At 36.8% G+C, this 115,343-nt stretch carries 95 protein-coding genes, 1 tRNA gene and 1 rRNA gene (1 of these 97 running past the window's edge); 56 read left to right on the top strand and 41 right to left on the bottom strand.

The features are described from left to right. Positions 1-108: ribosomal RNA gene (gene rrf / locus GWK10_RS03620) — 5S ribosomal RNA — on the top strand. 503 nt (positions 109-611) lie between these two features. Next, the gene (locus tag GWK10_RS03625; RefSeq protein ID WP_164029558.1) at positions 612-875 is read left to right on the top strand and encodes a hypothetical protein; all 264 of its coding nucleotides are present in this window, start codon (positions 612-614) and stop codon (positions 873-875) included. A 5-nt stretch (positions 876-880) separates the two neighbouring features. Here GWK10_RS03625 and GWK10_RS03630 read toward each other — a convergent pair whose 3' ends face one another. The 6 genes from GWK10_RS03630 to GWK10_RS03655 form a co-directional block, all read right to left on the bottom strand. Further along, positions 881-2,251, bottom strand: coding sequence for a ThuA domain-containing protein (locus GWK10_RS03630; protein ID WP_164029559.1), 1,371 nt, complete (start codon positions 2,249-2,251; stop codon positions 881-883). Positions 2,252-2,310: 59 nt separating this feature from the next. Then, positions 2,311-4,716, bottom strand: coding sequence for a glycoside hydrolase family 31 protein (locus tag GWK10_RS03635; RefSeq protein WP_164029560.1), 2,406 nt, complete (start codon positions 4,714-4,716; stop codon positions 2,311-2,313). Positions 4,717-4,873: 157 nt separating this feature from the next. Beyond that, the gene (gene glgB / locus GWK10_RS03640) at positions 4,874-6,784 is read right to left on the bottom strand and encodes a 1,4-alpha-glucan branching protein GlgB (protein ID WP_164029561.1); all 1,911 of its coding nucleotides are present in this window, start codon (positions 6,782-6,784) and stop codon (positions 4,874-4,876) included. A gap of 21 nt (positions 6,785-6,805) precedes the next feature. Next, positions 6,806-8,077, bottom strand: coding sequence for a glucose-1-phosphate adenylyltransferase (locus GWK10_RS03645; RefSeq protein WP_164029562.1), 1,272 nt, complete (start codon positions 8,075-8,077; stop codon positions 6,806-6,808). Further along, on the bottom strand, positions 8,067-9,500 hold the full coding sequence (locus GWK10_RS03650; RefSeq protein WP_164029563.1) for a glycogen synthase: 1,434 nt from the start codon (positions 9,498-9,500) through the stop codon (positions 8,067-8,069). Before GWK10_RS03650 ends, GWK10_RS03645 begins: the two co-directional genes overlap by 11 nt. A gap of 105 nt (positions 9,501-9,605) precedes the next feature. Further along, positions 9,606-10,034 (bottom strand): DUF4268 domain-containing protein, encoded by a 429-nt coding sequence (locus GWK10_RS03655; protein ID WP_164029564.1) that lies wholly within the window; start codon positions 10,032-10,034, stop codon positions 9,606-9,608. A gap of 104 nt (positions 10,035-10,138) precedes the next feature. Here GWK10_RS03655 and GWK10_RS03660 point away from each other — a divergent pair, with 104 nt between their 5' ends. Then, positions 10,139-10,600 (top strand): (2Fe-2S)-binding protein, encoded by a 462-nt coding sequence (locus tag GWK10_RS03660; protein ID WP_164029565.1) that lies wholly within the window; start codon positions 10,139-10,141, stop codon positions 10,598-10,600. A gap of 13 nt (positions 10,601-10,613) precedes the next feature. Continuing rightward, positions 10,614-12,827 (top strand): xanthine dehydrogenase family protein molybdopterin-binding subunit, encoded by a 2,214-nt coding sequence (locus GWK10_RS03665; RefSeq protein WP_164029566.1) that lies wholly within the window; start codon positions 10,614-10,616, stop codon positions 12,825-12,827. 80 nt (positions 12,828-12,907) lie between these two features. Here the strand turns inward: GWK10_RS03665 and GWK10_RS03670 are convergent, their stop codons facing one another. From GWK10_RS03670 to nirB, 11 genes are all read right to left on the bottom strand, one after another. Then, complete coding sequence (locus tag GWK10_RS03670; RefSeq protein ID WP_164029567.1) at positions 12,908-13,642, bottom strand: heavy-metal-associated domain-containing protein; 735 nt, start codon at positions 13,640-13,642, stop codon at positions 12,908-12,910. Between the two features lie 2 nt (positions 13,643-13,644). After that, on the bottom strand, positions 13,645-14,481 hold the full coding sequence (locus GWK10_RS03675) for an NHL repeat-containing protein (RefSeq protein ID WP_164029568.1): 837 nt from the start codon (positions 14,479-14,481) through the stop codon (positions 13,645-13,647). An 83-nt stretch (positions 14,482-14,564) separates the two neighbouring features. Beyond that, complete coding sequence (locus GWK10_RS03680; RefSeq protein ID WP_164029569.1) at positions 14,565-15,191, bottom strand: heavy-metal-associated domain-containing protein; 627 nt, start codon at positions 15,189-15,191, stop codon at positions 14,565-14,567. 18 nt (positions 15,192-15,209) lie between these two features. Further along, a complete protein-coding gene (locus GWK10_RS03685) occupies positions 15,210-15,974 on the bottom strand; it encodes a hypothetical protein (RefSeq protein ID WP_164029570.1) in 765 nt (254 codons plus the stop codon). Between the two features lie 54 nt (positions 15,975-16,028). Continuing rightward, positions 16,029-16,448: an HYC_CC_PP family protein gene (locus GWK10_RS03690; RefSeq protein ID WP_164029571.1), complete on the bottom strand. Its 420-nt coding sequence runs from the start codon at positions 16,446-16,448 to the stop codon at positions 16,029-16,031. A gap of 106 nt (positions 16,449-16,554) precedes the next feature. Further along, complete coding sequence (locus GWK10_RS03695) at positions 16,555-16,923, bottom strand: DUF7009 family protein (RefSeq protein ID WP_164029572.1); 369 nt, start codon at positions 16,921-16,923, stop codon at positions 16,555-16,557. Beyond that, complete coding sequence (locus tag GWK10_RS03700; RefSeq protein ID WP_164029573.1) at positions 16,913-17,506, bottom strand: precorrin-2 dehydrogenase/sirohydrochlorin ferrochelatase family protein; 594 nt, start codon at positions 17,504-17,506, stop codon at positions 16,913-16,915. Before GWK10_RS03700 ends, GWK10_RS03695 begins: the two co-directional genes overlap by 11 nt. Next, positions 17,496-19,337, bottom strand: a complete 1,842-nt coding sequence (locus tag GWK10_RS03705; protein ID WP_164029574.1) for an ATP-binding protein — start codon at positions 19,335-19,337, stop codon at positions 17,496-17,498. Before GWK10_RS03705 ends, GWK10_RS03700 begins: the two co-directional genes overlap by 11 nt. Before the next feature lie 32 nt (positions 19,338-19,369). Then, positions 19,370-19,960: a DUF4202 domain-containing protein gene (locus tag GWK10_RS03710; RefSeq protein WP_164029575.1), complete on the bottom strand. Its 591-nt coding sequence runs from the start codon at positions 19,958-19,960 to the stop codon at positions 19,370-19,372. A 20-nt stretch (positions 19,961-19,980) separates the two neighbouring features. Next, on the bottom strand, positions 19,981-20,358 hold the full coding sequence (nirD, locus tag GWK10_RS03715; RefSeq protein WP_164029576.1) for a nitrite reductase small subunit NirD: 378 nt from the start codon (positions 20,356-20,358) through the stop codon (positions 19,981-19,983). A 64-nt stretch (positions 20,359-20,422) separates the two neighbouring features. After that, complete coding sequence (gene nirB / locus GWK10_RS03720; RefSeq protein ID WP_164029577.1) at positions 20,423-22,927, bottom strand: nitrite reductase large subunit NirB; 2,505 nt, start codon at positions 22,925-22,927, stop codon at positions 20,423-20,425. Between the two features lie 123 nt (positions 22,928-23,050). On the opposite strand from nirB, the gene cobA reads away from it, so the two are divergent. The 10 genes from cobA to GWK10_RS03770 all read left to right on the top strand — a co-directional run bounded on the left by cobA (position 23,051) and on the right by GWK10_RS03770 (position 35,916). After that, positions 23,051-23,824, top strand: coding sequence for a uroporphyrinogen-III C-methyltransferase (gene cobA, locus GWK10_RS03725; protein ID WP_164029578.1), 774 nt, complete (start codon positions 23,051-23,053; stop codon positions 23,822-23,824). Positions 23,825-24,084: 260 nt separating this feature from the next. Then, positions 24,085-25,482 (top strand): CmpA/NrtA family ABC transporter substrate-binding protein, encoded by a 1,398-nt coding sequence (locus GWK10_RS03730; protein ID WP_164029579.1) that lies wholly within the window; start codon positions 24,085-24,087, stop codon positions 25,480-25,482. A gap of 21 nt (positions 25,483-25,503) precedes the next feature. After that, positions 25,504-26,601, top strand: coding sequence for an ABC transporter permease (locus tag GWK10_RS03735; RefSeq protein ID WP_164029580.1), 1,098 nt, complete (start codon positions 25,504-25,506; stop codon positions 26,599-26,601). Positions 26,602-26,621: 20 nt separating this feature from the next. Next, positions 26,622-27,461: an ABC transporter ATP-binding protein gene (locus GWK10_RS03740; RefSeq protein ID WP_164029581.1), complete on the top strand. Its 840-nt coding sequence runs from the start codon at positions 26,622-26,624 to the stop codon at positions 27,459-27,461. A 14-nt stretch (positions 27,462-27,475) separates the two neighbouring features. Next, positions 27,476-28,300: an ABC transporter ATP-binding protein gene (locus tag GWK10_RS03745; protein ID WP_164029582.1), complete on the top strand. Its 825-nt coding sequence runs from the start codon at positions 27,476-27,478 to the stop codon at positions 28,298-28,300. Between the two features lie 31 nt (positions 28,301-28,331). Then, positions 28,332-29,627, top strand: a complete 1,296-nt coding sequence (locus tag GWK10_RS03750; protein ID WP_164029583.1) for an alginate export family protein — start codon at positions 28,332-28,334, stop codon at positions 29,625-29,627. Between the two features lie 138 nt (positions 29,628-29,765). Next, entirely contained in the window at positions 29,766-30,434 is a 669-nt protein-coding gene (locus GWK10_RS03755; protein ID WP_164029584.1) for a response regulator transcription factor, read from the top strand. A 181-nt stretch (positions 30,435-30,615) separates the two neighbouring features. Continuing rightward, positions 30,616-34,143 (top strand): nitrate reductase, encoded by a 3,528-nt coding sequence (locus GWK10_RS03760; RefSeq protein ID WP_164029585.1) that lies wholly within the window; start codon positions 30,616-30,618, stop codon positions 34,141-34,143. 11 nt (positions 34,144-34,154) lie between these two features. Next, positions 34,155-35,612: a rubredoxin gene (locus tag GWK10_RS03765; protein WP_164029586.1), complete on the top strand. Its 1,458-nt coding sequence runs from the start codon at positions 34,155-34,157 to the stop codon at positions 35,610-35,612. Between the two features lie 226 nt (positions 35,613-35,838). Beyond that, positions 35,839-35,916 (top strand) — tRNA-Pro (locus GWK10_RS03770). 376 nt (positions 35,917-36,292) lie between these two features. On the opposite strand, the gene GWK10_RS03775 is transcribed toward GWK10_RS03770, so the two are convergent. The 4 genes from GWK10_RS03775 to GWK10_RS03790 all read right to left on the bottom strand — a co-directional run bounded on the left by GWK10_RS03775 (position 36,293) and on the right by GWK10_RS03790 (position 39,927). After that, on the bottom strand, positions 36,293-37,174 hold the full coding sequence (locus GWK10_RS03775; protein ID WP_164029587.1) for a glycoside hydrolase family 16 protein: 882 nt from the start codon (positions 37,172-37,174) through the stop codon (positions 36,293-36,295). Positions 37,175-37,646: 472 nt separating this feature from the next. Then, a complete protein-coding gene (locus GWK10_RS03780) occupies positions 37,647-38,414 on the bottom strand; it encodes a CDP-alcohol phosphatidyltransferase family protein (protein WP_164029588.1) in 768 nt (255 codons plus the stop codon). Between the two features lie 107 nt (positions 38,415-38,521). After that, on the bottom strand, positions 38,522-39,193 hold the full coding sequence (locus GWK10_RS03785) for a ZIP family metal transporter (protein WP_164029589.1): 672 nt from the start codon (positions 39,191-39,193) through the stop codon (positions 38,522-38,524). A 2-nt stretch (positions 39,194-39,195) separates the two neighbouring features. Continuing rightward, positions 39,196-39,927 carry a class I SAM-dependent methyltransferase gene (locus tag GWK10_RS03790; protein ID WP_164029590.1) on the bottom strand — a complete coding sequence of 244 codons (732 nt, stop codon included), beginning with the start codon at positions 39,925-39,927 and terminating at the stop codon, positions 39,196-39,198. 57 nt (positions 39,928-39,984) lie between these two features. Between GWK10_RS03790 and GWK10_RS03795 the strand changes: the two genes are divergently transcribed. Next, positions 39,985-41,145: a THUMP domain-containing class I SAM-dependent RNA methyltransferase gene (locus GWK10_RS03795; RefSeq protein ID WP_164029591.1), complete on the top strand. Its 1,161-nt coding sequence runs from the start codon at positions 39,985-39,987 to the stop codon at positions 41,143-41,145. Between the two features lies 1 nt (position 41,146). Next, on the top strand, positions 41,147-41,380 hold the full coding sequence (locus tag GWK10_RS03800) for a DUF2207 domain-containing protein (protein ID WP_164029592.1): 234 nt from the start codon (positions 41,147-41,149) through the stop codon (positions 41,378-41,380). Here GWK10_RS03800 and GWK10_RS03805 read toward each other — a convergent pair whose 3' ends face one another. The 3 genes from GWK10_RS03805 to rlmD all read right to left on the bottom strand — a co-directional run bounded on the left by GWK10_RS03805 (position 41,381) and on the right by rlmD (position 44,114). Next, positions 41,381-42,127 (bottom strand): DUF6048 family protein, encoded by a 747-nt coding sequence (locus tag GWK10_RS03805; protein WP_164029593.1) that lies wholly within the window; start codon positions 42,125-42,127, stop codon positions 41,381-41,383. Beyond that, positions 42,108-42,635, bottom strand: coding sequence for a DUF6452 family protein (locus tag GWK10_RS03810; RefSeq protein ID WP_164029594.1), 528 nt, complete (start codon positions 42,633-42,635; stop codon positions 42,108-42,110). The genes GWK10_RS03805 and GWK10_RS03810 overlap by 20 nt, the downstream gene beginning before the upstream one ends. 69 nt (positions 42,636-42,704) lie before the next feature. Then, positions 42,705-44,114, bottom strand: coding sequence for a 23S rRNA (uracil(1939)-C(5))-methyltransferase RlmD (rlmD, locus tag GWK10_RS03815; protein WP_164029595.1), 1,410 nt, complete (start codon positions 44,112-44,114; stop codon positions 42,705-42,707). A gap of 115 nt (positions 44,115-44,229) precedes the next feature. On the opposite strand from rlmD, the gene GWK10_RS03820 reads away from it, so the two are divergent. The 3 genes from GWK10_RS03820 to rocD all read left to right on the top strand — a co-directional run bounded on the left by GWK10_RS03820 (position 44,230) and on the right by rocD (position 46,606). Beyond that, positions 44,230-44,787 carry an RNA polymerase sigma factor gene (locus GWK10_RS03820; protein ID WP_164029596.1) on the top strand — a complete coding sequence of 186 codons (558 nt, stop codon included), beginning with the start codon at positions 44,230-44,232 and terminating at the stop codon, positions 44,785-44,787. Further along, positions 44,777-45,163, top strand: coding sequence for a DUF6768 family protein (locus GWK10_RS03825; RefSeq protein ID WP_164029597.1), 387 nt, complete (start codon positions 44,777-44,779; stop codon positions 45,161-45,163). The genes GWK10_RS03820 and GWK10_RS03825 overlap by 11 nt, the downstream gene beginning before the upstream one ends. 162 nt (positions 45,164-45,325) lie before the next feature. Then, positions 45,326-46,606, top strand: a complete 1,281-nt coding sequence (gene rocD, locus GWK10_RS03830) for an ornithine--oxo-acid transaminase (protein ID WP_164029598.1) — start codon at positions 45,326-45,328, stop codon at positions 46,604-46,606. A gap of 72 nt (positions 46,607-46,678) precedes the next feature. On the opposite strand, the gene GWK10_RS03835 is transcribed toward rocD, so the two are convergent. Next, positions 46,679-47,005 (bottom strand): CCC motif membrane protein, encoded by a 327-nt coding sequence (locus tag GWK10_RS03835; protein WP_164029599.1) that lies wholly within the window; start codon positions 47,003-47,005, stop codon positions 46,679-46,681. A gap of 11 nt (positions 47,006-47,016) precedes the next feature. Next, a complete protein-coding gene (locus GWK10_RS03840) occupies positions 47,017-47,319 on the bottom strand; it encodes a DUF2752 domain-containing protein (protein ID WP_164029600.1) in 303 nt (100 codons plus the stop codon). Positions 47,320-47,386: 67 nt separating this feature from the next. On the opposite strand from GWK10_RS03840, the gene GWK10_RS03845 reads away from it, so the two are divergent. Next, the gene (locus tag GWK10_RS03845) at positions 47,387-47,623 is read left to right on the top strand and encodes a hypothetical protein (protein ID WP_164029601.1); all 237 of its coding nucleotides are present in this window, start codon (positions 47,387-47,389) and stop codon (positions 47,621-47,623) included. Then, positions 47,623-48,168, top strand: coding sequence for a Smr/MutS family protein (locus GWK10_RS03850; protein WP_164029602.1), 546 nt, complete (start codon positions 47,623-47,625; stop codon positions 48,166-48,168). The genes GWK10_RS03845 and GWK10_RS03850 overlap by 1 nt, the downstream gene beginning before the upstream one ends. On the opposite strand, the gene GWK10_RS03855 is transcribed toward GWK10_RS03850, so the two are convergent. Next, positions 48,165-48,692, bottom strand: a complete 528-nt coding sequence (locus GWK10_RS03855; RefSeq protein WP_164029603.1) for a hypothetical protein — start codon at positions 48,690-48,692, stop codon at positions 48,165-48,167. The genes GWK10_RS03850 and GWK10_RS03855 overlap by 4 nt on opposite strands. 103 nt (positions 48,693-48,795) lie before the next feature. Here GWK10_RS03855 and GWK10_RS03860 point away from each other — a divergent pair, with 103 nt between their 5' ends. Together GWK10_RS03860 and ccsA are read left to right on the top strand one after the other, a co-directional pair. Continuing rightward, positions 48,796-49,941 (top strand): cysteine desulfurase family protein, encoded by a 1,146-nt coding sequence (locus tag GWK10_RS03860; RefSeq protein ID WP_164029604.1) that lies wholly within the window; start codon positions 48,796-48,798, stop codon positions 49,939-49,941. Between the two features lie 118 nt (positions 49,942-50,059). Further along, the gene (gene ccsA, locus GWK10_RS03865) at positions 50,060-53,302 is read left to right on the top strand and encodes a cytochrome c biogenesis protein (protein WP_164029605.1); all 3,243 of its coding nucleotides are present in this window, start codon (positions 50,060-50,062) and stop codon (positions 53,300-53,302) included. 2 nt (positions 53,303-53,304) lie between these two features. Here ccsA and GWK10_RS03870 read toward each other — a convergent pair whose 3' ends face one another. Next, entirely contained in the window at positions 53,305-53,658 is a 354-nt protein-coding gene (locus GWK10_RS03870) for a D-Ala-D-Ala carboxypeptidase family metallohydrolase (protein WP_164029606.1), read from the bottom strand. Positions 53,659-53,795: 137 nt separating this feature from the next. Here GWK10_RS03870 and GWK10_RS03875 point away from each other — a divergent pair, with 137 nt between their 5' ends. After that, on the top strand, positions 53,796-55,202 hold the full coding sequence (locus GWK10_RS03875) for an MATE family efflux transporter (protein ID WP_164029607.1): 1,407 nt from the start codon (positions 53,796-53,798) through the stop codon (positions 55,200-55,202). Between the two features lie 15 nt (positions 55,203-55,217). Here GWK10_RS03875 and GWK10_RS03880 read toward each other — a convergent pair whose 3' ends face one another. Then, positions 55,218-55,460, bottom strand: a complete 243-nt coding sequence (locus GWK10_RS03880; protein WP_164029608.1) for a hypothetical protein — start codon at positions 55,458-55,460, stop codon at positions 55,218-55,220. Between the two features lie 146 nt (positions 55,461-55,606). On the opposite strand from GWK10_RS03880, the gene GWK10_RS03885 reads away from it, so the two are divergent. The 6 genes from GWK10_RS03885 (at position 55,607) to GWK10_RS03910 (ending at position 64,833) form a co-directional block, all read left to right on the top strand. Then, positions 55,607-56,482: a peptidyl-prolyl cis-trans isomerase gene (locus tag GWK10_RS03885; protein WP_239540697.1), complete on the top strand. Its 876-nt coding sequence runs from the start codon at positions 55,607-55,609 to the stop codon at positions 56,480-56,482. A 1-nt stretch (position 56,483) separates the two neighbouring features. Then, a complete protein-coding gene (locus tag GWK10_RS03890; protein WP_164029609.1) occupies positions 56,484-57,911 on the top strand; it encodes a peptidylprolyl isomerase in 1,428 nt (475 codons plus the stop codon). Positions 57,912-57,915: 4 nt separating this feature from the next. Continuing rightward, positions 57,916-58,869, top strand: coding sequence for an AAA family ATPase (locus GWK10_RS03895; RefSeq protein ID WP_164029610.1), 954 nt, complete (start codon positions 57,916-57,918; stop codon positions 58,867-58,869). A gap of 381 nt (positions 58,870-59,250) precedes the next feature. After that, positions 59,251-61,524 (top strand): aconitate hydratase, encoded by a 2,274-nt coding sequence (locus GWK10_RS03900; protein WP_164029611.1) that lies wholly within the window; start codon positions 59,251-59,253, stop codon positions 61,522-61,524. Between the two features lie 109 nt (positions 61,525-61,633). Continuing rightward, a complete protein-coding gene (locus GWK10_RS03905) occupies positions 61,634-63,595 on the top strand; it encodes an AIM24 family protein (protein WP_164029612.1) in 1,962 nt (653 codons plus the stop codon). A gap of 122 nt (positions 63,596-63,717) precedes the next feature. Continuing rightward, positions 63,718-64,833: a hypothetical protein gene (locus GWK10_RS03910; protein ID WP_164029613.1), complete on the top strand. Its 1,116-nt coding sequence runs from the start codon at positions 63,718-63,720 to the stop codon at positions 64,831-64,833. Here the strand turns inward: GWK10_RS03910 and recG are convergent. Further along, complete coding sequence (recG, locus tag GWK10_RS03915; protein ID WP_164029614.1) at positions 64,826-66,928, bottom strand: ATP-dependent DNA helicase RecG; 2,103 nt, start codon at positions 66,926-66,928, stop codon at positions 64,826-64,828. The genes GWK10_RS03910 and recG overlap by 8 nt on opposite strands. A gap of 88 nt (positions 66,929-67,016) precedes the next feature. Between recG and GWK10_RS03920 the strand changes: the two genes are divergently transcribed. From GWK10_RS03920 to GWK10_RS03930, 3 genes are read left to right on the top strand one after another with little or no spacing between them, the layout of a single operon-like run. Continuing rightward, positions 67,017-69,122 carry a M1 family metallopeptidase gene (locus GWK10_RS03920; protein ID WP_164029615.1) on the top strand — a complete coding sequence of 702 codons (2,106 nt, stop codon included), beginning with the start codon at positions 67,017-67,019 and terminating at the stop codon, positions 69,120-69,122. Then, positions 69,119-70,021 (top strand): patatin-like phospholipase family protein, encoded by a 903-nt coding sequence (locus GWK10_RS03925; protein WP_164029616.1) that lies wholly within the window; start codon positions 69,119-69,121, stop codon positions 70,019-70,021. The genes GWK10_RS03920 and GWK10_RS03925 overlap by 4 nt, the downstream gene beginning before the upstream one ends. Before the next feature lie 16 nt (positions 70,022-70,037). Further along, positions 70,038-70,934 (top strand): patatin-like phospholipase family protein, encoded by an 897-nt coding sequence (locus tag GWK10_RS03930; RefSeq protein ID WP_164029617.1) that lies wholly within the window; start codon positions 70,038-70,040, stop codon positions 70,932-70,934. A gap of 9 nt (positions 70,935-70,943) precedes the next feature. Here the strand turns inward: GWK10_RS03930 and GWK10_RS03935 are convergent, their stop codons facing one another. The 4 genes from GWK10_RS03935 to GWK10_RS03950 form a co-directional block, all read right to left on the bottom strand. Next, positions 70,944-71,477, bottom strand: coding sequence for a DUF7935 family protein (locus GWK10_RS03935; protein ID WP_164029618.1), 534 nt, complete (start codon positions 71,475-71,477; stop codon positions 70,944-70,946). Between the two features lie 78 nt (positions 71,478-71,555). Continuing rightward, positions 71,556-73,286 carry a Na+/H+ antiporter NhaC family protein gene (locus GWK10_RS03940; protein WP_164029619.1) on the bottom strand — a complete coding sequence of 577 codons (1,731 nt, stop codon included), beginning with the start codon at positions 73,284-73,286 and terminating at the stop codon, positions 71,556-71,558. A 133-nt stretch (positions 73,287-73,419) separates the two neighbouring features. Then, positions 73,420-73,890: a hypothetical protein gene (locus GWK10_RS03945; RefSeq protein ID WP_164029620.1), complete on the bottom strand. Its 471-nt coding sequence runs from the start codon at positions 73,888-73,890 to the stop codon at positions 73,420-73,422. Between the two features lie 133 nt (positions 73,891-74,023). Next, complete coding sequence (locus GWK10_RS03950; protein WP_164029621.1) at positions 74,024-75,256, bottom strand: aminotransferase class I/II-fold pyridoxal phosphate-dependent enzyme; 1,233 nt, start codon at positions 75,254-75,256, stop codon at positions 74,024-74,026. Between the two features lie 157 nt (positions 75,257-75,413). Here GWK10_RS03950 and GWK10_RS03955 point away from each other — a divergent pair, with 157 nt between their 5' ends. The 3 genes from GWK10_RS03955 (at position 75,414) to lpdA (ending at position 78,095) form a co-directional block, all read left to right on the top strand. Then, positions 75,414-75,872, top strand: coding sequence for an Lrp/AsnC family transcriptional regulator (locus GWK10_RS03955; protein WP_164029622.1), 459 nt, complete (start codon positions 75,414-75,416; stop codon positions 75,870-75,872). A 26-nt stretch (positions 75,873-75,898) separates the two neighbouring features. After that, positions 75,899-76,546, top strand: a complete 648-nt coding sequence (locus GWK10_RS03960) for a CPBP family intramembrane glutamic endopeptidase (protein ID WP_164029623.1) — start codon at positions 75,899-75,901, stop codon at positions 76,544-76,546. 142 nt (positions 76,547-76,688) lie between these two features. Next, positions 76,689-78,095 carry a dihydrolipoyl dehydrogenase gene (gene lpdA / locus GWK10_RS03965; RefSeq protein ID WP_164029624.1) on the top strand — a complete coding sequence of 469 codons (1,407 nt, stop codon included), beginning with the start codon at positions 76,689-76,691 and terminating at the stop codon, positions 78,093-78,095. Positions 78,096-78,285: 190 nt separating this feature from the next. On the opposite strand, the gene GWK10_RS03970 is transcribed toward lpdA, so the two are convergent. The 5 genes from GWK10_RS03970 to GWK10_RS03990 form a co-directional block, all read right to left on the bottom strand. Beyond that, positions 78,286-79,410 (bottom strand): glycoside hydrolase family 3 protein, encoded by a 1,125-nt coding sequence (locus GWK10_RS03970; protein WP_164029625.1) that lies wholly within the window; start codon positions 79,408-79,410, stop codon positions 78,286-78,288. A gap of 43 nt (positions 79,411-79,453) precedes the next feature. Further along, positions 79,454-80,842 (bottom strand): DUF3179 domain-containing protein, encoded by a 1,389-nt coding sequence (locus GWK10_RS03975; RefSeq protein ID WP_164029626.1) that lies wholly within the window; start codon positions 80,840-80,842, stop codon positions 79,454-79,456. Positions 80,843-80,887: 45 nt separating this feature from the next. Then, the gene (locus GWK10_RS03980) at positions 80,888-81,127 is read right to left on the bottom strand and encodes a CDGSH iron-sulfur domain-containing protein (protein ID WP_164029627.1); all 240 of its coding nucleotides are present in this window, start codon (positions 81,125-81,127) and stop codon (positions 80,888-80,890) included. Positions 81,128-81,329: 202 nt separating this feature from the next. Then, the gene (locus GWK10_RS03985; protein WP_164029628.1) at positions 81,330-83,075 is read right to left on the bottom strand and encodes an ABC transporter ATP-binding protein; all 1,746 of its coding nucleotides are present in this window, start codon (positions 83,073-83,075) and stop codon (positions 81,330-81,332) included. A 33-nt stretch (positions 83,076-83,108) separates the two neighbouring features. Further along, complete coding sequence (locus tag GWK10_RS03990) at positions 83,109-84,284, bottom strand: heparan-alpha-glucosaminide N-acetyltransferase domain-containing protein (protein ID WP_164029629.1); 1,176 nt, start codon at positions 84,282-84,284, stop codon at positions 83,109-83,111. Between the two features lie 153 nt (positions 84,285-84,437). Between GWK10_RS03990 and GWK10_RS03995 the strand changes: the two genes are divergently transcribed. The 5 genes from GWK10_RS03995 to GWK10_RS04015 all read left to right on the top strand — a co-directional run bounded on the left by GWK10_RS03995 (position 84,438) and on the right by GWK10_RS04015 (position 90,600). Further along, positions 84,438-84,980 (top strand): NADPH-dependent FMN reductase, encoded by a 543-nt coding sequence (locus GWK10_RS03995; protein WP_164029630.1) that lies wholly within the window; start codon positions 84,438-84,440, stop codon positions 84,978-84,980. Beyond that, positions 84,981-86,297 carry an anthranilate synthase component I family protein gene (locus GWK10_RS04000; protein ID WP_164029631.1) on the top strand — a complete coding sequence of 439 codons (1,317 nt, stop codon included), beginning with the start codon at positions 84,981-84,983 and terminating at the stop codon, positions 86,295-86,297. A 168-nt stretch (positions 86,298-86,465) separates the two neighbouring features. Further along, positions 86,466-87,290, top strand: a complete 825-nt coding sequence (locus GWK10_RS04005; protein WP_164029632.1) for an alpha/beta hydrolase — start codon at positions 86,466-86,468, stop codon at positions 87,288-87,290. Continuing rightward, entirely contained in the window at positions 87,287-88,597 is a 1,311-nt protein-coding gene (tilS, locus tag GWK10_RS04010; protein WP_164029633.1) for a tRNA lysidine(34) synthetase TilS, read from the top strand. The genes GWK10_RS04005 and tilS overlap by 4 nt, the downstream gene beginning before the upstream one ends. Then, positions 88,594-90,600 carry a protein-disulfide reductase DsbD family protein gene (locus tag GWK10_RS04015; protein ID WP_164029634.1) on the top strand — a complete coding sequence of 669 codons (2,007 nt, stop codon included), beginning with the start codon at positions 88,594-88,596 and terminating at the stop codon, positions 90,598-90,600. Before tilS ends, GWK10_RS04015 begins: the two co-directional genes overlap by 4 nt. Positions 90,601-90,631: 31 nt before the next feature. On the opposite strand, the gene GWK10_RS04020 is transcribed toward GWK10_RS04015, so the two are convergent. Continuing rightward, positions 90,632-90,832 carry a helix-turn-helix transcriptional regulator gene (locus GWK10_RS04020; RefSeq protein WP_164029635.1) on the bottom strand — a complete coding sequence of 67 codons (201 nt, stop codon included), beginning with the start codon at positions 90,830-90,832 and terminating at the stop codon, positions 90,632-90,634. Further along, on the bottom strand, positions 90,822-91,310 hold the full coding sequence (locus GWK10_RS04025) for a hypothetical protein (protein WP_164029636.1): 489 nt from the start codon (positions 91,308-91,310) through the stop codon (positions 90,822-90,824). Before GWK10_RS04025 ends, GWK10_RS04020 begins: the two co-directional genes overlap by 11 nt. 163 nt (positions 91,311-91,473) lie before the next feature. On the opposite strand from GWK10_RS04025, the gene GWK10_RS04030 reads away from it, so the two are divergent. From GWK10_RS04030 to GWK10_RS04100, 15 genes are all read left to right on the top strand, one after another. Next, a complete protein-coding gene (locus GWK10_RS04030; protein WP_164029637.1) occupies positions 91,474-93,348 on the top strand; it encodes a CocE/NonD family hydrolase in 1,875 nt (624 codons plus the stop codon). A gap of 171 nt (positions 93,349-93,519) precedes the next feature. Next, complete coding sequence (locus GWK10_RS04035) at positions 93,520-97,779, top strand: DUF7507 domain-containing protein (RefSeq protein WP_164029638.1); 4,260 nt, start codon at positions 93,520-93,522, stop codon at positions 97,777-97,779. Continuing rightward, the gene (locus GWK10_RS04040; protein WP_164029639.1) at positions 97,780-98,712 is read left to right on the top strand and encodes a PorP/SprF family type IX secretion system membrane protein; all 933 of its coding nucleotides are present in this window, start codon (positions 97,780-97,782) and stop codon (positions 98,710-98,712) included. It begins immediately after the preceding gene. A 3-nt stretch (positions 98,713-98,715) separates the two neighbouring features. Further along, on the top strand, positions 98,716-100,614 hold the full coding sequence (locus tag GWK10_RS04045) for an OmpA family protein (protein ID WP_164029640.1): 1,899 nt from the start codon (positions 98,716-98,718) through the stop codon (positions 100,612-100,614). Between the two features lie 119 nt (positions 100,615-100,733). Continuing rightward, positions 100,734-101,453 carry a hypothetical protein gene (locus GWK10_RS04050; protein WP_164029641.1) on the top strand — a complete coding sequence of 240 codons (720 nt, stop codon included), beginning with the start codon at positions 100,734-100,736 and terminating at the stop codon, positions 101,451-101,453. A gap of 3 nt (positions 101,454-101,456) precedes the next feature. Next, positions 101,457-104,228 (top strand): TonB-dependent receptor, encoded by a 2,772-nt coding sequence (locus tag GWK10_RS04055; RefSeq protein WP_164029642.1) that lies wholly within the window; start codon positions 101,457-101,459, stop codon positions 104,226-104,228. Between the two features lie 12 nt (positions 104,229-104,240). Further along, positions 104,241-105,452 (top strand): DUF4249 domain-containing protein, encoded by a 1,212-nt coding sequence (locus GWK10_RS04060; RefSeq protein WP_164029643.1) that lies wholly within the window; start codon positions 104,241-104,243, stop codon positions 105,450-105,452. Next, positions 105,445-106,647, top strand: coding sequence for a DUF4249 domain-containing protein (locus GWK10_RS04065; protein WP_164029644.1), 1,203 nt, complete (start codon positions 105,445-105,447; stop codon positions 106,645-106,647). The genes GWK10_RS04060 and GWK10_RS04065 overlap by 8 nt, the downstream gene beginning before the upstream one ends. Next, positions 106,640-107,839: a DUF4249 domain-containing protein gene (locus tag GWK10_RS04070; protein WP_164029645.1), complete on the top strand. Its 1,200-nt coding sequence runs from the start codon at positions 106,640-106,642 to the stop codon at positions 107,837-107,839. The genes GWK10_RS04065 and GWK10_RS04070 overlap by 8 nt, the downstream gene beginning before the upstream one ends. A 6-nt stretch (positions 107,840-107,845) precedes the next feature. Beyond that, a complete protein-coding gene (locus GWK10_RS04075; protein WP_164029646.1) occupies positions 107,846-109,567 on the top strand; it encodes a hypothetical protein in 1,722 nt (573 codons plus the stop codon). Between the two features lie 253 nt (positions 109,568-109,820). Further along, complete coding sequence (locus GWK10_RS04080; RefSeq protein ID WP_164029647.1) at positions 109,821-111,359, top strand: YifB family Mg chelatase-like AAA ATPase; 1,539 nt, start codon at positions 109,821-109,823, stop codon at positions 111,357-111,359. A gap of 148 nt (positions 111,360-111,507) precedes the next feature. Beyond that, positions 111,508-112,152, top strand: a complete 645-nt coding sequence (locus tag GWK10_RS04085; protein WP_164029648.1) for a hypothetical protein — start codon at positions 111,508-111,510, stop codon at positions 112,150-112,152. 633 nt (positions 112,153-112,785) lie between these two features. After that, complete coding sequence (locus GWK10_RS04090; protein WP_164029649.1) at positions 112,786-113,583, top strand: sensor histidine kinase; 798 nt, start codon at positions 112,786-112,788, stop codon at positions 113,581-113,583. Next, positions 113,570-114,211 (top strand): response regulator transcription factor, encoded by a 642-nt coding sequence (locus GWK10_RS04095; protein ID WP_164029650.1) that lies wholly within the window; start codon positions 113,570-113,572, stop codon positions 114,209-114,211. Before GWK10_RS04090 ends, GWK10_RS04095 begins: the two co-directional genes overlap by 14 nt. A gap of 193 nt (positions 114,212-114,404) precedes the next feature. Further along, a protein-coding gene (locus GWK10_RS04100) for an Nramp family divalent metal transporter (RefSeq protein ID WP_164029651.1) crosses the window boundary here: on the top strand, positions 114,405-115,343 show its 5' portion. Its footprint extends 285 nt past the window's final position; the window shows 939 of its 1,224 coding nt (coding positions 1-939); its start codon is at positions 114,405-114,407; its stop codon lies beyond the right edge, outside the window.

The following is a 115,343-nucleotide window of genomic DNA, read 5'->3' on the forward strand; positions in this document are numbered from 1 at the left end:
TAAGGTGGTTATAGCAATGGGGCTCACCTCTTACCATTCCGAACAGAGAAGTTAAGCCCATTAGCGCCGATGATACTACATTCGTGGGAAAGTAGGTCGCCGCCTTCTTCTAAAGACTCAATCAATTTATTTTGGTTGGGTCTTTTTTTTGATCTAAAGTCAAACGAATCAAGCCCGTGGTGAGAGTATTCTAAATTATTGTAGCTTTTTTGGTGTACAATAATTTAGAATACGAGCGTTTTACTTGTTCTTGTTTAGCCTTCTATAAATATTATAAGTATAACCCCATAAGTATCCTTAGCTAGTACTGATTGGTTAAGAATATTTTACCAGCCCTTCTTCCTGATACCCAAAATACCTCCTAAGTTTTTATACAATAAATTTCAGGTAGACTTCACGCACGAATGAAGCTTTTGTCGTATAACCTTTCTAAACCCTGACTCTAAATGTGACTATAAAGTCTTATTTATATTCAAATCTCAGAAAACTTAAATAGCACAATGTCAACTCAACCAACCCTAAATGAATCGTAGCGGTAGTACGGTATGATAAATGTTAAAAACTGTAACAAATAGCACAAATAAACTACATATATGTAAACTATAATTACAATGAGCTCTTCCTTGGCAAATGCTATTTTGAAAAACAACAGAAAACTGTTGAAAAAACCACATTTACCCTATATGGGTAAAAAACCTGTAGGTGGTGTTGCTAGAAAGAAAGAAGGATCTTATACTAAAGTTAGCGAAGCTCGTCTAAAAAGAATTCTTTTACATAAGAAACGTCAAAGAAGAATAGATGGTTTACAAACTCTATTAATCAGTATTCTAATAATTGTTGGATTGACCTTATTTTTCTGGTTCGTTTTAGGCTAAATATTTTAATCAAGTATGAATTTAAAAGCATTCGCGATTAACTGTATAAATTCCTCATCAGAATATTTGCTTTTGGCATGCCCCATACTGGTATAAAAACTTGTTCCACCATCTGGCCTGTTGTAGTAATGAGCAGTCATTCTAGGATCGTCATACGAATTTGAGCCTGTATCTTCAACGCGTAACAATTCAGTAAAAGAATTATTCAGATAACCACCTTCCCAGTAATACCATTCCTCACTATCATTCCACGGGAAGGTGATGCTTGCGGTTAGTACAGTATTCTGATTTTGAATTGTTACTGTCGCATCATAGCCCGCAGGTGTATGGTTAGGATTGTTTCTGACACTACAACCAGTAACATTCTCGGCATACCAATCCCATTGTCCTTTGCCATTTCCTGAGACTGTACTGGCAGTACTGTGTCCATAAGAATCACTAGCAGCGTGATTAGAGATAAAATTACCGCCTTGCGCGGCATAAGCTTCAACATTATTACGTTGAGATTCACTTAAAGTATTCCCAGATGTATTGGTGAAGAATATGATGTCGTATGTATTTAAATTCTCTAAGCTATCAAAAGTGCTACCGTCATCATTAGTATCAACATCAAAATCCTGCTGAGATGCTATATTCTCTATCATAGTGATACTTTCGCTCTTGGTATTATGGTTAAAACCTCTTGTTCTAGTAAATACAAGTACTTTTGCTCTAGATCCAGAATTGGCTTCTGTAGTTATGGTTAACGGATTGCTTTTATCAGACTCATTGTTGGAGGAATCGATAGCCGATATTTCAAATGTATATGAGGTTTCCGCATTTAGGTTTGTGACCTCATAGGTCGTATCAGTAACTTGTTGAATTTCGGTTCCATCCTGATATATCTTATAACCCACCACCGCTTCATTATCAGTTGATGTATCCCATGAAAGGGAAGTTCCAGTAACCGTTGTATTTGTGGCAGCAAGGTTTTCTGGAGTTGAAGGAACTTCTGTATCCGTTGATGATTCAGTGGTAATACTAACCGAATTACTTCTATCGGATTCATTATTAGAAGAATCGACAGCTGATACCTCAAAAGTATATGAGGTTGCCGGATTTAGGTCCGTAATCTCATAGGTTGTGTTGGTAGCTTGTTGAATTTCGGTTCCATCCTGATAAATTTTATAACCAGCTACTGCTACGTTATCGGTTGATGCATCCCACGAAAGCGAAGCTCCAGTTAAGGTTATATTCGTAGCAGTAAGATTTTCCGGAGTTGAAGGATTTAATATATCCTGAGTAATTTCTTCCGTATCACTGCTTTTACTACAGGAATTAAAAATTGATGTAATTACAAATAGGAGGTAAATTCTTTTTATTCTAACTAGTCTCATATTACAGATACGTTAGTTAGGTGTATTTTAGTTTTTAACCTAAAAAAGCAGTACCAATTTTACTCACCAATAATATGCAACTCACTAAAGTCTTTTGTGACTACTAGTGTATTATCACCATTTACCCGAACATCATCAAATAGGGCTTCTTCATTATCAATTTGTATTTTGAATATTTTGAAAGGCAATCCGTGAAGCTCTATTTTAAAAGTGTTATAGGCTGTAATGTATTTTCCAGATTTATATTGCTGAATAATCAATTCGTTGGTCTTACCAGTAAGTTTAAAGTTGCGCAGACTATAACGGCCTTTTATGTAATCGTAGCCATCGTGTGCATCTTCAAAAACTGTTGAATTTTCTTTTCCTTTTTTATAGAATACATCTAATGTAAGTTGTTCTATCTCTTTTTCACCTACATATTGCTGAATTGGATATTTAGGAATAATCGCACCTTCTTTAATAAAAATTGGCAGTTTGTCAATATCGGCATCTACCCATTGCTCTTTACCTCCAGTAACGATCTCATCATTCCAGAAATTATACCATTTACCACGCGGAATATACATACGCCTTCCTTTGGCATTCGGTTCTTGTATCGGGCAAACCAAAATATGATCTCCTACAACAAACTCATCAGTTCTAAAGTGCGTTTGAGAATCTTCTTGGTCATATAAAACCAACGATTTTAACATGGGTATGCCTTCGTCTGCATATTGCCAAAATGAGGTATATAGATAGGGAAGGAGTTGATATCGTATTTCTATAAATTTTCGTACAATATCAGTTACATCTTCATCAAAAGCCCAAGGTTCTTGATCGCCATGATCTCCGGAAGAATGTGTTCTACAGAAAGGATGGAAAACACCTAATTGAATCCATCGCGTATACAATTCACCATTAGGCTGTTCGGCAAAACCACCAATATCCGATCCTATAAATGAAAAACCAGACATACTCATGCGCTGCGCCTGTACATTTGCAATCCACAAATGTTCCCAAGTCGCTACATTATCTCCTGTCCATGATGATGTGTAACGTTGTGTACCTGAATAGGCAGCTCTTGTTATTGCAAATGGTCTTTTCGGGTAGGCAAATTTCTTAAGACCTTGATAGGTTGCTCTGGCCATTTGCATTCCATAAACGTTGTGCGCTTTTCTATGACTACACGGATTACCATCGTAATCATGACGCACGTCGTCAGGAAAGGTTTTTCCTGGAACTTCCATTACAGCAGGCTCATTCATATCATTCCATACACCACGAACACCAATTTCTTCGACTAACTCTTTATAAAGATTAGCCCACCATTCCCTCACTTCTGGGTTTGTGAAATCAGGAAAATAACACTCCCCAGGCCATACTTTTCCTTTCATATAAGGTCCATCAGCACGTTTACAGAAGTAGTCTTTTTCTAATGCTTCTCTAAAGACATCGTAATCCATGTCGATCTTAATTCCAGGGTCGATAATGACTACGGTTTTAAAACCATCTTCCTCCAACTCTTTTACCATTTTCTTTGGATTTGGAAAATGCTTACTATCCCAAGTAAAACAGCGAAACCCATCCATATAGTCAATATCTAAATAGATGGCATCACATGGTATTTTCAATTCCCTGAACTTTGTTGTGATCTCTCGTACTTTGGATTCTGGATAATAACTCCACTTACATTGATGATAACCCAAAGCCCACAATGGCGGTAGTTGATGTGGTTTACCAGTAAGGTCAGTATAATTAGCTACGACGTCAGACATTTCCGGACCGTAAATGAAATAGTAGTTCATTTCACCGCCTTGAGCCCAGAAACTTGTTATATGTCTTCGTTCGTGCGCAAAATCGAAAAACGATCTAAAGGTGTTATCAAAGAAAATACCGTAGGCTTTTTTATGATGTAAGCCGATATAAAATGGAATGGTTTTATAAATAGGATCGGTATCCTTTCCGTATGCATAAGAATCAGTAACCCAATTCTCAAAACGCTTACCCTTAAGGTTGAGATGTACTGGTTTATCACCAAGACCATAAAAACTTTCTCCGTCGGGTGAAACCTTGCTCATTTTAACTATGTCCCCACCGTATTGATAACTTTCTTCCCAATGAAAGCCCAATTCATCTTGGCTTATCAATGTTTCATCCGCCGCATCATAAATAGACTTTTTAAGATCAGTCTTATCTATTTTACAGATAAGTTTGGCTGTGGTTATGATATAATGGTCATTATCTTCAGATATTTCCAGCTTGTTATATCCGCGACTTGCATATTTTGTAATGGCATACGAAAAATCGTTTCCGAAAATACCAGTGGTGGCATAACGAAAACGTAAAACACTATCTCTTAAAATAGTGACCTGAAGTGCCACTCCGTTTTTAGTAACGAAGTTTAAAACGTCGACATTTTTTTCGTAATTGGTAATCTCCGAAGGAAATAGATCTCCCTTGCGTTCAAGTTCAGTATTAGTAATCATAGCTTATTTTTCTTGACGAACCGTCACAAATGAACGCATTTTAACCTACATTTAAAAGTAATGTTACTAACATTATGAGCCTTATAGTTAAAGCTGGTTTTTAATACAATAACAGTAATAAAATCGTTTTTTTCTGAAGATTTCGAAAAATGAATAATCAATTTTTTATTGAAAATACTATTGTTGATAAAGGAGGCAGTGAAACCATAGCAGAATAATCTTTGAAGTGCCATCCAAGATCATCAATTTTTATTGGTTTTGTATTACTCACTCCACTACCACAATACTTTTTAAGATCTGAATTAAAAACTTCTTTTAATTTGCCTTTTTGATGTACGCCTATCTTATAGTTTTCTCTTAGAACTGGTGTCATATTACAAATCACTATTAGATCATTCTTGGTATCATGGCCCTTTCTGATATAGGATAGGACACAGGCTTCACTATCATTATGTTCAATCCACTCAAATCCTTCTTGACTAAATTGTTTTTCGTACAATGCCGGATAGGTTGTGTATAGGGCGTTTAGATCTTTTACGCATTGTTGAACGCCTTTATGATAGTCATATTGGAGTAAGTGCCAGTCAAGACTTTGTTGAAAATTCCATTCGGCAGTCTGCCCAAATTCACCACCCATAAATAATAATTTGGTTCCTGGATGAGTAAACATATATCCGTATAATAGCTTCAAATTGGCTACTTGTTGCCATTCATCACCTTGCATGCGCCCTCGAATGGAGTGTTTGCCGTATACCACTTCATCATGCGATAAAGGAAGCATAAAATTCTCGGTAAAGGCGTAGGTCATGCTAAAAGTAATATCGTTATGATGGTACTTTCGGTATACACTTTCTTTTTTAAAATAATCGAGCGTATCATGCATCCAACCCATCATCCATTTCATACCAAATCCCAGTCCTCCGTGAGAAATAGGTTTTGAAACTCCCGTATATGCAGTCGATTCTTCTGCAATGGTCTGTACATCGGGAAAATCCTTGTAGATCGTTTCATTTAATTCCTGAAGGAAGGAAATAGCCTCAAGGTTTTCGCGTTCTCCATATTTATTAGGTTCCCATTCACCATCTTCTCTGGAGTAATCGAGATACAACATGGAGGCAACCGCATCGACACGAAGTCCATCAATGTGGTATTTATCCAACCAAAATAGTGCATTTGATATTAAAAAAGATCGCACTTCGTTTCGACCATAATTAAATATCAGGCTTTTCCAATCCGGGTGGTAGCCTCTGCGTCTGTCTGGATGTTCGTATAAATGCGATCCGTCAAAAAAGCCAAGACCATGTGCATCTTCTGGAAAATGAGATGGGACCCAATCTAAAATTACTCCGATATCATGTTGATGTAACTTATCGACTAACAACATAAAATCTTCAGGATAACCAAAACGACTTGTTGGTGCAAAATATCCTGTTAGTTGGTACCCCCAAGATGGGTCATACGGATATTCCATAATTGGCATAAGCTCGACATGGGTAAAGCCCATTTCTTTCACATAACTAACAAGATTGTCGGCTAGCTCGACATAGCTAAGAGGTCGATTGTCTTTCGTATCAAACTTCCACGAGCCAAGATGCACTTCATATACTGAGTATGGCTTGTCTAACGCATTTTTATCCTTTCGATAACCCATCCAATCCTTGTCTTTCCAGGAATAATTTAAATCCCAGACTTCAGAAGCTGTGTTTGGTGGGTGTTCGGACCTTTTGGCATAAGGATCGGCCTTTTCAGTTACGATTCCGTTATGATGACTATGTATTTTGTATTTGTATTTTTCTCCTTGACTTATGTTAGGAATGAAACCTTCCCAAATTCCTGAACCATCCCAGCGAACATGAAGTTGGTGTTCATTATCATTCCAATAATTGAAATCGCCAATAACGGAAACAGATTTGGCCGAAGGAGCCCAAACCGCGAAATAAACTCCTTTTGTATCGTCAACCTTAATAATATGAGAGCCTAACTTTTCATATAATTTGAAGTGCTTACCAGCTTTAAAAAGTTGAATATCGAAATCGGTAAAAAGGCTATGCGCTTGAACTTTCTGCATTAAAATGAGATTAGTGCTAGATTAAATTGTAAAACCATGCGGAATTGTAGCGCCAGCTTTTATAACGACAATACCATCTTTTACAACGTAATTTTCATGTTCCTGGTCATCTAGGTGCTTACCACCGTTGATACGCACATCATTGCCTATCTTACAGTTTTTATCGACAATGGCGTGGTTAATATAACATCGGTCACCGATACCATTATAGGGTTGATTGTTTTTAATACAATTGTTAATCTGGTCTAAGGTCTGGAATTTACTATTCCCCATGATATAGGAATTAGCCACTGTAGTTCCTTTTCCAATTCGTGCTCGAATGCCGATTACAGAGTTTTCTATTCTACTTGCATTGATAATACCACCTTCGGCAACCATTGTTTTTTCTAAAGTAGTACCGGATATTTTTGATGGCGGAAGAATACGCGCTCTGGTGAGAACACTTTTGTTACCATCGAATAAATTAAATTTAGGGACATCATCAGTCAAACCTAGATTAGCTTCATAAAATGAATCAATATTTCCGATGTCCGTCCAATACCCTTCATACTGATAGCTTAACACCTTATGATCATTGATGGCTCCTGGAATTATCTCTTTACCGAAGTCTATTGTTTCGGTATTTTCCAATAACTTAACTAGTAAGTCTCTGTTGAAGATGTAAATACCCATGGAGGCTAGATATTCTCTGCCCTGATTTTTCATTTCACTAGTAACATCCGATTTCCAATCCGGTAATAATTCCGTGGCTGGTTTTTCGATAAAACTATTGATCACGTTTTTTGAATCGGTTTTTAGGATTCCAAAACTAGTAGCATCTTTTGCATTTACCGGCAATGTGGCAATACTAATAGCCGCTTTACTTTTTATATGGGCTGATACCATATCATTAAAATCCATTTGGTACAGTTGGTCACCAGAAAGGATCAATGCATACTCAAAATCATGTGCTAAGAAGTGAGGTAAGCATTGTCTTACAGCATCCGCAGTACCTTGAAACCAAGTCTTGTTTTCGGGTGTTTGCTCTGCGGCTAGGATATCGACAAAGGCATCGCTAAATATACTGAAGTTATAGGTATTTTTTATGTGCTTGTTTAGTGAAGCAGAGTTAAACTGCGTTAGTACAAACATTCGTTTGATCTCGGAATGGATACAGTTAGAAATGGGAATATCTACAAGTCGATATTTACCTGCGATTGGTACTGCAGGTTTCGATCTACTTTCAGTTAGTGGATATAAACGCGAACCTTGACCACCGCCAAGGATAATTCCCAGTACTTTTTTATTGACCATTTTTTAACTGTATTAAGGATTTGTAAAGTGCTATATATTGTTTCACAGAATGATTCCATGAATGATCGATTTTCATAATCTTCTTTCTAGTTTTCTTGAACTTATCTTGCTCATTGAACAGTGCCTGTGCCTTAAAGATAGCATTTCCTACAGCTACAACCGATACTTCTTCATGTTTAATTCCGAAGCCGTCTTTTTCATCAATGTCAATGATGGTATCTTTAAGTCCACCAATATTATTTACAATAGGAATTGTACCATACCGCATAGAATACATCTGATTTAACCCGCAAGGTTCAACCCGAGACGGCATTAATAAAAAATCCGCACCAGCATACATTCTGTGAGAGAGTGCTTCATTATATCCTGTATGGTTGTTAAAGGTGCCTGCAAATTCTTTGGATAAGGCCTCTAGTTGTGATTCAATCTCTGTATTACCAGAACCAAGTACTAGAAAGTTGCCTTCATTCTTATCAGCTAGTAAAACCTGTCTAAAAATATCGGGTAATAAATCGGCCCCTTTTTCCCATACGAGACGCCCTATGAATACGAATAATGGTTTCTTTATATCAAGTTTAAACTCTCCGCACAACGCCTTTTTCGACGCTTTTTTTCCTGTCTGAACTTTTGCAGCATCATAGTTTTTCGGAATTAAAGAATCTGTTTCCGGATTCCATGTTTTCCAATCTATTCCATTTAAAATACCAATACATTTTGCTTTTTCGTGCGCTAGTAATCCTTCAAGGCCATTGGCATGTATTGTCATTTCCTCCATATAACTTGGCGATACAGTTGTTACGCGCCAAACGCATTTTACGGCGGCTGCCAGAGGATTTATACTACTATACCAATCTAATAAACCAACATTCTCCTGATTGAAATTAGGAATAAGATCGAACTGATCATAACCAAATTGCCCTTGATATTGCGCATTGTGAATGGTTAAAACTGTAGGTATATTTTTTAGTGATTTAAAATCATTACAGTAACCCATCATAAATGGGACCAAACCAGTATGATGATCATGAACATGGACTAGATCAGTCTTTATATCTTCTTTTATAATCCAATTAAGAGCAGCAATTTGATAACCTATAAACCTAAGATGATCGTCATCGTAACCATATACGTTTTCTCTATCCGTTAAACCATCAATTTTGACCAAATAAATGGGAAAACCGAACTTTTTTTTAGGTACAGATTGAATGGTAAATGAAACCAAATTCTTACCGATAGCAACCACTTCCTCAAAAATGGTTTTGGTCTTTAGGTCTTGTACCACCTTAGTATTATAGTATGGCATTATAACCGAAGCCGAAATACCTAAACTATTCTGATATGAGGGAAGTGCTCCTACAACATCTGCCAATCCACCAACTTTTGCTAAAGGATAACATTCGGCACTAAAATGGAGGATATTCATAAGGTTCAGTTGATTATGATGTTAAAATTACGAAAAATCCTACCTACCAAGGTATTTATTAATTCATAAGATTTCACTTTTTTCGACCCTCATAATTTGAGGTAGTTAAGATTTCAAGAAATCCTCATATTCCCAAAAAAAGGCCTCAAATAATGTCATATTCTTATTGAAGAATTCCATGGTTTCTTGCCATGTATTTTTATTATGGACACTTACGTTGTGCAGTACTATATATACTCGCGAAATTTCTTTTCCATTTTCCAAGATAAATGAATCATCAAATACCAGATCGTTTATAAAGTCCCGTGTAAGTATGGTTTTAAGTGAATTGATTTTTTCCCAAAGTTCAATTCGTTTTTCTAACCGGTCGTCTTCAATATCTAAAGAAACAAAAGCTTTTTTTCGATCAAAACTGAATTTAAAGCTCATATCCTTGATTTTGGTATTGTATAAAAGCCATTTTTTTGGGAATGACTTTCCGAAGGACGTCCAAAACTCTTGTCTTATTTTACGTGATTCTTCTTTACTGAACATGCATTAAGATTAACTTAACAAAAGGTTAAATACCCTGGGCTAAAAAGTAAGCTTCATTTTAATTTAGTAATTTAGGAATTCAATCGTTAACTAAACCAAAAACTATGGAATCATTTACCATAAAAGTGAATGGTGAAACTAAAACCGTTCAAGCTGATGCAGATACACCTTTATTATGGGTGCTGCGTGATCACTTAGATCTTGTTGGGACCAAATTCGGATGTGGAATAGCGCAATGCGGTGCCTGTACAGTGCATATTGACGGTGAAGCTGCAAGAAGTTGTTTACTTCCAATTTCTTCAGTAGGAGAAGGGGCCGTTACCACAATTGAGGGTCTGTCAGAAAAGGGCGATCATGCACTACAAGAAGCCTGGAAAGAAGTTGACGTGCCGCAATGCGGATACTGTCAAGCCGGTCAAATTATGACGGCCGCTGCTTTTTTAGAAAAGAACCCTAGTCCATCTACAGATGAGATTAAAGATGCCATGCATGGCAATATTTGCCGTTGTGCATCATACCAACGCATTCATAAGGCGGTAAAAATTGCTTCAGAAAAATTAAGTTAAAACCAGAAACATCATGTCAACCAATATACCAAATACATTTAGTAGAAGAGACTTTTTAAGAACCTCTGCACTTGCCGGTGGCGGAATGCTAATCGGTTTTAATTTGATAACTGCTTGTAAGGAAAAGGCTGAAATGCCTGTAGATATAGCCTCATTAAATTTTAATGATTTTAATGCATTTATTAAGATAGCAGATAATGGCTACGTAACTATCTATTCTCCTAATCCTGAAATAGGCCAAGGTGTCAAAACATCGATGCCTATGATTATTGCCGAAGAATTAGATGTGCCTTGGGATCATGTAAATGTGGAACAAGGAAAATTAGATACGGAAAACTTTCAAAGACAAGTGGCTGGGGGTAGTCAATCGATCCGATTTGGATGGGATGCCCTTCGTCAAACGGGAGCAACAACCCGGCAAATGCTTGTGAACGCCGCCGCTGCCAGGTGGGGAGTAGAAGCTTCCACTTGTAGCACAAAACAAGGTGTAATTACCAATGCAAAAGGAGAAACATTAGGCTATGGAGATGTAGTGAAGGAAGCAGCCGCTCTTGAAGTGCCGGAAGGGGTTACTTTAAAGGAGCCTAAAGATTATACAATTATAGGTCATGACGCTGTTAATGTTGATATTGAAAAAATTGTAACAGGTAAACCGTTGTTTGGTCTTGACTATAAAAAGGAAGGGATGCTATATGCAGCTATTCTTAGACCACCATCTTTTGGTAAAAAATTAGTGTCTTTTGATGATACTGAAGCCAAAAAAGTAGACGGTGTCACTGATGTAGTGCGATTTGGAGAAAAGGCCATAGCGCTTAGAAGTGCAAATGCTTGGGTGGCAGGAATGCTCGGTCAAAGTGATAAGATTGCTGTAGTAGCAACAAGTACTTGGCAGGCAATGAAAGGTAGAGACGCTTTAAAAGCGGTATGGGAAGATGGTAGTCCGATGGAAAGTACTGAAGGACATGATGATGAACTGATCAAAATTTTAGATGGTTCTAATTTGAATACCCTTCGTAAAGATGGAGATGTAAAAAAGGCTTTTGCTAAAGCGGATGCTACTTTAGAGCGAACCTATGAATCTCCCTTTTTACCGCATGCATGTATGGAGCCTATGAACTTTTTTGCGGATGTAACTGCTGATAAAGTTCATTTAGTGGGACCAATACAAACTCCTGCAGGGACAGCTCAATCAGTAGCTGGTATGTTGGGTAGAGACCCAAAGGATATACATTTAGAAATGACCCGAATGGGAGGAGGTTTCGGAAGACGATTGTATGGTGATTTTGCGATCGAAGCAGCTGAGCTTTCGGCAAAAATTAACAAACCTGTCAAAATGGTGTGTACTCGTGAAGATGATATTGGAATAGGAGTATATAGACCTGGAATAAAATACCGGATTAAAGCTGGTGTGAAAGACGGTAAAGTAACTTCATACCATTTAAAAGAGGCCTGTATTAATAGTAATATGTACGGCTTGATACCACATTTCTTCCCAGCGGGTGCAATAGAAAACTATCAAGTTGATGCAGGTAATTACAAGAGTAATATCACTACGGGAGCTTGGAGAGCGCCATATACACATTTCCTTGCCTTCGCTGAGCAAGCATTTTTTGATGAGTTGGCCGAAATGATGGAAATAGACCCTGTTCAGTTGCGACTCGATTTATTGCAAAACGTAAAAGGTCATAAGGATGAGAACATTCAGTATGAGCCAAAACGTATGGAAGATGTGATTAATCTTGCAGTTGAAAAATCTGGTTATAGAAATAAAAAAGACGGAGTTTTTCAAGGTTTTTGCGCATACTATTGCCACAATACTCATGTGGCTGAAGTTGCTGATGTAGTGATTGAAAATGATAAGCCTGTTGTGAAAAAGGTAACCGTAGCAGTTGATTGCGGAATCGTAGTGAATCCAACAGGAGCTAAAAATCAGATAGAAGGTGGGGTTATTGATGGAATTGGCCATGCCATGTATGGTGACCTGTCGTTTAGTAATGGAACACCGAATGCCCAGAATTACGATAAATATCGTTTAATACGTATGAAGGAGGCACCAGAAGTAGAGACGCATTTCGTAGAGAATGAGCTATCTCCAACTGGACTTGGTGAGCCAGCTTTGCCTCCAGCGGTAGCTGCGATTGCCATTGCAATAAATCAAGCTACAGGGAAGCGATTGTATAAGCAGCCATTTGCTAATAAATTAGAAGTAAAAGAGCTTATTGGATAATTTCGAATAGTTATTATTTTAAAAATAAAAGGGTTGACTTTTTAAGTCAACCCTTTTTTGTTTTCCGGAAACAGTCAGGCCTATGTCATTTTAACCAACATAAATATTGCCATAACGATCATTACACTATTTTCTATAAATGTTGCCTGGGTCATCGGTAGCTTTAATGCTGTCCCTAAACAAGCACATTGTATAGTTTTCCTATTTAATAATGTTTGAGTCACTCCGATAGTTGTAACTCCCAATATAGCTAAGGTTCCAACCAGAGCATAGAACACTTCAAACCGAAACAGAAACATTAAGCCAAGTGCAACTTCAATAAAAGGATATACCCAACCATATACTTTTATTCTTTTTGCAATAGGATCGTACATTGCGAAGCTATCGGGAAAACCTTTTAAATCTAATAATTTGAAAAAGCTAAAAACGATATAGAATAATCCCATAAAATCAAGCATCGCTTCAGCTGTGTTCCAGTTTTTTAAATGAAGTAAGACACTTGCGCTTATCAGATAAAAGAAAATAAGAAAGAGTGGCTTTAGCTGCTGCAATTTTGTTTTCTCATCAGTGGTAATGCCTTTGGCAGCATCAGATTGAAAAACATTTCTCGTTTCTTTCTCTGAAATTTGATATTTTTCAGGTAGTGCTTGCCGCAATGTATCTATAGAAATATGATGCTCCATTTTAATGATAGCTTCTTCTTTTTCAAGAATGACATTTGCTTTAATCACACCATCAATCTCGTTTAATATTTTAGAAACTCCGGCCTCACAACCTTTACAGGTCATTCCTTTTATTTCGTATATATGGTTCATAATCAAGATTTGGTTGACTCTGTAGGCTTTAACTCGTAAATGGTTAACTCGCTTGTACGATAATTGGTGATATACAACTTCTTCTTTTTTACCAAAACATCGGTTGGTTTTTTAATCGCTGTTTCCAGAACTTGCTTTAAAACTCCTTCTAATGTAAACACCAAAACACGACTATTTTCAAAATCGGTGATGAATACTTCTTTATCCGAAACGAAGATACCGGTAGCTGCGTTCATTTTCTGATCTTCGCCAATCATCATTTTGAATTTTCCTTCTTTATCAAAAACCTGAATGCGGTTATTGTAGGCATCAGCAACCCAGATATATTCTTTGGTAATATGAACATCAGTAGGGTAGTAGAGTTCACCTTCGCCTTTTCCTTCTGTACCAAAACTGATATAATTACCGCTATCTGCACTATATAAAATCCGATTATTATAAAAATCTGCAATGGCTTTTTCATTGCGATATACAGCGACACCAGCCGGAGCATCTAATGAGTCATTTAAGATAAGATTACTGTGATTATCCCCTTTAATTATGGTAATTTGGTCATTACCGTATTGTGGAATTAGAATTTCTTTTTCCGTACTAGCGATATGCATTGGCCTTTCAAGAGAATCTATAGTTCTAACAATTTCTCCCTCTTTATTAATTAGTACTAATCGATTGTGATCACCATCGCTTAACCAAGTACCTTCATTATTGATGGTGATACCTATAGGGTTTACACCATCTAGTTTTGTGGTATTGGCATGTTGCCAACTAACTTCTTTTGTTTTTGTATTGCAACTTGTAATAAGTAGCGCAATGGCAATATATATGATATGATTTTTCATTTCTTCTTATTTGTAAAGCGTATTCATCCCATTTTTTTTGAAATGCATACATACGCTTAATAAATTATAGGCTATTTATTTGACTACTCGATACGTTCGTATTTACAACAGCCCGGTAATTCACCATAAGTATCAGCTTTTGCCTTGTGATTTTTTGTATCATGCCCGGCTTTAGCGATGGCCTTTTCAATCTTTTTTAAGTTGGTTTGTTTACTATTGAAACTAACTTCTAACATTTTAGTTTCCCGATCCCAATTAGATTTCAAAACCCCAGCTACTGACAATGCAGCTTTATTAATTCGCGCTTCACACATTTCGCAATTACCCGCGACAAATGCCTGCTTGGTACTCTCATTACTATTAATTGTTGCAAGGTTAGAAGCACTAATTTCTTCAATAGTACCATCGGCTCTTGTCACTTTCCCCGACATTGGTGTGTATCCGGCTTTATTTACTTGTTGCGTAACTGCATCTAAACTGAGTGCTTTTTCAGTTGGATATGCAAAGCTAAAATCGCCAGTTTCAATGTCAATTTTCACTTTTTTAATTCCTTTGAACTCTTTGAACTTTTTTTCAAGTCCATAAGCACAAAACGGACAGCCTAGTCCATCTACTTGTACTTCAAATTGATCAAAACTTTTTTGTGCGCTCATGTTCATGGCAGGAACTACCATTAAAACTGCGAATATGATTATTACTATTTTTTTCATGATTTTATGTTTTAAATTTTAAAATGTATATCGTGTACCAATAAATACACTGTTTTTTAATTCACGCCCGGCATCTACCGTTTGTGTTAATGGTAATTGCACCGCTAGATCAAAAGTGATGTTTTTACCGGCATATTGAATTCCTTGTGCATACAATAACTGATACCAATCTCTTTCTGGTAAAAAGGCACTTGTATATTCAAAATAAAGATTCAATTGCTTATTAGGATACTGTGGCTTTAGCAGCGGTAATCCGAATCCTAATTTGGCTCTAAACTCATCTAATGTGCCATCTGGCATCCAATTGTATCCAACTTCGGTAGAAATACCATATTTCAATGTTTCATATCCAGAAACTATGCCATAGTAACCGGAATATTTTCCAGTGCTAATTTCCATAACATCAATTTCTTTTCCTGTGGGTAAACTTTGAAATGTCTTGGCTACTACACGAAAGGTTTTACCAGTAGCATCCTTACGGTAAAATTGATACTTACCAAGTATCTTAATATCAGCAAGTCCAGATCCTGAAATGTTATTAAGATCATAATCCACATAAGGGAGGTGAACTGCCACTAAAGAGTTAGAAGTAGGTAGGTAATGCAACATTAAGGGAGCATAAACGACTGAGCCTCTTTCTGTATTCCTAATTTCAATAAGTGTTTTTGTAGTGAAGCTATTACCACCAAGCATAATGGGCTTATCGGCAGTAATAGGTGGCCCTTGCGCATTTGTTTTCACAAATGACATCACGAAAAAAAGCGATATATATATGTATTTCATTGTTTTTGTATTTATAATTCAACCTGTGAGTAATACGAGGTAGTGAATTATAAATCAAATTAAGAAGGTCTCTTGCAAGACATGAATGTCTTCAGTGAGAATTGGTGGCGGATAACCATCAAAAGGAACAATATTTTCAGCTAAACCTTCAAAAAGATTAATATAGCTATAAGCAAATGAAGCAAGAAATAATTGCTGCTCAAGTTGTAAGTTGAAAGTAGCAGTATTCAATTCATCTTGTGCTTCTACAGCAATAAAAGTATCTGTGCAGCATGCCATTTTAGAAACCTCAAATGAGGTATTGGAATCATAGGAGTTTTCCATGATCATTCCGCAGCCATGGGCCTCATCAAAAAAAGCAATATCAACTAAGGTAGACCCGCAATGATGCATATCTATTGTGAATGATACTGATGCCACTAGCACAATAAATGATAAAAACAAAGCCGTTATTTTATGAATTACTTTTTTCATTTGCTAATGCAAAGATACATAATTCCCAAAAAAGTCTCGGTATGAACCTGGTTATTCGGTTATATAGTATAGCTTTTTAACTTTGTTCTAAGATTTGGGTGACTTGCTAATTAGCCAATTTAGGATTCGGATAATTATCTGATTGGTCTTCATCTCGTGAATCCATACAAACAAGGTCTTTTTCAACTAATAAGGCTAATTCATTACCATTAGAAGTGATTATAGTTTGAGAAAACCCTACTTGATCATTATCAAACCAATCTTCACTATTGGTTTTATTTAAATACAGCGTGATAGTGTTACTTTGAAAATCAGCATTAAGAATGAAATCCTCTTCCTTGGCTTCAAGAGAATATGTAAAAGTTTGGCTGTCAAAATGGGCTTGCTGCATTACTTTCCCCGTTTCGCAGAAAGTCTTGACCTCTGATTTGGTTAACCGATATCGAATAGAGTTTCCTTTAATTCTAATTTTCATCTTCTTCCTTTTCGTTGACTAGTCCCTTTGTAAACTCATTCAGGGTTTGCACTTTTTCCTCAAAATCGCCCTTAATGGTTTTACGAAATTCGTTGAGGTTTTTGACAAGATCATCAATATTGTCTGGAATAACATCTTCGAAAAATTGTCGTAAACGTTTTGCAGTTGTGGGAGATTTTCCGTTGGTCGAGATCGCCACTTTCACATTTCCTTTGGTAACAATGCCGCCCATATAAAAATCGCAAAAAGGTGGGTTGTCGGCTACATTAACTAAAATAGTTCGCTCTCTACAATCATGATAAACTTGTTCATTTACAGGAACATTATCTGTAGTTGCGACTACCATATGCCTGCCTTCTAAGTAAGATGAATTGTAATGATCAATATGCATCTCAATATTAAATTTTTCGGCTAAAGCTATAGTTTCAGGTCTAAACATTGGCGAAACCATGCTTACTTTGGCATTCGGGCTCGATTTTAGTAAAAAGGTTAATTTTTCTAAGGCAACATTTCCGCCACCCACAATTAAAATATCGAGCTGAGATACTTTTAAAAAAACAGGATATAATTCGTTACGATCCATGTATTGCCTCGTTTTTTTCAGTTTTATAATTGATAGTAACTCGCGTTCCTTTGCCGGGTTGGGAGTTGATAAACAAACGACCGTTAATATAACTTATTCGTTCTTTCATAAAGAATAAGCCCATACCACCTTCACTATTATTTTTTGGCACGTCATTTAAAATAGAAGGGTCAAAACCTTTACCATCATCATCGATGACAATGCTCAAAATATCATTGGCAAAGTTAATGGTTACCAAAATATAGTTTGCCTGAGCATATTTTATGGCATTATTAACGGCTTCTTGAGTCACTCTATAAATGTTGGTTTCCGCTAAAGAATCAAATCGGATATTCTCTTCTGATTTGTTTTCAAACAGCACTTTCTTACCAGTAAGTTTAGACAGCTCAATAGTCATTTTATGCAATGCGGGAAAAACGCCATGATCGCTTAATTCCGGAGGTGTTAAATTGAAAGTTGCCGTTCTTACTCCTTTTATTAAATCGGCAGTCAGGTCCTTTAGATACGCAATTTTTTCAACGGTTTTTTCTTTATCATTCGGTTCAATCGACTCGATGTTGAACTTTAGTGCTGTGAGCATTTGTCCAATTCCGTCATGAATGTCTTTTGCAATACGCTTGCGTTCTTCTTCTTGACCTTCAACAATTTGGCTGGCTTGTTGCTTTTTTTGCAACATCTGTTCTTCAAAGTTCTGCTCGGTAAGTTGTTCTACTTTTAACTGGTTTTGCTTTCGCTCTGTTATATCGGAACACAAGATTAAAATGCTTTGTTGTTTGCTGGCCTGATGCATAGGAATGATCGAAATATCTAACCAAATATGCTCTCCTTTAAAAGTGGTAATTTCAATTTCCTCATTTCTAATATTGGTCTTTCTGTTGCTTTTTAAAACTTGCTTTAAGTATTGCTGCTGACCTTCATCCTTTGTTAACAATTCAGATAAAGGACTATTAAGTTGATCTTTTCGCAAGCCCAATAAGTTTGTAAACTTCTTACTAATAAATACAATACTACCGTCATTACGGGCACTCGCAAAAAGCGCGGCATTGTCGATGACGAAATTAAGTTCTCGAAGTTCCTGAAGCGATTTTTCTTTTTCTACTAGTAAGTTCTCTATTTTTTTTGTGTTTCCATCAGATTCTAATTGACTTTGCATTAAATTAGAAATCGTCTTACGAATTTGAATGGATAGTGGTTTAAAAATGAAAATTATTTCTAGCAGTAGGATTAGTAATGAAAGGGCGACTAATAAATATTCTTTTTGTTTTAAATTTTGAAGTTTCTTATTACTGCGTTCATCATATTTGTTGACAATATTGTCCATCATTTTCAAAAAATCGCGCTCGTTGTCAAGTAGCACGTTTTTCTCTTTTTCAAAATCAAAATTGCTACTTTTTAATTGCGATACAATGGTTTCTGTAGCGTTGACCATTGCTTGATGATGAATATCAATTTCTTTAAATAGTAAAAGAATCTCAGTGTCTTTTTCTATCGGAAGATTTATTTCACTATTACCAGATTGTAGTCCGATGTGTGAAGTTTTCCATAGTAACAAGGTCTGATTAATCTGCGATACAATTTGATTTTGTACTGTCGTATCATTTGAAGGGCTTAACAGCAAGACTTCCTTCACCAGTTTTTGACTTAATGCCCGTTGACGACCAGCCACATTGATAACACGCGAATCGCTAAGTTGAGAGTTGAGGTGTGATTGAATTAATATTTGCGCAATGATAATGGTTAATGCAATGGTAGCAAATGCCAATAAATACCACTTGCGAATTCGTAAGAAAGTCGCTGTGTCTAATGGTTTTTGACGTTTTTCGCTAGACATTGTTATAATTGAATTATTATCAAAGTACTCGATTAAGCATTAATCGCTTCAGACACGAAACTTAATGCATATTCCGAAAGAGGAAGCTCTAAAGCGGCTTTTTGTCCTTTCTCCGACATTTTACACCATGTTTTTTGCAAAATATCGATTGTTTTTTCTTTTGGATATTTCATTGCAAAAGCTTCGAAATAGTATTCTAAAAAAACCAAACAAATGACATCTTCTAAAACTTGAGTTTCTTCATTTTTGCGCAATTGCTTTTTTAGAAGAAGAAACTGCACCTTCTCGATCATTTCCTCAGAGTATCCTACTTCTCGTAATATGGTAGCTGCCTTTTCTGCATGAAATTTTTTTAATTCCTGCCGCCATCTTAAATAGCCTTCGCGATTCATGGGGAAGGAGTTTCGTGCAATTTCCCATCGACAGATATGTTGACATCTAGCGGTTAATTGCAACGCTTCCGATGCATCCGGAAAAAACCGATTTAACTGCCTTGTCATTCTATGTGCATACAGCAACTCTTTTGGATATGATTTTCCTTCAAAAACTTCCGTATTAGGGTCTTGTTGGTTGGCCGCATCAAATAGTTGAAAAGCGTGCTGAAGTTTATCTTGATTAGGCATGTATTTGAATTTCGCTAAAGCTATTCAGAAAAGCCTACATACACAAAGTCATTTTCAATTTTAACGGGATAGGTCGCGATTGGATCCAAAGTACCATTCAAATTGTCTCCTGTTTTTAAAGAGAATGTGCTTTTATGCAGCGGACAAGCAACTTTAGGTTCTGAGTTCTCTTCGCCAATTATCCCGCGTGACAGCACCATTTCCATTTTATGGGGACATAAATTCTGGCAGGCATACCACGTATTTTCTCTTGCGAAATTGAATATTGCAATTTGCTTATCCTTGTATTTAATACATGCACCACCGTTTTTTGGAAATTTAGAGATATGGGCTGCTTTAAACCAGATGTTTACTGCTTCAGGAAGTACTGTTTGATACATATTTAAAGTCGTAATCATAACTATTGTTTTAAATGAAGGACTCCGTAAAAAGACCTAGATGGTTCTTGTTAATGTAATTTGATTAAGCCCATTGTTTAGGCATTTTTTGATCTCTGAGTGATACAAATTCAATGTTGTTGTCAGTCTCTTCTGAATTCACAAAATGCGTATAGCGCTCTCTGATTTCTGGTGTTTCCACAGCTTCCTTCCATTCGCATTTATAAGAATCGACCAAGGCTTGCATTTCCCTATCAAGTTCATCAGCAATTCCTAAAGAATCGTTGATAACTATGTTTTGCAAATAAGTAATGCCACCCTCTAGTTTATCTAACCAAGGAGCGGTTCGTTGAAGTGGTTGTGCTGTTTTAATATAGAACATAATAAAACGATCCACATATTTTATGGCGGTTTCTTTATCCACCTTTTCAGCTAGAAGTTCGGCATGTTTTGGGTTGGCACCGCCATTTCCACCTACATACACATTCCAACCACCTTCTACGGCTATAAATCCAAAATCTTTACCTCTTGCCTCAGCACATTCTCGGATACATCCTGATACACCGCCTTTAAATTTATGCGGTGAGCGTATTCCTTTGTAACGATGTTCAATTTCCACAGCAAAACTGACACTTTCATCCATACCATATCGACACCAGGTTGAGCCAACACAGCTTTTAACCGTTCTAAGTGATTTTCCGTATGCTTGCCCGGTTTCAAAGCCTTCTTTAATTAGTTCCTCCCAAATAAGTGGTAGTTCATGCAATTTTGCGCCAAACATGTCAATACGTTGCCCACCAGTTATCTTGGTATATAGATCATATTTTTGAGCGATACGACCTAGTGCCATTAGCTGTTTGGGTGTGATTTCTCCTCCGGCAACTCTTGGTACCACGGAATAGGTTCCATTACGTTGAATGTTGGCTAAATACCGGTCGTTCGTATCTTGAATGGTGTTTTGCCGGTTTGCCGTTTCATTGTAAATGCTAGCGAAAATTGCGGCAACAGCTGGTTTACAAACTTCACAGCCATGACCACTTCCTGCCAAATCAATCAATTCATCAAAGTTGTCAACTTCTCTTAGCTTAACAATGTCAAATAACTCCTGCCTAGAATAGTCAAAGTGTTCGCAAATACGCTCTTTTACTGTTTTTCCAATAGTTTTAAGGCTTTCAGTTATTAAATCTACCACCATTGGCTTGCAACCACCACAACCCGTTCCGGCTTTTGTGTCTTTTGCAACCGCTTTTACGGTTTCATTTCCATCTTCAAGCACTGAACAACAAATAGCGCCTTTTGTAACTGCTTCGCATGAGCAAACTACTGCAGTATCTGGTAAGTCCATTGCACTGCCAAATGAAGCTTCTCCTTCACCGCGACTTCCTATAATTAGTGCTTCTGGATTTTCAGGTAACGGCATTTCATTTTGGTATAGCTGTAGAAGCATATTGTAGTCCGATGCATCCCCAACAAGTATACCGCCTAGCAATTTTTTCCCATCATGACTAACATTGATTCTTTTATATAAGCTTTGGGTTTTGTTCTCGAAAATGATTGAATGCCCTTTTGCCGTTGGCATAAATGGTACACCAAAGCTAGCCACATCAACTCCAATCAATTTTAGTTTGGTTGACATATCAATCGACGATGCCATCACCGTTTCTTTTTCTTCCAAAATTTGATCAACCGCAACTTGTGCCATTTCGTAGCCTGGTGCGACTAGACCGTAAATCATTTCATTATATAAAGCCACTTCACCGATTGCAAAAATATTCGGATCAGACGTTTGCATTTTGTTGTTTACGATGATTCCTCCTCTAGTTCCCATAGCTAGCCCTGTGCTTTTTCCCAATTCATCTCTTGGGCGAATTCCAGCTGAAATTACGAGCATGTCAACATCGAGCATATCATCTTCACCAAATTCCATTCCTGTAATTTTCCCATTTCCTAATATCTGATTGGTGGCTTTGCTTAGGTGAATGTTAATTCCCATCGATTCTAGCTTTACCTGCAGCACCTTACTACTTCTTGTGTCCAGCTGTCTGGGCATTAATTTTGGGGCAAATTCGACTACATTGGCTTCCAAGCCCATATCCATAACCGCTTTCGCAGCTTCAAGTCCTAAAAGGCCTCCACCTAAAATAGCTGCCTTTCCACCTTTAATCGTTTCGGCATAAGCGAGCGTCTCCTCAAGATCTTCTATGGTGCGGTACACAAAAACCCCTTTCTTTTCAACACCACGAATAGGAGGTACAAAAGGAACAGAGCCAGTTGCTATGACCAATTGATCGTATGTTACTGTATTTCCTTTAGAAGTATCAATGGTTTTATTAGTACTGTCAATATTGATGACTCTCTCATTAGTACATAATGTAATGTCATTCTCATCGTACCAAGATCGTGGTGCTAAGCTTAAACGATCGGCATTGCCATCTTCAAAAAACTCACTTAAATGTACACGGTCATAAGCCTCTCTGGGTTCTTCACCAAAAACAATGAGTTTAAATTGGTCGCTATTGGCCTTTGCTACAAACTTCTCGCAAAATTTATAACCCACCATTCCATTTCCAACAACAATGATTGTTTTCATACGTATTCATTTTTAATCATAGGACAATATTACGTATTAATACGTATTATATGTGTAATTATTTGGAAATAAATACGTACTATTGTTGTCAATTTGATAATGTAGATTCAAAAATTTGATAAAATGAAGTTTGACATTCAGCCAAAAGTTAGTTTAGTAGGCGCCGGTCCTGGTAGCGAAGATCTTATAACAGTAAGAGGTTTAAGGGTGTTGCAGTCGGCTGATGTAATTTTGTACGATGCATTGGTGAGTAAAGAGCTACTTAATCAAGTTGATGTGTCGATCCCTAAAATATACGTAGGAAAACGTTGTAGTCAACATTCGTTTACTCAAGACGATATTAATATAATGATTGTAGAAAATGCATTTAAACATGGTCATGTTGTTCGCCTAAAAGGTGGTGATCCTTTTGTTTTTGGGAGAGCGTATGAGGAGATTGATTTTGTAGAGTCTTTTGGAATTTCAGTATCAATTGTTCCTGGAATTTCTAGTGCATTAGCAGTTCCGTCTAGCCAAGGTATTCCCATGACTACACGAGGTGTAAGTACTAGTTTTTGGGTAATGACTGCGACCAAGCGAGACGGCTCTTTTTCAGAAGATCTTCAACATGCCTCGCGATCCTCAGCTACTATGGTAATACTTATGGGAATTCGAAGATTAGCTAATATTACTAACGAAATCCTTAAATACAGGGGGTTATCTACACCTATAGCAATCATTCAAAATGGAACATTATCTAATGAGAAGTGTACCGTTTCTACACTAGGAGATATATCCAATTTAATTCATACTATTGACACCTCAAAGCCTGGTATTATTGTTGTTGGTGAGGTTGTAACCAAACATGCGGCATTTTTCGAAGAGGAAGTGCAACGGGTATTGTATCCACATCTGTAATTACTCGTTCAAGCCAATAGTATAGTCTGCTCGCTGCTAAATCTTCATCTTTCACTTAGATTTTATTCTTTTAAAAATTGGAATTTCTCAATTTCAATATTCTTTTTTTCTCAATCCCAAGATTTTTTGTGCATCATAATTGATTACTCGTAAAAATACGTATTAAATGATATTTTTTTCAAATATTATTACGTATTAATACGTAGTAGTACGTATTTTTGACACATCAACAGAATGTTTAACAATTAAATCTATTGAAAATGAAATTAACTTTAATCAAAGCGTCGGTCTTTTTGGTATCTATCTATATATTGATAGGCTGTGGCGGAAAAGAATCAAAAAAGGATACTGTTGCTGTTAATACAGACACAGCGACATCAAAAACAAAGACCTTAGATATAGAGAAGCCACAACTTACTTTTGGTTTCATCAAGTTAACAGATATGGCTCCTTTGGCCATCGCAAAGGAAAAAGGTTTTTTCGAAGATGAAGGTTTATACGTTTCTGTAGAGGCGCAGTCTAATTGGAAAAATGTATTAGACCGTGTTATAGATGGTCAATTAGATGGATCACATATGTTAGCCGGTCAGCCGATAGCTGCAGGTGCTGGTTTTGGTAGACAAGCGCAATTAGTCACTCCGTTTTCAATGGATTTAAACGGAAACGGGATTACCGTTTCTAATGATGTGTGGTCAAAAATGGAGCCTAATGTTCCTAAAGGGGCAGATGGTAAGCCAGTTCATCCTATAAAGGCAGACGCTTTAAAACCCGTAATTACAGATTATAAGAATAGTGGTAAGCCATTTAAAATGGGCATGGTCTTTCCGGTATCTACTCATAACTACGAAATACGTTATTGGTTAGCTGCAGCAGGAATTCACCCGGGAATGTATACTGCCGACAATGTACAAGGACAAATTGATGCTGAAGTATTATTGTCAGTTACACCTCCGCCACAAATGCCAGCTACGCTAGAGTCAGGAACAATCTACGGTTATTGTGTAGGAGAACCTTGGAATCAGCAAGCCGTATTTAAAGGTATTGGTGTTCCGGTAACTACAAACTACGATATATGGAAAAACAATCCTGAAAAGGTATTTGTAATGACAAAGAAGTTTGTTGATGAAAATCCAAATACTGCTATTGCCGTAACCAAGGCATTGATTAGAGCTGGGAAGTGGTTAGATGAGCCAGCGAATAGAGCAGAGGCAGTTAAAATATTATCGATGTCACAATATGTAGGAGCACCAGAAGAGGTGCTTGCTAACTCTATGACCGGAACCTTTGAATTTGAGAAAGGTGATAAGCGTGCAATGCCCGATTTTAACGTGTTTTACAAATACAATGCAACTTACCCATTTTATTCTGATGGGATCTGGTTCTTGACTCAAATGCGTCGATGGGGACAAATTCCAGAAACGAAAAGTGCGCAGTGGTATGGCGAAACTATTAAAGATATTTATCGACCTGATATCTGGAAAAAAGCTGCCGACTTACTAGTGGCTGAAGGGCAAATTCCTGCAAGCGACATTCCTCAAACGGATGGCTACAAGCCGCCAACCAGCGAATTCATCGATGGAAATTCATTTGATGCAAAAGATCCTATAGGATACATCAATAGTTTTTCTATTGGGAATAAGGATAAGGCAGTGCAGTAAATTGATTTAATACCAAAAATTATGGGACAAGAAATTATATTAAAGCAAGGACAAAATTCATCGTTTTTGAAGCCTTTGTTATTGAAATTGACTTCAAGATTTCAGAAGAAAAGCGTGTTGTCCAGTCTTAAAAAAACTGGAATAACGGTACTTTCAATACTATTATTCTTGGGATTATGGCATTTAGGTTCTAAAGCGCTTTATAATAAAGAGGCGTCCTTTAAAATAGAGAAGGCCTTGACTGAACGTGGTCAAGCGGCAGCAGATGCTGAGCGTGATTGCATTGCATCGGGTGAGAGTAGCTGTCAGCCAAATACCTTGCCCTCGCCAGCACAAGTGTGGTCTTCATTACAGTCGCTAATTGCCGATCATAAAGTAATTACTGCCGACAAAGCCGCTTTTTCGGCAAAAATGGCTGATGTAAACGCCAAGTTAATCGCAAAAGGTAAAGATGCAATTGTATATACCGGTAGAGCATCTTTTATAGATATTGTATTGACTAGTATTAAAACGGTATTCGCTGGTTTCCTGTTGGCACTCTTAATTGCAGTACCTATCGGAATCATAATAGGACTTAGTCCGTCATTACGCAGTGCGTTCAATTGGTTTATTCAAGTTTTTAAGCCAGTTTCTCCTGTGGTTTGGTACTTATTGGTTTTTATGATTGTAAAAACGCTATACATTGGTGATAGTACTGATAACGCTTTTGTTATCTCATTTATTAGCGTTGGTCTTTGCGCCATGTGGGCGACCTTGGTCAATACTGCAATGGGCGTATCTTCAGTTGATAAGGATTATATCAATGTAGCTAAAGTTCTAAAACTAGGCACTTTTCAAAAAGTGTTTAAAGTGATTCTACCATCATCTTTGCCATTAATATTTACCGGATTGCGAATTACATTGTCTGTAGCATGGATGGTATTAATAGCAATCGAACTTTTAGCCCAAAGTCAAGGTCTAGGATTATTTGTTTGGGAAGAATTCCAAAATGGAGCAAACGATTCTAATGCGAAAATAATTGTGGCCATGTTTGTAATTGGCATTATCGGTTTCTTATTAGATAGGCTTATGCTTACTGTGCAGAATGGAGTTTCTTTTAATAAAAACGAAGCAGTTTAATCATTTTTAAACGAAATAAGATGGCTTATCTGGAATTAAAAAATGTCTACAAAACCTACGGTGAAGGCGCAAACCAAACCGAAGTGTTATCTAATATTAATTTGTCTATAGAAGAAGGGGAGTTTGTAGCGATCGTTGGATTTACGGGAAGCGGCAAAACAACCTTAGTCAATCTAATAAACGGACTTTTAAGGCCGACTAGTGGTGAAGTTTTGTTTAAAGGAAAGCGAGTAGTGGATACGAGTCACGAAAGAGGGGTCATTTTTCAGAATTACTCCTTGCTACCATGGCTTACCGTTGGTCAAAATGTATTTATGGCGGTCAGAGAAGCGTATCCTAAAAAGGACAAATCATTCTTGAAAAAACGGGTGAGTGAATATGTTGACATGGTAGGGCTTACGCCTGCAATCAACAAAAGACCGAAAGAACTTTCTGGCGGAATGAGACAGCGAGTTGCGGTTGCAAGAGCACTTGCTATGAATCCCGAAATGATAATTATGGATGAGCCCTTAGGTGCTTTAGATGCCTTAACACGTGGTAATCTTCAAGATGAGATACTTAATATTTGGAGTCAAGACAAACGTACAGCATTATTAATTACTAATGATGTCGATGAAGGTATTTATATGGCAGATCGTATTATTCCATTAAAACCGGGGCCTAAGGCAACTTTGGGACCAGAGTTTAAAATTGAGATCGATAGGCCTAGAGATAAAACGGCACTTAACGACAATCTTAATTTTAAAAAGACTCGAAATGCCATAATTGAGTATTTGATGGATATCGGAGAGTCTAGAAAATCATCGTCGAGTGAGGAGTTTAAGCTTCCTGAAGTAAGTCCAAAAAGCTTTGTCGCCTAATTAAAATAATAGCTATGAGCATGGAGACATTAAATCAAACGACAGTAGCAGAAAACGGTATTGTATTTCCTTCAAAGGTAATGCTCGATTTGGCTAAACTGAAAAAGGTGTATCCCACGCCTAAAGGGGATTATGTGGTACTCGAAGACCTAGATCTTCAAATTATGAAAGAAGAATTTGTCACCATCATTGGGCATTCTGGTTGCGGTAAAACAACGATGCTTTCTATGATTGCCGGTCTAAATCCTATTTCTGGAGGCAATATTTCTGTTTTAGGAAATCCTGTAAAAGGACCTGGGCCTGATCGCGGTGTGATTTTTCAATCACCAAGTTTAATGCCATGGATGACCGCTTTAGAAAATGTGATGCTTGGAGTTAATCAGGTTTTTCCGCATGTTTCAAAAAAAGAGCGAAAAGATATTGCCAAATACTACTTAGATAAAGTCGGTTTAGCTGGGGCGTTCAATAAAAAGGCTGCCGAACTATCACAAGGTATGCAACAACGCGTTGGTATTGCCAGAGCATTTGCCATAAAACCTCAGGTCTTGTTACTAGATGAGCCATTTGGGATGTTAGATTCGCTTACTCGAGGTGAATTGCAGGATATTCTAATTGAGATATGGAATAAGGAAAAAATTACTGCAGTCATGATTACCCATGATGTTGACGAGGCCATCTTTTTGGCTGATCGTGTAGTCATGATGACTAGCGGACCACGAGCTAAAATCGGAGATATTTTAGATATAGAATTCCAACGTCCACGAACAAGAAAATCAGTTTTAGAACACGACGATTATTACGAATACCGAAAACACTTGATCGATTTTCTAGAACACTAAAAACAAACTAATTTATTAAAACAACTTGAATATGAAAAAGTTAAGCAGCTTAATAATCCTATTATGCCTATCGGTTAATTATATTAATGCTCAATTTACCTTAGATGGCGAGTTTAAACCACGAACAGAATACCGTCACGGTTTTGGAAGTATCATTCCTGATGCTGCTGATGCCGGTTATGCGATTTCAACACGTTTACGTCTTAATGCTGGCTATCAATTTGATTCTTATAAGTTTTATGTAAGTCTACAAGATGTAATAGTTTGGGGGGAAAACAGACAGCTTAGACCGGAAGACAGTAATAACTCTTTTGCGATTTTCCAAGCCTGGGCTGATATCAAATTGGGTGAAGGTTTTTCTACCAAACTAGGTCGACAATTATTGGTATATGATGATCAGCGTATTTTTGGTGCGGTTGATTGGACGCAACAGGCAAGAAATCATGATGCTGCCTTAATAAAATACAAGAAAGGTAAATTCATGATGGATCTTGGTCTGGCATTTAATCAGGATTTTAATAATCCGGCGGGTTTCCAGTCAGTAGGGAATACATTTAATACGCTAGGGTTTTTCACTTATAAAACCATGCAGTATGCCTACCTGAAACAACAATGGAATAGTTTTTCTGCTAGCGCTTTAATTTTAAATAACGGTTTTCAAAATTTTACAGGACCGGCAGATGCTCGAGTAGCGGATGGTGTTAGTAGTTTACAAACCTTTGGAACTCATTTAAACTATAAAAATGGGAATTTTGGAGCGGCATTTAATGGTTATTTACAAACTGGAGAAAGACAAAATAGTCTTGAAGTGGATGGTGCGTATTTACTTGGATTAGATCTTACCTATAAAGCCTCTTCGAAGGTTACCCTTGGTTTAGGAGCTGAAATTATTAGCGGAAATGATGCAAGTACTGCGGATGCAACCGAGGCATTTTTCCCATTGTTCGGTACCAATCATAAATTCAACGGTTTTATGGATTATTTCTACGTAGGGAATCATGCAAACTCTGTCGGATTGACGGATATTCATGCAAGTGCAAAATTCGCATTAGGTGAAAAATCAAGTTTACTTGTCAAAGTATTGAATTTTAGTGGTGAACAAGATTTGCCAAGCGGTGAAACTTCACTTGGTACCGAGGTTGATTTGGTATTTGCGAAGAAGTTTAAAGGATTTGGCTTAGCAATTGGCTATTCACAAATGTTTGCTAGTGACGGCATGTACGAATTAAAAGGAGTTTCAGAAGATCTTGCTGCAGACAATCAGAACTGGGGATGGGTGCAATTAACGATCAAGCCTAAGTTTTTGAATACTAAGAAAGTGGATTAAGAAAAACTACAAGATGCTTCAATTGACTGCTATGACCACTTTTTTGGTTGTGGCAGTTTTGCTTTAAATCACATGTGTTAATTACATTTTGATAAGCTTCGCAGGCTGATTATATTTGTACGTATAACTACTTATATTTTGAATAGAACCACCATTGTTTTAGTAGACGATCATTCGCTTGTACGTGACGGAATAAGAGCTTTGTTGGAAAGTGAAGACGATCTTGAAGTTATTGGAGAAGGAATTGACGGTGTCGAAGCTATAAATTTGGTTGCTGAGAAAAAGCCAGATGTATTGATTATTGATATCCGAATGCCAAATATGACCGGTATTCAGGCGGTTGAACAGCTAAATAAGTCCAATAGCGGTGTAAAGTCTATTATTCTTTCAATGCATGACTCTGAAGAGTATATTTTGCAATCAGTTGCTGCTGGGGCAAAAGGCTATTTGCTAAAAGATACCGGTAAGGCGGAGTTTATTAAAGCGATACATGTCGTACAGGAAGGAGGTACTTATTACAGCGGTGATATCTCGAAAGTATTGGTAAATAATTTGCTTAATCCTCAGAAACAAGCGACCGCTACCTCGAAAAAATCTGTAAAGACAGACAATCCATTCGATCTGACTAATAAAGAAATTCAGGTATTAGAATTAGTGTTATCAGGATTGACCAACAAACAGATTTCCGAAAAACTACAGAATAGTAAACGTACCGTTGAAACCCATCGCTTTAACTTAATGCGAAAAATGGAAGTCAAGAATTTGATGGATCTTTCGAAAAAGGCCCAAGAGTTTAACTTGGCTTAAGTCTTCATTACCGCTATATCGATTTGGTTTACAAGCTTTTTGTAAAATGATAATAAAGCCCTAGCATTATTATCAATGCTGCAAAAATAACGACAACTATTACCATATTGTCACTACGTAATAGTACGTAATTTTCTAATTTGCTAATGGAATTTGATAGTGATTTTCAAAGGCAAATTCAATGCAGAAAAAGAAGAAAGAAAAAACCATTTGTTCCTATTGTGGCGTTGGTTGTGGTATATTGGTTGATGTTGATGCTAAAGGGACAATTTCAGTAGAGGGCGATCCGGATTATCCTGTAAATAAAGGAATGTTATGCTCCAAAGGCAAAAATTTGAACTACGTTGCGCAAGACACAACTGACAGAATTTTGTATCCCGAAATGCGATGGAGCAGAAATCACCCACTACAAAAAGTATCATGGGATACTGCTTTCGAGCGAGCAGCTGCTGTCTTCAAGAGTATTATCGCCAAACACGGTCCTGATAGTGTAGGTTTTTATGTGTCTGGTCAATGTCTTACTGAGGAATATTATTTAACCAATAAACTAACCAAAGGTTTTATAGGAACGAATAACATAGACACCAACTCTCGTTTGTGCATGAGTTCTGCCGTTGTAGGATATAAGAAAACGGTTGGTGAAGATTCCGTTCCCATTTCCTATGCTGATATTGAGCTCGCTGATTGTTTTTTAATAGCAGGAGCAAACCCAGCTTGGTGTCATCCTATTCTTTATAGACGTCTAGAAGCGCATAAAGATCAAAACCCCAATGTAAAAGTTATCGTTGTAGATCCTAGAAAAACGCAGACCGCCGCAGCAGCCGATCTGCATTTACAAATTCTACCTGGAACCGATGTAATTCTATTCAATGCCATTGCTCGTTTGCTCATTGAAAAACGAAAAATAGACAAAGCTTTTATCAAGAAACACACAGTTAACTACGAAGCGGTTAAGGAGATGGCATTTTCCTTGACCATTCGACAAGCTGCCGATAAATGTGGAATTGAGTTTTCAGACTTAAAAAAGGCGGCTCAATACATCGGCAATGCCAATAAGTTTATAAGTATGTGGACAATGGGCCTTAACCAAAGTGTGATTGGGGTCTCTAAAAACGTTTCGCTTTTAAACCTATCCTTACTCACTGGACAAATAGGAAAGCCAGGATGCGGCCCCTTTTCACTTACCGGTCAGCCCAATGCAATGGGCGGTCGTGAAGTAGGAGGAATGGCTAGTCTATTGGCCGCACATAAGGACTTAGGAAATCCTGAACATCGAGCTCAAGTGGCAGATTTCTGGGGTGTTGATCATATTAAAAAGGAGCCTGGCTATACCGCTACTGAAATGTTTGATGCCTTAGAAAGTGGGAAGTTAAAGGCCATTTGGATAATCTGTACGAATCCAGTAGTAAGCATGCCAAATGCCCGCAAGGTGGAAAAAGCACTGAAAAATGCTGCTTTTGTAATTGTACAAGATATATCACATAATTCGGAGACTACTAAGTTCGCTGATTTACTCTTGCCCGCAGCTGGATGGTTAGAAAAAGAAGGAACAATGACCAATTCTGAGCGCCGCATCAGCTATCTACCTAAAGTGATCGATCCACCCGGTGCAGCCTTAGCTGATTCAGAAATCCTATGGCGTTTTGCTCAGGCAATGGGTTACGAAGGATTTGATTATAAAAATACGAGCGAGGTTTATGATGAACATTGCTTGCTGACTAAGAGTACGAATATTGATATTTCGGGATTGTCGTATGATAGACTTAAAAACGAAGGTAGTTTTCAATGGCCGGTACCACATTCAACACATAAAGGGACACCGCGCTTGTTTGAAGATTTTAGTTTTTATACGAATGATAGAAAAGCCCATTTTAACCTGCCGCAAAGTTTATACAACACATCAGAAGAGACCAATGCGGAATACCCTCTTATATTAAATACAGGTCGCGTTCGAGATCAATGGCATACACGAACAAAAACTGGAAAAGTGAAACGCTTATTAACTCATATCCCGCAGCCGTATTTAGAAATGAATGCGGTGGATGCTCATCTGCTAAAACTTAAGGAAGGCGATATAGCTGTAATTAAAAGTCGAAGGGGGCAAGTACAGGTTAAGATCAAGGTGAATTTTGATATTCGTGACGGCGTAGTGTTTCTTCCTATGCATTGGGGAAAAGTGTTCAATAACGATTTTGGTAGAGCCAATAACATTACTAATGATGCAGTAGATCCTATTTCAAAAGAACCCGATTTTAAGTATTGTGCTGTACAAGTCGAAAAGTTTCAAAAACCAAAACAAAAAATTATAGTCATTGGCGCTGGTGCAGCTTCGTATCGTTTTATTCAATCGTATAGAGAGAAAAACATTAATGATGAATTGCATATCTTTTCAAAAGAGAAAGATCCTTTTTACAATCGTGTGCTTTTACCAGAGTATGTAAGCGATGAACTTTCGTGGGAATCCTTAGAAAAATTAAAGAAGGGAGAGGTCGATAAACTAGGGGTATATTTGCATGCTGGTTTAGGGATTACGAATATCGATTCAGAAAAAAAGTTAGTTACTGATAGTGATGGGAAGCAGCATAGTTACGATTTATTGATCATGGCTACAGGAAGTCGCGCGTTTGTTCCCAGCGATGTGCAAATGCAACAGCCCGGTCGGTTTACGATGCGAGAACGAGGAGATGCAGACCAACTTCGGCATTACTTAAAACAAACGGATCTTCCTGCGGAAAAACAGCATGTTGTAATTGTTGGAGGTGGATTGCTAGGTTTAGAACTGGCCGCTGCTTTAAAAAAGATCAATATTAACATCAGTATTGTACAGCGTGCGCCTAGATTAATGGAGCGCCAGTTAGATCGTGTCGCAAGTAATTTACTAGCTGAAGATGTGGCTGAACGGGGAATCAACGTTTATTTTGATAATGAAGTAAGTACTGTCTTTGAAGAAAAAGAAACCAAACACTCCTTATTGGTCAATTTAAAAACAGGCCGTACTATTCAGTGTAACGCCATTGTATATGCCATTGGTACACGGCCGAATATTGAGCTTGCAAAACAGTCCAATATAAAAACACGTCGTGGGGTATTGGTAAATTCCTATTTACAGTCTAGTGATCCTTCAATTTTTGCTTTGGGTGAAATAGCGGAATTTAATAATGCTCTTTTTGGTATTACCTCCGCAGCGGAACAACAGGCTGATATTGCGGCCAATTACATTCTAGGTGACTATGGAAGCATTTACAATGGCTCCGTTTTAATGAACATTCTCAAGTTTGAAAATCTAGACCTATGTAGTATTGGTATGGTGAATACGCCAAAAGATGACAACAGCTATGAAGAAATTATCTTGATGGATGTCAGCAAACGCTTTTATAAAAAATGTATTGTACAAGATGATACGCTGAAAGGAGTTATACTTATGGGTGATAAAAATGAGTTTGCTGAATTTAAAAGACTCATTGAAGAAGAAATAGAACTTTCAGAAAAAAGGGACGAATTACTGAGAGGAGTTTCCAATAGTGAACCTTTAAAAGGGAAGTTGGTTTGCTCTTGCGGTCAAGTAGGAGAAGGAAACATCTTAGATGCAGTTACTGGTGGCTGTTCAGATTTTACTTCATTGTGTTCACAAACAGGAGCCGGTTTAGGATGTGGTAGCTGTAAACCTGAAGTTAAGGAACTGCTCGATAAACAATTAACTACTGCTTAAACTAGTGGAGAATGAACGATAACTTACATAGAATTTTACTTAAAGGAGGTGTCACTTCTCCTGGAGAGTTAAAAGATATCATCAGCATGCTCGAAGCAGCGGGTCAAAAACAAGTGTATTTTGGTTCTCGACAAGATTTACTTTTTCCTTTGAAAGAGGATGAAGAAGAGCAATTAGAAGGCATTTCAACCTTTAATACAGACATCATTTCGGATCGGCAATATCAAAATATAGTTAGCTCCTATGTGTCAGCCGATGTATTTGATATGACTTATTGGTTGAAAGGCTCAACGTATTTATACATTATTGAAGGCTTTGACTTTATTCCTAAATTAAAAATAAACATCACCGATCCTAAACAGCGTTTGGTTCCCTTGTTTAGTGGTGAGTTAAATTTTGTAGCCTCAGAAAATGAGGATTATTGGTACTTAAATATTAAACTTCCCCAATGGAACACGGCTGCTTACTATCCCGTACTTATTTATAGTTGGGATATTCCATTAGTATCAAAAACTATTGAAGATGTGTATGAAGATATTACTGATGTAGAGGAGCTTTTCTTTATTGTGAATAAGCGCATTGATACGAATAACAAAACCATTGAAAAAGAACTCGTCGTACCGTATCTCACATTTCCGTATTATGAAGGAATGAATCGAATGGGAATAGATCAATATTGGTTGGGCCTGTATTGGCGTAATAATCGATATGATCTTTTATTTTTAAAAGAATTTTGCAGTTTTTGTCTGGACAATGGTATCGGAAAGATATGTATCACACCTTGGAAATCGTTTATTGTAAAAGGAATAAAGCAAAGCTGTCGTCCAGAATTAGAACGTTTTTTGGGGCAATGGGGAATTAATGTACGTCATTCTCAATTAGAGATGAACTGGCATTTACCAGTTGATGATCTAGATGCTTTAGCACTTAAAAAGTTTCTTGTTAGAAGTTTCGATCAAAATGACATTAGTACGTATGGGCTGACGTTTGGGATTAGTAATAATCCGAAAAAGCAAACCCATTTCGCTTCGATTATTATTGAAAAAAACAGCCAACCAACTATCGTAAAAGAATTCGAGGTAAGGCCTACTTATAATGTGTTACACTGTGAAAATTTTGATCCAAATACACAAACGTATATTACCTATGCACAGGATATCGATAAAATTGAACTACCCGGATTATTGATGGAGTTAAGTAAGGCGTATTTCAAACAATTAAAAAATGATCCAACACCGAAACTCACGCAAACCAAAGTGGAACAGCAGCTAGAAAGCCGCGGAATTTATCAATGCACTCAGTGCTTTACTATCTATGATAAACTAGCAGGTGATTCAAAAGCAAACATTGAAGCTGGAACACTCTTTAAAAATCTTCCTAACACCTATTCATGTCCGGTTTGCGATGCTTCAAAATCCCATTTTGAGAAAGTACAATTACAAGTTGACTCATTTGAGATTAAAGGTTAAGTATCGTTTAATGTTTCAATTGGTTATTAAAATATTGAAGGTCACCATATAAATATTAAGCTATAATATCCATTTAGCTGCAACAACTAAGTTTTTGTAAATAATCGAAGTCAAATCCTTTTGGTATTTATACTGATTATCTATTTTTGCGAACCTTACAGGAAATGGCTATTTCATAAATTAATAGACTGTTTCATTGGCCAGGGAACCATCTGGCCGCTCAATCCGGGTAGTAGCTTAGTCCGGTTAAAGTGCACGGCTGGGGGCCGTGAGATCGGAGGTTCGAATCCTCTCTACCCGACCAAGGAAATCCAATCATGAAAATGGTTGGATTTTTCTTTTCAAAAGTGCTGAGCTTGCTTTTGCACTTTTGAAAAGAAAAAGACAATCAGGCGATAGCCCGAATTGGGTTTCCTTGAGCAACATACCCTAAAAAGGATGAACGAGGTTAATCCTCTCTACCCGACCAAGAAAATCCAATCATGAAAATGGTTGGATTTTTTGTTTTAATAAATGGTGATTCAGACAGATTATAGTTCAATTTATATGAAAAACACAAAATAGTGCAGATAAGAAGGCAAAAGAATCAGCAGGAACTGATAGCTTCACCTTTTCAGTATCCAAATTGGAGCTATACATTACTTAAAAAATCCCCAGCCCCTCTAATGGCTCATATTTTATTATCGTTTATAGACTTTAACCCAGTCTACTTGCATTTGCGAATTTTCAACGAATTGTGACGAATCGACACCATTAAAGAAAGCTCCGCCCACAGCTACATTTAGTACGATCTGATGCTTTTTGCCAAATAAGGAGTTGACAAAGTTTTTGTCATTGGCATCATAAGTGTGCAATAGTTGATTGTCGAAGAAAATTTGAAGCTTATTTTCGGTCCATATTACCTGATATTCATGAAAATCATCAGTCAAATCTTGGTTGATGTTGTGTACTTTTTCAGTATCCTCATTTTTTGTGAGTGGAGTGCCCACCTCAGTTCCATAAAATATGTTGGATTGAAACTCTAACGGAGTATTGCCTCTCGCTTCTAAAATATCAATTTCTCCATTAGTTGGCCAATCATCGCCATAAGACCAGAATGCTGGCCACATTCCGTTTCCTTTAGGTAATTTAATTCTTGCAGAAATTCTTATTTCCGTATTTCCTGCTACTTCTGTAGGCCCGAATAAGGTTTTACTCTCCACCCTCCCTGAAACATATTCAAAGTCCTTTGTGGTGTTGTCAAACGGATTCGTATTTCCTTGCACCGTTTCGCGCTTTGCATTAAATGAAATAATGCCATTTTCTAAATTTAGCTGTTCCTTTTTGTATAGTTGAATTTCATTATTAAAAGCTCCGCCTTCCCAAATGTTCCACTGGGCTAAACTTGGGTCATCAAAGTTTTCCTCGAAAATAAGTTCCCAGTCTCCACTGGGTGTTGGATCTGGATTTTCAATTGGCTCTTCTTCAGCATCGGGCCCTTCAACAGTAACCACATTTACGTCTGATTTGGAGCAAGAAACTGAAATGAGCATAATAAGACTGTAGATTAAAGATATTTTCATGTACTTGGGTTTTTTATTTTTTAAATGGTATTTCATAACAATTTTTAAAGTTCGAAAAGAGGATCTTTGAGCGTGACCATCTCTGCGAACCGAACTCTATATTAAATGAGAAATAAATTCTCATTAACTCAAGTGAAAATTACTTCACATTATTGGGTTGTATACCATACAAATGATGCACAAAATGTAACAATAGTTGTATAACAGGCTAATTTTAGTAAAACAGGCTTATTATTAGCTAACTACATTATATAAACTGAAGAAAATTATTGTTTATTGCTGCCATAATATATTGTATACCATTAATATTTAAACCGTTGGGATCCTGTATATCAATTTTAGAATAAAATCCAAGAAAACCTTTTATACAGCTATTATAAAACAAATAGGAGAAGAAATTATTAATCCATAAAAGGGGTCTTTAAGTTCTAGGGCTTTTTATAGATTTTAAAGTCTTACTTTGAGAGTTGTATTATTCTAAGACGTATTTTCTAATACCAATAAAAACTAAAATTAAGATAGAATATCCCATAAAAAATGGAATTACAAATTCTTCTAAATTTAAAAGTAGCATTAGAGCCATAATAAGAAGTTGGAATCCCAGACCATACATGGAGACTAGGGTCATAAACCATTTTGGAAAGGGTTTACCATTCATTGCATTTCTATCTAAGTAATAGATGGTCTTATCAAAAACGATGTAGAGTACATCGTAAATCTTATAAAAGATATCGACAGTTCGTTGTTTTTCGCCTTCCATGGCTTCTGGTACGACATTTTCAACAACTCTACTTGTTGTGTCGCCGTTTAGATTATTTCGTAGTATAACGTAGTAGTAGTTGTACACCGTTCCTTGTAGTTGAATCCCAATAAATGCGAGTAGCATAAAGATAATAGAACCATCTGTGATGTGCCAGAAGGTAAGAAGGAACAGAAAATTCAAAATGATGTCGGCGATAGAGTCGTAATAACGACCGGTATAAGATGGTGTGTTTTTTATTCTAGCTAATTCACCATCAGCTGCGTCTAAAACAGATTTTAAAACTAAGAAAAACGCGGCTGCAACATTGTAATTATTCAACATACAAATAATTGCAATAATTCCCGAAATAATGAACATAGTTGTCACATGAATGGGAGTGAGGCTTGTTCCTTTAAGAGATCTTGCAATGAGGCGAGCTGGCGATCTTCCGTAATCCGATAGATCAATAAATTTATGTTGTTTGGGAAGTTTTGACATAAGCTCTAAGTGGGCATTTGGTAAAGGTACTTCGACTAAATCGATTTATTACTTTAATGCAATTAAAATGTAAACTAAAGCTATATGACCGAATCAAACACCTGAAGTTAAAGTATTAGGTAAGCGACACTAATTCCCAAGATGATTGTAATGATTTTTGCCAAATTGAATTTATGTCCAGCAGAACTCTCAAAAAGAATAGTCGTACTGATGTGAAGGAATATTCCAATTACAACCGCACTTATTTCGGCTAAATAGTCTCGAAAAAATGAAACATGTTCGCCTAAATAACTTCCTAGCGGTGTCATTAAAGAAAATAAGAGTAGAAAGATAAACGTATAGCCTTTACTAAATCCGCTTTTGATGGTAAATGAGGTTAGTATTATCGCGATTGGTAATTTGTGGACCATAATGCCGTAAACTAGGTGATCATGATGATGTACAGGAATTCCTTCCAGTAATGCATGTATTGTTAGACCAATTATAAGCGCTAGTGAGAATGTTTTTTTCTCTTTGTCGATATGCATATGTCCATGCTCTGCACCTCGTGACAAGAATTCTAAACTAATTTGCAGTAAGATACCAACCATTACTAGTAGCCCGATGGTTTTTGAATTGTTAGAAAAGACCTCAGGAATCATCTCTAAAACAGTGATCGATAACAAGAAGGATCCACTAAATGCCAATAATAGTTTTTGCTTCTTATCAATAATAGGTTTGAAAAGAATGACGACTAGGTAAGCAATTAAAACAGATGCTATTAATAAAAGGTATTCCATTATTACTTAAAGACCATAATGAGACGCTCTGACGAATCTTGCTTAAAGCTTCCCAAATTATAATCACCAAAAATATCTAAAAGATCAATACCAGCTTTATCAAAATATTTTTGAAAATCATCTAAAGAAAGAGAACGTACTTTTTCTATATAAGTACGTTTTTCGCCATCTACGGTAAAAGTAATTTCTTTAATAATGTGACCGTTTTCAACATAACGTTCTATATGAAATTCAATACCATCAACCATCTTAACCTCATGAGGAACAAGATTTGGTATTACCTGATCAACATTCATGAAGTCTAGTACTGCCAATCCTGTTTCATTAATATTTTTTTTGATGGCTTTCAGTGCTCTTAAATTGTCATCGTCACTATCAAAATATCCAAAACTGGTGAAAAGGTTAAAAACGGCATCAAATTGTTTGTCAAAAGGAACACACATATCATGTTCTACAAAATGAAGCGTTTCGTTTTCATATTGTTTGGCAAAGTCAATACTGTTTTTAGAAAGATCAGCTCCTGTAACATCAAAGCCTAAACTGTTTAAATAAATGGAATGGCGGCCTTTACCGCAAGCTAAATCTAATATTTCGTCATCTGCCCCAAGTCCGAGATAGGTTGTAAGCTTGTCCATGAAGAGTTGTGCTTCATTACTATCTCTATCTCGATATAAAATGTGGTAATATTCCGTATCAAACCAACGACCATACCAATTTTCAACTTCTTTTATCATCTATTCAAACTAAGGCGGCTAAATTAGCCTATTTTTGCAATCTAAAAGTCGCTTTTAATGCAAAATAATTACGAAATGGTTGCTAAAACTGCCTACGGCCTAGAAGGTGTTTTAGCAAAAGAACTTCGCAATCTCGGTGCACAGCATGTAAAAGAAGGAGTTCGCGCTGTTACATTTGTTGGGGATAAAGGTTTTATGTACAAAGCCAATTTATGCTTACGGACTTGTATCAAAATTTTGAAACCAATAGAGCGATTTTGGGTTCGTGATGAAAAATCACTGTATAATCAGGTGTATAAAATGGATTGGAACCAATACATTAAACCCGATCAAACTATCGCGATTTACGCAACGGTGCATTCTGATCTTTTTTCTCATTCAAAATACATCGCTTTAAAAACCAAAGATGCTATCGTTGATCGCATTCGCGATGATCATGGAACACGACCAAATATAGATACTGCTCACCCTCATGTACAAATTAATGTGCATATTGATAAAAGTAACTGTACAATTTCATTAGACACCTCAGGAGAATCACTTCATAAAAGAGGATACCGAACGGCGACGAATATCGCTCCATTAAATGAAGTCTCTGCAGCCGGATTATTGCTGCTGTCAGGATGGGATGGACAGTGTGATTTTTTAGATCCTATGTGTGGTAGTGGTACAATACCTATTGAAGCTGCAATGATCGCAGCTAATATACCGGCAAACTTGAATAGAAACGAATTCGCTTTTGAAAAATGGCCGGATTGGGATGTTGATCTTTATGAGACTATCGAAGATTCGATGATCAATAAAATCCGAAATGTGTCATATTCGATTACGGGTTATGATAAGGCTCCATCTGCAGTTAATAAGGCGAAGGATAATGTAAAGAATGCCAATTTGCAGGAGTTCGTTACTATTAGACATGAGGATTTCTTTAAGACGAAAAAAGAGACCGAAGGGCCACTTCACATTGTCAGTAATCCTCCTTATGGCGAGCGTATTGCGATTGAGAGTGAATCTTTTTACGGGAATATTGGTACGACTTTAAAACACGGTTATCCAGGAACAAATGCATGGATGATTACCTCTGACATAGAAGCTTTGAAATATGTTGGCTTGCGTCCATCAAGGAAAATAAAGTTGTACAACGGGAAATTAGAAGCTAGATTTGTGAAGTACGAAATGTACGAAGGAAGTAAAAAGGCCAAAAAACAAAACCAATAAAATGTCTGTAAAAACCAAAGCACTCATCTTTAATTTTATCTGTTTTGCGATTTTATTTCTGGCTTTCCGCTTCGGAATTTCTGCGCTCGGACTACAATTACCTTATATCCCGCTTGTCGTAATTAGTGTTGTTTTGGCAAGTCTTATTGCTCCAAAATTTGGTGTACGTACTAAAGATGGCAAAGAGGTACTTATAATGAAGACTTTTTTAAGGAAAGACATTAAAGAATTTTAATTATCGATCCTTTTTAAAAATGGGAATTCGATAGCTCAGGGTATAATTAAACCCTACTCCAAAACTACTATCTTCAGTAACTTTATTGAAGCCTGGAATCCAGAGATTTGCAAAACTATCAGGTTCAGTGCTAGTAAACAACCGTGAGATGCGAACACTTGCACCCATATAAAAATTATTGAAAAGTTCAACCTTCGCTCCAAAGACTAGTTCAAGCCAGCTAGCATTTAGTCCTGAGAACTCGGTGCCAGGTTCAGAAAGTGTGTTTTCTTCAAATACTGCTTGATTTCTATCAATAAGACTAAAACTATTTAAGGTTTGGGAAAAGGTACTAAAGCTGTAGCGACCACCAATATAAATCATATTATCCATGCCATACCAATTGTTGTATAGCTGATAGTCAACACCAAGTTTAATATAACTACCCTTCGCAGTAAAGTTAACTTGCTTGTCATCAATGGTATGTTCTTCGTTACCAAGCTCAGCAGCAATATATAGTTTTTTTGAAATTCGAAAATCCCCAACTATCTCAAATCCTGTATAGTTTTCTTCGTCTAAAAAAGTGAAAACAGGACGACCTAGGTCGATACCAAAACGAAGACCGTATTTATCTTTTTTAGAAATTGAATCCCGGGCGGTTTCAATAAGTTCACCTTGTGGTGTCTCTTCATCTTTAGGTGCTTCTTCCTGTGCCACCATATAAGATGACACCAATAGCAAGAGTATGCTAGTGAAATATCTTAACATGGGCAGCATTTTCATTTTCTACAGTAGTGTTAATAATTTCAATAGCAGGGTCAGCGGCAATCCATTTATCGATATCTGGACTGCTAACTTCAGTTAATTCGAAGATAGCCCGAAAGCCACAGGCTCTAGATATAAACTCATCAGATCTGGTATATGTAATATCAAGCGTGTCAATTTGACCAGTTTCGTTACCATCATCATTGGAAGCTGAATTATTGATCAATAAATATCGGGTTGTTAGTTGTTGTGTTCTCAATGGAATAGCAATTGAATCACGATCAGTGCGATCACCTGTTTCAAAGAAGACATTGGAGTCTTCCCTTACGGCAACTACCCGCAGGCTCGGAACAGCTTTTACTGTTTCAATATCTGTAGCATCAAAAAATCGGATAATTAACTGCGGAGTATCTGGAGTCACCTCGGAGCAAATATCATCTTTCTCGCAGCTATAGCTAATAAAACCTATTGCAATAAGACTAAAAACAAAAACAAAAAAACGTTTGTTCATATATATCCGAAATGGGATTTGGAGTAAAAATAATTTAATTTTTAAAAGCACTAGCTTCCAGTTGCCATTTTATCTTTTTTCTAACAAGACTACATTTTCAATATGGTGTGTTTGCGGAAACATATCTACAGCTTGTGTTTTTGTTACTTTGTAAACATCATTTAACTGTGCAAGATCTCTGGCTTGTGTTGCGCTATTACAGCTAACATAAACTATTTTTTCGGGTGCTATATTTATTATTTGCTGGACCACATCTTTATGCATGCCATCTCTTGGGGGATCAGTTATAATAACATCTGGTTGACCATGAGTTTGTATAAACTGATCGTTAAATACACTTTTCATATCACCAACATGGAAACTGGTATTTTCAATTCCATTATGCTTTGCATTTTCTTTTGCTGCCTTAATGGCGTCAGGTACAGCTTCAACTCCAACAACTTTCTTCGCTTTTTTTGCTACAAATTGAGCTATTGTTCCAGTTCCGGTATACAAATCATACACTAATTCATCGCCCGTTAATCCTGCAAAATCTCTTGCTGTTTTGTATAATGTATAAGCTTGATCTGAATTTGTTTGGTAGAATGACTTCGCATTAATTTTAAACTGAAGCCCCTCCATTTCTTCAAAAATGTGATCACGGCCTGTATAACAAATTACTTCCTGATCATAAATAGTATCGTTAGCCTTGCCGTTAATTACATATTGAAGCGATGTGATTGTAGGAAAACGATCTTTGAGGTGATCTAGTAACAATTCTCTTTTTTCAATATCTTCTTTAAAGAATTGAATAAGCACCATAATCTCACCAGTTGATGTAGTGCGAATCATCAATGTTCGGAGCAATCCAGTCTGATTTCTAGTATTGAAAAAATCTAGCGAATTCTTAACAGCAAATTCTTTTACTGCGAGTCTAATTGCATTAGAAGGATCGGCTTGTAAATGACATTTTTTTATATCGAGAATCTTATCCCACATACCAGGTATATGAAAGCCTAAGGCATTGCGGTCTCCAAGGTCTTCACCAGAACCAATTTCTTCCTTTGTTAACCATCGACTATCAGAAAATGAGAATTCCATTTTATTGCGGTAGAAAAACTGCTCCTTACTACCTAGGATAGGACTAACTTCTGGTAATTCAATTCCGCCAAGACGGGTTAAATTATTCGTAACCTCCTGTTGCTTATAAAATAACTGATGTTTGTAATCCATATGTTGCCACTTACAGCCTCCACAAACCCCAAAATGTTCGCATGCGGCTTCGGTGCGCTTATCTGATAGCGAATGAAAATGAACAGCACTCCCTTCAAAAAAGGCCTTTCTTTTCTTGTAGGTTTGAATATCGACAACATCACCAGGAACGGCATTATCGACGAATATTACTCTACCATCCGGAGCCTTCGCAATCGATTTTCCTTTAGCACCAGCATCAATAATTTCGACCTTTTCAAAAAGCTGTCTTCTGTTTTTTCTTGCCATGCGGCAAAAGTAGCTATTTTGTTGGTAGATTAGGATAGGATTTTACGGCGACTGAGTAGAAAAATGAAATTAATTGGGAACCTTTTGTAAATCGATATGTCTATAGATAAAGTAAATGTGCAGTCCAGATAAGATATTAGATTCTTGGTTGGTTTTATCCTACAAAACAGGCAACAATAAGGCACTTGCATTATTGGTGAAACGGTGGCATAAGAAATTATGTCGTCAGGCTTTTTGGTACACCAAGGACATGGACAGCGCTAAGGACATCGCACAAGATTCATGGCAGGCAATTATCAATAATATCCATAGCCTTAAAAATGCGGATCAATTTGGTAGTTGGGCATTAACAATTGTTACCCGAAAGGCAATCGATTATAACAAGAAGCATAACAAATTAAATAGAAACTTTCAAGTTGAGGGAATAGCAGAAAATACCAGAGATCCTAATCAAATAAGCCTAGAAGATGATAAGCTTTTAAAAATTAGAAAAGGACTAAGGCAACTGCAAGATGATAAAAGGCAGATATTGACGCTGTTTTATTTGGAAGGATATTCATTAAAAGAAATAAGTGCCATTTTGAAAATGCCGATAGCTACAGTAAAAACAAGATTATTTAGAGCAAGAGAAAAATTAAAATCAATTATAAAAAATGCCAATTATGAAAAATGATAAGGAAGAGATAGATAAGCTTATTAAACAAGCTTTAACCGAGGAGGAAGCTCAGTTTTATGACGAGTTAGATGAACAAAACTTAATTCAAAAGTTCGGAAATGTCCATAAAGGGAAAACCGGTTGGCTTGCAACAATTATGACTGTGTTTAACATCGCTGTAGCAGTGCTGTTAGTTTATTGTATTGTTCAGTTTTTAAATACGGAACAGACTAACGAGTTAATTAAGTGGGCTGCTGCTGGTTTTTTATGTATGATTTTTATGTCGATGATCAAGCTGTACGTCTGGCTGCAAATGGATAAGAACGATATTTTAAGAGAGTTGAAGCGCCTAGAGCTTCAAGTGGCTTCTTTTTCTTCAAAGCAGAACAAGTGAGTCTCAGAATATTTTATTAGCCTGATTATAATTAGTAATTTGCGCTCCTCTAGGGATGATTTCTCTCCCACGCTGAATTTTCGTCTCGATACTCATCGAGATTCAGAAAGGATAAAGGTACAGTAGGAATGGTTATTTTATGAACTTAAAACATTAAATGAAATGGCTGTTTTAGATCAAATTACTTCGCAAGAAGCTATTAACTTAGAAAATGAGCATGGTGCTCACAATTATCATCCGCTTCCCGTGGTTTTAAGCAGAGGGGAAGGTGTGTATGTTTGGGATGTTGAAGGCAAGAAATACTTCGATTTTCTCTCTGCCTATTCCGCAGTAAACCAAGGACATTGCCATCCACGAATTGTTAATGCAATGACTGAGCAGGCAAAAACCCTGACATTAACTTCGCGTGCGTTTTACAATGACATGTTAGGTAGATTCGAAAAATTTGCTACCGAGACCTTTCACTTTGATAAGTTGCTTCCTATGAATACGGGTGCAGAAGCAGTAGAAACTGCCTTAAAACTATGCAGAAAGTGGGCTTATGAAGTAAAAGGTATTAACGAAAATGAAGCCGAGATTATTGTTTGTGAAAACAATTTTCACGGGAGAACAACAACAATTATCTCCTTTTCCAATGATCCGGTAGCACGAAAAAACTTTGGCCCTTATACTAAAGGGTTTATTAAAATTGAATATGACAATTTAAAGGCTTTAGAAGATGCTTTGAATAGCAGTAATAATATTGCTGGCTTTTTGGTAGAGCCAATTCAGGGTGAAGCAGGAGTATATGTACCAAGTGAAGGCTATTTAGCTGCCGCAAAAGCATTATGCGAAAGGCACAACGTCTTGTTTATAGCTGACGAAGTACAAACCGGAATTGCAAGAACTGGTCGATTATTAGCCACTTGTGGAAATTGTTCATGTGCCGATAAGCACTGTTCGGGAACACCAGAGATAAAGCCGGATATTTTAATATTAGGTAAAGCTTTATCTGGTGGTGCATATCCAGTTTCGGCTGTATTGGCAAATAATGACATTATGAATGTTATAAAACCAGGTAATCACGGAAGTACTTTTGGCGGGAATCCAGTTGCAGCTGCCATTGGTATGGCCGCCTTGAGTGTTGTTAAAGACGAAAGTTTAGCTGAGAATGCTCAGCAATTAGGTGAATTGTTTAGAGCGGAATTATCTAAATACATTGAAACGAGCAATATCGTGAATGCCGTAAGAGGAAAAGGTCTTCTAAATGCGATCCTTATTAATGATACCGAAGAAAGTAGTACTGCCTGGGATATTTGTATGGCATTAAAGGAAAATGGATTGTTAGCAAAACCAACACATGGAAATATCATTCGTTTTGCACCACCTTTGGTGATGACCAAAGATGAGTTATTAGAATGTGTAAGTATTATTACAAGGACACTTAAAGCTTTTGAGAACTAAAATTTCACGATTTTTATACTAACAAAAAACCCGCCAATTGGCGGGTTTTTTCTTGATAAAAGATTTTATTATTTATTGGTCTACACCCCATTCTTCAAGAATCATTCGCTGTTGTTCTTGTAGTTCATCCCAACCAATGGTCGAAATTCTATAAATGGTCCAACCTAAATAAAGTATGTTGATAATTAAAGCAATAAGCGCTATAATTTTAGCAGTCTTAATTTGATTATAATTATCGTAATTCTCTGGGTTTTCTTTATACTGTTTTTCAGCTTTGTTTGCTAAAAAGAAACCGATTCCTGCAGGAATAAATCCGATTCCGCCAATACAGCAACAAAGATATCCGAAAACCCCAAGAATTATACTTAGGACTCCATTAGGTAATTTTTGTTTTTCCATAATTTAATTATTTAGTGTGTGGTTATTTTAATAATATAACTAATGATGATTGTTGCCACGGTAATTGCGGCAGTAATAGTAATTATTTTAGTTGAATATTTGAACTTAACGAAAATGTTGAGAATAATGAAGATCGTTAATAATAAAAGCCCATAAATTCCTGGATACATTTTGAATGCAGCGATAAACTCTCCTTCATAAATTAACGCAAGTGATCGCTGTATACCACAGCCCATACAGTCAAAGCCTAAATACTTTTTTGTAGAGCAGGGTAGCATGTATTTGTCAAGATCACCGACCAAAAAAAGGTTCATAAAGAGTCTAAGTTGCAGCTAAAAATAGTATTATTTTTGTGAACCAAAGTTATTTTTATAAAAAAGCATGAAGTATCCTAAATATATTGATTACACCCTATTATTAGTAGGGGCTATTTTTCTACTTTTTGAACAAGCCAAAGACGAGGATGCCAATATTTATATTCTCATTGGTTCCCTGATTGTTTTCATGTACGCTCTGTATCGAGTGACTAGTATTTGGACAAAAGCTAATCCGCGCAAAGCAAGGGAGGAATTTCCCTCTTTGGAAGATACTATTGAACAAGAAAAAGATGAGGACTAATGAAGTTTGTAGTTGGTGATCGGGTTGAAGCATTAGACGATGTAATTTCAGGTATCGTACAAAAGATAGATGGTAATACAGTTACTATTGAAACTGATGAAGGATTCCCAATGACACTTCAATCGCGCGAATTGATAAAAAAGCAAGAAGGAATTCAGGTATCTAATGCCCAAGTTGCTAGTATTAAAAAGGAGAAGGAAATACCAAAGAAGCCAAAATCCACAAAATCAAGACCTAAAGATCGTTCTATACCTGCAATGGAAGTTGATTTGCATATTCATCAGCTCGTCGCGAATGAAGGAGGAATGGAACCTCATGATAAATTGACACTACAGCTCGATACGGCAAAACGCCAATTAGAATTTGCAATGAGAAAACGAATACAGCGTATCGTTTTTATTCACGGGGTAGGCGAAGGAGTATTAAAATTAGAATTGCAGTACCTTTTTAAGCATTATGATAATGTCAAATTCTATGATGCCGACTATCAGAAATACGGATTAGGTGCTACCGAAGTATATATTTATCAGAATGTAAAACCCTAATTCTTCGTCGTTGTAGTTTCAGGAGCAGTAGTACTAAAATTCCCGAAAAGGTAATCGGAATCTATTAACCGTTCGCCATTACCGTCATTTTCAAAAACAACACTTTTAAATCGTATTTCATGATCAAATTGTAGCGGGTTGGTTTCATTTTGTGTGGTAGTTACCTCAATGGTTCCGCTCAATGCATTTAATTCGCTTATAACTGAAGGCTCCGTAAGCGGTACTGCCGAACAGAAATAAGTATTACTTACTGTTCCGCTGAAAATGCGAATATTCACATCAAAGTCATTTGCAGTTATTGTTCCTTCTCGAGGTTCATCTAAAACTGTTGTTTCATTTATTAAAAGACCAGCATCTAAAGTTAAAATAATGGCTTCGTCGCCATTAATAATAAATAAAACAGAGGTGTCATCATCACAGTTTTCAACCGAATCAGGATTAAAATCTAACTCTTCAACCTCTAAATCCCCATCGTCACACGAAAACAGTATAAGTGCACTTAATAAAAAGAGTATTTTTTTCATTTTTAATACTTGTTAGAGCAAATGTAATAGAAAAGTAAGGTAACGAAACACACATTAAGAATAATTTATTTGATTTACTTTTGCGCTTATAAATTGTACTCCTGTGAATGTATATTTAGATAATGCAGCGACAACCCAAGTACGGGGTGAGGTAATAGAAAAAATGCAAGAAGCACTTGCCCTTAGTTTCGGTAATCCTTCTTCCACACATAGTTTTGGTCGTACATCAAAAACGATCATTGAAACTGCGCGCAAAACAATTGCTCAGTATTTAAATGCAAAACCTCAGGAAATTATTTTTACTTCGGGCGGGACGGAAGCGGATAATATGATTATGCAATGTGCAGTGCGGGACTTGGGAGTACAAACGATTATTACTTCGGAGGTAGAACATCACGCTGTTTTACATACGGCAGAAGAGCTAGCTAAATTAGAGGGAATTACTTTAAAATTTGTAGACCTAAAGGATTGTGGTACGCCAGATAGTGATCATCTAGAAGCATTGTTGAAAGAAGATGATTCGAAAAAGTTGGTAAGCCTAATGCACGTGAATAATGAGGTAGGGAATATGATTGATATTAATGCTGTAGCCAATTTATGCAAACAGCATAACGCATTATTCCACTCAGATACTGTGCAATCAATAGGGCATTTTAAACTCGATGTTGAAGAAACTCCAGTCGATTTTATGGCTGTTGCTGCTCATAAATTCCATGGTCCAAAAGGAATTGGATTTGCATACATTCGAAGAAATTCTGGATTAAAACCTCTTATTTTTGGAGGCGCACAGGAGCGAGGTTTTCGAGCGGGCACGGAATCTGTGCATAATATTGTCGGTTGTGCTGAAGCAATTAAATTAGCTTATGATAATCTAGATGAAGAAAAGGCGTATGTGTCTGATCTTAAAAAATATTTCATCGATCAACTAAATTCAGAATTACCAGGTTGCACTTTTAATGGCAATAGCGAAGATTTTGAAAAAAGTACCTACACTTTAGTCAATGTTAATTTGCCAGTGCCTGAAAATAAAGCATTAATGCTGCTATTTCATTTGGATATAAAAGGGATAGCTTGTTCAAAAGGTAGTGCTTGTCAATCAGGAAGTGCATTGGGTAGTCATGTGCTTAACAAAATTCTATCTGATGACGAATTGAAGCGTCCGTCGGTTCGTTTTTCTTTTTCAAAATACAATACGAAAGAAGAGCTGGATTACGTTATTAAGGAATTGAAGGAGTTTGCCAATAATTAGCAAGAAATCTAATAAGATATCTTTAACAATTCTGAAAAACTTTTTATCCACCATAAATACTGCAAAAAATGGTGAAATGAACTAATTTTGCACCAGTTTTACGCAAACGAACTACTTCATGGAAAACGCCATTGCGAAAGTCTTATTCTCCACGAGATTAACTGCTGTTTTATTTATTGTTTTTGCCATTGCTATGGGGCTTGGCACCTTTGTTGAAAGCTGGTATAGCACCGAAACAGCCAGAGCTTGGATTTACAATGCATGGTGGTTTGAGGCGATTATGATCTTTTTTGTTGTTAACTTTTTAGGCAATATTTTTAGATATCAACTGCATAAAAAAGAAAAATGGTCCATTTTGACTATTCATCTTTCTTTTATTTTAATTCTTGTAGGAGCTTTTGTTACCCGCTACATTAGTTATGAAGGTGTGATGCCAATTCGTGAAGGCGAGGCATCGGATTATATGCTTACCGAAAAGACCTATGCGACATTTTTTATTGATGGTGATATTGACGGGAAAGCAATGCGAAAAACACTTCAGGAAGATGTTTTGCTAACACCAGAAACAAGTAATAATTTTAAATACGATAGCGATTTTAATGGCGTGCCCTTTACTATTGAAATGGTTGATTTTATTGATGGTGCAGAAGAAACACTTGTTGAGGCTGAAACAGGCAAGAATTACCTAAAAATTGTAGAGTCGAGCGGAGGAACACGACATGATCATTTTTTAGAAGAAGGACAAGTTACAAGTATTCATAATATTTTATTTGCCTTAAATAATCCAACTAAAGGTGCAATTAATATTGATACTACTGGAGAAGAATATACGATTGATTCGCCTTTTGAAGGGGAATTTCTTCGTATGCGAGATCAGCTAAAGGGTAACTTAGTAAAAGATAGTATTCAGCCTTTACAACTTCGATCATTATACACTACTGCGGGAATGCAATTCGTTATTCCCAATCTCCTGATAAAGGGAGTATATGATGTAGTTGACGTTCCTGAAAATGAAAATAAACCTGATGCTATTGTGGTCGATATTACATCAGGAAATGAGAAAAAACAACTTAAAGTATTAGGAGGTAAAGGTTTTAATCAACCACCAAAACAGACAATGGTTAACGGCTTAGAGTTTTATGCTACATATGGTTCTTTGCGAAAGCAATTGCCATTTAGCTTAAAACTAAACGATTTTATCGCTGAAAAATATCCTGGCACTGAGCAAAGCTATTCTTCATTTATGAGTAAGGTAACTGTTCAGGATACCGAGTCTTATGATTACGATATCTATATGAATCATGTTTTAGATCACGGGGGGTATCGGTTTTTTCAGGCTCAATTTGATCCAGATGAAAAAGGAACAATCTTATCAGTAAGTCATGATTTCTGGGGAACCTGGATAACCTATATTGGATATTTCTTGTTATACATTGGATTATTATGGGTCTTGTTTGATCGTAAAGCTAGGGTTGCAGATCTCAATAGAATGCTTGCAAAAATAAAAGAAAAGAAAGCGGCATTAACCCTATTGTTCTTATTCGGACTAAGCTTTACTGTAAGTGCTCAAGAGCATGGACCTAATGATGGGCACGACCATTCTCAAGAACAAGAGGTTCGAGTTGAAAATGGAAATGTAGTTCAAGAAGAAAAGCCTGCGGATATTACAGCTCACAATCACTTCGCAAAGCCGGATACTAAGTTAACTACAGAACAGCTAGATTCAATAATCATTGCAAATGCTGTTAGTAAGGAGCATGCTGCGAAGTTTGGAAAACTTGTAATTCAAGATTTGGGTGGCCGAATGAAACCAGCCAATACTTATTCCTCCGAGTTCTTGAGGAAGTTGAGTAAAAAAGACGAGTATAAGGGATTGGATGCAAATCAAGTACTGATTTCCATGGTTGAAAATCCAGCAATTTGGTATAACATTCCATTGATAAAAATGAAATGGGAGAACGATAGTATTCGTAAAATAATTGGTGTTGAGTCCATGGAAAATGCCACGTTTTTAGATTTCTTTAATGAAAAAGGTGAGTACAAACTATCACCATACCTTCAAGATGCCTATCGCGCAGCAGTACCAAATTCCTTTCAAAAAGGCTTTAAAGATGCTGATCAAAAACTTAGCCTTATTTCTTCAGCATTAGACGGTGAGGTTCTAAAACTATTCCCAGTACCAAATAGCCCAAATAATAAATGGGTTTCGTATCCAGAATTAAAGGAGTATTCTTTTAAAGATAAAGACTCGCTAATTGCATACAAGGTACTACCGTCTTACTTTTTTACCCTTCGAGATGCCAGAAAAAATAATAACTACGAGGAGTCTGATCAACTGCTATCTATAGTAAAGGAATATCAAAAAATGAGAGGTGCTGAGGTGATTCCTTCCGAAGAAAAAATTGAAGCAGAATACCTTTACAATAAATACAACATCTTTCAAAAACTCTATCGCTATTATGCCGTGTTTGGCGTGTTAATGTTCATTTTCTTGATTGTTTACATTTTCAAAGAATCAAAAGGTATTAAGATTACATACAATGTTTTTAAAGTTGGTATAGTATTGTTATTTGTCGCACATACAGCTGGTTTGATAGCACGTTGGTATATCTCAGGACACGCGCCTTGGAGTGATGCTTACGAGTCGATTCTTTATGTGGCGTGGGCAACAATGGGAATAGGCTTAATATTTATGAGAAAGTCCGATATGACGGTTGCGGCATCTGGTTTTGTTACAGCTTTATTACTATGGGTAGCCCATCAAAGTTGGACAGATCCTGCAATTGCAAACCTCCAACCAGTACTTGATAGTTACTGGCTAATGATACACGTTGCTGTTATAGTGGCGAGCTACGGACCTTTTACCGTTGGGTTTATTCTCGGAACCGTCTCATTGCTATTGATGCTTTTGACCAATACCAAGAACAAAAAGAAAATGGATCTTAATATTAAGGAACTCACCATTATTAATGAACTAGCTCTTACTGTTGGTCTAGTTATGCTTACCATCGGTAACTTTTTAGGCGGCCAATGGGCCAACGAGAGTTGGGGGCGTTATTGGGGTTGGGATCCTAAAGAAACATGGGCGCTAATAAGCATTATGATATATGCTTTCGTTATACATATGCGCTTAGTGCCAGGACTTCGCGGTCGATGGTTGTTTAATCTTATGGGCATAGCTGCATTCGGTAGTATTATGATGACTTACTTCGGAGTAAACTTTTACCTTTCTGGATTGCATTCCTATGCTAGTGGTGAAAAGATTGTCACACCATCATTTGTATATTATGCGGTTGCCGGAGTTGCAATTTTAGGTACGGCATCTTATTTTCCTTATAAAAAGTATTATAAGAAAAAATAAGATTAATACATCCAAATTACATTTTGCACCTTCTGGTCATCGGCGTCAATATGAATAAACCGATCGGATATTCCGATTCTTGTAAAACCTACGGCTATCGCAGCATTAATAATAATTGATCTGGTTTTACTGTCTTTGCACCGTAGATCAACCGCTACACCTTTGGTATGACTCGAGCCGTTCACACCACCAACCCTTTTGTTATGTGCTCTGGTCCGATAGCCCGAAGTAATGATAAATGGAATTTTTGCTTGTTCTCGGGCAGCTATTAACATCTTAAGAAAATGTGGTTTCATTTTTGCTCCGCTGCCAGGTTTGTCTGGTGAGTCGAACTCTTCTTGCTTGAAAAACTTCATAGTTAAAAGTTTGATTGTTTTATAAATAATATATATTTGTAACGTTATGAAGCTCTAAGTATTGAACATTCGATCTTTTTTATGCAAACACCGTTCTAGGTGTTAATGCATATTCTATTCATTCAATACTTATTATAATGCGTTCAAATTCATATACTTTCAAATCAATTTTTAATGTACTTAAAGCTGCAGTAAACGGTTCTCAACAGGATTTTACCTCTGGGAGTATTCGCAAAGCGGTCTTCATGTTATCTGTTCCCATGATCTTAGAGATGATGATGGAATCAATATTCGCACTAGTAGATGCCTATTTCGTGTCCAGTTTAGGGCCAAATGCAATCGCTACAGTTGGACTCACTGAATCTGTTTTAACCCTAGTATATGCCGTTGCAATCGGATTAAGTATGGGTGTTACGGCAATTGTTGCCCGAAGGATAGGTGAAAAAGATGAAAAGGGAGCTTCTAAGACTGCAGTTCAAGCAATTTTCCTTGGTTTTATTATCGCAATGTTGATTAGTGTGGTTGGAATTCTTTTTCCAAAGGAAATTCTTCGACTAATGGGAGGAGAACCCGACCTTATTGAAGAAGGTTTCGGCTATACTCAGATTCTTCTTGGTGGAAATGTGACTATCATGTTGCTATTCTTGATTAATGCCGTTTTTAGAGGCGCGGGAGACGCTTCAGTAGCGATGAAAGTCTTAATTTTTTCTAACCTGTTGAATATTATTTTGGATCCGATGTTCATTTTTGGATTCGGACCTATTCCTGCTTTTGGAGTTAAAGGGGCTGCAATTGCTACGACTATTGGAAGAGGCTCAGCAGTACTTTTGCAATTACTGATTCTTTTTAAAGGATGGAGTAAAATCAAGGTTGGATTCCATAATATGGTTTTAGAAACAACCTTAATGATCAATTTGATCAAGGTATCGCTGGGTGGTATTGGTCAATTCATAATCGGTACTAGTAGCTGGGTATTTTTAATGCGAATCATGGCCGAATTTGGTAGCGAAGTGCTCGCAGGCTATACCATTGCAATACGAGTATTGTTGTTTACCCTAATGCCCTCGTGGGGTATGAGTAATGCAGCAGCAACACTTGTAGGTCAAAATTTAGGAGCCAAGAAACCAGAACGTGCCGAACAGTCGGTATGGAAAACTGGTAAATACAATGCCTATTTTATGGTATTTGTATCCATTTTCTATCTGATTTTCGCTAAAGAGATCATATCAATTTTTAGTGAAGAAACAGACGTAGTTTATTACGGAGCTCTAAGTTTACGAGTTATAGCTGCCGGCTATATTTTTTATGCATACGGAATGGTGGTAATTCAATCCTTTAATGGTGCAGGTGATACAAAAACTCCAACGATCATTAACTTTTTCTGTTTTTGGGTATTCCAGCTGCCGTTTGCCTATGCCGCAGCTATTTGGTTTGAAATGGAAGCATTGGGCGTATTATTGGCCATCACCTTTGCAGAAGTATTAATCGCAGTGGTAGGGATTGTCTGGTTTAGAAAGGGAAAATGGAAAGAGGTGTCGGTATAATTCTGCATTCCGCATTCATAATTCTGAATTAAACAACTGTCCCCGATGTGGTTTCAAATCCTGACGTATTATGTTTACAAACGATTCATCAGTAACTAGCCAAACCTCGGTTTTAAACTCGCTTAGTTCATGAATTTTTAATAAGTGGTGTTCAATTGTTTTTTGCTGTAAATATTTAATTAAGTGAATTTCGTGATGTTTGGCAGTTTGCATTGCAGCTGGCCCACGAAAATCCCATATCATTTTAACCTTTTTCATCTAGTGTTTGGTCAATACTTCATAAATTATTGGTAAATGTAATCATATCTAAAATAGCTCTTAGGTTTACACGTTACAATAAGGTGTTGCAAACAATGGTAATATTGTTATTTTTGCGGCTTGCGGTAGTAACTAAGTAATTCCTTTTGAATAAAATTTTTAATCATATCAGTACGCAAAGAATAGTATTGTTTTTGTTGGTGGCGTTTGCCGTTCAATCATGCGATTTATTTCGACCAAAACAAGAAAAGGAAGCAGTTGCGCGAGTAGGTGAGTCCTTTTTATATAAGGAGGATATTGAGCGCCTATTAAGCGGTAACGTTTCAAAACAAGATAGTGCGGTATTGGTTTCAAATTATATTAATAATTGGGCGACACAGCAACTGCTTTATAATAATGCCCTTATCAATATTTCAGAAGAACGTCAACAAGACCTAAATGCACTTGTAAACGAGTATAAAAACGACTTGTTTGCAAAAGTCTACAAAGAGGCAGTGGTTAAAACCAATATTGACACCGTGGTGCTGTCAGTCGATTTATTAAAGTATTATGAGGCTAATAAGGAGAATTTTAAACTAAATGAAGAGCTTTTAAAGCTGAGATATATTCATTTGGGAGTTGATAATTCAGACGTTGATGAGGTAAAGGATTATTTGAAGAACTTTGAGTTGGAAGACCGTCAAAAATTAGATTCACTTTCATTACAGTTCAATGCGTTTTCTTTAAACGATTCCATTTGGGTTAAAGCGGCGCAAGTGTATAACAAACTTCCCAAGCTAACCGATAGACAACGCGATAAATACTTAAAAAAATCACAATTCTTTGAGCTTAAAGATTCCTTAGGGGTATATTTGATTTACTTAAAGGATATGCTTCAAAGAAATGAAACTGCACCTCTAGAATATGTCAAACCAACCATCAAGCAAATAATTCTGAATAAGCGAAAGCTAGAGTACATACGAAATTTTGAAAAGGAAATATTGACAGATGCTACAAAAAATAACAAGTTTGAAACTTATTAATATGATGAAGAAAAGTGTATTTGCACTGGCTGTTTTATTGACAGTACAGGTCGCAAAAGCGCAAGATGATGCCGATGTTGCGGTGGCGAATGATACCGTGATGGCTCCAGCTGTTGAAAAAGATACTGTAAAAGCACCATTTAAGCGTGTTAAACTTGATGGAGTTGCTTCCGTTGTCGGGGATTATGTGATTTTAGATTCTGATATCGATAAAACGATTTTTGATCTAGCTCGCCAAGGTATTGACACTAGAAAGTTAACACGTTGTGAACTGCTAGGGAAATTGATGGAAGATAAACTCTATGCCCACCATGCGGTTCAGGATAGTGTGGTTGTTAGTGACGCTGAAATTAATGATTATGTAGATCGCGTAATTCAGTATTTCGTTCAGGAAAAAGGAAGCTTGGAAAAAGTACTAAAATTTTACCGTAAGGATAACGAAGCAAGTTTCAGAAAACAGTTATTCGACATTAATAAAGAGCAAAAATTAGCTCAAAAAATGCGAGAAACTATTACAGATGAGGTAGAAATCACTCCAGAAGAGGTGCGTACCTTTTTTAAAGGTATTCCGGATGATGAAAAACCCAAATTTGGTGCGGAATTAGAAATCGCTCAAATTGTTATAGAGCCAGTTATTCCTAAAGACGTCGAGGATGAGACTGTTGAAAGGTTAAAAAGAATGCGAAAGGAAATCATAGAAGATGGTGTGCCTTTCCGTACGCAGGCTATTTTGTATAGTCAGGATCCAGGATCTAGTTCTAAAGGTGGGTATTATCCATTAACGAAGCAAACAAATTTTGCTAAGGAGTTAAAAGATATGGCTTTTAGCCTTGAAGTTGGACAAGTTTCAGAACCTTTTAAAACTGATTTCGGTTGGCATATTGTTACAGTTGATAAAATTAGAGGGGAGGAGCTAGATATTCGCCACTTATTATTAATCCCAGAAGCGCCAAAAGCTGAAGTACTAAAAGCAAAGGAACGTATGGATAGCATTCGTCTAGCGATTGCTAAAAATGAGATCACCTTTTCCGATGCCGCTTTAAGATTTTCTGAAGAAAAAGAAACGCGTCAAAATGGGGGTAAATTGATCAATCCAGCGACCTTCGATACTAAGTTTGAGTTGACAAAAATGGAACCAACTTTGTATCAGCAAATTCAAAACTTAGCCGATGGTGAGTTATCGTTACCATTAATAGATCAAAGTCAACCAGGGAAGAAAAAATTCAAAATCCTAAAAATAACCAATAGAATAAGTGCTCATGAAGCGGACTATTCCAAGGATTATATTAAGATTAAAGAACTTGCGCTAAAACAAAAACAACTTGATGTTATAAGAAAATGGACGCGCGAAAAGATAATTGACACGTACATTAACTTAAGCAATGATTACTCGGGCTGTAATTTTGCTAACAATTGGCTAAAAAAATAACTGCATGTCCGACGTCGCTGCTGTCAACCTTTTGGTTGAAAAACACAAAGCTTTAAAGAATGAAATTGCTAAGGTCATTATTGGCCAAGAAGCCGTAGTTGAGCAGATTTTATTATCTGTTTTTTCTGGTGGACATGCCTTACTTATCGGAGTGCCTGGTTTAGCAAAAACATTAATGGTAAACACCATTGCCCAGGCATTAGGATTGAATTTTAAGCGAATTCAGTTTACACCAGATTTAATGCCTAGTGATATATTGGGTAGCGAAATTCTCGATCAAAACCGGGAGTTTAAATTTATTAAAGGGCCCGTTTTTTCCAATATTATTTTGGCTGATGAGATCAACCGTACACCGCCCAAGACTCAGGCTGCTTTGCTAGAAGCCATGCAAGAGCGTGCTGTGACCGTTGCTGGCCATCATTATCAGTTAGACCTACCATATTTCGTCTTGGCAACGCAAAACCCTATTGAGCAAGAAGGAACTTATCCATTGCCAGAAGCGCAATTGGATCGATTTATGTTTGCTATCGAACTGACGTATCCTTCTTTCGAAGAGGAAGTGAATGTAGTAAAGGCTACCACGACCGATACAACAGAAACAGTTAGGCCGCTGTTTAGTGCTCAAGAAATTATAGATATTCAACACCTTATTCGTCGTATCCCTGTAGCTGATAATGTGGTGGAATATGCAGTGGAGATAGTTTCCAAAACAAGACCTAAAGGAGCAAAAGCAACAGAGTTGGTAAAACAATATGTCGATTGGGGCGCAGGACCAAGAGCTTCTCAAAACCTCATTTTAGCAGCTAAGTCTCATGCGGCAATTAATGGTAAGTTCTCTCCAGATATGGAAGATGTTCGTGCCGTTGCTATGGGAATTCTACGTCACCGAATTATAAAAAACTACAAGGCAGAAGCTGAAGGTATTACCGAAGAACAGATTATTACTAGTTTATTTTAGTATTTGCTATGTCTCCTGGAGTGCCGTCGAGAGGTTTTCCTAATAACTTTAAGTATGTCTTCTTGAGTATTAGAGACTACATCGGATTTGTTAGTTTATACTCACTTTCTACTAGATGACTGAGAATTTATCAGCATTAATCGATAACGATTTCGGCTACTTTATACAATAAATCGATTTGATCAAAAAAAATGTAATGAAAATCATTATTAAGTTGGCAATTTTCAACAAAGATTATTAACGTTTTCCTAAATTAATCTCATTTTTCATTCAAAAAAATTAGAATTATTTAAATGATATCCTTAGTTGTTGAATATCTTTTAAAAGACTACTGCATTTCGTAAATTTGACACACTTTATAAACCAATAAACAAATAGATAATGGCATTTGATATAGATATGATCAAAAAAGTTTACGAAAACATGGCAGAGCGTGTTAACGCTGCTCGTGAGCTAGTTGGTAAACCATTGACACTTTCTGAAAAGATTTTGTATTCTCATTTATGGGAAGGAAAAGCAAGCAAAGCGTATACACGTGGTAAAGACTACGTGGACTTTGCGCCAGATCGTATCGCATGTCAAGATGCAACTGCCCAAATGGCATTATTACAGTTTATGCAAGCTGGTAAAAATAAAGTAGCTGTACCAACGACGGTGCACTGCGATCACTTAATTCAAGCAAAAGAAGGTGCTGAAAAGGATCTTAAAAATGCAAATGATGTTTCTAGCGAAGTCTTTAACTTCTTAGAATCAGTATCTAATAAATACGGAATTGGTTTCTGGAAACCAGGCGCTGGTATTATTCATCAGGTAGTTTTAGAAAACTACGCATTTCCTGGTGGGATGATGATTGGTACCGATTCTCACACAGTAAATGCTGGTGGACTAGGAATGGTTGCAATTGGTGTTGGTGGTGCTGACGCGGTTGATGTAATGGCAGGAATGGCTTGGGAGCTTAAATTTCCAAAGTTAATCGGAGTTAAATTAACAGGAAAACTTTCTGGCTGGACTGCTCCAAAAGATGTAATTCTAAAAGTAGCAGAAATTCTTACCGTTAAGGGGGGAACAGGAGCTATTGTTGAATATTTTGGACCAGGAGCGACTTCAATGTCTTGTACAGGTAAAGGTACGATCTGTAATATGGGTGCTGAAATAGGAGCAACAACTTCGACTTTCGGTTATGACGATTCTATGGAGCGCTACCTGCGTGCAACAGAGCGAGCTGATGTTGCTGATGCAGCAAACAGAGTAAAAGAACATTTAACTGCCGATCCGGAGGTATACGCAAATCCGGAGAAATATTTTGATCAAGTAATAGAAATTAATCTTTCAGAATTAGGCCCATTGTTAAACGGTCCTTTTACACCCGATCTATCTACGCAGGTAGGTTCGGCTATGACGGAAAAGGCAACGGAGAATGAATGGCCTTTAGATGTTGAATGGGGATTAATAGGTTCTTGTACGAATTCATCTTATGAAGATCTTTCAAGAGCATCATCTATAGCGCAACAAGCTATTGATAAAGGATTAAAAATGAAATCAGAACTGGGAATCAATCCAGGATCTGAGCAAGTGCGTTTTACGGCAGAGCGCGACGGAATTTTAGATGTCTTTGAAAAACTAGATGCTAAGATATTTACCAACGCATGTGGACCATGTATTGGGCAATGGGCACGTTATAGCGATCCTAAAAATGCACCAAAAAATAGTATAGTACATTCATTTAATAGAAACTTTGCAAAACGGGCCGACGGGAATCCAAATACCCATGCATTTGTTGCATCACCGGAATTAACCGCTGCAATAGCTATTTCGGGTCGACTAGATTTTAATCCGCTTACTGATTCTTTAATTAATGAAGAAGGACAAGAAGTAAAGTTCGATGAGCCAACAGGATGGGAACTTCCACCAAAAGGATTTGATGTAAAAGATAATGGCTATTTAGCTCCAGTCGAAGATGGCAGTGGAGTAAATGTGGTAGTAAGCCCAACTTCTGAGCGTCTTGAGTTATTGACTCCCTTCGAGCCAATTAAGAACGAAGAAATGCAAGGCATGAAACTGCTTATTAAGGCTTTCGGTAAATGTACCACCGACCATATTTCTATGGCTGGACCTTGGTTGCGTTTCCGTGGTCACCTTGATAATATTTCTAATAACTGTTTGATTGGTGCTGTAAATGCTTTTGGTAAGAAAACCAATTTTGTCAAAAACCAATTAACAGGTGAATATGGTGGAGTACCGGATACACAACGTGAATACAAAGCTGCAGGCATTAAGACTATTGTTGTGGGAGATCATAACTATGGTGAAGGTTCATCTCGAGAACATGCTGCTATGGAACCTCGTCATTTAGGTGTTGCTGCCGTGATTGTAAAATCTTTTGCTCGTATTCATGAAACAAACCTGAAAAAACAAGGAATGTTAGGGTTGACGTTCGCGAACGAAGCAGATTACGACCTTATTCAAGAGGATGACACCTTCAACTTTATAGATATCGCTGATTTTGCGCCGGGAAAACCACTAACGATAGAAATTGTTCATGCCGACGGAAACAAGGATACTATTAAAGTAAATCATACATATAACGATTCTCAAATTGAGTGGTTCCGCGAAGGAAGTGCATTGAATTTGATTAAAAAGGAAAACGCCGCATAGGGCGTTATTCCATTTATAACTTTAGTGAAAAAGCATTCTAAAATTCAATTTTAGAATGCTTTTTCTTTTTTACGTACCTTTCTAGCATACAACCAACTAGACTTATTTTATGAAAGCGGGCGCAATCGTATGGAAACGTATTAAAACGTTTTCACACCAAGATCTCTTTTTGGTAATTACCATTGTTGGACTACTTCCAGCTATTTATGATTTTTCGTTATTTGCTTTATTTGGGTTTTCGCAAGGAAATTTTGGCAATCTAGACCCTGATAAAGTTAGTTTCCTTCAAAAATTACATTTCAGAACTCTTTGGTTATTTCCATTAGGACTCTATCTAGCGGTACGATATCGGAGACCAGATAGATTTATCGGGCTGCTACCTTATATATTTTCGTTTGTGATCTTCATTGTAATGCAATATGATCTGCTACCAGAAAATAGCAGTCCATTGCTAAATATTCTCTACTTCGCTAGTTACAAATTGGCCTTTTTCTATCTAATAGAAGAAAGCCGTCTGAGGTCGCTATCTATGCTTATAGGAGCATTTATTGTTTGGCTCTTACTAGATCTTCAACATGTATTGTTATTTATTACATATACAGCTTTAATAAGACTTATCTATTTGGCGATAGTTCAGAACCTAGCTATTTTCAAAAATACTAGGGTGACGAAGAATTTTTCGCTATTTGGTAAATCCCTTTTGTATTGGAGCCCGCTACTACTTTTCATCATCCCCAGCGCAATTTTTTCGAATAAGATGCACAAGAAAACCATTGATGGAATTTATGCAAATACGTTTGTCCAAACCACTGATTCCGTTAATCGATTCAAAAGAGTGCAGTTTGAGAAGGATTTGAAGATTTCTGTTGATAAAGAGGTCGATTCGTTTAAAGTTAGTATTGATGCTGCAATGGATTCTGTCAAGGTAGAAAGTAAAGATATGAGTGTTGCATTACCGAATAAAGCCGGCAAAACATTTTACCGAGTAGTGCCTGATGAACTCGGCAAGGTCATTCCTGGATTAATGAAGGATGAATGCACATTTCCAAACATCTTCTGTTATTTTGAGAATGGTGTAAAAGGCGAGATGGATAAATCCTATAAAAAGTCTAGACGAAAAGGACATCGAAATTTGGTAAAGGAAGTAAGAGGAATGACGAGTAGCACCAATGATAGTATACAAGCCTTAGCCGGGAATACTAAGTTACTAGTGGAAACAAGATTGAATGATGTCAAAACGGGATTGAGAAAGACTATTCAAGGAGTATTTGATCTTAATTTGTTCGTCAGTCTATTATTAGATATTCTTTTTGGGTTTGTGATCATTAAGAGTTTTATGTATGTGTTTTCAAGAGTAGCTTTTTCGCAGGAAGCAAGTAATTATATAAGCTTGCTAGAAAACGAAGATGGAATGGAAAAGGGAACATTGAAAAAGTTCGAAAATCAATATACTATTCCTGCTTCTGGAAATCAAGGGTTTTATGTTTCCCGATCTTATGAACCCAGTGGGCGCGCACCAAAATTTAGTATACCACAATGGAATGCAGCCTTTATAGCTCGTTTATTTAGTGGTAATTACGCCATGAATCATATTAAAATGCAAGAAGCAGATAGCTCAGTCTATTTTCGGGCAATGGGCGGGCAAGAATTTGTAGAATGGGATTTAGCTGATGGAGAAGAGGTCATTTTCAACTTTAAAAACTTTGTTGGGATGAGTGACGATATAAAAATATCCGCTGTAATAAGTATGCGTTTGACATCACTGCTATTAGGGAGAATTATATTTACAACTGCCAAAGGGCCAGGAAAGTTAGTGCTGATGACCACAGGAAAACCAATTATTTCCGATGAGCGTAAAGCCGAAGCAAGTGTGGCTGTGAGCAGAATTTTAGCTTGGCAACGCAACACAAAATTTCAAGTAGAATCAGAAGTCAATGTGGTTGATGTTTTTATGAGTGGTATCTATCTGCGGAAACAACCTGATGATCTTATTCTAATCGATGCAGATGTCAAGGGAAAGGCAAAAAGCGGAATTGTGAAATTCATCAAGAACTTTTTAATGCCGGTTTAAAATTAGTACTCAGTTGACAGTAGCAGTCTACAGTAGAAAAATGCTAGCCCTGAACAATTGGCATTTCTATCACATTTTACTAAAAATGTATCTACCTTTGGTCTAAAGAATCAAAAAGTTGCATGAGTCGTTTTCTCCTAGTTTTTATAATCTTAATATTGTCAATTGCATGTGCTAAAGATGAACCTAAAGTTAACCAAGAGGTAGATGAAGTCCCTTTTGCGGTTACCATTTTAGCAAAACAAGGTGCTACTGATTTTCAAATAGACCTTTTGAGTGATGGAACATTAGGAGCTCCTGTAAATTTGTTTCAAAAACTTGAATTACCAGAAAGTTTTAATAAAACTATTGTTAGAGATCAATTAGTATCCTTTCACGCATGGTTAAGAAACGATTATTCAAGTCATCAAATTGACCTGAGTACTGATGGGGTTATGATCAATAGGAACTATTGTTTTAATGAAGATAGTTTTGAGGTTGTAGGTATTGACAATTCACAAAAGTATTTGGCATTTATAAGTGCTTCAGTAGAAGCTTCAGGTGCTACTACTTTTAGTCTCAATGTTTATGATCAAGTGGCTGATGAATGTAGATCTTCTGTAATTCCCACCATAGGATTTCCTTCGAATTTTAGTGCTAGAGGGGACTATTTTATCTTATTTCAGCAAGATTCATCAGACAATAGAGAGCTCCTAGTATATGATATGAAAGATTTGTCACTAGACAGAATTACTCTTACTACTGATTACAATTTCTCAGTGAATGACGACCAAAATCTTTACATATTCAGTAGAAATGGAAGTTATCAAGTTTTAGATTTGGAGAATCTCAGTTTGATTAATGCGGGGAGCAATCAAATATTTGAAAATCCAATAACTGATGGAATATTAGATATTACTATACAAGATGGTAAGATGGCTTTTTTTGTTTTAAATCCTCAACCTAGTACCATTGTTTCAAGCCCATTAATCTATGATTTCACCTCTAATACGGTCATAGGAGACGGGAAAGCGCTTTTTAAACTTATTGACGAGCTTGAGAAACAGGTACAATCACCCATATCAATAAAGACATTTAAAATTAATTTGAGTACTGAACAAGTTGTTGTAGGCTACAATTACTTCAAGGATGCTTCAACAGAAATTGGAGGGGTTGCTTATATTGATTTTGAAGGTACTTTGATTTACAATAAAGAGATTGATTTTACACCAAATCAATTTGTTTTAAGATCTAACTAATATAATTCCAGATATTTTTATACTTCATTAACTGCGAATAAGCAAACCGGATAACCTGGTTTTCTTCTTTGGCGAGCGTAGGATCATCTTTCAATAGTTTTAGCGCAAACTGACGTGCTAGTTTTAGTATGTCATTATCCTTAACAATATCAGCTATTTTCAAGTTCAAAACTCCGCTTTGCTGCGTCCCCATGATATCTCCCGGACCACGTAATTTTAAATCTACTTCTGCGATTTCAAAACCATCGTTAGTCCTTACCATAGTTTCTAGTCGGGTTTTGCTATCATTACTTAATTTAAAACTAGTCATTAGAATACAGAAACTTTGTTCTGCACCTCGACCTACGCGACCGCGTAATTGATGTAGTTGCGATAATCCAAAACGTTCTGCGCTTTCAATAATCATTACCGAGGCATTTGGTACATTCACTCCGACTTCAATAACCGTTGTCGCCACCATGATCTGCGTTTCACCTTTGACAAAACGATTCATTTCAAAATTTTTGTCCGCAGGTTTCATTTGACCATGAACAATTGATATCTGATAGTCAGGCATCGGAAATTCTCGTACGATGCTTTCATAGCCGTCCATCAAGTCTTTATAATCCATTTTTTCTGATTCTTGAATCAATGGATAGACAACATAGATCTGCCGCCCCTTTTTTATTTCATCTCTTATAAACTGAAATACTTTTAGTCGATTACTATCATATCGATGAACCGTTTTAATTGATTTTCTTCCAGGAGGTAATTCGTCAATTACGGAAATGTCCAAATCACCATACAAACTCATCGCTAGTGTTCTTGGAATAGGGGTGGCGGTCATCACCAAAATATGAGGTGGCTGCTCATTTTTATGCCATAATTTAGAGCGTTGCGCAACACCAAATCGATGTTGTTCGTCAATAATCGCTAAGCCGAGATTATGAAATTTCACTTTGTCTTCAAGTAATGCATGGGTACCGATCAAAATATGTAATTGCCCATTTTGTAAGTCGGCATGTATTTCCTTTCGTTTAGAGGTTTTGGTTGATCCTGTCAGCAATTGAATTGTAATTGGCATATCAATTAACAATGCTACTAATCCGTGATAGTGCTGTGTTGCCAAAATCTCCGTAGGTGCCATTAGACAGGCTTGAAATCCATTATCGATGGCCAATAGCATCGTCATTAAAGCCACAATAGTTTTACCAGAGCCTACATCGCCTTGCAACAGTCGATTCATTTGTGCATTACTACCTAAATCGGTGCGTATTTCTTTGATAACTCTTTTTTGAGCCCCTGTAAGTTCAAATGGTAAATGATCGTTGTAAAACTCATTAAAAAAGGTACCGACCTGATAAAAAGGATAGCCCTTAATCTTTCGTTTTCGCAGCATGTTCTTGCTAATCAGCTGCAGTTGAATATAAAATAGCTCTTCAAACTTTAATCGAAACTGGGATTTAGCCAATAATTCCTGTGATTTAGGAAAATGAATATTGAATAAGGCTTCACTTTTTGGAATAAGTTTTAACTCATTAAGAATAGCGGGGGATAGAGTATCCAAAAATTTCCCATTTGTTTCTAGGAAAAGCTGTTGAATTATGTTTGATGTTGTTTTGTTAGTAACACCTCTTGCAGCTAGTTTTTCTGTTGATGGATATACCGGTTGCATAGCCGTACGCAACTTTTTTTCATAAGTTGACAGTAATTCCATTTCAGGATGTGGCATACTAAAGCCATTATAGTAATTAACCCGACCAAAAATAACATAAGGTTCATTTATTTTAAGGTTTTCACGAATCCATTTCTGCCCACGAAACCAGACAAGCTCCATTTTTCCGGTATCATCGACAAAACTTGCGACAAGGCGTTTCCCTTTTTTTTGATCTATGGTTTTAAGGTGAATGATCTTGCCTAAAACCTGCACATCTGCATTGTTTCGCTGTAATTCTTTAATCTTATAAAATCGGGTTTTGTCTATATAACGATTGGGAAAAAGGTTGAGAAGATCTTGATAGGTATGAATGCCGAGTTCCTTGCGAAGTAATTCGCCCCGATTAGGTCCTACGCCTTTTAAATATTCGATAGGTGTTTGAAGCACATTCGGGTTCATAAAACTAAATTAAATGTTTTATGGCAAATCAAAAATATATTGGGAATGCATTTCGTTACTTTGGAGTAGTTATTGATTAAGTTGATACATGAGAATTCGATTTTTGTTCCTTTTACTATTCATCACGCTTGTATGCCATGCGCAGCAAGCAACTGTTGTAGATTTCGAAAAGTTGCAAGCGGTACTGTATATAGACCCATATCAGAAAACAGTTGAAGGAAGCGTAGCGGTTCAATTTAAGGTATTGAAAGATACTTCAATGGTATACCTCGATGCTCGCAATATGGAGTTGTTAGGAGAATTGAAATCGGATAAAGTTTTAGTATCTAGTGCTAAAAATAAGATTGAGTTCAAGGGTGATTTTAAAGCCAATAAGATCTATAAAATCTCATTTTCATATAAAGCTTTTCCTAAAAAAACAATGTACTTCTTTGGATGGGATACTGAAAGCGCTATAAAACAAGTTTGGACTCAAGGTCAAGGAAAATATACCAGTCATTGGTTACCTAGCCTTGACTATATGAACGACAAGATCGAGTTTGATCTTACCATTAGGTTTGATAAAAACTATCAGGTAATTACAAATGGAAAATTAGTTGAATCCAACACGAACAATGGGAAAACTCAGTGGCAATATGATATGCAACAGCCTATGAGCAGTTATTTAGTTGCTGTGGCAATAGGTAATTATGAATCTCAAAAGCTCATATCGAACTCTGGTATACCACTAGTTAATTACTATCACCCAAGTGATGCCAATAAGGTGGAGCCTACCTATAGATATACCCAACAAATATTCGATTTTCTAGAAGCTGAAATTGGTGTTCCTTTTCCTTGGCAAAATTATAAGCAAATTCCTGTCCGTGATTTTTTATACGCCGGGATGGAAAATACAGGCGCAACCATTTTTGCGAATAGTTTTATGGTCGATTCAATAGGGTTTTCGGATAACAATTATGTTAATGTCAATGCACATGAACTAGCGCACCAATGGTTCGGTAATTTAGTTACCGAAGTTTCGGGAACAGATCATTGGTTACATGAAGGTTTTGCAACCTACTATGCCTTATTAGCCGAAAGAGAAGTTTTTGGAGCAGCCTATTATAGTCAACGATTATATGAATCCGCCGAGCAGTTGAACGAACTTTCCCAACAAGGAAAGGGTGAATCCTTACTAAATCCGAAGGCTAGCAGTTTAACTTTTTATCAAAAAGGTGCTTGGGCCTTGCATATGCTTCGAGAAGAAGTCGGTGATGAGGCATTTGAGCTTGCAATAAAGAATTATTTAAAAAAATATCAGTTTAAAAATGTTACCACAAACGATTTTATGGCCGAAGTAGAATTGACTAGTGGTAAGGACTTGGTCGAGTTTGTTGAACTATGGCTGCAGTCAAAGCATTTTCCTTATGAAGAAGCAATGGCAAGTTTAATAGCACAGCCTGACTTTTTTATCGATCGACTATTCGAGGTCACCCAAAATGAATTTCAGCATCCGTCAAAAAAGAAAAGTAATGAGCGCTACGAGTTCTTTAAAAAGGTTTTAGATGCAGCTGTTTATTATCCCGTAAAAACTGAAGTAATTGATCAAATAAAGGATGATGTTGTACCTTTTAGAGTTGCATTATTGAAACAGGCACTTGCAACTGACGACCTTAAATTAAGACAGTACATAATTGGAGCAGTAAATGAAATTCCGCAAGAACTTCAAGCGGAGTTTGAGTCGCTTTTAGATGATGAATCCTATATCACACAAGAGAATGCACTATTTAGATTGTGGGCTAATTTTCCGGATATGCGCATGACTTATTTAGATAAGACAAAGGGTGTAGAGGGCTTACGAAACAAGAATATTAGAACTTTATGGCTTGCCTTGGCATTAGTGACTTCGGATTATAATGAAGAAAACAAAGCAAGTTGGTATCAAGAACTGTCTTCATATACATCACCAAAATACAGTTTCGAAATACGAGAAAATGCATTTCGTTATTTAATTGAATTAGCGGCATATAACGATCAAAATTTACTCGACTTGATCAATGCAGCGACACATCCAAATTGGCGTTTTGCAAGTTTTGCCAAAAAAACACTACAAAGCCTGTTAGAGGATACTACTTGGCAAGAGCGGTTTAAAAAATTGGCTGCCAAGCTTTCTTCATCAGAACAATCAGTTTTAAAACAACTACAAACCAAATGAAAGCACTCGTAATTAGCGGTGGTGGAAGTAAAGGAGCATTCGCAGGAGGTGTTTCTCAATATTTAATAGAAGAGAAGCAGAGGGATTATGATCTTTATTTAGGTACCTCTACAGGAAGCTTACTTATTTCTCATCTTTCATTAGGAAAAGTAGAAAAGATAAAGGATATCTATACCTCCGTTGACCAAAACAGCATTTTTAGCAACTGCCCTTTTACAGTTAAAAAGAAGTATGGTGTTCAACAAATAGGTATCAATCATATAAATGTGCTCATTAATTTTTTAAAGGGGCAAAAGACCTTTGGTGATAGCCATAATTTGAGAGAATTGATTGTTAGATCTATAAGCAAAGAGGAGTTTCAAGAAATCAAGTCAGGACCAAAAGAGGTAATTGTTACCGTATCTAACCTCTCTTTAAATCAGGTAGAATACAAATCGATCAAGGATTTCGACTATGATGACTTTATCGACTGGATATGGATTTCTTGTAACTATACTCCTTTTATGTCGCTAGTACGGAAAAATCATTATGAATATGCGGATGGCGGCTTAGGTTGCATGATTCCTTTGGAAGAAGCAGTAAAGCGGGGAGCTACTGAAATCGATGCAATAATCCTAGCAACCGAAATAACTAGTATTAACAGAATGCCATCAAGAAATGCCTTTTCATTAATTACCAACGTATTTAATTTTATGGCGGACAGAATTGAATATCAAAACATTCAAATTGGCAAGTTTGCTGCATCTCACAAGGATGTGGTCATCAATTTTTATTATACACCTACTATTCTGACAACGAATTCACTTATTTTTGACAAAGAGCAAATGACTGATTGGTGGAAACGTGGCTTTAAGTATGCGAAACGTAAAGAAGCTGATGCCAACGAAATAGTAATATAAAAGCAACCCGAATTTTATGCGCGCACTTGTAATAAGTGGTGGCGGTAGCAAAGGCGCATTTGCCGGAGGTATAGCCGAGTTTTTAATGAAAACAAAAGGACATGAATATGATCTTTTTGTTGGGACTTCTACTGGTAGTTTACTAATTCCCTTTTTAGCAAATGGTCAGATCGACAAGATTCATGATATATATACAAGTGTTAATCAACGAAAAATATTTAGCAACAATCCCTTTTTAGTAAAGCATAAAAAAGGGCAGGAGTACGTTTCGATAAATCACTTAAATGTATTGTGGCAACTTATAAAAGGAAAGCGTACGTTTGGTGAAAGCAGAAATTTACTTCGTACAATAAAAAAGAATTTCTCAACCGATGATTATGAGAAAATTCATTACAAAGCAAAAGACGTTATTGTTACCGTTTCGAACTTGACCAAAAATCGCACCGAATACAAAAGTATTAATGATTTTAGCTATGAAGACTTTTGCGAATGGATATGGATTTCTTGTAATTACATTCCCTTTATGTCTCTGGTCGAAAAAAATGGCTATCAATATGCCGATGGTGGTTTTGGTAGTGTTGTGCCCATACGAGAAGCAATTAATAGAGGAGCAACAACGGTAGACGCTATTATTTTAGAATCGGAAAATATGGATTATCAGAAGGTGATTGGTAAAAACCCGTTTTCATTGATGGTTAGTTTGTTTGGTTATTTATTGGATCAAATTGAAAGACACGATATAACCATTGGTAAATTGGCAGCAAAGAATAAGAATATTACTTTAAACCGATATTATACACCAACAAAACTTACCGAAAACTCATTAGTGTTCAATAAAAAGGCAATGAAAGAGTGGTGGGAGCAAGGCTATGAATATGCTAAGGCCAAAGATGGTAATGTTAACTTAAGATAGTCACTAGGATTACCAAATATCCGAAATCTCTTCTTTTATAAAAGACAAAGCTGTCGCTGAAGGTGCCTGTTTATCCAACATTTCACTTAAAATTGCTTCTCTGAGCTTATCAGCATTTTCGACTTTCGCACTCATATTGGTTGTGCGTATTAAGCGAATAGTGGCGTTCTTAGCTGAGTTGATAACACCCCAACATTCATTTGTCATATAAATTTGCTGTGCAAGATTGTGTTCAAACTCCGTTTCAATATTGTTCACTAGCAAGGCTTCATAGGCCAGTTTATCCTCTCCATTAGGTTTTACACGAATAAGGAGTTTTGAAGGCACTATGCGCTCTAAAAACAATGTCATACGCTCGTATGCCTGCAAACGTTGTGGCAATGCATTTACTTGCAAATCTTTTTTAAGAAGAAATCGTCTTCGACCATCCTCATTTTTTGTGTGTAAACGAAAAAAGTAATAAGCAATCATACCCGTAACGATTGTTGGTACGGTGTATTTAATAACCTCTAATAAGCCTTGTTGCTCAGCGAATAATAGCATAGTGTTTTAAGTTGGTTTTTGTAAAAACGAAAAACTATATAAAGTGTTGTTCTAGTTTGAATTAAATAACAGTTAAACTTAGGCTGCTTTTACCTCCTGAACCAGCTGCTTAATCTTAATATTGAAAGCTGCAAACAGCAAGGTCATAAACGGACTTAGCCAGTTGAAAATCGCATAAAAGAAATAATCAGCAACCGGTACTCCCAAGACCCCACTTTGATAAGCACCACAGGTGTTCCATGGTATTAGAACAGAAGTTACTGTACCAGAATCCTCAAGCGTTCTTGATAAATTTTCGGGGGCAAGTCCACGATCGCGATATGCTTTACTGAACATTTTACCGGGTACTACTAATGCTAAATACTGATCGGATGCAGTGACATTTAGTGCCAAACAACTAGCAACGGTGCTCGCAAACAATCCGAAGGTTGTTGTTGCAAGGCTAAGCAGTGCACGACTAATTCTAGCTAATGCTCCAATCGCATCCATAACACCCCCAAATACCATTGCACAAATAATTAGCCAAATCGTGCCGAGCATGCCTTTCATTCCGCCAGAAGAAAACAAATCATTCAACTCGCTGTTCGACGTTTCTACAGCACTGTCTATTGTAATTGCACCCATAACAGCGAAATAAGCGCTCTGCATGAATGAAGTTGGTGATCCTTTGATTTCGAACTTATCTATAACATTTCCTTCCTTAATTACTTCAACGGTGCTCGATTTGGAATTGGTTATAGCAGCATTCGGAGCCGATAATTCTAGACTATTATTCTTTAAGGTTATCGAATTATCGTTAGATACTAACGAATGCGTCCCAGGATCATAATAGTTGTATTTACCACCATCCCAATCGAGGATCTTTTCATATTTCGCAGGAATTTCAGATAAGCTATATTTTAAGCCATTGTTCCAAATAATTCCTGATTGAAAAATAATAGCAAAAAGTCCACCTAAAAGCGTACCTGCTAGTAGGGCAATCAGAGGTGGAGTTTTTCTAATGATTAATAAGATTACAATAACAGGAACTAGAAATAGCCAGCCTGAAATATTAAATGAACCTTTGATTGATTTGAGAATTGAAGCCGTATCAGCAGCACCACTTGTGTCGATGCTCAATCCTATTATAATAAAAACAATAAATGTCACAACAATCGTTGGTACCGTAGTATAGGTCATATATTTAATATGACTAAAAAGTTCACCTCCAGCCATTGCGGGGGCAAGGTTTGTGGTGTCACTTAATGGTGACATTTTATCACCAAAATATGCCCCAGATAAAACTGCTCCCGCGGTCATACCCAATGAAATCCCAAGTGTTTCTCCAATACCAATAAGTGCAATACCCACCGTTGCCGATGTAGTCCAAGAGCTACCCGTTGCAATAGATATAACAGCACATATAATAACACTGGCAGCTAGAAAAATTGTTGGATTTAAAATTTGTAGACCATAATAAATCATGGATGGGATAATCCCACTAATTAACCAGGTTCCAGCCAATGCTCCAACCATTAGTAAAATTAATATGGCTCCGGTTGTGGATCGGACGTTCTCTGCAACTTCTTCGAGCATTTGTTTGTAAGATACTTTGTTAAAATAGCCTACAATCGCGGCAACTGCCGCCCCAATTAATAATATAAATTGATTACTTCCGCTTAATGCATTATCACCATATACATAAACATTAAAGGCCAATAGCCCCACTAAGACAAAAACAGGAATTAATGCTTCCCAAATATTAAGTTCTTTATTCTCAACAATATTTTCATTTTCAGGGTTTAGCGGGTTGATATTTTCGTCTTGCATTGAGTTTGGTAGTTTAATCGTACGGTAATGTTACGATTTTGCTAATAGCTATGCAAATGTGAAGTAGTTTCAGAAGTATGAGAACAAAAAAAGCCATCAATTTTGATGGCTTTTTAAATGGCGTATGAATAGTTTAATTAAGGCAATACCTAAAACCTAGCCCAAAGCGGGCTGGTTCAAATGTATCCCCTCCATTGGCATCTCCCAAGAAAATTGCCGGTCTCCAATCAAAAGTAATTGAAAGAGGAACGTTGGAAATTTTGAAATCTAGTCCGGCTGTTGGTCTTAAAAAGAAATCCGATCCGCCATCAAAAAAGGCGATTGAAAATCCTGCACCAGCAAACCATTTTAAGCCACCAGCATTTGGGAATGCATCATTATATTGATACAAAGCGGTCAAGGAGGTAACATCATTCGCAAAAGTTACTTCGGCAAGCCCGGCATTATTACTGTCAAAAAAATGTTTTACAGATGGTCCAACAAAAGTTGATCCTTCTCCAAAGTCCAATCCTAGTCCGATTGCCGTATCGTAGCTATCTTGGGCTTGTAAAGTCGTTGTACCGATCATTAGGGAAAATGCTATAAGGCAGATTAGTTTTCTCATTACATTTGAGTTATTTGGTTAATAATAATGCCTGCAAAACAGCTATATATAACTAAAGAATGAGAATTTATCCCTCCGAATTAGCAAGATATATCTTGGCAAGCTTACAGAAAATACGACAGAAATGAGCAGTTTAGATGTTCGCCGTTTCTAAATTATTTGTTTTATCGAGTATATTTAGTTGTTGTAAACAACTTTTCATTTGCTGGTAGGTACGTTCTATATCGTTGTCCAGCCCAATAGAAAAGCGAATTAACCCATCTGTTAATCCCATTTCTGTTTGTTCTTCCTCAGGAATTTCAGAAGAAGTAGAACTACCTGGAGCACTAAATAAGGTTTTATAAAAACCAAGACTTACGGCAAGGTATCCTAAGTTTTCTTTTTGCATTAGTTCCATTAAGGCATTCGCCTTATCTAAAGATCCAACATCAATAGTTAACATACCGCCATACCCATATTCCATATTCATCATTGAACTGAATATATTATGACTAGGGTGTGATTTAAGCCCTGGATAGACAGTTTTTAGCCCGTCTTCTTGAAATTTCTCGGCCAAGTACATCGCATTCTCGCTGTGTTTCTTAATCCTAATATGAAGGGTGCGAAGGTTCTTTAAAATACTTGATGCTCGAAGGCTGTCCATTGTAGATCCTAAAAGCATGCAGGCACCATCATTTACATTTCGAAGCTGGTCAATAAACTCTTGAGTACCACAAACAACACCACCAACCGTATCGCTTGATCCGTTGATGAACTTTGTCAAACTGTGTATCACTACATCAGCTCCTAATTCCGCAGGTGAGATACTTAAGGGAGAGAATGTATTATCTACTACCAGCTTTAATCCGTGTTTTTTAGCAAGCTCTGACAACGCTTTTATATCTGCAACTTCTAATAATGGATTACTAACCGATTCACAATAAATCACTTTTGTATTTGAGGTAATGGCAGCTTCTACAATATCTAATTTTGTGATATCGACGAATGAAGTATCAATTCCCAAACGTGGCGTGAAGTTTTTTAGGAATGCATAGGTTCCACCATAGATCGTTCTACTCGAAATTATATGATCACCTGCTTCACATAGTTGTAATACTACTGGAGTGATAGCTCCCATACCTGAAGACGTTACCGTAGCGGTTTCGGTGCCTTCCATAGCAGCTAAAGCTTCGCCTAAATATAAATTGCTGGGTGAAGAATGTCTAGAGTATAAATAACAACCATCGGCATTCCCTTCAAAGGTATCGAACATGGTTTTTGCCGATAAAAAAGTATAGGTTGATGAATCTGAAATTGAGGGATTCACTCCGCCAAATTCGCCAAAATACTGAAGGTCTTGTATGTTGTTTGCTGGTTTAAATTTCATGGGAAAGCTATTTAGTTATATATCAAAATTCGTTAATCAGTGTCTAAAAATCAATGATTATTGAGTAATTTAGATTTAAATTCATATATAATTGATATTTATAGATTTATTATCTATAAATGTTATATTTGATTCAATTTTATAGAATAATCATCTTATGGAGCTGGATATTACGGATCGCAAATTACTTGCGTTATTGCAAGCCAATAGCAAACAGACGACCAAACAACTTTCATTGCATTTAGATTTATCGGTTACTGCAGTTTATGAGCGTATTCGTAAGTTAGAACGAGCTCAAATAATCACGGACTATGTTGCCTTGGTGGATAAAGAGAAAGTAAATAAAGGTTTTACAGTTTTTTGTCATGTTGGGTTGGTGCGGCACAGCAAGACTTTTTTGACTGCTTTTGAAAAAAAGGTACAGGAACTAGATGAGGTTAAGTCTTGTTTCCATGTTAGTGGCGATTACGACTACATTTTGCATGTGTTAGTTAAGGATATGGACGCCTATCGAGATTTTATGGTTACCAAGCTAACTTCAATCGAACACATAGGTAATACGCACAGTTCATTTATTATGAGCGAGGTTAAAAACAGTAGTGCAATCGCTGTTTAATGCCATTTATTTGGTATTTTTAGAAGGTGAATACAGTTACCTATAACAAATCCTTTTCTACCTATCGGGCGATCGAGTTTTTGATCATATTTATTCTAATTCCGGTAAGCTATGCCTTTAGCTACAACCCAATTTTAAAAGGGGTTATTGGACTTTTAGGATTTATCTATATGTTGTATGTGCTTCTTAAGGTCGAAAAGCTATCCTTCAAAATCAATAAAGATCTTTATTGGCCAAGATTTTGGCAATCCACCCTAGTTAAACTTGGTGTAATAATTTTCATTACTTGTATGTATGTTTATTTGGTAGCTCCAGAAAAATTGTTTTCTGTTTTACTAACTAAACCACAACTGTACGTTATCATCCTTTTTGTATATACTTTTTTTTCGGTCTACCCGCAGGAATTACTGTATCGAACTTTCTTTTTTAAGCGATATGAGGTTTTTTTTAATTCTAAATGGCAGCTTATTTTTATCAATGCAATTGTTTTTTCCTTAGCTCATATTTTTCTTAAGAATATTTTGGTCGCTGTGCTTACATTTTTAGGAGGATTGTTATTTGCCTATACCTATTACAACGAGCGCTCTACCTTGATGGTATCGATAGAACACGCTATTTACGGTTGCTGGTTGTTTACTGTCGGAATGGGTGATATGTTGGCATTTCCTTCTTGAATAGTTCACTACAAACTACTGGATTTTTTTAGCGACTTAGTCAACCTGGTAGCTGGCTTTAGAATCTCCTATCTAATCACTAAAATCTAAAATGGAATCTCTATTTTTGTGTACCAAATAAAAATCGACTTAAAGATACATTATGAGTTCATACGATGTAGCCGTTATAGGCTCAGGACCAGGAGGATATGTTGCAGCAATTCGTTGCGCACAATTGGGAATGAAAACAGCAATAATCGAGAAGTATTCTACACTAGGCGGTACTTGTCTTAATGTTGGCTGTATTCCTTCAAAAGCCTTGTTAGATTCATCTCATCATTACGAAGATGCAGTGAAGCATTTTGAAGAGCATGGTATTGAAATTCCAGGCGAGGTAAAGGTGAACTTAGAAAAAATGATTGGTCGTAAACAGGCAGTTGTAGACCAGACTACTAAGGGAATTGAATTCCTAATGGGAAAAAATAAGATCGATGTTTTTGAAGGTTCAGGTAGTTTTAAAGATGCAACTCATATAAATATAGCCAAGGCCGATGGAAAGATGGAAACAATAGAGGCAAAAAATACTATCATCGCGACAGGTTCTAAACCTTCGACCTTACCATTTATAAAAATTGATAAAGAGCGAATAATTACTTCAACTGAAGCTTTAAAGCTTAAGGAAATTCCAAAACACATGATCGTTATTGGTGGTGGTGTAATCGGATTGGAATTAGGTCAGGTATACAAAAGACTAGGTTCTGATGTTACTGTGATCGAATATATGGATCGCATTATTCCAGGAATGGATGCTGCACTTTCAAAAGAATTGATGAAAGTAATGAAAAAGCAGAAAGCGAAATTTCATCTTTCACATAAAGTAAAATCAGTAGAACGCGTTGGTGATGAAGTTATCGTTAAGGCTGATGATAAAAAAGGGAATGAAGTAGAATTCAAAGGAGACTATTGCCTAGTTTCTGTTGGAAGAAGACCCTATACTGATGGATTGAATGCTGAAGCAGCAGGCGTAAAGTTGAATGATCGTGGACAAGTAGAAGTAAATGAACACCTGCAAACAACAGCGTCAAATATTTATGCCATTGGCGATGTTATCCGAGGTGCGATGCTAGCTCACAAAGCTGAAGAGGAAGGCGTCGTTGTTGCTGAACAACTTGCAGGGCAAAAACCACATATTGATTACAATTTGATTCCAGGTGTAGTATATACTTGGCCAGAAGTTGCTGCAGTAGGTAAGACAGAAGAAGAATTAAAAGAAGCGGGAGTAGCTTACAAAGTAGGACAGTTTCCTATGCGTGCTTTAGGTAGAGCACGGGCGAGTATGGATATCGACGGTTTTGTGAAAATCCTAGCAGATGCAAATACAGATGAAGTATTAGGAGTTCATATGATTGGTGCTCGTTGTGCTGATTTAATTACCGAAGCAGTTACTGCAATGGAATTTAGAGCTAGTGCGGAGGACATGGCGAGAATGAGTCACGCGCATCCAACCTATGCAGAGGCCGTTAAAGAAGCTGCCTTGGCTGCAACCGAGGATCGGGCTTTACACGTATAGTATAGCCTCTAATTATTAAGTTAATAGTAAAACGTTATTAGGAAATTATGATTTCCTAATAACGTTTTTTGATTATGCTAAAATTCTTAAGCTCAATCGTCACCCTGAATTCATTTCAGGGTCTCATTAAATCGTGAGATGCTGAAACAAGTTCAGCATAACTGATCTGAATTTCATATTAAAAAAGGATTTATATACTCTTCTTAGCCTTTAATACTCGTTGATACGACTCTTCAATCCGCTCTTCAGTAATTTCACCACTTTGTACCATTTTATAAATGGCGTTGATCATTTTAGAAGCGATATCAGGGTCATATTCTAAGTTATTTCCAACAACCAATACATCAACATCCGCTTCAATGGCTTTTTTCAATATGGTTTCAAAGGGAAACATGGCATTCACAGCCTTCATTTGTAGATCATCTGAAAAAACCAAGCCATTGAACTCGAAGTTATTTCGTATTATTTTTTTGATGACATTTTTAGATAGGGTAGCAGGATAAGTGGAATCCAATTCTTTGTTCATAACATGGGCTGTCATAATTCCCATTGATTTTTTGGCACTTAACTTTCTAAAAGGAATAAGCTCTTCCACAGACCAAAAATTAGTGATATCCGTAATACCTTTATGTGAATCTGCATCGGCGCTACCATGGCCTGGAAAGTGTTTTAAGGTGGAGATAATTCCTGCTTCGGCGTGGGCATCAATCCAAATGGCTGCATGTTTTTCGACGATTTCTGCTTTTTTAGAGTAGCTACGCTCATAACCACCAATAACCGGATTATTTGGATTGATATCCATATCAACAACTGGTGCGAAATTGAGATTAATTCCTAGACTTTTTAAAGTTTTGACGTTGCGTTCCGCATACAATAAAGTCGTATCAACATCATCTATTTGACCTAAATATTTAGCTGAAACACTTTCAGGGAATCCGTATTTCGGTTTTAAGCGACTTACTTTACCACCTTCTTGATCAATAGAAATAAAGAGCTGATCCTCGTTTAGTGACTGTAAATCGGCGATGAGTTTTTTAAGTTGATCAGGAGATTTGATATTGCGATCAGCCTTTTTATATACAACGTCATAATCGAACAAAATTATGCCGCCGATTTCACCTTTCTTGAGTTGATCTTTTAAAATAGAATCCACTTTCTGGATGGAATCACCCCGAAACCCCACAAGGATCATTTGACCAATCTTTTGTTTTAACTCGTTATCTAGGGTCTTCTCAATAGGTTCTTTTTTCTTTTCGAAGCATGAAAGGCTCAACAGCGCTATAAAAAGCGTAATAACTTTGGTATGTAGTTTCATTAATATCTAACTAAAGCATTTACAATGCTCTAAATTAGGATAATTATTTAATCAATCGAGTATTGGGATAGGCTGCTTGCCATCCAAACCAAAAGGCATTAAAAGCGGGAATTCTTTTTAAAATATCACCTTTACTGCTCTTCAAATAATCTTCAGTAACTTTCCAAATAGTTCCATTAGTGTCAATTAAATCACCATCTTTTGTGTAATTTTTAAATTGAATGTTCTGGCTTTCATACACCCGATTTGCTAGAGATCTGCTTGTTAGGACCACAAATTTTCGTCCTTTAATCTCGTTATGGTAAATCCGATTATTTTTTAGGAATTTAACTGAAATGGCTAACGGGTCATTGGGGTGCTCATCCAATCGTATCGCTAGAATAGATGCTTTATTTTTTAACTGTTTATCTACAGAAGGTACATTGAACATGAGATTGTCCGTTGCGAAGTAGTTTTGATAAGCAACACCTTCACCATAATCTCTTTTATAACCCGTATTTAAGGAGAGTACTTTGGTTTCCGGATGCAATTTTTTCCATTCTCCCCAGGTTGTGGTCACAACGCTGCGATATTCTAACTGAATGCCTTTGCCAACTAAGGGGCCTACGACTGGTTTGCCTTCCAAAGTACTCCATAATGATTGGGTTTCTTGATCGTACATTAATTTATTAGATCGATATAAAAAACCACTAGTACCCATTTTATGCTGTTTGCCTTTGTGTTTGGTTTCATATAGAATAACGGTGCCGCAAAGTGTGCAATACACGCCGGCAACAGGTACCTTTCCAACGACATCGGTAAACATTTCATGCCAAGCTAAAATTCGTTTAGGGTATGCTCTAGTATCTCCATTTACCGAAATTCCAAAAACGATATGATTGTCATTTAAATAGTCGGCTTCATTTGCATTAATCATTTCTGGATCGCGAAGTGGTGGTATACCATCTTGTTTAACACCACCCCAGCGAATTTCATCAAAACGAATAAGCGCATCTTTTTGCCTAGCTATAAAATAAACTCTGAATTTCCGGTCTAAATAACTGTGAAGTTTAGCTTTGAAAATATGGTAATCTGGTAGAATTTTTTGTGGTTTATTCCACAAATACTCATACCATTTGTTAGCATCAAAAGCGAATTTCTTCCCAGTCTTTCTTTGCATCACACCTAGTAATTCGCTGCGCAGTTTATTGCCATCGGCAAAATACATGATCTCTAGCAACATGATTTCATATTCGGGTTGCCAGTTAGATTCAATATCGCTTAAAATTGCCTTTTGAACCTTGGTATCACTTATAGATAATAAAGACAAAAACTGATTGATAACCGGATCTATTTGATCGGATGTCGTTGTATAAGATATATCAGATTCTTCAGCACTTAAAGTAAAGCTGAAGGAGAGAAGTATATAGAGAGCAAGAAGTTTTTTATGCATGTCGAATTTTTTAAATCAGTCGACATGCATAAATTAAACTAACAGTTATGCATTATGCGAACCATCGCAATACGGAGGATTTTTAGTGAGCTTGCAGGTGCATAACCAAGCTTCTTTAGCCTCTTCAACTTGAAAAGTAAGTGGAGTAGTAGCTTTTTCTTTTCTATGAGTACCATTACAAAAAGGTTGATCGCCGTGACCACAGCTGCACCAAGAATAATTCTTGTTTGCTTCTAGCTCGACTTTTATTGGGGCATCGCCACCACGAATGTTATTCTCTTTCATATCAAATTAAATATAGATTAAAAATAAGATAAATTCGTTTTTAATGATTCTATATAACTACTGTTGCGATGGTATTTGGGTTGGTCTTTTGGATGAAACTCAAAGCAAGGACACCTCCCTTAATCCCTCCTCAAGGAGGGAAACTCAGACGTTTTCAACGTTTCTTGTATCTTATTTCTTGTAGCGCAGCGGTCTTGTATCCCTATATTCTAGCCTGATAGGTATACAACTCAAAATAGCGACCTTCTTTTTCTATTAGATCATCGTGAGTGCCTCGTTCAGCAATCTCTCCTTTTTCTATTACAAGTATTTGATCTGCTTTACGAATAGTGCTTAGCCTGTGAGCAATAACAAAAGTTGTTCTTCCTTTCATCAACTCAGCTAAACTTTTTTGAATTAAGGCTTCGCTTTCAGTATCGAGATTCGAAGTGGCTTCATCTAAGATGATAATTTTAGGATTAGCCAAAATGGCCCGTGCAATAGCAATTCGTTGGCGTTGTCCTCCAGATAATTTAACTCCGCGCTCTCCGATAAGAGTATCTAAGCCTTCGTCAAATCGATCCGTAAACTCGTTTACATAGGCCGCCTTTGCGGCTTGTTGTAGTTCTTCTTCAGTCGCATTAGGTCTGGGAAATAAAATGTTTTGACGTATGGATCCTTCGAACAAGAATTCATCCTGCAAAACCACTCCTAAATACTTTCTATAATCACTTAGTTTTACTTTTGATAGGTCGACATCATCAATGGTGATTAATCCTGATTTTGGATTTAGAAATGTTGCTGCTAAACCGGCTATTGTAGATTTTCCCGAACCTGAACTTCCAACAAGAGCGGTTACCGATCCTGCCTTAGCTTCGAAACTTACATTATTAATTACTTGTTTTTCCTCTTCATATTCAAAAGACACATCATTAAATATGATATCTCCTTTAATGCTAGTTAATGGAAGGTTTCTAGTTTGTTCATTTTGTTCAGGAGTCATATTCATCAACTCCTCTGTACGATCCAGACCTGCAAGCGCTTCGGTTAATTGACTGCCAATATTACTCATCTGAACAATGGGTGCGATCATTAGACCTAAAATGAATGTAAAGAATAAAAACTCACCGATTGTCATGCTTCCTTCTATGATGTAATAACCACCCATTCCTAAGATACCGGTTGTAGCTACACCTAATAAAAAGGTGGATGAGCTTGTCATAAAAGCAGTTGCTGTCAAACTCTTTTTTACATTCTGAAATAAGCGATCTACACCTTCTTCAAATGATTTGTTCTCCTGTTGTTCGGCATTAAAACCTTTAATAACCCGAACGCCGGCTAAGGTTTCTGTTAGTCTACCGGTAACTTCGGCATTGATAACACCTCTTTTTCTAAAAATAGGGCGTATGTATTTAAAGGCTTTCAAGGCAATAACTCCAAAAATTGACAATGGAATGAATACGAATAATGTCATCCATGGATTCAGGCTAATAAGAATGAATAGAGACACAATAGCGGTAAACGTTCCTCCGACCAGTTGGACCAAGCCTGTACCGATCAAATTACGAACACCTTCAACATCACTCATAATCCGGGAGACTAATGCCCCGGATTTAGTATTATCAAAAAAGCTAATAGGCAAGGAGAGTACCTTTTTCTGGACCTGCGCTCGCAATTCCGATATTAAAAATTGTGCTTGAACGCTTAATATTTTAGTTAATAAGAATGAGGTTATCGCCTGCACTAAAATTGCAGCAACTACAATTAAAACGAGATTTAATAATTCACCTTTTTGTTCCTTGGGAATTATTTCATCCATCAAGACCTTGGTTTTCCAAGGCAATACAAGACTAGCAAGTCGGCTAATAATGATTAAAACAAGACCTATAAAAACGAGATTACGTCTAGGCCAGATAATGGTTTTAAATGCTTTACCAATGCTGACCTTGTTTTTCTTTTTCTTTGCCATATACAGGCAAAAATAAGTGGATTTTGTAGAAATCTATCGTGTACGCTGTCTAATAATTCGGTAGCGAGCAACAAGATTTGTTTTCAAGCGAATCAAAGATTGTAAGCCTTTCTGTTTTAGGCTACCTAACAAGCTAAAAAACGCCGGCTCTAATCTGTAGTATTGTAAAACCAGTATACAAACGACAAGTATAAAAGTCAATGCTCCCAAGAAAGCAGCTATCGGACTCAGACTGTTATAAAAGAATTTCGAAAGACCTATTCCGGTTAAACTTCCATAGAGAATAACAAAATGAATGATGTAAATAGAAAGTGTCTTACTACCCAGATCAACTACTAGTTTTCTTTCGAATCGCTTTCTGAAAATCGCAAACAATGCAAAAATTATGAGTACATCGCCCATTCGTGTAAACAGGTAATTGTAATTGGAAGAAGCGAAGAAAATTTCAATACCAGTAAGATCATAAATAAGACCTAAACACCAGCTAGAAGTAAATAACAATACCGATCCTATAATCAATAAGGTGTATATAAACCACTTGTAAAAATCGGTTCTTTCGACATTATTTTTAAATACCAATGCAATGAATCCACCTGCCGAAACATAGCCGAACCAAGGAAAAATGGTGAATACCGATCCGTTTGCTTTAGTAAACCAGTTTGCCAAAAATTCAGGTAAAAAAGCGAAGTCGTAGGCAGCATAAGTGCGTTCCCAAAGAAATATGACTATCGCTAAACATAACAAGGTATATTGAAAAATCTTTTCAGAGACCTTAGAGAACAGCAGATATAATCCGATTATTAATAAAATAGATATTCCTATAATCTGTAATACATTTATTAAGAAGAAATAACTACCCAAATTACCCCAAAGTAGTGAGGTTAAACTAAAGTGTAAGGCGTAGCCCCATAAAATGAGTTTTAGGGCTCGTTTAATTCCTTTTTTAACTCTAGGATTTTGGAATCCTTTTTGGCCTTTTTTGAGTAACAAAAAGACAAAAACAAAACCAGTTATGGTAAAGAACATGGGAGCTGTGATACCTCTAAAATATTCCCATAGGTTGTAGAAGAAGTTCGTTTTATCTTTAAATTCTTCAGCTAATAACGAACTAACAAAATGCCCTTGCAACATCATTAAGATGGCAAATGCACGGATTGCATCTATAAAATAGATTCTGTTGCTGCTTATCTTCACTTTAGGCGTTTCCATCTATATACGTTAATGCCAGTATATTGGACGTTTTCAAGGCAAAAGTACTCTTTTTTAAACGATGTTAGGTTTTACCGGAATATTTGCCTTCAACATGCCTGCAGAAATTAAACTTAATGGTTAATTTTATATCGAATTTATCTGAATATCGATATGGCATCAATTTTAGCTTTTAATGGAAGTAATAGTAGTAAATCTATCAATTATGAATTGGTAAAATACGCATCAAGCTTAATTCAAGACCACGAGGTTAATTTGCTGAAAATGTCACGATATCCTTTTCCTATGTATAGTGAAGATTTGGAAAAGAGTGATGGCTATTTGAATTCTCTTATAGAGTTAAAAAATGATATTGTTTCGGCCGATGGGCTTATCATATCAGTTAACGAGCATAATACTATGTTATCGGCATACTTCAAAAATCTTATTGATTGGCTTTCTAGAATAGAACGAAAGTTTTTAAAAGATACGAAGTTGTTATTATTAAGTACTTCTCCTGGACAACGTGGAGCACAAACGGCGCTTTCTTTAGCTAAAGATGTATTGCCGAGATTTGGTGCAGAAATATATGATGCTTTTTGCCTACCCTCGTTTAATGAGAATTTTTCTATGGATTCTAAATCGATTTCTAATGTTGAATTAGATGACCAATTAAAGACCATTGTAACTGGATTTTCTAATCAATTTTCTGACTAGGTGCGAAGCAGCTTTAGCCAGTCGCTATTAAATACCAAAAAGTTTAAACGCCAATTACTACAATGGGCGCAGCAATTTGATGATGTAATTTGGTTAGATAGTAATGAAATTGATCATCCTTATGCGGAATATGATGCAATATTGGCTGTGGATGCTTTTACCTCTTTAAAAACAGATTTCTCAGGTGCTTTTGATCAATTAAAAGAATATAAAAACACCACTCAAGATTGGATTTTTGGATATCTAACCTATGATCTTAAAAATGATGTTGAGCGTCTAGCATCTAAAAATCACGATGGTTTAGGATTTGCTGATGTTCATTTTTTCCAACCTAAAAAGCTCTTTCTTTTAAAAGGGAATACTATCGAGCTTCACTATTTACGAATGTGTGATGATGAAATGGAGTTGGATTTAAAAGAAATAGCTGCCACCAATATACCAAGTCTTCAATCGATTATAGAAAAGAAGAACAATGGAACCGAGCCGCCAGTAAAGATCAAGCTTCGAATTCATAAAGAAGCCTATTATGAAAAATTAGAAAAACTCTTGGCACATATCCATCGAGGTGATATTTATGAAGCTAATTTTTGCCAGGAATTTTATGCCGAAGATGCACATATTAATCCGATAGAGACCTATTTAAATTTAAACGATATTTCAACACCTCCATTTGCCACTTTTATGAAGTTAGATGAACTGTATTTGTTATCAGCTTCTCCCGAACGTTATTTAAAGAAAAATGGGAATTCGGTCATCTCGCAACCTATAAAAGGAACCGCCAAACGATCGGAAAATAGAGAAGAGGATATCGAGTTGGCAAAAGCACTTAAAAATGATCCTAAAGAACGATCCGAAAATGTAATGATAGTAGATCTAGTGCGAAATGATTTGTCTAAACACGCTCTAAAGGGAAGTGTTCAGGTTGAAGAATTATGCGAGGTGTACTCCTTTAAGCAAGTGCATCAAATGATCTCAACAGTGACAGCAAAAGTAGCTGATACCAGAGATGCTCTTGATGTTATTGAAGCTTCATTTCCAATGGGTAGTATGACAGGCGCCCCAAAGATTTCGGCAATGAATATAATTGAAGAATTGGAGGAAACTAAAAGAGGTATTTACTCAGGTGCGGTGGGGTATTTTACTCCAGATGATGATTTTGATTTTAATGTCATCATCCGAAGTATTTTATACAATAGCGCAACAAGCTATGTTTCCTATTCTGTCGGAGGGGCAATAACTGCGGAATCAATCCCAGAAAAAGAGTATGAGGAGTGCTTGATAAAAGCGAAGGCAATGCGCCAGGTACTTGAGGGTTGATTAAGCACAGCTTCAGAAACAAGACCGCTACGCTTTAGATCCAAGAAGCAAGATTATTTTGTCTTGTATCTTACTTCTTTATTCTTGAATCTATGTTCTCAATGAAGTCCGTATATGAAGAGCGTAATGGAATTATCTCGATTCAATTTTAGATAGTAACTTTAGCCCATGAAGCATCAAGAGTTTTTCTTAAAAAAATACCACAAACAAATATTCGCTCAATCTTGGTCGCCAGATAGACCCAAAGCCGTTATCTTATTGGTCCATGGTTTTGGTGAGCATTCTACCCGTTACGCCGATTTTGTTGTGCCAACACTAGTTGAGAATGAATATGCCATTTTTACCTATGATAATATTGGACACGGAAAATCAACTGGAAAGCGAGGAGACTGCGAGAGTTATGAGCAACTCATGGCCATTTTAAATGATGCTTATGATGAAGTAAGAGAACGTTTTGTTGATCTTCCTGTATTTTTGTATGGTCACAGCTTAGGTGGTAATCTAGTTATTAATTATACCTTGCGCATTGAGCCTGGAGTAAAAGGTACAATTGCTTCAAGTCCGTATTTAAGGTTAGCATTTAAGCCACCAAAATGGAAAATGAGTATTGGAAAGTTGTTTTACAAAATTGCTCCATCAATTACCTTATCCGCTGGCCTTGAAGTAAATCACCTTACAAGAGATAAGGCTGAGGTAAAGAAATATGAAAATGACCCTTTAGTTCATGACAATGTAAGTCCGATGTATTCGTTTCCTATTATGGAAGCAGGAGAATGGGCTATTTCAAATGCCGATCATTTAAAAACACCTATGTTTGTTGCGCATGGTACAGGCGATAAGGTAACAAGCCACAAAGCGTCAGAAGAATTTGCGAATGGAAGCCCTAAAGCAACTATTCGGCTTTTTGATGGTGGATACCACGAAATGCACAACGATTTCCATAAACAGGATTTCATGGATGCTTTAATCACCTGGATGAATAAACAGCTGTGAAAACCGCATTTTCTGATCATATTGATACCAATTTCCCTTTTCTTAAAAAAGGAAAATTACTTATTGCCGTTAGTGGAGGGCTGGATAGTGTTGTTTTAACACACTTATTACATTCCTTGTCACTAGATTGCACCTTAGCTCATTGTAATTTTAAATTACGTGGAGAAGAAAGTGATGCTGATGAGGCTTTTGTTATTGCTTTGGGTGAAACCTTGAATTTTGAGGTGTTTACCCAATCGTTCAATACTGACGAGTATGCCAGCAATAGTGGTATTTCTATTCAAATGGCAGCGCGCGAATTGCGATACGATTGGTTTTATGATCTATCAAATCAGTTTGGTTTTGATGCCATTCTTACTGCACATCATGCAAATGATAATCTGGAAACTTTATTGATTAATCTCACTCGATCAACTGGAATAGAAGGCTTGCTAGGAATACCAGAACAAAATAATAGTATTGTGAGACCTTTGTTATCCTTTGACCGAAAAGAGATTGAAGAGTACGCAAAAAAACATGAATTAGAATGGAGAGAAGATGCGAGTAATTCTGATGAAAAATACTTTCGTAACGCGATTAGGCATCATATCATTCCTGAGTTAGAAAAACTGAATCCGCGGATAAATAGATCGGTCAAGCAAACACAGGAGCATTTGGCAGATAGCTGGCAATTGGTTGAGGACCGAATTGAATGGCTTAAAAATGAACTCGAACCGGAATGGAGTGATGGAAAATTGAAGATTGATAAATTGAAAGAATTATCCAATACCAAAGCCTATTTATATTATTTATTAAAGGACTACGGATTTACAGAATGGGATGATGTCGTTGGCTTATTATCAACAAGTCCAGGAAAGAAAGTCACATCGAGAACACATACCTTGCTAAAAGACCGTGATTACCTGATTTTAAAGGCTGTTGACGAGGTTGCGAATGGTGCTGCTTATTTGATAGAGGAAGGCGCAGAGGCACTTACTGAACCAGTTTTATTGCAAATTACAACAGATAATACGATCATTAACGAATCAAATAGTGAGTTGTTTGTGGATAAAGAAACGTTAAAATTCCCTCTTACGTTAAGAAAATGGGAAAAAGGCGACTATTTTTATCCACTAGGGATGCAAGGCAAGAAAAAGAAGCTAAGCAAGTTTTTTAAAGATGAAAAATATTCCCTTTTTGATAAGCAAGCACAATGGTTGTTGTGCTCTGATGAGAAAATCGTTTGGGTAGTTGGTAAACGAGCAGATGATCGATTTAAGGTAACGGAAAAAACAACCACAGTTTTAAAATTCAAACAAACCGAATGAAGTCCCTCTTTTTATTTTTCACATTAATAGTTTTTGGTGTTACAAATGCCCAATTCGAGGATCGAGTTGAATGGTCAACTGCTATAGAAAAGCTTTCTGAAGATGAATATCGGCTAACATTTACGGCTGTTATGGATGAAGGTTGGCATATTTATGGTCAACCATCAGAAGGAGAAGAGGACCCTTTTGGACCAATTCCAACTGAATTTATCTTTAATAATGCTGATGGTAATTATGAGCTAATAGGAAAGACAACTCAACCAGATAAAGCACCTTATTTTGATAAAGTCTTTGATCGTGATGTCATTTACTTTGAGGATGTTGCTATTTTCAACCAAAGGATAAGATTATTAAATAAAGATTTTAATACTGTAGACGTTGAGGTTGGATATAGTGTTTGTGATGATAAACAGTGCATGCCACCTACAACTATTGATATTTCAATAAATTTAGATGGATCGGTCGTCGAGAAAGAGGAAAAAGTAGTTGATGAGGCCAGCCTTATAAAAGCTGACAAATTAAAAATCGATATTCAAAATACCGAACTTTTAAAAACGGAAGGCAAATCTGCAGAACAGCAAAATAACCTTTGGGTAATTTTCGGATTAGGTTTTTTAGGTGGATTAATAGCCTTACTAACTCCTTGCGTATTCCCAATGATACCTTTAACCGTTTCGTTCTTTACGAAACAGTCAAACGATCGAAAAAAGGGAATTGCTAACGCTTTATTATACGGGCTTTTCATTGTGGTGATTTACTTTTTATTGAGTTTGCCATTCCATTTAATGGATAATTTGGATTCGGAAATACTGAATACGATCTCTACTAACGTTTGGCTTAATGTATTCTTCTTTGTCATTTTCGTTTTCTTCGCATTCTCATTTTTTGGATATTATGAATTGACCTTACCTGCGAGCTGGGGAAGTAAAATGGACAATGCTTCGAACGTTGGTGGTGTTGTTGGAATATTCTTTATGGCTGTTACCCTTGCCATCGTTTCCTTTTCGTGTACTGGACCTATTTTAGGCGGTTTGCTCGGGAGTACCACCTTGGCAAATGGAAATGTAGCTACAAACCTTTCAGCTGGAATGACTGGTTTCGGTGTCGCCTTGGCGCTCCCGTTTGCTCTGTTTGCCATGTTTCCGGCTTGGTTGAATTCCTTACCGAAATCTGGTGGATGGCTAAATACGGTAAAAGTGCATCTAGGATTTGCGGAATTGGCATTGGCATTTAAGTTCTTATCATTATCCGACCTTGTGCAACATTGGGGATTATTGAAACGCGAAGTTTTTATCGGAGTATGGATTGTTATCGGGGTACTATGGCTTTTATATACTTTGGGTAAATTAAAATTTCCGCATGACGGTCCGATTAAGAAATTAGGTTTTGCCCGAATAGGCTTTGCTACTTTGTTAATCGCGATAATTGTTTACATAGCGCCAGGCTTAATGAAGAACCCAAAATGGGATGCTACTGCCTTTAGCGGCATGTTCCCGCCGGATTTTTACAGTATTTACGAACGGGAAAATGACTGTCCGCTAGGAATCGATTGTTATAAAGATTTTGATGAAGGCCTAGCAGTAGCAAAAGCGCAGAATAAACCAATCATGATTGATTTTACTGGTTGGGGTTGTGTTAATTGCCGTCGAATGGAGGAAAATGTTTGGGTAGAAGGTGATATCTATAAGATGCTTAAAAATGACTATGTTTTGATCTCTTTGTATGTTGATGATAAGAAAGACTTACCTGCAGATCAACAATTTGATTATGAACTGCCAACGGGTCGAGTAAAAGAGATAAAAACTATTGGAAACAAGTGGGCTACTTTTCAAACTATCAATTTCCAAACTGCATCGCAACCCTATTACATTTTAATGGATGCAGATTACAATTTATTAAACACTCCAGAGCAATATACCGATAAGGCCACCTACAAGACTTGGCTAAAAGAAGGTTTAGCAAGATTTGAGACGAGTACAGCGAAGCCGAAGTTTGCTTTTTAAGCTTTATTGATATTAAGGGTTTCCGATTTCGCTAATCCTCATCCTCCAAACTAAAAAGCTCCTCTACTGACTGACCAAAAAACGCAGCTAATTTTAATGCAAGTACCGTAGACGGTACATACTTTCCTTTTTCTAATGCGTTGATTGTTTGTCTGCTTACACCAATTTCATCAGCTAAGGTGCCTTGAGTTACGTCTTTTATAGCTCTGGCAATTTTTATCTTATTCTTCATAACGCAGTTCTTTTTTTGATTGATGTAATAAGAAATGAAACCGGATTACAAAAAATAGAATCGGAGTAAAGGCATTAAAAATAAGTACGTTGAAATATGGCATATCGTATACGAAGATTGTTGCAAATACAAATATTATGGAATTGAGATAGATCGCCCAAATAAGTGATTCAGTTCTAATTTTTCCTATAAACTCATCTTCATCTTTCACTTTGGCAAAGCCAACAAAAATGCCACCTAGAATGATGCAAATAGTTAGTATTTCATCCAATATACCATTTTCGATAACCTCAAAAAAGTTGTCAGAAGGGGAGCTAGATAGAAAAGTATCTCGCCAAATGGCAAAAACGGAAGTCCTCATAACCTCGTCAAATTCGAAGCCTACAATGTGAACGTAAATCCCATATAAAACACTCGGTATTAAAAGTATCCAACCAACTGTTTTAAGAGAATGGGGTAATAAAAAACGTGTGTTCATTTTATGATTGATTTTAATTAATAATGATACAAATGTAAAATAAAATTGATATAAAGTAAAATAAACTTTACATTTTTTAAAACAAACTTGTCATTATGCTTTAATTTTAACGAATGTAATTTTCTAATTGTGGTATATTTATACATCTAAAACACCAATTAAAATGACTCGATTTTTAACCCTAGTGCTATTATTTTTAGTTGTTGGTTGTAAGCAACAAGTTGATAAAGAAGAAACTACAACAGCTATTGATGCTTATGATGCTCGAGAATACTATGATAAAAAGGAAGTAACTATTGCAATGCGAGATGGTATTAAACTCCATACTACCATTTATAGCCCTAAAGATACTTCTAAAGAATATCCTATAATTATGTCTCGAACTCCATACAGTTGCCGCCCTTATGGAGAAGACCAATACAGAGAAAAAATCGGTCCGAATACCACTATGATGAAAGATGGTTACATTGTAGTGTATCAAGATGTAAGAGGTCGTTGGAATAGTGAAGGGGTGTATGATAATATGCGCGCGTTTCTTCCAAATAAAACAGGAGATCAAGTAGATGAAGCTTCAGATACATATGACACTATCGACTGGTTAATCAACAATGTTGATAATAATAATGGTAATGTAGGAGTTTGGGGTATATCGTATCCTGGATTTTATTCAACATATTCGGCGCTTTCTGGACATCCAGCTTTAAAAGCAGTTTCACCACAGGCACCAATTGGCGATTTCTTTTTTGACGATTTTCATCACAACGGAGCCTATTTGTTAAGTTATTGGCGGGCGACTGCGGTTTTTGGTTATATGAAGGATCAACCTACAAAAGAGTCTTGGTATTCCTTTCCTGACTTGGGTACAAAAGATCAATATCAGTTCTTTTTAGACGTAGGTCCACTGTCTAATCTTGATAAATATTATGATGAATCAAACGTTTTTTGGACTCAACTAAAGGAGCATCCAAATTATGATGAGTTTTGGAAAAGCCGCGGGATCATTCAGCATTTAAAAGATATTAAACCAGCAACTATGATTGTTGGTGGATGGTTTGATGCAGAAGACCTATACGGCCCACTTGAAACTTATGGTAGTATCGAAGAAAACTCAAAAGGGAATTACAATACGATTGTAATGGGGCCTTGGAGCCATGGCGATTGGGCAAGAAACAAGAAAAGACAGGCTATTGGCAATGTTTATTTCGGGGACGATATCTCCACCTTCTTTCAAGAAGAGATAGAAACAAAGTTCTTCGAGCATTTTTTAAAGGGAGAAGGTGACGGAAACACTGGCTTACCTGAAGCTTATGTGTATGATACAGGATCGAAGGATTGGAACACTTTTGATTCGTGGCCGCCTAAAAATACGGTGCAGTCTAACTATTATTTGCAACCAAACCAGACACTTTCTGTTAGAAGAGGAGAACCATTAACAAAGGTTGATTTCGTAAGTGATCCTAAAAAACCAGTGCCATATTCAGAGGATATTAAAATGGTATTTACGCCCAGGAAATATATGACCGACGATCAGCGTTTCGCCGCAAGAAGACCGGATGTATTGGTTTTTGAAACCGAAGTTCTTGAGGATTCTGTAACCTTAGCAGGCGACATCATAGCTTCATTAGACGTCGCTACAACGGGAACTGCTGCTGATTGGGTTGTAAAACTTATAGATGTATACCCTCCTGACCATCCAGATTATGAGGAAACACAGGCTTATCTAAAGATGGGCAATTATCATCAAATGGTGCGAAGTGAGTCGATGCGAGGACGTTTTAGAAATAGCTTTGAAAACCCTGAACCCTTCATTCCAAATCAAAAAACTAAAGTCCAGATTAAGCTTCAAGATGTAATGCATACATTTAAGAGAGGACATAAAATTCAGATTCAAGTACAGAGTACTTGGTTTCCATATATTGATCTGAATCCGCAGACGTATGTAGATAATATTTTTAAAGCCGAAGAGGACGATTTTAAAAAGCAAACACATACCGTATATAACAGTTCTAGTGTCAGGATGAGTATTCTTAAAAAGTAAGCTGTTCAGCTTTTTTGGTGCGGTTAATCGTGAATATTGTCTAGTTGCAGAATTAAGTATAGGGAAGTATTTAAACTTGATGGATTTTTCTATTTTTATTCATTCGTTTAGTCCCCAACCTATTTTGCCCGAAATGTACCTTTTATTAATAGTAATGGGCTATATTACTTTATGAATAGAAATGAAAAATCGTTTATTTCCATAGGCGGGATGCTAAGATCGTTTTTTACGGTATGTGTCTTGCTAATTTCTACATATTCATTTGCGCAGGTTGATTTGCGTATGGAGCAAACGGGAGGGCCAAACCCAGTTACTCAAGTTGGTGATGTTGTTGGTTTTACCATAACTGTTGATAACGCTCAGTTAGGAGCAATAGCTTTAACAGGTGTTGAAGTTGAGTTTGTCAATCCAAATTTTGTCGCAACCTTACTTGTTCTAGATTCCGGTGACAGCAATTCAAATGGAATACTGGATGTTGGAGAAGCCTGGTTATATTCTAGTTCATATACAGTTACTCAAGGGGATATTGACAATGGCTCTCGTTTAACAAATGCAGTTAATTTGACAAGTAATGAACTTCCGGCAGAAAGTACTGCTGCAGTTACACTTATTTCGGTAATTAATCGTATTTCGATTGATAAAACACAAACTGGAGGCCCAAATAACGTCACCGCTGCTAATGAAGTCATAGAATATACAATTGTTCTTACCAATGAAGGACAAATCAGTCAGACAGCTATATCGTTAAGTGAAACTTTTCCAGGGGCAGGTCCAAATACTCTTAATGGCCCAACAGAAAGCGGTACGGTAGACAATATACTTTCGCCGGGAGAAACATTTACGTACAATGCAACTTATACCACAACTGCAGCTGATATTGTTGCTGCTGAGACATTAGTAAATAGAGTTCGCGTTACCACTAACCAAATTTCAGAATCACAATCATCAAGCGCATCAACACCAGTAAATAACAGTCCTATATTTACAGTTACCAAAACACAGGTTACAGGGCCTACGATTGTTACTGCCGCTGAGCAGCAATTGGAATATGATGTTGTTGTAGCTAATTCAGGTACTAGCAATCTAACGGATGTTCAAATTCAAGAGTTTTTTCCTGGAAACGGAGTTTCTTCTCAACAGGCAACTCCCACTGAAAGCGGAACTGTTGATGGTATATTGAGTCCAAGTGAAACATTTACCTGGCGCGTTCGATATCGACCAGACCAAGAAGATATCGATACTAAGATCAACTTAATTAATCGAGTGCGCGTGACTGTTGCTGAATCAGCTGTAATTCTTGAAACGCAGGAGACAACTCCTATTCAGCCAATTACTTCGTTGTCGGTAGTTAAGAATCAGACGGGAGGGCCGGCGAATGTCACTGCAATTGGTCAGTTGCTCACCTATGAGATAACGCTTTTGAATACGGGAACAAGGACGCTCACTAACCTTGTTTTTACCGATGATTTTCCTGGAAATGGTGCAATGTCCCTAACAGGTCCAGTAGAAAGTGGCACAGTTGATAATGAAATATCACCAGGAGAATCATTTGTCTACACAGCAACGTATACTGTAACACAAGAAGATATTGATGCTGCTAACCCTCTAGTGAATAGGGCATTTGCGGTTACAACTGAATTTCCAACTACAATTACAGATACTGCAATAACACCCGTTAATGGTATTCCGTTATTTACAGTAACTAAAACACAAACTGCTGGACCTGCGTCAGTCTCAGCGCCTGGTGAAGTAATCACCTATGAAATTTTGGTAGCAAATACAGGTACGGTTAGTTTAAGTAATGTTGTTTTAGATGATGTTTTTCCTGGAACAGGTGCAAATAGTATAAGTGCGCCAGTTGAGAGTTTCGCAACAGGGGTAACTGGAATTTTAGAGGTAGGAGAGACATTTACCTATACCGCTACATATACTGTTTTGCAAGAAGATATTGATTCAAACTCTCAACTAGTAAATACTGCCAATGTCACTACCCAGGAAACTGGAGCTACAGTAGTCAGTGATACGGCTACTACCCCTGTTGATGCTGTTTTATTACTTGAATTGATAAAGCAAGGTACTTATGTTGATGAAAATGGAAACAGTATTACCGATGTTGGGGATGTTATTAACTATGTTTTCACTCTTACCAATGGAGGGAATAGAACGCTTAATAACATTACAATTAACGATCTGAATACTGATGTTGTGGTCTCAGGATCCCCAATAAATCTTAATTCAGGTGATTCGAACAATAGCAACTTTACAGGGCAATATGCCATCACCCAAGTGGATATTGATGCAGGTTTTTTTGAAAATACCGCTGTTGCATCTTCGGATGAGGTCGATTCACCAACTGCGGTTTCGAATGTGCCATTGACGCAAACTTTCGGAATTACTTTAGAGAAAAACGACACTTTTGATATTGGTGCTGATGGCATTGTAAATCCTGGAGACATTATCACTTATAATTTTACGATCCGAAATACTGGAAATACTACCTTGCAAAATATACAAGTGGTTGATAATGTTGCTGGCGTTATGTTAAGTGGTGGCCCGTTATCTCAACTAGATCCTGGAGCTGTCAATACTGATACGTTTATCGCGACCTATGCAATAACACAAACCGATATAGATAACCAACAATTTAGCAATCAAGCTAGAGTTACTGCCTTAGCTCCTGACAATACAACTGTTGTTGCGGATAATGCTTCTGACGACCCGGATACAGCTGATCCTAATGATCCCACCATTACTACCGCACCTAATATAACCGGATTACAACTTTTTAAAACAGGGGTCTTTAACGATGAGAATGGAGATGCGGCTGCACAAGCGGGAGAAACCGTTTCATATTCCTTCACTGTAACCAATACAGGCACTGCAACTATAAATAATTTGAGCATAACCGATCCTTTAGTTGTAGTTGATGGCGGACCTTTAGTTGCTTTAGCCCCAGGAAATACCGACAGTACTACTTTTACCGCAATCTATACTTTAACGGATGCCGATGTGGTTAGCGATTTCATTTTTAACCAAGCTACAGTATCAGGTACCGATCCCGATGGTAATATGGTAACCGATTTATCTGATGACCCAAACACCCCAGAAATTGATGATGAAACAGCTACAATTCTGGAACGTTTTCCGAATATTAGCTTGTCAAAAACCGGTATTTTTAATGATGAAAATGGCGATTTTTTACCACAAATAGGAGAAACTGTAAGCTATACCTTCTCATTTAGAAATACCGGTAACGTTGCCCTTTCTAACATTACAATTAATGATCCCTTAGTTGCCGTTAATGGAACATTTACAGGGAGTTTAGAACCAGGGGATGAAGACACAGCAACATTTACAGCGACATATTCAATCGTACAAGCTGATATTGATGCCCGTTTACTAAGTAATCAAGCGACAATAAGTGCATTTTTTGATAACAACGGTGCTTCTGAAGAAATTCAAGATCTATCAGATGATCCAAATAACGATTCTGATGTTGATACTAATGGAGATGGAGAACCCGATGACCCGACGGTCTTAATTTATCCGGCAGATACCGATGGTGATGGAATCCAGGACTTAACAGATTTAGATGATGATAATGATGGGATTCCTGATGCAATTGAATTAGAAGGAAATGCAACTCGAGATACTGATGAAGACGGCATTATTGATAGTCTGGATCAAGATTCTGATGGTGATGAGCTATTCGATTGGATTGAAGCAGGGCATTTCGCAGAAAATATAACCGCCGACAATCGGCTAGCAGGACCTTTTGGTGACGATGGTATATCTGATCAAGTACAAGACGACCCTAATTCTGGCGTGATTAATTACGAGCTGGCTGATATATCAGATGAGGACGGAATACCGAACTTTCAGGATATGGATGATGATGATGATTCCGTCTTAACCATATTTGAAGGCGCGAATCCAGATGGTGATGGAAACCCTTTGACTGGAGATACACTAGATACAGATAATGATGAAGTTCCGGATTTTTTGGATCCTGACGATGATAATGATACTCAATTAACGATAGATGAGTCACCGGATCCTAATGATGATGGTAATCCTGATGACGCTATTGATACTGATGAAGATGGAATTCCAGATTATTTAGATCCAAGTATTGATATTGAGTTTACCGAATTTAATGCGATCACCCCGAATGGTGATGCATTGAACAATCAATTGGAACTTAATGGTATCGAGCTATTCCCAGATAATAAAATAGAAATTTTCAACCGTTGGGGAGCCAAGGTTTACGAAACCAGTGGCTACGGAATAGGAGATAATTTTTTTAGAGGTTTTGCCAATAGTGGGAATGAAAGTGGAAAAAGCCTACCGTCAGGAACATATTTCTATGTGGTTAATTACGCTAACGGTGTGGAACAGGTAACCAAATCAGGCTATTTATATATCAACTAAATGAAGAACAGAAACATCATATTCGCTTTTTTAGCATTGTTCTCATATTTAGCAATAGCGCAACAAGATGCACAGTTTACTCAATACATGTATAATACGGTAACCATTAACCCTGCCTTTGCCGGAAGTAGGGGTTTGTTTAATGGCACGATTTTTCATCGATCACAATGGGTTGGTTTAGAAGGAGCCCCAGTTACACAAAGCGTTAGTTTTAATACACCTTTGGGAGAATCAAATAGAGTTGGATTGGGTATATCAGCATTAAATGATGAGATAGGACCTTCAACAGAGCAGGTATTTTTTATTGATTTTTCCTACAACATTGACATTTCTGATAATACAAAATTGGCTTTTGGTTTAAAAGCTGGAGGTAATTTACTAACCGTTGATTTTTCAAAATTGGGTATTCGAGATCCTCAAGACCCTGGTTTTGGTGCAAATATTGATAATCGTTTTGCGCCTAATTTTGGAGTCGGTGTTTATATTTATGGAGATAATGGGTACGTAGGGCTGTCCGCTCCAACAATTTTGGAGACCGAGCATTTTGATACTGATGAGAATCCGTCGTCAAATAGTTTGGCGGTAGAGCGTGCTACGATTTATTTTATGGGGGGTTATGTATTTGAGCTAAGTGATTCGTTTAAATTCAAACCCGCAATTTTAACAAAGTACACTGCTGAGGCACCAATACAAGTTGATTTATCGACCAATTTTTTATATAACGAAAAGCTCACTTTCGGGCTTGGTTATCGACCAGGCGGTACAGCAAGCGGTTTAGCTGGCTTTCAGGTATCTAAAGGTATATTAATAGGGTATGCTTATGATTTTCAGTTAAATGGGCTTCAGGACGCCACAAGTGGATCGCATGAGGTGTTTTTACGTTTTGAAGTGTTCAAGAAAGAAAAGGCAGCAGTTTCACCGGTTTTCTTTTAAACTATGATAAAAAGAATTTTAATACTCATATTAGTGTTAGTGCAAACTGCCATGTTTGCACAGAGTAAGTTAATGCAAAAAGCCGATATTTATTTTGCTAATTATTCTTACGCAGGGGCGATTCCTTTATATGAAAAACATCTAAAAAAGAATTCGGCTGAGGTTGATGCAATCAAAAAACTAGCCGATAGTTATTTCTTAACTGGAAACTTTTCTAGGGCAGAGTTCTGGTATGAAAAACTTATGATATATCGTGATCAAGTGGAGAATATTGAGGACTATATGTTTCGTTATTCACAGTCCTTAAAGGCATTTCGACAATATAAAAAAGCGGATGAGTGGATGGAAGAACTTGGGAAAATAAATCCTGAAGACAGGCGCTATCAGCTTTATAAAGGTAATCCACAGTACTTGGAGATTATAGAAATGAATAGTGATCGTTTCATTGCAGTTAATTCACCTTTTAACAGTAGATATAATGATTTCTCCCCGACTTTTTTTAACAACGATATTCTTTTTAGCTCATCAATGGCTGAAAAATCCGCAAGAAAAGTGCGCTCAGGATGGAGTAATCAGCCTTTTCTAAATTTATATGTCTACTCCAATGGAAAGTTGTCGACTTTAAAAGGCGATGTTAATGGTTCTGGGCATGAGTCTTCAGCTGCTTTGTCACCTGATGGTACTACACTATATTTCACGCGTAGTACAAACTCAATTAATACGGGTAAAGGGATTCTTAAAATTTATATGGCGAAGCTTCAGGGTAGCCAATGGAAAAATATAACAGAAGTTTCATTCAATAGTGAAGATTTTTCGACTGCACACCCTACCATTGATAAAACAGGTAAAAGATTGTTTTTTGCATCAAATCGAGAGGGCGGTTTTGGTGAATCTGACCTATATGAAGTGGAAATCTTAGGAGACGGTATATTCGGTGAACCCAAAAATCTGGGACCTGCCATTAATACAGAAGGAAGGGAGTCTTTCCCATTTATTAGCAGTACAAATCGCTTGTATTTTTCTTCAAACGGGCATCCAGGGCTAGGAATGATGGATGTTTTTACATGTGATTTCGAGAAACCTAATTTTCAAGTATATAATATTGGCGAGCCTGTAAATAGTACAAAGGACGATATTACTTTTATCGTAAACGAAGCAGATAAGAATGGTTATTTTGCATCAAATAGAGATTTTGGTAAAGGAGCTTACGATATCTATCAATTTAATAGAAAAGAGCAACTACGTACGGATTGTGAATCAGTTGTAATAGGTTCTATCGTTGGGGCTGACCAGAAAAACTTGATTAAAAATGCCACTGTAACTTTGAAAGATCTGAATGGGAATGTACTAGGTTCATCAAAATCTGATGGTAGTGGATCTTTTTCTATTCCAACGAGTTGTTTTGTCGGCCAACAGGAAGTAATAGTAGAGCGTGATGGTTATGAAAAATCGGTTACTACTATTAAAGTTTCCATTAAAACACCAGAGGTAGAAACGCAAATAACACTGAATGAAGTAGCTCCATTATTGTATAAGGATCTTATCACAACAATGAATTTAGCACCAGTTACTTTTGGTGATAAGAATACTAAATTAAATGAGGATTCTCTCTCAGTAATAGATGCGGTTGTTAAGGTACTACAAGATAATCCATCGGTATCCATAAACATACGATCGCATACTGACCTTAGGAGAAACTATACCTTCAATCTAAGCTTATCCCGCAAGCGAGCCAATGTAATAAAAAACTATATCGTTAGAAAGGGCATTTCTTCAGACCGATTACTAACGGAAGGCATGGGAGAGATCGAGCTAAAAGTAAACTGTGGATTCAAAGTACGTTGTTCTGAAGAAATTCACAAACAAAATAGGCGAATAGAGTTTGTAGTTGTTTCGAAGTAGTATAGCATTATACTATGAATTTCGATTATTTCTGATTTTAACACTACCATTCCGATATAAGCATTAGAAAGCTCTAAAATATTTTCTATTTTTAAGATTCCATATAGGATATAAACTTTATGCAACAACTACCTAACCTTTTGATCATACTATTCGCAGTATGTTTCACTTCTTTTGGCTTTTCACAGTCCACTAATAACAAACAACATTATCTCTGGTTTGATTCAGTTATCGGAATTGAAAACACTGGTATCTATAAGGGGACTTCGTATGTAGAATTGTATCGTGTGATCAACGAAAAACATAAGTTTTTTGAATTGGCAGATTTTACTAGTGGTGAAGTGATTTACGACAATCAACCCTATTTTGATCTTCAACTAAAATATGATCTTTTTGAAGATAGATTGCTGGTAGCCCATCCTGTAGGCAATAGTACTCAGGTAATGATTTTGATAAAGGATAAGATTAAAAGATTTGCCTTAAATGGTGCAAGTTTCGTCAATACATCAAAACTTAGTTCTGGACAAAATAGAGGGTTTTGTGAGGTGTTAACGCAAAAGGAAAACTCTTGGTTACTCAAAAAGTACTTTAAACGTCCGATTAAAAAATTAGACAAGGGATCCACTTACTATGAGTTTAGAGAAGAAACGGGATATGTTTTACTTCACAAAGATGAGTTTTTCGACATTAGGAATGTACGCGATCTTTTTGCTGCCTTTCCTGAACAAAAAAATGAGATAAGACAATTTGCAAAAGATTATGCGGCCTTAAGAAAAAGTGATGAGGACGGCTATATGACATCAGTTGTTCAACGTTTATTTAAATCTCTTAGATCCTAACATATGAAGAAGTTTTTATTCGCTATTTTATGTTGCGGCTTTTTTTCCGTTTCATTTTCCCAGGATCAAAATAAGAATATTGCCATTTCATTTGAAAATGAGACCTTATATAATGCATTAATCAAATTAGAAGCTCAGCAGAATCTTCAAGTATATTTTGCAAAGGAATGGATTCCGGAAAAGATGATTTCTGCAAATTTTGCGGATGCTAGTTTAGCTGATATTTTAGCGGAACTGTTTAAAGATACCCTGCTCAATTTTTATGTGCTTGATGATAGCACTATAGTGCTAACCAGAAACAACATTATTTACGATAGTGTTCCTGATGGGTTTTTTGGTAAGGAAATTGATACTACAGTAGTCGTTAAAAAGCAACGAAAAGGAAATGTAAGCCCTATTTTCTTTAGTGGCCAAAAAACGGTTAAGACCAAGAGTTTCCCAACAGTTCGTATTGGTAGAGAAAGTGCACAAGCAAGTGGAGAAACCTTTGAACTAAGAGGAAAGGCAATTAATTTAAGAACTGGAAATCCGATTACAAACCTGACCATTTTAGAAAAGGCGAAAAATATTTTTGCTGTCACAAATGATGAAGGTGAATATCGAATTGAATTGCCTGTTGGTGTTAATCTTATTGAAACAAAATCCTTAGGTATTGAAGACACGAAAAGGAATATTGTAATTTATAACAATGGTACTTTCGATTTTATGCTTGATGAAAGTATCGAGCAATTGGATGAAGTTGTACTGGAGGCAAATGTTGCTAAAAATGTTGAAGAGGCTAGTACAGGAAATACTAAAATTGATAATGAAGAATCAAAGAACATTCCTTTAGTTCTAGGTGAACGGAATATTTTAAAAGTAGCAACATCCTTACCTGGTATAACAACTGCTGGTGAAGGAGCTGCAGGATATAACGTAAGAGGAGGAAAGGCGGACCAAAATTTAATCTTGTTAGATCAGGCTGTTATTTACAATCCGACACACTTTTTCGGAATTTTTGAGGCATTAAATCCCTTTACGACCAAAGAGGCCAATATTTATAAAGGAAACATTCCAGTTGAGTACGGCGGAAGGCTGTCATCAGTATTCGATATTACGTCTAAAGATGCTAGCGTTACCGATTTTAAAGGCGAAGCATCTATTGGGCCAGTAACTTCAAACTTGGCATTAGAAGTACCCGTAATCAAGGATAAATCTGGAATTTTAGTAGGAGGGCGTGGTGCCTATTCTAATTGGATACTTAGATCTCTAGACGATGAGAACCTACAAAATAGTGAAGCTTCGTTTTACGATGTGGTAGCCAAATACAATCACAATATCAACGAGAACAATGATGTGCAATTATCAGGCTATTTTAGTAATGATCGTTTTAGTATTACATCTGATTCTATTTATGGCTATACCAATAGACTATTCTCGGCTAAATGGCGGCATAAATTTAATGATAATACCACAGCGGATATTACACTAGCGAATAGCCAATACCAATTTGATATAGAATTTGATACGAATAGTATTAATGATTTCGATCTTGGATTTAAGGTGGAAGAAACAGCCTTTAAATACAAAATGAAGTCGGTGGTAAATAGTAATCATACTTTAGATTACGGTGTATCAGGAAAATTATATTCCTTAAACCCAGGAAAGATTGAGCCTAGGGGACCAGATGATATAATTTCGTTTTTAGAGATACCTGAAGAACGCGCTTTTGAGGGGGGTATATTTTTAGCGGACAAATTTAAGGTTAGCGATAAACTGCTTTTTGATGTTGGGCTGCGCTATTCCTTTTATGCGGCCTTGGGCGCATCTAATCAACGAATTTACCAGGAAAATGTTCCTAGAAGTGAGCAAACACTTATAGAAACTCAAGCTTTTGATAAAAATGAGGTTATAGAAACTTATGGTGGACCAGAAATTCGAGCAGGACTTCGTTATTTGTTTACCAAGGACTTTTCGGTAAAAGCGAGTTTTAATAATTCATATCAGTTTATCCATCTATTGTCTAACAATACGACGATCTCACCAATTGACACCTGGAAATTGTCAGATTTGAATATAAAACCCCAACAAGCAAATCAGTACTCTTTAGGGTTTTATAAAAACTTTAATGGTAATGATTATGAAATAAGTTTGGAAGGATTTTATAAGGATCAGAAAAATATCCTAGATTTTAAAACAGGGGCTAGGTTGCTATTAAACGAAACAATAGAGACAGAGGTACTACAAGGCGAAGGTCAGGCATATGGTGCAGAATTGTTAGTACGGAAAAATGCTGGTAAATTGAATGGTTGGTTAAGTTATACCTACTCAAGATCTTTTTTCAAACTAGATAGTGAGTTCGATGAGGAACGAGTGAATAACGGTAAATTCTTTCCATCAAACTTTGACAAGCCACACGATGTAAGTCTAGTTACAAATTATAAGTTTACGCGTCGATTTAGTTTATCGACCAACTTTGTATACCAAACAGGACGTCCAGTGACCTTTCCAGTAGGTAATTTTGTTTTTAACGGATCGGAATTTGTCTTGTTTAGTGATCGTAATCAATTTAGAATTCCAGATTATTTCCGATTAGACCTCGGTTTTAATGTTGAAGGGAATCACAAGAAAAATAAGTTGGCTCATAGTTTCTGGACGGTTTCTATTTATAATGTTTTGGGAAGAAATAATCCATATTCTGTGTTCTTTGTTACGGAAGCTGGAGAGATTCGACCTCTTAAGAGCTCAATATTTGCAATACCTGTGCCTTCGATTACTTATAACTTTAAGTTTTAGATAAACATGATAATGAAGAAAGTGACATACATGAATTTGATAGCCCCTTTACTGGTGCTATCTTCTTGTATAGAGACTTTCGAGCCAGGCACCCAGACTTTTGAGGATACACTTATTATTGAAGGTAGAATCACCAATGAACTGAAAGAGCAAGTTATTTTTATTACAAGATCGTTTCGGTTTGAGGATGAAGGCCCTAGTCAGGAAACCGGAGCTACAGTTCGAGTGGTTGGAGATACTGGAATGACGATTAATTTTATTGAAGCATCACCAGGAAAGTATATTTCTGAAACTCCTTTTAGTGCTCAAAGCGGAATAGGGTATCATCTTGAGGTGATATCGAAATCTGGCCAGCATTTTCAGTCTACGCAGACTAATCTACCTCCGGTTGTTCCCATAGCCAAAATGTATCATGAAGCTGGGTTTGATAGTAATAATTCACCTGGAATTGGAGTATATGTTGATAGTGAAAACCCACAAGGTAATGCCAATTTTTATCGTTACGAGTTTATTGAAACTTATAGGATAGAGGCACCTAAATGGTCACCATTAGAAGCAATAGTTATAAGTGATGTCTGGGAATTTGAAGTTGATACTGCTCCTAGAGAACAAGAAGAACGTGTTTGTTATAAAACAAATCATTCCACAGCAATTATGCAAGCAACTACGAATGCTTCAACTGAAGATAAAATCCAAAAATTTCCTGTTCGGTTTATCGTTAAAGATGATTATATGACCACCCATCGGTATAGTATTTTGGTGAAACAATATGTCCAGACTAGAGAGGCATATCGATATTTTGAAAAACTGAATGAGTTTTCGCAATCTGAGAATTTATTTAGCGATATACAACCAGGATTTTTAGAAGGTAACATTCGATCGTTGGATGATGCGGATAAAAATGCAGTGGGATTTTTCGAAGTTACTTCAGTTACTTCAAAGCGACTTTATTTTAAGTATCATGATGCGTTTCCTGGCGAAAGACTACCTAAATTTGTGACTAATTGTACTGAAGTCGCACCACCTTTGGCATCTGGTCATGCACCAGAAGCAGTTACTTCACCTTTAATTGATAATATAAAGCTAGGGCTACTTCGTTATTTTGATGTGAACAATAGAATAACCCTAGATTTCCGAGGACCTTTTATAATGGTTCCTCCAGCTTGTGGGGATTGTACAGTACTAGGAAGTAATATAAAACCAGACTTTTGGGAGGATGAATAGAACGTATTGTAAAATATCATTTTTATGCGGTATAGCAGTATTCACTTTGTTTGGGTGTATAGAGACCTTTGAGCCAGGTACTGAGACCTTTGAAGATATTCTGGTCGTACAGGCAACTTTAACGAATGAAATGAAGCAGCAGGAGGTTGTCTTAACAAGATCGTTCAGGTTTGAAGATGAGATGCCCAGCTTTGAACGTCAGGCGGAGGTAAGAATAATTGCATCAAACGGTGCAGAATATGTGTTTACCGAAGTAGTACCGGGTACTTACCGATCCTCAACTAGTTTTGCCGCTGAAGCAAATGTTGACTATGAACTAGCAATTCAAACAGCTAGCGGTAATAGCTACAGGTCAAGAGCCATTCAACTGCCATCGATCACAACCATTGATAATTTAGAGGCTAAACGAATGACTAATAGCAATGGAGTAGAAGGGATGGCTATTTTGGTAGATAGTTTTGATCCGACCGGAGGTTCTCAATACTACCGATATGAGTTTGAAGAAACGTATAAAATAATTGCACCTGAGTGGAGACCATTCGATCTTGAAATTGCATCTTTTGCACCCCCCGCTGTTAATGTTATAGTTCGTGATCGTGAAGAACGTATTTGCTATAACTCGGCCAGAGAAACTTCACTTATTCTGGAGAGCACGATAGATCGAATCGAAGATCGAATAGAAGATTTCCCTGTACGTTTTATCAGTTCTGATAACTATATTATCTCTCATCGTTACAGTGTTTTGGTAAAGCAGTATGTTCATTCTGTAAATGCATTTACGTTTTATGAGACTTTGAGAGACCTATCGCAGTCAGAAAGCTTGTTTTCAGATAATCAACCCGGTTTTATTGCAGGTAATGTTTTTTCAACTACCAATGAAGATGAAAAGGTTGCTGGTTTTTTTGATGTGGCCTCTGTAGATCAGAAACGTATCTATTTTAATTATGTCGATTTTTATCCTGGCGAGAGGTTACCACCCTACGTAACAGCATGTGTTACCTTTGCACCTGAATTGCAAGACCCGGGTGGAGGTACTCCTTTGCTAGATGCCATTGCCGATGGTAATGTCCGATATTTTTCGGAAAATGAGAATCCCCGACCTGATGAAGGGCCTTATTTATTGGTTTCAAGAACATGTGGCGATTGCACGGTACTAGGCAGCAACATAAAACCAGATTTTTGGGAGGATGAATAAAAAAAATTGCGTCATTATACTTGTTTTGAGCATTACAAGTTTTTTAAATAATGCTTGTTTAGAAACATTTGAACCCGGTACTGAAACCTTTGAGGATATTCTGGTGGTGCAAGCTACCTTAACCAATGAGATGAAGCAACAAGAAGTAATATTAACAAGATCATTTCGATTTGAGGACGATATGCCAAATTTCGAAAGCCAAGCAACTGTAACAGTTTCTGCTTCTAATGGGAATACGTATTCATTTAGCGAGGTACTTCCTGGGACTTATACTTCAGATATTGCATTTGCGGCCCAAGCTAATACTGAGTATCAATTGAACATTCAAACAACAGACGGATCGAGTTATAATTCTCGACCAGTAACCCTTCCAGCTGTTAGTAAAATAGATGCGATTAGGCCGCAACGCACAACAAATAGTAATGGAGTAGAAGGAATGGCTTTATTAGTTGATAGTTTTGATCCAACAGGAAGCTCTCAGTACTATCGCTATGAGTTTGAAGAGACCTATAAAATAATAGCACCATCATGGACTCCATTAGATCTTGAGGTGGCATCTTTTGAACCACCTGCCGTTAATTTTGTAGTTCGAGAAAAGGAAGAACGCATTTGCTATGGTACAGGAAAAGAATCGTCTATTATATTAGAAAGTACAGTTGATCGCGCTGAAGATCGAATTGAAGGATTTCCTGTTCGATTTATAAGCTCTGATAACTTTATCATTTCGCATCGTTATAGCATTTTGGTGAAACAATATGTGCATTCAATTAATGCATTCACCTTTTACGAAACGCTTCGTGATCTCTTGCAATCAGAAAGTTTGTTTTCAGATAATCAACCAGGATTTATTAATGGTAATATAACGTCGATTGCGGGAGAGGATGAAAAAGTAGCCGGTTTTTTTGATATAGCATCAGTTGACAAGAAGCGTGTCTTTTTTAATTATGTCGATTTTTATCCTGGAGAAGCTATACCACCATATGCTACGGCTTGTGTTACATTTGCCCCAGAGTTGATAGATCCAGGACTCGGGACTCCCTTATTGGATGCGATTGTCGATGGAAACGTTCGTTATTTTTCAGAGAATAAAAACCCTGGACCTGATGAAGGTCCATATTTAATGGTATCTAGAATATGCGGAGATTGTACAGTCTTAGGATCAAATATAGTACCCGATTTTTGGGAAGAATAATTGCTTATGAATACTAAAAAAATTATTACAGTTCTTTTGCTTGTAGGTGCTTTAAGCTCGTTATCTGCGCAATTCGTTATTAAAAGTGATGCGCAGGTAAAACAGATTAGAGAACTACCACAAGAGACCACCTTTGTTCATTACAATGCGACGACCTTGTTTGCAGGAGAGTATCTGTATTATCAGATAGATTGTTTTAACAATGAAACTAGAAAACTCAGTGATTTTAGCAAGATTGCCTATGTAGCTTTAATCAATGAGAATAAGGAAGAGGTTTTTAGACATAAAATTCGATTAAAGGATGGTGTTGGATATGGCGATTTTTTCATTCCAGTGACGGTACCTTCAGGTAGTTATAAAGTTGTGGGCTACACCCGCTGGACGCTAAATACTCCAAATACCTTTTTTCAAGGTGACCTCGGCATTATTAATCCATATTTAGGAGATCAAAAAGTTATACTTAAAAATGAGAATTTGAATGTTAAAACAGATGATGTTTCTGAAGCTATGAACCGCAGTTCTTCAGATTTAAAGTTGTCACTATCCAATAACAAATCATATGCTAAACGGACACAAGTTTCATTCTATTTAACTAGTACAAATAATAAGGTTAAAAATGGACAGTATGCTATTTCTGTTCGTAAGCTAGATGCCATCCCTGTTCTTAAGGCAAATAATACAGCTACCGTTTTAAATGAATCTTCACTACAACCACGTATAGGGCAAGAATGGATACTACCTGAATTGAGAGGCGAATTAATTACAGGTGTTATTAGTGCTAAGAATACAAACGCTTCTTTAGAAAATAACAGTGTATCCCTATCTATTCCAGGAGAACAATATCAACTTGAAATAGCAAGTACTGATAGTAATGGTCGATTCTTTTTTAATATGGAACAGGAGTATGATGGCAACGAGGCCATTGTTCAACTATTAGATACTACAGATGATTATAGCATTCGTTTAGAAGAAGTTGGTCGACCTAATTATGATATTGTACAGTTTAAGAAGTTTACGATCGACCGATCATTAAAAAATGCGATTGAACAGCGGAGCGTTTACAACCAAATCGAAAATGGGTATTTCGAGAAAAAGCCAGATTCGGTTATAGTTGGCCCTCCTGTAGCACCTTTTTATGAAGGTAATGTAGAACGATATGATCTAGATGCCTATAGTCGTTTTAAAACCATTAAGGAAACGCTTGTTGAGGTAGTTGATAACGCTTGGGTCGAACGTGATGAGGCATTTAAAGTAAGGGGCCCTATTGATGATGTTCAAACTGACCTTCCGCCATTGGTAATTGCTGATGGATTGCTAATTAAAGATCACACGAATTTGCTAGCTTATGATGCTCGCCGTATAAAGTATATAAATTTAATAAGAGATAAGTATATCTACGGAGCCAAATTATATCAAGGCATCTTGGCATTTGAAACTGAGGAAGGCGATTATAATGGAGGCTCTTCCTTTTCAAATATTTTGACCGAGCAGTTATTTAAACCCCAACAAAGCAAAAAATATTTTAAGCAAATATATACCGCAGATAGCAATCAGCGTATTCCGGATTATAGAAGCCAGCTTTTATGGTTGCCAAATGTAAAGCTAAAAGAACAACAACAATTCGATTTTTATACTTCAGATAATACGGGTACCTATCTAATTACGATCAGCGGATTCACTGAAGGGGGTGCACCAGTTTCGATTTCTAATACTTTTAAAGTAGAATAACATATAAGTCCGATTATTAGTCTCCCCTTGAGGGGAGATATAGAGGGGTGTTAATCCAAAGAAAAATTTATTATTGGAGAGTTGCACCCATCTTAACTCCTAAATAAACCAAATTTTGGACAAGGACCTCAAGTAAAGGGAACCTCATTTTGTCAAATAACATTTCTAAAAGCGGTTTAGAATTAAGATATTTTCTATTTTAGACATTCCTACCAACAATATTAGCAGTATTCACTGATTAATAAAGTATTACATGTTACAAAAAGTATATGGCAGCGCTGTTTTTGGTGTTGATGCTACCACTATCACTGTAGAGGTTAATATCGATACAGGAATTGGTTACCATTTAGTAGGATTACCAGATAATGCGGTTCGTGAAAGTAGTTATCGCATAGCGGCAGCATTAAAAAATATTGGCTACAAACTTCCAGGAAAGAAGATTACGCTTAATATGGCGCCTGCCGACTTACGCAAGGAAGGTTCGGCTTATGACCTTACGCTTGCTATAGGTATTTTGGCTGCGTCTGGTCAAATAAAATCCGATAATCTAGAGGAGTTTGTGATTATGGGAGAGTTGTCCCTGGATGGTTCTTTACAACCTATTAAAGGAGCACTTCCTATTGCGATAAAGGCAAGAGAAGAAGGTTTCAAAAATTTCATTTTACCAAAGCAAAATGCTAAAGAAGCTGCGGTGGTAGATAACATTACGGTCTATGGTGTAGATAATATCTCGGTAGTCATTGACTTTTTTAACGGAACAAATACTTTAGATCCAACAGTGATTGATACTCGAGAGGAGTTTTATAAAAACCTAGATTTTCCTGAATTTGACTTCGCTGATGTAAAAGGGCAAGAGAGTATTAAACGCTGCATGGAAATTGCGGCGGCTGGAGGACATAATATTATTCTCATTGGTCCGCCAGGATCGGGGAAAACCATGTTGGCAAAACGCTTGCCGAGTATTTTGCCGCCAATGACCTTACACGAGGCCTTAGAAACCACTAAAATACATAGTGTAGCGGGTAGAATTAAAGAGCATGGTGGACTCATGGCCCAACGTCCTTTTCGTTCGCCCCATCATACAATATCCGATGTGGCGCTTGTTGGAGGTGGGGCATTTCCGCAACCAGGCGAAATCTCCTTATCCCATAATGGCGTGTTATTCTTAGATGAATTACCAGAATTTAAACGCAGTGTGTTAGAAGTTATGAGGCAACCATTGGAGGATAGGGAAGTAACCATTTCACGAGCTCGATTTACGGTTACTTACCCAAGTAGCTTTATGTTAGTGGCTAGTATGAATCCAAGTCCGGGAGGGTACTTTAACGATCCCGATGCCCCGGTAATGACCTCGCCAGCAGAAATGCAGCGCTACTTAGGCAAAATATCAGGTCCTTTATTAGATCGAATCGATATACATATTGAAGTAACGCCAGTTCCTTTTGAAAAACTATCCGATGATCGAAAAGGGGAGAGCAGTGTCGATATACGTAAGCGTGTAACTAAAGCTAGAGAGCTGCAGACCGAACGTTTTAAAGAGATACCAAATGTTCATTATAACGCACAGATGAATACTAAACAAATTAGATCGTATTGCGAATTAAGTGATGCTTCAAAACAACTATTAAAGACTGCAATGGAGCGGCTGAATCTTTCGGCCAGAGCCTATGATCGTATATTGAAGGTAGCACGTACAATTGCCGATCTAGAAGGAAATGAAGATGTTTCAGGAGATCATATCTCAGAAGCCATCCAATATAGAAGTTTAGATCGTGAAGGATGGTTAGGTTAATTCCTAATAAGAGTAGCTTGTGCAAAGACTATAAACTTCATTATTTCCCGTTATACGGCAGGGGATTTTCCCCATAATAAACCTATTCTTTTTTTTGTGGATTGTTTTTCTATACCTTCACTAACCTATTAACCAATCCAATATTAAAATGAAAAAAGCAATTACAAGGATTCCTACGATCATGCTTATGATGGGAATCTTATTTTTTATGAATTCTTGTGATCCAGAAGATGTAAAAATCGACAAACCAGACGGTACACTAACACCAACAGAGGCGACAACCTTAAGTAAAAATTTTGTAAAAGATCTTGAAACCTATGATGAAATTGCTAAACGTTATTTTTTATTACTAGAAGAATTACAAGGCTTAGATGTAAAACAACAGGCAGCTTTAAGAGGTCCAGTTGGTGAAATGATGCAGAAAATGGTAAAACAACAACAAGAAGAACCATTAGTAAAGCCAACTTTTCAATTATCTGCTTCTATTGCATATTCTGTTAATGAATTGGATACTTATATGAAGTATGCCAAACAACAAGCGGATAGTCTTAAATATGATCTTACTGGGTTCAGAATTTATTTTGGGGTATTCCCAAAGGATAAAAAATATGACCGAAAAAGTAATGAGTTAACAGTATTTATTTCTCCTACAGGGGTCAAAAGAAAAACACAAGAAGGGAATATGTTTTCAACTTTATTATTTCAAGAAACTAATGGTGATATTCCAGGAATTGACTTGAAAGAATTTGGTGAAGACTGGGATCCTCCAACCGCTACTTATCCAATACAATAAATGCACATTGGAAATAATTACTGAATTTTTAAGGATAAAGTATTTAGCTCTTTTAGTTGCTATTGTTGCCACTATTAGATATAGTAGTTTCTCGCATGGCAGAGCTAAATACTTTCTCTTTTCCTTATGGCTAATTGCAATAACCGAGTTTTCTTATGAGTTCGTTTTCTATCTTTTTGATCATAAAGTAAAAACAAGATTTGTTGGCAATACTTATGTGATACTGCAATTTTCCTTTTATATATTGTGGTATAGAAGCCTGTTGATTAACGAAAGACGGAAAAGGTTTTTCTTTTTTTCTTTTTTATTATTTCTAATCTTCGGAGTAGTTAATAGCATTTTATTTCAGAATTTTTATGAAGACACGCAAACTTATACGTATTCACTTGGTGTTCTATTGGTCGCTCTAGTTATTTTTAGTTTTTTGATAGAATTTCTTCGATCCGAACGAATAATAAAGTTTGACAGATCAATATTTTTTTGGTTTAGTTTGGGTATTTTGCTCTTTCATATTCCTTTTTTACCATTTAGATATGTTAAAGAGTTACTTGGTTTCAAGACAAATGATATATACCGTTTTGCGGTTAACTCTTTGAATATAATTATGCATGCCTGTTTCCTAATCGGAATTTTATGGAGTCAGAAGAAGTACAACTCTTAGTAATAATATCATCGTCGATATTATTCGCGATCATTATTTTTATAGTGATCATCTTCTCTGTGTTCCAAAGACGCAAAAACCAACTCCTTATCGAAAAGGCCGAACAACGCCAAAAATTTGAACTAGAACTTGCTAATTCACAGTCCGAAATTCAAGAGCAAACCTTGAAAAATATTAGCTGGGAGCTCCATGATAATGTAGGACAGCTGCTCTCAGTAGCAAAACTTCAACTTAATATGCTTACAACTAAGGTGAAAGAAACCAATAAAAAGGCCCTTGAAGAAGTCGGTGAGGTTATTGGTAAAAGCTTGCACGATATTCGTATGCTTTCCAGAACCTTAAATCATGAGGTGCTGCAAAATATCGGCTTGGTAGAGGCTATTAAAATGGAATTGCAGCGATTTAATCGTGTAAAATTCCTAGAAGCTTCTATAGATGTAAAAGGAGAAGAACGACAGATTAATAATAAAGATGAAATCATTATCTTTAGGATATTTCAGGAGTTCTTTTCTAATGTTACTAAGCACTCGAAAGCCAGCGAGTTACAAGTGAAATTAGATTATGAAACAGAGAAATTAACCATCAGCGCCGAAGATAATGGCGTGGGCTTTAATATGAATGAAGTTAAAAGCGGACTTGGACTAATTAATATGAAATCTAGGGCTGAGCTGATCAAAGCGGACTTTTATCTGACTTCGAAATATAATGAAGGCGTTAAACTAAAACTGGTTTATCCTTACAAAAACCAAAACCAAAATGAGCAAACATAATGTAGTAATTGTTGATGATCATCAACTGTTTGCAGGCTCGTTAGAAGGACTGGTCAACTCGTACCCTAATTACGAAGTTGCCTACCATACTCTAAATGGTAAAGAACTTATAGACAAGCTTGAAGCTACCAATCGCACTCCTGATCTAATTCTTCTCGATATTAATATGCCGATTATGAACGGTATTGAAACAATGGAATGGCTAAAACAAAATCGCCCTGATGTCAAAGTATTAGCGCTTTCTATGGAAGATGATGAGGACACGATTATCAAAATGCTACGCCATGGGGCAAAAGGCTATTTGCTAAAAGATATCGAACCGTTGGTTTTTAAACAGGCATTAGACGATGTGATGAATAAGGGTTTTTATTACTCGGACAAAGTCTCTAACACCTTGTTAGGTTCATTAGATGGCGGAAACTCCGATCGCGTAAAGCTAAAAGAACGCGAGATTGAATTTTTAAAACTGGCTTGTACTGAAAAAACATACAAAGAAATCGCTGGCGAGATGTTCCTTAGCCCAAAAACCATCGATGGCTATCGCGAAGCCCTATTCGAAAAACTAGAGGTAAGAAGTCGAATTGGCCTCGTTTTATACTGTATTAAGAATAAGATTTATAGAGTTTAGTTACTGTTACGAGTAAGTAGCTTATAGTTTTTATAGACGACTTAATCATTTGCGAATCTTTTTACACCTCTAGACAACTACTCCCGAAAGATCTGATGTTTTAAACTCTTATCAAATTTAGAGAATCATCATATTTGCAAATCAACAAAATCTGTATCTTCACATACGTTAATCAGTAAATTACCCTATTTAATTGTTCAGATTCCTTAAAAACATCGGCCCAGGCCCGCTTGTAGCGGCAGCTTTTATTGGTCCTGGCACCGTAACTGTTTGTTCACTGGCTGGAGTGCGATTTGGTTATTCGCTTTTGTGGGCGTTGGTCATATCCATCGCCGCGACCATTATTTTACAAGAAATGGCGGCTAGACTTGGACTTATTTCAAAAGCAGGTCTTTCAGACGCTATACGATCGCAATTACAGCATCCTTTTTTAAAAATAGTGACACTTTTCCTTATTGTATCTGCAATTATTATTGGGAATGCAGCATACGAAGCTGGAAACGTTACGGGTGGTGTGTTGGGCTTAGAAACTATTGTGGGCAGTGGTCAGCTACAGCTAGGCAGTCGATCCTATAATTATCTCAGTATTATCATAGGGTTTATCGCTTTCGGACTTCTTTACATTGGTAATTATAAGTTTATTGAGCGCATATTACTTACACTTGTTATTTTGATGAGTCTATCTTTTCTCATTACTGCAATAGTGACCAAACCTGATATTTCTGCCATTTTAAAAGGAATATTTGTTCCGAATTTAAATGAAGATACCATCTTAGATGTCGCTGCCTTAATTGGTACTACAGTAGTACCATATAATCTCTTTTTACATGCATCTTTAGTCAACACCAAGTGGAAAGGAGAAATATCATTAAAAAGCGTTAGATTGGACACCTATGTCGCGATTATATTGGGCGGACTTGTTTCAATGATGGTTGTTATTACTGCAACTGCAATTACTTCTGGAGAAATTACTAATGGTGCCGATCTTGCTAAAAGTTTAGAGCCATTATTCGGCTCGTACGCCAAATATGTAATGGGAATAGGCCTTTTTGCAGCTGGATTGACTTCTGCTATTACTGCTCCATTAGCGGCAGCCTATGTTGCTGCAGGTTGTTTTGGGTGGAAATCTGAT

It is taken from the genome of Spongiivirga citrea (genome assembly GCF_010671565.1).
GTDB lineage: Bacteria > Bacteroidota > Bacteroidia > Flavobacteriales > Flavobacteriaceae > Spongiivirga > Spongiivirga citrea.

Bases quoted from the DNA above. Each gene is read 5' to 3' on its own strand.
- GWK10_RS03685 (WP_164029570.1), bottom strand. From the start codon at position 15,974: ATGAAATACATATATATATCGCTTTTTTTCGTGATGTCATTTGTGAAA.
- GWK10_RS03665 (WP_164029566.1), top strand. From the start codon at position 10,614: ATGTCAACCAATATACCAAATACATTTAGTAGAAGAGACTTTTTAAGA.
- ccsA (WP_164029605.1), top strand. From the start codon at position 50,060: ATGGAAAACGCCATTGCGAAAGTCTTATTCTCCACGAGATTAACTGCT.
- GWK10_RS03710 (WP_164029575.1), bottom strand. From the start codon at position 19,960: ATGCCTAATCAAGATAAACTTCAGCACGCTTTTCAACTATTTGATGCG.
- GWK10_RS03635 (WP_164029560.1), bottom strand. From the start codon at position 4,716: ATGATTACTAATACTGAACTTGAACGCAAGGGAGATCTATTTCCTTCG.
- rlmD (WP_164029595.1), bottom strand. From the start codon at position 44,114: ATGGCAAGAAAAAACAGAAGACAGCTTTTTGAAAAGGTCGAAATTATT.
- GWK10_RS03940 (WP_164029619.1), bottom strand. From the start codon at position 73,286: ATGCAAGACGAAAATATCAACCCGCTAAACCCTGAAAATGAAAATATT.
- GWK10_RS04015 (WP_164029634.1), top strand. From the start codon at position 88,594: ATGAAGTCCCTCTTTTTATTTTTCACATTAATAGTTTTTGGTGTTACA.
- nirD (WP_164029576.1), bottom strand. From the start codon at position 20,358: ATGATTACGACTTTAAATATGTATCAAACAGTACTTCCTGAAGCAGTA.
- GWK10_RS03660 (WP_164029565.1), top strand. From the start codon at position 10,139: ATGGAATCATTTACCATAAAAGTGAATGGTGAAACTAAAACCGTTCAA.
- GWK10_RS04070 (WP_164029645.1), top strand. From the start codon at position 106,640: ATGAATAAAAAAAATTGCGTCATTATACTTGTTTTGAGCATTACAAGT.
- GWK10_RS04080 (WP_164029647.1), top strand. From the start codon at position 109,821: ATGTTACAAAAAGTATATGGCAGCGCTGTTTTTGGTGTTGATGCTACC.
- cobA (WP_164029578.1), top strand. From the start codon at position 23,051: ATGAAGTTTGACATTCAGCCAAAAGTTAGTTTAGTAGGCGCCGGTCCT.
- GWK10_RS04045 (WP_164029640.1), top strand. From the start codon at position 98,716: ATGATAAAAAGAATTTTAATACTCATATTAGTGTTAGTGCAAACTGCC.
- GWK10_RS04085 (WP_164029648.1), top strand. From the start codon at position 111,508: ATGAAAAAAGCAATTACAAGGATTCCTACGATCATGCTTATGATGGGA.
- GWK10_RS04040 (WP_164029639.1), top strand. From the start codon at position 97,780: ATGAAGAACAGAAACATCATATTCGCTTTTTTAGCATTGTTCTCATAT.
- GWK10_RS04075 (WP_164029646.1), top strand. From the start codon at position 107,846: ATGAATACTAAAAAAATTATTACAGTTCTTTTGCTTGTAGGTGCTTTA.
- nirB (WP_164029577.1), bottom strand. From the start codon at position 22,927: ATGAAAACAATCATTGTTGTTGGAAATGGAATGGTGGGTTATAAATTT.
- GWK10_RS04055 (WP_164029642.1), top strand. From the start codon at position 101,457: ATGAAGAAGTTTTTATTCGCTATTTTATGTTGCGGCTTTTTTTCCGTT.
- GWK10_RS03795 (WP_164029591.1), top strand. From the start codon at position 39,985: ATGCAAAATAATTACGAAATGGTTGCTAAAACTGCCTACGGCCTAGAA.
- GWK10_RS04030 (WP_164029637.1), top strand. From the start codon at position 91,474: ATGACTCGATTTTTAACCCTAGTGCTATTATTTTTAGTTGTTGGTTGT.
- GWK10_RS03655 (WP_164029564.1), bottom strand. From the start codon at position 10,034: ATGTTCAGTAAAGAAGAATCACGTAAAATAAGACAAGAGTTTTGGACG.
- GWK10_RS03790 (WP_164029590.1), bottom strand. From the start codon at position 39,927: ATGATAAAAGAAGTTGAAAATTGGTATGGTCGTTGGTTTGATACGGAA.
- recG (WP_164029614.1), bottom strand. From the start codon at position 66,928: ATGAACCCGAATGTGCTTCAAACACCTATCGAATATTTAAAAGGCGTA.
- GWK10_RS04005 (WP_164029632.1), top strand. From the start codon at position 86,466: ATGAAGCATCAAGAGTTTTTCTTAAAAAAATACCACAAACAAATATTC.
- GWK10_RS03625 (WP_164029558.1), top strand. From the start codon at position 612: ATGAGCTCTTCCTTGGCAAATGCTATTTTGAAAAACAACAGAAAACTG.
- GWK10_RS03690 (WP_164029571.1), bottom strand. From the start codon at position 16,448: ATGAAAAAAGTAATTCATAAAATAACGGCTTTGTTTTTATCATTTATT.
- GWK10_RS03980 (WP_164029627.1), bottom strand. From the start codon at position 81,127: ATGAAAGAGAATAACATTCGTGGTGGCGATGCCCCAATAAAAGTCGAG.
- GWK10_RS03780 (WP_164029588.1), bottom strand. From the start codon at position 38,414: ATGTCAAAACTTCCCAAACAACATAAATTTATTGATCTATCGGATTAC.
- GWK10_RS03825 (WP_164029597.1), top strand. From the start codon at position 44,777: ATGAAAAATGATAAGGAAGAGATAGATAAGCTTATTAAACAAGCTTTA.
- GWK10_RS04060 (WP_164029643.1), top strand. From the start codon at position 104,241: ATGAAGAAAGTGACATACATGAATTTGATAGCCCCTTTACTGGTGCTA.
- GWK10_RS03955 (WP_164029622.1), top strand. From the start codon at position 75,414: ATGGAGCTGGATATTACGGATCGCAAATTACTTGCGTTATTGCAAGCC.
- GWK10_RS03930 (WP_164029617.1), top strand. From the start codon at position 70,038: ATGCGCGCACTTGTAATAAGTGGTGGCGGTAGCAAAGGCGCATTTGCC.
- rocD (WP_164029598.1), top strand. From the start codon at position 45,326: ATGGCTGTTTTAGATCAAATTACTTCGCAAGAAGCTATTAACTTAGAA.
- GWK10_RS03895 (WP_164029610.1), top strand. From the start codon at position 57,916: ATGTCCGACGTCGCTGCTGTCAACCTTTTGGTTGAAAAACACAAAGCT.
- GWK10_RS03995 (WP_164029630.1), top strand. From the start codon at position 84,438: ATGGCATCAATTTTAGCTTTTAATGGAAGTAATAGTAGTAAATCTATC.
- GWK10_RS04095 (WP_164029650.1), top strand. From the start codon at position 113,570: ATGAGCAAACATAATGTAGTAATTGTTGATGATCATCAACTGTTTGCA.
- GWK10_RS03920 (WP_164029615.1), top strand. From the start codon at position 67,017: ATGAGAATTCGATTTTTGTTCCTTTTACTATTCATCACGCTTGTATGC.
- GWK10_RS04090 (WP_164029649.1), top strand. From the start codon at position 112,786: ATGGAGTCAGAAGAAGTACAACTCTTAGTAATAATATCATCGTCGATA.
- GWK10_RS03945 (WP_164029620.1), bottom strand. From the start codon at position 73,890: ATGAGAAAACTAATCTGCCTTATAGCATTTTCCCTAATGATCGGTACA.
- GWK10_RS03700 (WP_164029573.1), bottom strand. From the start codon at position 17,506: ATGGATCGTAACGAATTATATCCTGTTTTTTTAAAAGTATCTCAGCTC.
- GWK10_RS03650 (WP_164029563.1), bottom strand. From the start codon at position 9,500: ATGAATATCCTCCATTTTAGTGCCGAATGTTATCCTTTAGCAAAAGTT.
- GWK10_RS03905 (WP_164029612.1), top strand. From the start codon at position 61,634: ATGAAAGCGGGCGCAATCGTATGGAAACGTATTAAAACGTTTTCACAC.
- GWK10_RS03870 (WP_164029606.1), bottom strand. From the start codon at position 53,658: ATGAAGTTTTTCAAGCAAGAAGAGTTCGACTCACCAGACAAACCTGGC.
- GWK10_RS03985 (WP_164029628.1), bottom strand. From the start codon at position 83,075: ATGGCAAAGAAAAAGAAAAACAAGGTCAGCATTGGTAAAGCATTTAAA.
- GWK10_RS03785 (WP_164029589.1), bottom strand. From the start codon at position 39,193: ATGGAATACCTTTTATTAATAGCATCTGTTTTAATTGCTTACCTAGTC.
- GWK10_RS03705 (WP_164029574.1), bottom strand. From the start codon at position 19,337: ATGTCTAGCGAAAAACGTCAAAAACCATTAGACACAGCGACTTTCTTA.
- GWK10_RS04035 (WP_164029638.1), top strand. From the start codon at position 93,520: ATGAATAGAAATGAAAAATCGTTTATTTCCATAGGCGGGATGCTAAGA.
- GWK10_RS03925 (WP_164029616.1), top strand. From the start codon at position 69,119: ATGAAAGCACTCGTAATTAGCGGTGGTGGAAGTAAAGGAGCATTCGCA.
- GWK10_RS03760 (WP_164029585.1), top strand. From the start codon at position 30,616: ATGCAGAAAAAGAAGAAAGAAAAAACCATTTGTTCCTATTGTGGCGTT.
- GWK10_RS03730 (WP_164029579.1), top strand. From the start codon at position 24,085: ATGAAATTAACTTTAATCAAAGCGTCGGTCTTTTTGGTATCTATCTAT.
- GWK10_RS03845 (WP_164029601.1), top strand. From the start codon at position 47,387: ATGAAGTATCCTAAATATATTGATTACACCCTATTATTAGTAGGGGCT.
- GWK10_RS03875 (WP_164029607.1), top strand. From the start codon at position 53,796: ATGCGTTCAAATTCATATACTTTCAAATCAATTTTTAATGTACTTAAA.
- GWK10_RS03670 (WP_164029567.1), bottom strand. From the start codon at position 13,642: ATGAACCATATATACGAAATAAAAGGAATGACCTGTAAAGGTTGTGAG.
- GWK10_RS03880 (WP_164029608.1), bottom strand. From the start codon at position 55,460: ATGAAAAAGGTTAAAATGATATGGGATTTTCGTGGGCCAGCTGCAATG.
- GWK10_RS03835 (WP_164029599.1), bottom strand. From the start codon at position 47,005: ATGGAAAAACAAAAATTACCTAATGGAGTCCTAAGTATAATTCTTGGG.
- GWK10_RS03740 (WP_164029581.1), top strand. From the start codon at position 26,622: ATGGCTTATCTGGAATTAAAAAATGTCTACAAAACCTACGGTGAAGGC.
- GWK10_RS03645 (WP_164029562.1), bottom strand. From the start codon at position 8,077: ATGGTCAATAAAAAAGTACTGGGAATTATCCTTGGCGGTGGTCAAGGT.
- GWK10_RS04050 (WP_164029641.1), top strand. From the start codon at position 100,734: ATGCAACAACTACCTAACCTTTTGATCATACTATTCGCAGTATGTTTC.
- GWK10_RS04065 (WP_164029644.1), top strand. From the start codon at position 105,445: ATGAATAGAACGTATTGTAAAATATCATTTTTATGCGGTATAGCAGTA.
- GWK10_RS03890 (WP_164029609.1), top strand. From the start codon at position 56,484: ATGATGAAGAAAAGTGTATTTGCACTGGCTGTTTTATTGACAGTACAG.
- GWK10_RS03935 (WP_164029618.1), bottom strand. From the start codon at position 71,477: ATGCTATTATTCGCTGAGCAACAAGGCTTATTAGAGGTTATTAAATAC.
- GWK10_RS03810 (WP_164029594.1), bottom strand. From the start codon at position 42,635: ATGAACAAACGTTTTTTTGTTTTTGTTTTTAGTCTTATTGCAATAGGT.
- GWK10_RS03735 (WP_164029580.1), top strand. From the start codon at position 25,504: ATGGGACAAGAAATTATATTAAAGCAAGGACAAAATTCATCGTTTTTG.
- GWK10_RS03750 (WP_164029583.1), top strand. From the start codon at position 28,332: ATGAAAAAGTTAAGCAGCTTAATAATCCTATTATGCCTATCGGTTAAT.
- GWK10_RS03805 (WP_164029593.1), bottom strand. From the start codon at position 42,127: ATGTTAAGATATTTCACTAGCATACTCTTGCTATTGGTGTCATCTTAT.
- GWK10_RS03765 (WP_164029586.1), top strand. From the start codon at position 34,155: ATGAACGATAACTTACATAGAATTTTACTTAAAGGAGGTGTCACTTCT.
- GWK10_RS03695 (WP_164029572.1), bottom strand. From the start codon at position 16,923: ATGAAAATTAGAATTAAAGGAAACTCTATTCGATATCGGTTAACCAAA.
- GWK10_RS03990 (WP_164029629.1), bottom strand. From the start codon at position 84,284: ATGGAAACGCCTAAAGTGAAGATAAGCAGCAACAGAATCTATTTTATA.
- GWK10_RS04025 (WP_164029636.1), bottom strand. From the start codon at position 91,310: ATGAACACACGTTTTTTATTACCCCATTCTCTTAAAACAGTTGGTTGG.
- GWK10_RS03850 (WP_164029602.1), top strand. From the start codon at position 47,623: ATGAAGTTTGTAGTTGGTGATCGGGTTGAAGCATTAGACGATGTAATT.
- GWK10_RS03820 (WP_164029596.1), top strand. From the start codon at position 44,230: ATGTGCAGTCCAGATAAGATATTAGATTCTTGGTTGGTTTTATCCTAC.
- GWK10_RS03775 (WP_164029587.1), bottom strand. From the start codon at position 37,174: ATGAAAATATCTTTAATCTACAGTCTTATTATGCTCATTTCAGTTTCT.
- glgB (WP_164029561.1), bottom strand. From the start codon at position 6,784: ATGCAGAAAGTTCAAGCGCATAGCCTTTTTACCGATTTCGATATTCAA.
- GWK10_RS03840 (WP_164029600.1), bottom strand. From the start codon at position 47,319: ATGAACCTTTTTTTGGTCGGTGATCTTGACAAATACATGCTACCCTGC.
- GWK10_RS03675 (WP_164029568.1), bottom strand. From the start codon at position 14,481: ATGAAAAATCATATCATATATATTGCCATTGCGCTACTTATTACAAGT.
- GWK10_RS03910 (WP_164029613.1), top strand. From the start codon at position 63,718: ATGAGTCGTTTTCTCCTAGTTTTTATAATCTTAATATTGTCAATTGCA.
- GWK10_RS03630 (WP_164029559.1), bottom strand. From the start codon at position 2,251: ATGAGACTAGTTAGAATAAAAAGAATTTACCTCCTATTTGTAATTACA.
- GWK10_RS03950 (WP_164029621.1), bottom strand. From the start codon at position 75,256: ATGAAATTTAAACCAGCAAACAACATACAAGACCTTCAGTATTTTGGC.
- GWK10_RS03800 (WP_164029592.1), top strand. From the start codon at position 41,147: ATGTCTGTAAAAACCAAAGCACTCATCTTTAATTTTATCTGTTTTGCG.
- GWK10_RS03975 (WP_164029626.1), bottom strand. From the start codon at position 80,842: ATGCATAAAAAACTTCTTGCTCTCTATATACTTCTCTCCTTCAGCTTT.
- GWK10_RS03970 (WP_164029625.1), bottom strand. From the start codon at position 79,410: ATGAAACTACATACCAAAGTTATTACGCTTTTTATAGCGCTGTTGAGC.
- GWK10_RS03900 (WP_164029611.1), top strand. From the start codon at position 59,251: ATGGCATTTGATATAGATATGATCAAAAAAGTTTACGAAAACATGGCA.
- GWK10_RS04020 (WP_164029635.1), bottom strand. From the start codon at position 90,832: ATGAAGAATAAGATAAAAATTGCCAGAGCTATAAAAGACGTAACTCAA.
- lpdA (WP_164029624.1), top strand. From the start codon at position 76,689: ATGAGTTCATACGATGTAGCCGTTATAGGCTCAGGACCAGGAGGATAT.
- GWK10_RS03745 (WP_164029582.1), top strand. From the start codon at position 27,476: ATGAGCATGGAGACATTAAATCAAACGACAGTAGCAGAAAACGGTATT.
- GWK10_RS03680 (WP_164029569.1), bottom strand. From the start codon at position 15,191: ATGAAAAAAATAGTAATAATCATATTCGCAGTTTTAATGGTAGTTCCT.
- GWK10_RS03855 (WP_164029603.1), bottom strand. From the start codon at position 48,692: ATGAAAAAAATACTCTTTTTATTAAGTGCACTTATACTGTTTTCGTGT.